This is a genomic window from Paenibacillus brasilensis (genome assembly GCF_009363115.1).
Lineage (GTDB): Bacteria > Bacillota > Bacilli > Paenibacillales > Paenibacillaceae > Paenibacillus > Paenibacillus brasilensis.
Map to the genome: position 1 here is coordinate 1,463,101 of NZ_CP045298.1, position 114,400 is coordinate 1,577,500.

At 45.8% G+C, this 114,400-nt stretch carries 103 protein-coding genes, 13 tRNA genes, 6 rRNA genes, 7 pseudogenes and 1 other annotated feature; of the genes and pseudogenes, 9 read left to right on the top strand and 120 right to left on the bottom strand.

The features are described 5' to 3' along the window. Positions 1-122: 122 nt before the first annotated feature. From GCU48_RS06900 to GCU48_RS06910, 3 genes are all read right to left on the bottom strand, one after another. On the bottom strand, positions 123-1,913 hold the full coding sequence (locus tag GCU48_RS06900; RefSeq protein WP_208811973.1) for a helix-turn-helix transcriptional regulator: 1,791 nt from the start codon (positions 1,911-1,913) through the stop codon (positions 123-125). A gap of 124 nt (positions 1,914-2,037) precedes the next feature. Next, the gene (locus GCU48_RS06905) at positions 2,038-2,616 is read right to left on the bottom strand and encodes a sensor domain-containing protein (protein ID WP_152379514.1); all 579 of its coding nucleotides are present in this window, start codon (positions 2,614-2,616) and stop codon (positions 2,038-2,040) included. 201 nt (positions 2,617-2,817) lie between these two features. Then, the gene (locus GCU48_RS06910) at positions 2,818-4,167 is read right to left on the bottom strand and encodes an erythromycin esterase family protein (RefSeq protein WP_152379515.1); all 1,350 of its coding nucleotides are present in this window, start codon (positions 4,165-4,167) and stop codon (positions 2,818-2,820) included. Between the two features lie 261 nt (positions 4,168-4,428). On the opposite strand from GCU48_RS06910, the gene GCU48_RS06915 reads away from it, so the two are divergent. After that, positions 4,429-5,310 (top strand): CPBP family glutamic-type intramembrane protease, encoded by an 882-nt coding sequence (locus tag GCU48_RS06915; RefSeq protein ID WP_152379516.1) that lies wholly within the window; start codon positions 4,429-4,431, stop codon positions 5,308-5,310. A 390-nt stretch (positions 5,311-5,700) separates the two neighbouring features. Next, positions 5,701-7,131, top strand: a complete 1,431-nt coding sequence (locus GCU48_RS06920; RefSeq protein WP_152382122.1) for an IS4 family transposase — start codon at positions 5,701-5,703, stop codon at positions 7,129-7,131. A gap of 271 nt (positions 7,132-7,402) precedes the next feature. On the opposite strand, the gene GCU48_RS06925 is transcribed toward GCU48_RS06920, so the two are convergent. From GCU48_RS06925 to GCU48_RS06965, 8 genes and pseudogenes are all read right to left on the bottom strand, one after another. Next, a complete protein-coding gene (locus GCU48_RS06925) occupies positions 7,403-8,884 on the bottom strand; it encodes a glycoside hydrolase family 32 protein (RefSeq protein WP_152379517.1) in 1,482 nt (493 codons plus the stop codon). Positions 8,885-8,895: 11 nt separating this feature from the next. Then, entirely contained in the window at positions 8,896-10,131 is a 1,236-nt protein-coding gene (locus tag GCU48_RS06930) for an MFS transporter (protein WP_152379518.1), read from the bottom strand. Positions 10,132-10,333: 202 nt separating this feature from the next. Further along, positions 10,334-11,317, bottom strand: a complete 984-nt coding sequence (locus tag GCU48_RS06935; RefSeq protein WP_167518657.1) for a LacI family DNA-binding transcriptional regulator — start codon at positions 11,315-11,317, stop codon at positions 10,334-10,336. A 361-nt stretch (positions 11,318-11,678) separates the two neighbouring features. After that, the gene (locus GCU48_RS06940) at positions 11,679-11,966 is read right to left on the bottom strand and encodes a hypothetical protein (protein ID WP_152379520.1); all 288 of its coding nucleotides are present in this window, start codon (positions 11,964-11,966) and stop codon (positions 11,679-11,681) included. A 27-nt stretch (positions 11,967-11,993) separates the two neighbouring features. Then, positions 11,994-12,161 carry a hypothetical protein gene (locus GCU48_RS29085; protein ID WP_425280860.1) on the bottom strand — a complete coding sequence of 56 codons (168 nt, stop codon included), beginning with the start codon at positions 12,159-12,161 and terminating at the stop codon, positions 11,994-11,996. Between the two features lie 1,118 nt (positions 12,162-13,279). After that, positions 13,280-13,717: pseudogene (locus tag GCU48_RS06955) on the bottom strand (protein-tyrosine phosphatase family protein). Between the two features lie 31 nt (positions 13,718-13,748). Beyond that, positions 13,749-14,168, bottom strand: a pseudogene (arsC, locus tag GCU48_RS06960) (arsenate reductase (thioredoxin)). Between the two features lie 25 nt (positions 14,169-14,193). Continuing rightward, positions 14,194-15,483 (bottom strand): arsenic transporter, encoded by a 1,290-nt coding sequence (locus GCU48_RS06965; RefSeq protein ID WP_152379522.1) that lies wholly within the window; start codon positions 15,481-15,483, stop codon positions 14,194-14,196. 467 nt (positions 15,484-15,950) lie between these two features. Here GCU48_RS06965 and GCU48_RS06970 point away from each other — a divergent pair, with 467 nt between their 5' ends. Next, positions 15,951-17,171 (top strand): IS110 family RNA-guided transposase, encoded by a 1,221-nt coding sequence (locus GCU48_RS06970; RefSeq protein ID WP_152379494.1) that lies wholly within the window; start codon positions 15,951-15,953, stop codon positions 17,169-17,171. A gap of 112 nt (positions 17,172-17,283) precedes the next feature. Next, positions 17,284-17,595 (top strand): annotated as a pseudogene (locus tag GCU48_RS06975) (IS110 family transposase); the annotation flags it as partial. Positions 17,596-18,044: 449 nt separating this feature from the next. On the opposite strand, the pseudogene GCU48_RS06985 reads toward GCU48_RS06975, so the two are convergent. The 5 genes and pseudogenes from GCU48_RS06985 to GCU48_RS28620 all read right to left on the bottom strand — a co-directional run. Beyond that, positions 18,045-18,887, bottom strand: a pseudogene (locus tag GCU48_RS06985) (IS3 family transposase); the annotation flags it as partial. 641 nt (positions 18,888-19,528) lie between these two features. Continuing rightward, the gene (ahbB, locus tag GCU48_RS06990; RefSeq protein WP_167518658.1) at positions 19,529-20,518 is read right to left on the bottom strand and encodes a siroheme decarboxylase subunit beta; all 990 of its coding nucleotides are present in this window, start codon (positions 20,516-20,518) and stop codon (positions 19,529-19,531) included. Positions 20,519-20,536: 18 nt separating this feature from the next. Continuing rightward, the gene (locus tag GCU48_RS06995) at positions 20,537-21,538 is read right to left on the bottom strand and encodes a radical SAM/SPASM domain-containing protein (RefSeq protein ID WP_152379526.1); all 1,002 of its coding nucleotides are present in this window, start codon (positions 21,536-21,538) and stop codon (positions 20,537-20,539) included. Positions 21,539-21,563: 25 nt separating this feature from the next. Then, a complete protein-coding gene (locus GCU48_RS07000; RefSeq protein ID WP_025717166.1) occupies positions 21,564-22,736 on the bottom strand; it encodes a radical SAM/SPASM domain-containing protein in 1,173 nt (390 codons plus the stop codon). A 476-nt stretch (positions 22,737-23,212) separates the two neighbouring features. Further along, positions 23,213-23,533, bottom strand: a pseudogene (locus GCU48_RS28620) (ArsR/SmtB family transcription factor). Between the two features lie 129 nt (positions 23,534-23,662). Here GCU48_RS28620 and GCU48_RS07010 point away from each other — a divergent pair. The 3 genes and pseudogenes from GCU48_RS07010 (at position 23,663) to GCU48_RS07020 (ending at position 25,737) form a co-directional block, all read left to right on the top strand. Then, positions 23,663-24,112, top strand: coding sequence for a MarR family winged helix-turn-helix transcriptional regulator (locus tag GCU48_RS07010; protein WP_152379527.1), 450 nt, complete (start codon positions 23,663-23,665; stop codon positions 24,110-24,112). 345 nt (positions 24,113-24,457) lie between these two features. Continuing rightward, positions 24,458-25,207 carry an arsenite methyltransferase gene (locus tag GCU48_RS07015; RefSeq protein WP_152379528.1) on the top strand — a complete coding sequence of 250 codons (750 nt, stop codon included), beginning with the start codon at positions 24,458-24,460 and terminating at the stop codon, positions 25,205-25,207. 24 nt (positions 25,208-25,231) lie between these two features. Then, positions 25,232-25,737, top strand: a pseudogene (locus GCU48_RS07020) (arsinothricin resistance N-acetyltransferase ArsN1 family A). A 50-nt stretch (positions 25,738-25,787) separates the two neighbouring features. Here GCU48_RS07020 and GCU48_RS07025 read toward each other — a convergent pair. From GCU48_RS07025 to GCU48_RS07180, 31 genes are all read right to left on the bottom strand, one after another. Next, positions 25,788-26,093: a hypothetical protein gene (locus tag GCU48_RS07025; RefSeq protein WP_152379530.1), complete on the bottom strand. Its 306-nt coding sequence runs from the start codon at positions 26,091-26,093 to the stop codon at positions 25,788-25,790. A 98-nt stretch (positions 26,094-26,191) separates the two neighbouring features. Beyond that, positions 26,192-26,689: a hypothetical protein gene (locus tag GCU48_RS07030; protein WP_152379531.1), complete on the bottom strand. Its 498-nt coding sequence runs from the start codon at positions 26,687-26,689 to the stop codon at positions 26,192-26,194. Positions 26,690-26,736: 47 nt separating this feature from the next. Further along, a complete protein-coding gene (locus GCU48_RS07035; RefSeq protein WP_152379532.1) occupies positions 26,737-27,162 on the bottom strand; it encodes a hypothetical protein in 426 nt (141 codons plus the stop codon). Between the two features lie 154 nt (positions 27,163-27,316). Then, positions 27,317-28,273: an IS30 family transposase gene (locus GCU48_RS07040; protein WP_152379474.1), complete on the bottom strand. Its 957-nt coding sequence runs from the start codon at positions 28,271-28,273 to the stop codon at positions 27,317-27,319. 1,178 nt (positions 28,274-29,451) lie between these two features. Then, positions 29,452-30,672 carry an IS110 family RNA-guided transposase gene (locus GCU48_RS07050; RefSeq protein WP_152379533.1) on the bottom strand — a complete coding sequence of 407 codons (1,221 nt, stop codon included), beginning with the start codon at positions 30,670-30,672 and terminating at the stop codon, positions 29,452-29,454. A gap of 568 nt (positions 30,673-31,240) precedes the next feature. Then, positions 31,241-33,073: a glutamine--fructose-6-phosphate transaminase (isomerizing) gene (gene glmS / locus GCU48_RS07055; RefSeq protein ID WP_152379534.1), complete on the bottom strand. Its 1,833-nt coding sequence runs from the start codon at positions 33,071-33,073 to the stop codon at positions 31,241-31,243. A 630-nt stretch (positions 33,074-33,703) separates the two neighbouring features. Beyond that, the gene (gene glmM, locus GCU48_RS07060; protein ID WP_025720876.1) at positions 33,704-35,044 is read right to left on the bottom strand and encodes a phosphoglucosamine mutase; all 1,341 of its coding nucleotides are present in this window, start codon (positions 35,042-35,044) and stop codon (positions 33,704-33,706) included. Between the two features lie 60 nt (positions 35,045-35,104). Next, positions 35,105-36,574: a CdaR family protein gene (locus GCU48_RS07065; RefSeq protein WP_152379535.1), complete on the bottom strand. Its 1,470-nt coding sequence runs from the start codon at positions 36,572-36,574 to the stop codon at positions 35,105-35,107. Beyond that, positions 36,571-37,404, bottom strand: a complete 834-nt coding sequence (gene cdaA / locus GCU48_RS07070) for a diadenylate cyclase CdaA (RefSeq protein ID WP_013312127.1) — start codon at positions 37,402-37,404, stop codon at positions 36,571-36,573. The genes GCU48_RS07065 and cdaA overlap by 4 nt, the downstream gene beginning before the upstream one ends. A gap of 221 nt (positions 37,405-37,625) precedes the next feature. After that, positions 37,626-38,249, bottom strand: a complete 624-nt coding sequence (locus GCU48_RS07075; protein WP_152379536.1) for a zf-HC2 domain-containing protein — start codon at positions 38,247-38,249, stop codon at positions 37,626-37,628. Between the two features lie 149 nt (positions 38,250-38,398). Next, on the bottom strand, positions 38,399-38,965 hold the full coding sequence (gene sigW, locus GCU48_RS07080; RefSeq protein WP_025720879.1) for an RNA polymerase sigma factor SigW: 567 nt from the start codon (positions 38,963-38,965) through the stop codon (positions 38,399-38,401). Positions 38,966-39,157: 192 nt separating this feature from the next. Continuing rightward, complete coding sequence (gene ppc / locus GCU48_RS07085; RefSeq protein ID WP_152379537.1) at positions 39,158-41,950, bottom strand: phosphoenolpyruvate carboxylase; 2,793 nt, start codon at positions 41,948-41,950, stop codon at positions 39,158-39,160. 735 nt (positions 41,951-42,685) lie between these two features. Further along, positions 42,686-42,756 (bottom strand) — tRNA-Gly (locus GCU48_RS07090). 9 nt (positions 42,757-42,765) lie between these two features. Further along, a tRNA-Pro gene (locus GCU48_RS07095) sits at positions 42,766-42,839 on the bottom strand. A gap of 20 nt (positions 42,840-42,859) precedes the next feature. After that, positions 42,860-42,936: transfer RNA gene (locus tag GCU48_RS07100), tRNA-Arg, on the bottom strand. 5 nt (positions 42,937-42,941) lie between these two features. Beyond that, positions 42,942-43,016: transfer RNA gene (locus tag GCU48_RS07105), tRNA-Gly, on the bottom strand. A 10-nt stretch (positions 43,017-43,026) separates the two neighbouring features. Further along, positions 43,027-43,107, bottom strand: a tRNA-Leu gene (locus tag GCU48_RS07110). Positions 43,108-43,118: 11 nt separating this feature from the next. Further along, a tRNA-Lys gene (locus GCU48_RS07115) sits at positions 43,119-43,194 on the bottom strand. A gap of 4 nt (positions 43,195-43,198) precedes the next feature. Then, positions 43,199-43,273 (bottom strand) — tRNA-Gln (locus GCU48_RS07120). Positions 43,274-43,327: 54 nt separating this feature from the next. After that, positions 43,328-43,403: transfer RNA gene (locus tag GCU48_RS07125), tRNA-Val, on the bottom strand. Between the two features lie 10 nt (positions 43,404-43,413). Further along, positions 43,414-43,485: transfer RNA gene (locus GCU48_RS07130), tRNA-Glu, on the bottom strand. An 11-nt stretch (positions 43,486-43,496) separates the two neighbouring features. After that, positions 43,497-43,569: transfer RNA gene (locus GCU48_RS07135), tRNA-Thr, on the bottom strand. A 3-nt stretch (positions 43,570-43,572) separates the two neighbouring features. Further along, positions 43,573-43,648: transfer RNA gene (locus tag GCU48_RS07140), tRNA-Asn, on the bottom strand. 19 nt (positions 43,649-43,667) lie between these two features. Then, a 5S ribosomal RNA gene (gene rrf / locus GCU48_RS07145) occupies positions 43,668-43,784 on the bottom strand. A gap of 147 nt (positions 43,785-43,931) precedes the next feature. Further along, a 23S ribosomal RNA gene (locus GCU48_RS07150) occupies positions 43,932-46,859 on the bottom strand. 180 nt (positions 46,860-47,039) lie between these two features. Beyond that, positions 47,040-47,115 (bottom strand) — tRNA-Ala (locus GCU48_RS07155). A 20-nt stretch (positions 47,116-47,135) separates the two neighbouring features. Next, positions 47,136-47,212: transfer RNA gene (locus GCU48_RS07160), tRNA-Ile, on the bottom strand. Positions 47,213-47,250: 38 nt separating this feature from the next. Then, positions 47,251-47,367, bottom strand: a 5S ribosomal RNA gene (rrf, locus tag GCU48_RS07165). Between the two features lie 117 nt (positions 47,368-47,484). Continuing rightward, a 16S ribosomal RNA gene (locus GCU48_RS07170) occupies positions 47,485-49,040 on the bottom strand. The 16S, 23S and 5S rRNA genes sit together here with 13 tRNA genes alongside, the layout of an rRNA operon. 350 nt (positions 49,041-49,390) lie before the next feature. Beyond that, positions 49,391-49,621: a hypothetical protein gene (locus GCU48_RS07175; RefSeq protein WP_025715662.1), complete on the bottom strand. Its 231-nt coding sequence runs from the start codon at positions 49,619-49,621 to the stop codon at positions 49,391-49,393. Positions 49,622-49,816: 195 nt separating this feature from the next. Next, the gene (locus tag GCU48_RS07180; RefSeq protein ID WP_152379538.1) at positions 49,817-50,431 is read right to left on the bottom strand and encodes a stage II sporulation protein M; all 615 of its coding nucleotides are present in this window, start codon (positions 50,429-50,431) and stop codon (positions 49,817-49,819) included. Between the two features lie 99 nt (positions 50,432-50,530). Between GCU48_RS07180 and pdaB the strand changes: the two genes are divergently transcribed. Both pdaB and gerD read left to right on the top strand, forming a co-directional pair. Then, on the top strand, positions 50,531-51,310 hold the full coding sequence (gene pdaB, locus GCU48_RS07185) for a polysaccharide deacetylase family sporulation protein PdaB (protein WP_025715664.1): 780 nt from the start codon (positions 50,531-50,533) through the stop codon (positions 51,308-51,310). A 106-nt stretch (positions 51,311-51,416) separates the two neighbouring features. Beyond that, entirely contained in the window at positions 51,417-52,157 is a 741-nt protein-coding gene (gerD, locus tag GCU48_RS07190) for a spore germination lipoprotein GerD (RefSeq protein WP_152379539.1), read from the top strand. Positions 52,158-52,186: 29 nt separating this feature from the next. Here the strand turns inward: gerD and GCU48_RS07195 are convergent, their stop codons facing one another. The 73 genes and pseudogenes from GCU48_RS07195 to GCU48_RS07555 all read right to left on the bottom strand — a co-directional run bounded on the left by GCU48_RS07195 (position 52,187) and on the right by GCU48_RS07555 (position 114,260). Then, positions 52,187-53,299 carry an Mrp/NBP35 family ATP-binding protein gene (locus GCU48_RS07195; protein ID WP_152379540.1) on the bottom strand — a complete coding sequence of 371 codons (1,113 nt, stop codon included), beginning with the start codon at positions 53,297-53,299 and terminating at the stop codon, positions 52,187-52,189. 60 nt (positions 53,300-53,359) lie between these two features. Next, positions 53,360-54,136 carry an N-acetylmuramoyl-L-alanine amidase CwlD gene (cwlD, locus tag GCU48_RS07200; protein ID WP_152379541.1) on the bottom strand — a complete coding sequence of 259 codons (777 nt, stop codon included), beginning with the start codon at positions 54,134-54,136 and terminating at the stop codon, positions 53,360-53,362. A 68-nt stretch (positions 54,137-54,204) separates the two neighbouring features. Then, positions 54,205-55,374 (bottom strand): sulfate adenylyltransferase, encoded by a 1,170-nt coding sequence (gene sat / locus GCU48_RS07205; RefSeq protein WP_152379542.1) that lies wholly within the window; start codon positions 55,372-55,374, stop codon positions 54,205-54,207. Between the two features lie 52 nt (positions 55,375-55,426). Continuing rightward, on the bottom strand, positions 55,427-56,119 hold the full coding sequence (locus GCU48_RS07210; RefSeq protein ID WP_152379543.1) for a phosphoadenylyl-sulfate reductase: 693 nt from the start codon (positions 56,117-56,119) through the stop codon (positions 55,427-55,429). A gap of 1,123 nt (positions 56,120-57,242) precedes the next feature. Continuing rightward, positions 57,243-57,635, bottom strand: a complete 393-nt coding sequence (gene rpsI / locus GCU48_RS07215) for a 30S ribosomal protein S9 (protein ID WP_007432554.1) — start codon at positions 57,633-57,635, stop codon at positions 57,243-57,245. Between the two features lie 19 nt (positions 57,636-57,654). Next, positions 57,655-58,092: a 50S ribosomal protein L13 gene (rplM, locus tag GCU48_RS07220; protein WP_007432555.1), complete on the bottom strand. Its 438-nt coding sequence runs from the start codon at positions 58,090-58,092 to the stop codon at positions 57,655-57,657. Between the two features lie 182 nt (positions 58,093-58,274). Continuing rightward, complete coding sequence (truA, locus tag GCU48_RS07225; protein ID WP_152379544.1) at positions 58,275-59,060, bottom strand: tRNA pseudouridine(38-40) synthase TruA; 786 nt, start codon at positions 59,058-59,060, stop codon at positions 58,275-58,277. Positions 59,061-59,210: 150 nt separating this feature from the next. Continuing rightward, complete coding sequence (rplQ, locus tag GCU48_RS07230) at positions 59,211-59,576, bottom strand: 50S ribosomal protein L17 (RefSeq protein WP_007432557.1); 366 nt, start codon at positions 59,574-59,576, stop codon at positions 59,211-59,213. 33 nt (positions 59,577-59,609) lie between these two features. Further along, positions 59,610-60,554: a DNA-directed RNA polymerase subunit alpha gene (locus GCU48_RS07235; RefSeq protein WP_007432558.1), complete on the bottom strand. Its 945-nt coding sequence runs from the start codon at positions 60,552-60,554 to the stop codon at positions 59,610-59,612. A 135-nt stretch (positions 60,555-60,689) separates the two neighbouring features. Beyond that, the gene (gene rpsK, locus GCU48_RS07240; RefSeq protein ID WP_013312144.1) at positions 60,690-61,085 is read right to left on the bottom strand and encodes a 30S ribosomal protein S11; all 396 of its coding nucleotides are present in this window, start codon (positions 61,083-61,085) and stop codon (positions 60,690-60,692) included. A gap of 19 nt (positions 61,086-61,104) precedes the next feature. Then, positions 61,105-61,473 carry a 30S ribosomal protein S13 gene (gene rpsM, locus GCU48_RS07245; protein ID WP_007432560.1) on the bottom strand — a complete coding sequence of 123 codons (369 nt, stop codon included), beginning with the start codon at positions 61,471-61,473 and terminating at the stop codon, positions 61,105-61,107. A gap of 21 nt (positions 61,474-61,494) precedes the next feature. After that, positions 61,495-61,608 (bottom strand): 50S ribosomal protein L36, encoded by a 114-nt coding sequence (rpmJ, locus tag GCU48_RS07250; protein ID WP_003333770.1) that lies wholly within the window; start codon positions 61,606-61,608, stop codon positions 61,495-61,497. Between the two features lie 118 nt (positions 61,609-61,726). Further along, positions 61,727-61,942 (bottom strand): translation initiation factor IF-1, encoded by a 216-nt coding sequence (gene infA, locus GCU48_RS07255; RefSeq protein WP_006212898.1) that lies wholly within the window; start codon positions 61,940-61,942, stop codon positions 61,727-61,729. 2 nt (positions 61,943-61,944) lie between these two features. Beyond that, on the bottom strand, positions 61,945-62,253 hold the full coding sequence (locus GCU48_RS07260; RefSeq protein WP_010348799.1) for a KOW domain-containing RNA-binding protein: 309 nt from the start codon (positions 62,251-62,253) through the stop codon (positions 61,945-61,947). A 9-nt stretch (positions 62,254-62,262) separates the two neighbouring features. After that, a pseudogene (locus GCU48_RS07265) lies at positions 62,263-62,801 on the bottom strand (M24 family metallopeptidase). 5 nt (positions 62,802-62,806) lie between these two features. Next, entirely contained in the window at positions 62,807-63,451 is a 645-nt protein-coding gene (locus GCU48_RS07270) for an adenylate kinase (RefSeq protein WP_025715675.1), read from the bottom strand. 89 nt (positions 63,452-63,540) lie between these two features. Next, positions 63,541-64,839, bottom strand: coding sequence for a preprotein translocase subunit SecY (secY, locus tag GCU48_RS07275; protein WP_025715676.1), 1,299 nt, complete (start codon positions 64,837-64,839; stop codon positions 63,541-63,543). After that, on the bottom strand, positions 64,839-65,279 hold the full coding sequence (gene rplO / locus GCU48_RS07280; RefSeq protein ID WP_007432565.1) for a 50S ribosomal protein L15: 441 nt from the start codon (positions 65,277-65,279) through the stop codon (positions 64,839-64,841). The genes secY and rplO overlap by 1 nt, the downstream gene beginning before the upstream one ends. A 43-nt stretch (positions 65,280-65,322) precedes the next feature. Continuing rightward, positions 65,323-65,508, bottom strand: coding sequence for a 50S ribosomal protein L30 (rpmD, locus tag GCU48_RS07285; RefSeq protein ID WP_007432566.1), 186 nt, complete (start codon positions 65,506-65,508; stop codon positions 65,323-65,325). Between the two features lie 12 nt (positions 65,509-65,520). Next, a complete protein-coding gene (gene rpsE, locus GCU48_RS07290; protein WP_007432567.1) occupies positions 65,521-66,018 on the bottom strand; it encodes a 30S ribosomal protein S5 in 498 nt (165 codons plus the stop codon). A gap of 27 nt (positions 66,019-66,045) precedes the next feature. Beyond that, complete coding sequence (gene rplR, locus GCU48_RS07295) at positions 66,046-66,414, bottom strand: 50S ribosomal protein L18 (RefSeq protein ID WP_007432568.1); 369 nt, start codon at positions 66,412-66,414, stop codon at positions 66,046-66,048. A gap of 115 nt (positions 66,415-66,529) precedes the next feature. Next, the gene (rplF, locus tag GCU48_RS07300; protein ID WP_025715677.1) at positions 66,530-67,072 is read right to left on the bottom strand and encodes a 50S ribosomal protein L6; all 543 of its coding nucleotides are present in this window, start codon (positions 67,070-67,072) and stop codon (positions 66,530-66,532) included. Between the two features lie 33 nt (positions 67,073-67,105). Continuing rightward, positions 67,106-67,504 (bottom strand): 30S ribosomal protein S8, encoded by a 399-nt coding sequence (gene rpsH / locus GCU48_RS07305; protein ID WP_007432570.1) that lies wholly within the window; start codon positions 67,502-67,504, stop codon positions 67,106-67,108. A 32-nt stretch (positions 67,505-67,536) separates the two neighbouring features. After that, the gene (locus tag GCU48_RS07310) at positions 67,537-67,722 is read right to left on the bottom strand and encodes a type Z 30S ribosomal protein S14 (RefSeq protein ID WP_013312154.1); all 186 of its coding nucleotides are present in this window, start codon (positions 67,720-67,722) and stop codon (positions 67,537-67,539) included. A 75-nt stretch (positions 67,723-67,797) separates the two neighbouring features. Then, the gene (gene rplE / locus GCU48_RS07315) at positions 67,798-68,343 is read right to left on the bottom strand and encodes a 50S ribosomal protein L5 (protein ID WP_025715678.1); all 546 of its coding nucleotides are present in this window, start codon (positions 68,341-68,343) and stop codon (positions 67,798-67,800) included. 31 nt (positions 68,344-68,374) lie between these two features. Then, a complete protein-coding gene (rplX, locus tag GCU48_RS07320) occupies positions 68,375-68,728 on the bottom strand; it encodes a 50S ribosomal protein L24 (RefSeq protein WP_208811977.1) in 354 nt (117 codons plus the stop codon). Between the two features lie 36 nt (positions 68,729-68,764). After that, positions 68,765-69,133: a 50S ribosomal protein L14 gene (rplN, locus tag GCU48_RS07325; RefSeq protein ID WP_007432573.1), complete on the bottom strand. Its 369-nt coding sequence runs from the start codon at positions 69,131-69,133 to the stop codon at positions 68,765-68,767. 34 nt (positions 69,134-69,167) lie between these two features. Then, entirely contained in the window at positions 69,168-69,431 is a 264-nt protein-coding gene (gene rpsQ / locus GCU48_RS07330) for a 30S ribosomal protein S17 (protein ID WP_007432574.1), read from the bottom strand. Between the two features lie 50 nt (positions 69,432-69,481). Continuing rightward, positions 69,482-69,679, bottom strand: coding sequence for a 50S ribosomal protein L29 (gene rpmC / locus GCU48_RS07335; protein WP_007432575.1), 198 nt, complete (start codon positions 69,677-69,679; stop codon positions 69,482-69,484). Next, positions 69,669-70,103: a 50S ribosomal protein L16 gene (gene rplP, locus GCU48_RS07340; RefSeq protein ID WP_007432576.1), complete on the bottom strand. Its 435-nt coding sequence runs from the start codon at positions 70,101-70,103 to the stop codon at positions 69,669-69,671. The genes rpmC and rplP overlap by 11 nt, the downstream gene beginning before the upstream one ends. A gap of 2 nt (positions 70,104-70,105) precedes the next feature. Beyond that, positions 70,106-70,771, bottom strand: a complete 666-nt coding sequence (rpsC, locus tag GCU48_RS07345) for a 30S ribosomal protein S3 (protein WP_007432577.1) — start codon at positions 70,769-70,771, stop codon at positions 70,106-70,108. A gap of 13 nt (positions 70,772-70,784) precedes the next feature. Continuing rightward, positions 70,785-71,117: a 50S ribosomal protein L22 gene (rplV, locus tag GCU48_RS07350; protein ID WP_007432578.1), complete on the bottom strand. Its 333-nt coding sequence runs from the start codon at positions 71,115-71,117 to the stop codon at positions 70,785-70,787. A gap of 35 nt (positions 71,118-71,152) precedes the next feature. Continuing rightward, positions 71,153-71,431: a 30S ribosomal protein S19 gene (gene rpsS, locus GCU48_RS07355; protein ID WP_007432579.1), complete on the bottom strand. Its 279-nt coding sequence runs from the start codon at positions 71,429-71,431 to the stop codon at positions 71,153-71,155. Positions 71,432-71,503: 72 nt separating this feature from the next. Next, the gene (gene rplB, locus GCU48_RS07360; RefSeq protein ID WP_025715680.1) at positions 71,504-72,334 is read right to left on the bottom strand and encodes a 50S ribosomal protein L2; all 831 of its coding nucleotides are present in this window, start codon (positions 72,332-72,334) and stop codon (positions 71,504-71,506) included. A 30-nt stretch (positions 72,335-72,364) separates the two neighbouring features. Continuing rightward, the gene (rplW, locus tag GCU48_RS07365; protein WP_007432581.1) at positions 72,365-72,655 is read right to left on the bottom strand and encodes a 50S ribosomal protein L23; all 291 of its coding nucleotides are present in this window, start codon (positions 72,653-72,655) and stop codon (positions 72,365-72,367) included. Then, complete coding sequence (rplD, locus tag GCU48_RS07370; RefSeq protein WP_152379545.1) at positions 72,655-73,278, bottom strand: 50S ribosomal protein L4; 624 nt, start codon at positions 73,276-73,278, stop codon at positions 72,655-72,657. The genes rplW and rplD overlap by 1 nt, the downstream gene beginning before the upstream one ends. Positions 73,279-73,304: 26 nt before the next feature. Continuing rightward, positions 73,305-73,928 carry a 50S ribosomal protein L3 gene (rplC, locus tag GCU48_RS07375; protein ID WP_010348812.1) on the bottom strand — a complete coding sequence of 208 codons (624 nt, stop codon included), beginning with the start codon at positions 73,926-73,928 and terminating at the stop codon, positions 73,305-73,307. Positions 73,929-73,960: 32 nt separating this feature from the next. Beyond that, positions 73,961-74,269 (bottom strand): 30S ribosomal protein S10, encoded by a 309-nt coding sequence (gene rpsJ / locus GCU48_RS07380; protein WP_006676490.1) that lies wholly within the window; start codon positions 74,267-74,269, stop codon positions 73,961-73,963. 339 nt (positions 74,270-74,608) lie between these two features. Next, entirely contained in the window at positions 74,609-75,799 is a 1,191-nt protein-coding gene (tuf, locus tag GCU48_RS07385) for an elongation factor Tu (RefSeq protein ID WP_007432584.1), read from the bottom strand. Between the two features lie 94 nt (positions 75,800-75,893). Further along, the gene (gene fusA / locus GCU48_RS07390; RefSeq protein WP_025715684.1) at positions 75,894-77,972 is read right to left on the bottom strand and encodes an elongation factor G; all 2,079 of its coding nucleotides are present in this window, start codon (positions 77,970-77,972) and stop codon (positions 75,894-75,896) included. A gap of 47 nt (positions 77,973-78,019) precedes the next feature. Further along, positions 78,020-78,490 (bottom strand): 30S ribosomal protein S7, encoded by a 471-nt coding sequence (rpsG, locus tag GCU48_RS07395; RefSeq protein ID WP_007432586.1) that lies wholly within the window; start codon positions 78,488-78,490, stop codon positions 78,020-78,022. Positions 78,491-78,540: 50 nt separating this feature from the next. Continuing rightward, positions 78,541-78,963 (bottom strand): 30S ribosomal protein S12, encoded by a 423-nt coding sequence (rpsL, locus tag GCU48_RS07400; protein ID WP_007432587.1) that lies wholly within the window; start codon positions 78,961-78,963, stop codon positions 78,541-78,543. A gap of 143 nt (positions 78,964-79,106) precedes the next feature. After that, positions 79,107-79,358 (bottom strand): ribosomal L7Ae/L30e/S12e/Gadd45 family protein, encoded by a 252-nt coding sequence (locus tag GCU48_RS07405; RefSeq protein WP_007432588.1) that lies wholly within the window; start codon positions 79,356-79,358, stop codon positions 79,107-79,109. A 222-nt stretch (positions 79,359-79,580) separates the two neighbouring features. Next, entirely contained in the window at positions 79,581-83,195 is a 3,615-nt protein-coding gene (gene rpoC, locus GCU48_RS07410) for a DNA-directed RNA polymerase subunit beta' (RefSeq protein ID WP_152379546.1), read from the bottom strand. A gap of 139 nt (positions 83,196-83,334) precedes the next feature. Then, a complete protein-coding gene (gene rpoB / locus GCU48_RS07415) occupies positions 83,335-86,880 on the bottom strand; it encodes a DNA-directed RNA polymerase subunit beta (protein ID WP_007432590.1) in 3,546 nt (1,181 codons plus the stop codon). Between the two features lie 315 nt (positions 86,881-87,195). Further along, entirely contained in the window at positions 87,196-87,837 is a 642-nt protein-coding gene (locus tag GCU48_RS07420; RefSeq protein WP_152379547.1) for a class I SAM-dependent methyltransferase, read from the bottom strand. Between the two features lie 148 nt (positions 87,838-87,985). Continuing rightward, the gene (gene rplL / locus GCU48_RS07425) at positions 87,986-88,351 is read right to left on the bottom strand and encodes a 50S ribosomal protein L7/L12 (RefSeq protein ID WP_013373275.1); all 366 of its coding nucleotides are present in this window, start codon (positions 88,349-88,351) and stop codon (positions 87,986-87,988) included. 68 nt (positions 88,352-88,419) lie between these two features. Next, positions 88,420-88,923: a 50S ribosomal protein L10 gene (rplJ, locus tag GCU48_RS07430; protein WP_152379548.1), complete on the bottom strand. Its 504-nt coding sequence runs from the start codon at positions 88,921-88,923 to the stop codon at positions 88,420-88,422. A 73-nt stretch (positions 88,924-88,996) separates the two neighbouring features. Then, positions 88,997-89,148: a sequence feature (ribosomal protein L10 leader region), on the bottom strand. A gap of 68 nt (positions 89,149-89,216) precedes the next feature. Further along, positions 89,217-89,909 carry a 50S ribosomal protein L1 gene (rplA, locus tag GCU48_RS07435; protein WP_152379549.1) on the bottom strand — a complete coding sequence of 231 codons (693 nt, stop codon included), beginning with the start codon at positions 89,907-89,909 and terminating at the stop codon, positions 89,217-89,219. An 89-nt stretch (positions 89,910-89,998) separates the two neighbouring features. After that, complete coding sequence (gene rplK / locus GCU48_RS07440) at positions 89,999-90,424, bottom strand: 50S ribosomal protein L11 (RefSeq protein ID WP_007432595.1); 426 nt, start codon at positions 90,422-90,424, stop codon at positions 89,999-90,001. Between the two features lie 73 nt (positions 90,425-90,497). Continuing rightward, positions 90,498-91,031 (bottom strand): transcription termination/antitermination protein NusG, encoded by a 534-nt coding sequence (gene nusG / locus GCU48_RS07445; protein WP_007432596.1) that lies wholly within the window; start codon positions 91,029-91,031, stop codon positions 90,498-90,500. Positions 91,032-91,053: 22 nt separating this feature from the next. Next, positions 91,054-91,245, bottom strand: a complete 192-nt coding sequence (gene secE, locus GCU48_RS07450; protein ID WP_025685946.1) for a preprotein translocase subunit SecE — start codon at positions 91,243-91,245, stop codon at positions 91,054-91,056. Positions 91,246-91,265: 20 nt separating this feature from the next. After that, positions 91,266-91,415, bottom strand: a complete 150-nt coding sequence (rpmG, locus tag GCU48_RS07455) for a 50S ribosomal protein L33 (RefSeq protein ID WP_081752062.1) — start codon at positions 91,413-91,415, stop codon at positions 91,266-91,268. A 330-nt stretch (positions 91,416-91,745) separates the two neighbouring features. Further along, positions 91,746-92,390 carry an RNA polymerase sporulation sigma factor SigH gene (gene sigH, locus GCU48_RS07460; RefSeq protein WP_007432598.1) on the bottom strand — a complete coding sequence of 215 codons (645 nt, stop codon included), beginning with the start codon at positions 92,388-92,390 and terminating at the stop codon, positions 91,746-91,748. Between the two features lie 162 nt (positions 92,391-92,552). Next, on the bottom strand, positions 92,553-93,074 hold the full coding sequence (locus tag GCU48_RS07465; protein ID WP_025715690.1) for an NYN domain-containing protein: 522 nt from the start codon (positions 93,072-93,074) through the stop codon (positions 92,553-92,555). A 4-nt stretch (positions 93,075-93,078) separates the two neighbouring features. Then, positions 93,079-93,825 (bottom strand): 23S rRNA (guanosine(2251)-2'-O)-methyltransferase RlmB, encoded by a 747-nt coding sequence (rlmB, locus tag GCU48_RS07470; RefSeq protein WP_025715691.1) that lies wholly within the window; start codon positions 93,823-93,825, stop codon positions 93,079-93,081. 55 nt (positions 93,826-93,880) lie between these two features. Then, positions 93,881-94,339 (bottom strand): Mini-ribonuclease 3, encoded by a 459-nt coding sequence (locus GCU48_RS07475; RefSeq protein WP_152379550.1) that lies wholly within the window; start codon positions 94,337-94,339, stop codon positions 93,881-93,883. Beyond that, positions 94,336-95,739, bottom strand: a complete 1,404-nt coding sequence (gene cysS / locus GCU48_RS07480) for a cysteine--tRNA ligase (protein ID WP_025715693.1) — start codon at positions 95,737-95,739, stop codon at positions 94,336-94,338. Before cysS ends, GCU48_RS07475 begins: the two co-directional genes overlap by 4 nt. Before the next feature lie 33 nt (positions 95,740-95,772). After that, positions 95,773-96,444 (bottom strand): serine O-acetyltransferase, encoded by a 672-nt coding sequence (gene cysE / locus GCU48_RS07485; RefSeq protein ID WP_152379551.1) that lies wholly within the window; start codon positions 96,442-96,444, stop codon positions 95,773-95,775. A gap of 476 nt (positions 96,445-96,920) precedes the next feature. Further along, the gene (gltX, locus tag GCU48_RS07490) at positions 96,921-98,381 is read right to left on the bottom strand and encodes a glutamate--tRNA ligase (RefSeq protein ID WP_152379552.1); all 1,461 of its coding nucleotides are present in this window, start codon (positions 98,379-98,381) and stop codon (positions 96,921-96,923) included. A gap of 39 nt (positions 98,382-98,420) precedes the next feature. After that, positions 98,421-98,897 (bottom strand): 2-C-methyl-D-erythritol 2,4-cyclodiphosphate synthase, encoded by a 477-nt coding sequence (gene ispF, locus GCU48_RS07495; protein ID WP_025715695.1) that lies wholly within the window; start codon positions 98,895-98,897, stop codon positions 98,421-98,423. Further along, complete coding sequence (gene ispD / locus GCU48_RS07500) at positions 98,894-99,592, bottom strand: 2-C-methyl-D-erythritol 4-phosphate cytidylyltransferase (protein WP_152379553.1); 699 nt, start codon at positions 99,590-99,592, stop codon at positions 98,894-98,896. Before ispD ends, ispF begins: the two co-directional genes overlap by 4 nt. A 70-nt stretch (positions 99,593-99,662) precedes the next feature. Next, positions 99,663-100,748, bottom strand: a complete 1,086-nt coding sequence (locus GCU48_RS07505) for a PIN/TRAM domain-containing protein (RefSeq protein WP_025715697.1) — start codon at positions 100,746-100,748, stop codon at positions 99,663-99,665. A 189-nt stretch (positions 100,749-100,937) separates the two neighbouring features. Beyond that, positions 100,938-101,684 (bottom strand): CDP-diacylglycerol--serine O-phosphatidyltransferase, encoded by a 747-nt coding sequence (pssA, locus tag GCU48_RS07510; protein ID WP_025715699.1) that lies wholly within the window; start codon positions 101,682-101,684, stop codon positions 100,938-100,940. A 54-nt stretch (positions 101,685-101,738) separates the two neighbouring features. Continuing rightward, the gene (gene disA, locus GCU48_RS07515; RefSeq protein WP_013312183.1) at positions 101,739-102,815 is read right to left on the bottom strand and encodes a DNA integrity scanning diadenylate cyclase DisA; all 1,077 of its coding nucleotides are present in this window, start codon (positions 102,813-102,815) and stop codon (positions 101,739-101,741) included. A 12-nt stretch (positions 102,816-102,827) separates the two neighbouring features. Beyond that, on the bottom strand, positions 102,828-104,201 hold the full coding sequence (gene radA / locus GCU48_RS07520; protein WP_152379554.1) for a DNA repair protein RadA: 1,374 nt from the start codon (positions 104,199-104,201) through the stop codon (positions 102,828-102,830). Between the two features lie 242 nt (positions 104,202-104,443). Continuing rightward, entirely contained in the window at positions 104,444-106,888 is a 2,445-nt protein-coding gene (gene clpC, locus GCU48_RS07525) for an ATP-dependent protease ATP-binding subunit ClpC (RefSeq protein WP_152379555.1), read from the bottom strand. A 44-nt stretch (positions 106,889-106,932) separates the two neighbouring features. Then, positions 106,933-107,997 carry a protein-arginine kinase McsB gene (gene mcsB, locus GCU48_RS07530; protein WP_025715704.1) on the bottom strand — a complete coding sequence of 355 codons (1,065 nt, stop codon included), beginning with the start codon at positions 107,995-107,997 and terminating at the stop codon, positions 106,933-106,935. 29 nt (positions 107,998-108,026) lie between these two features. Next, positions 108,027-108,551, bottom strand: coding sequence for a protein-arginine kinase activator protein McsA (gene mcsA / locus GCU48_RS07535; RefSeq protein ID WP_152379556.1), 525 nt, complete (start codon positions 108,549-108,551; stop codon positions 108,027-108,029). An 83-nt stretch (positions 108,552-108,634) separates the two neighbouring features. Continuing rightward, the gene (locus tag GCU48_RS07540) at positions 108,635-109,099 is read right to left on the bottom strand and encodes a CtsR family transcriptional regulator (protein WP_025715706.1); all 465 of its coding nucleotides are present in this window, start codon (positions 109,097-109,099) and stop codon (positions 108,635-108,637) included. A 616-nt stretch (positions 109,100-109,715) separates the two neighbouring features. Then, positions 109,716-110,903, bottom strand: a complete 1,188-nt coding sequence (locus GCU48_RS07545; protein WP_152379557.1) for a GNAT family N-acetyltransferase — start codon at positions 110,901-110,903, stop codon at positions 109,716-109,718. Positions 110,904-111,069: 166 nt separating this feature from the next. Continuing rightward, positions 111,070-111,186: ribosomal RNA gene (rrf, locus tag GCU48_RS07550) — 5S ribosomal RNA — on the bottom strand. A 147-nt stretch (positions 111,187-111,333) separates the two neighbouring features. Then, positions 111,334-114,260: ribosomal RNA gene (locus GCU48_RS07555) — 23S ribosomal RNA — on the bottom strand. Between the last annotated feature and the right edge of the window lie 140 nt (positions 114,261-114,400).

Genomic DNA, 114,400 nt, shown 5'->3' on the forward strand with positions numbered 1-114,400 from the left:
TTGGCGACTGTTTCGATTGCAATTGAGCTAACGCTTTTTCCAGTTCCCCGATCGTTACCGGTTTGGCATGTCGCATCCATTCATAACCATTGCAGGCGGATTTTCCTGTGGTTACCTTTTCACTATTCGACTATCCCGATTTCTAACGCTTTCTGGACGGCTTCTTCCTTGTTACGCACTCCTAGCTTTATATAGGCCGAGGAGGCGTAGTTTCGGACCGTGCCGTCCGACAAATACAGCTTGGACGCTATCGTCTTGTACCGGAGCCCTTTGGCAACGAACTGCAATATTTCTATTTCCCTGGCCGTAAGGCCATAGTCGGCGGCGGCTTTCGATTGCGGCGATTCGATGCTATCATCGAGCTTATCGAATATTTTATGGGACATCCTCTGATCGATTAATGTGCCTCCCCGATGAATAAGCCGAATCGTATCGGCCAACTCGAGCGGTTCGGCCGATTTCAGCAGGAAGCCGTCCGCGCCGCCCCGCAGCAAGTCCAACGCTTGCTCCGTATCCTGAAACGTCGTAAAAATCAATACGCGGATATGCGGCCATTGCTGCTTGATCATTTTAGTTGCCTCGGCTCCGCCCATATGCGGCATATCCAAATCCATAAGCACTACGTGGGGCTGATGGCGTCCGCACAGCTCGACGGCTTGTTTGCCATCCTCGGCCAAATCGGCTACGTTCAAATCTGGGTACCTGTCGAGCAGCGTCCGCAAACTTTCCCGAATAAACGGCTGGTCGTCAACGATCAATAAGCGAATAAGCTCGTCGGCCATTTCCGCTTGTCGCGGCAAAGTACAGATGACAAGCGTCCCGCCCCCTGGCTTTGTATAGACGGACACTTGACCTTGCAAATTCATCGCCCGTTCCTTCATCGCGTTCATGCCGAAACCCTCCCGCCATTCTTCAAGCCCACTTCCGTTGTCCTGCACCTCCAGCCTCGTATATTGCTGCTCGAATTGTAGAGAAACGGTAATTTCCGTCGCTTGGCCGTGACGAACCGCATTCGTAAGCGACTCCTGCAAGCAGCGAATGAACGCCATCTTCGCTTGGTGGGACAGTTGGTACTCCTCTCCGAACGCCCGAAAGCTTACATCGACCTGGGCATGCTCCCGAAATTCATCGGCAAGCTTTTGCAGAGACCGGGCCAGGGAAAGCGACTGCTGAGGAGACTCCATTTGATGCAAGTAGCCCCTCACTTCCTCGATGCTTTTGCGGCCCAACTCAAGCAAGGCTTCCAGCCGCTGTATCCCCGTTTCGGCAGCCAGTTCGGGGCGTAACGTTTCCATCCCCATAATGATGGACGTATAGGCATGGCCGACTGTATCGTGAAGTTCCCTCGACAGTCTGTTTCGTTCTTCTGCCAGTGTAATGCGCTCGATTTGGGACATGTATTGCTCAAGCACCGCATTTTGCTTGCGGATCGTTTCATTTTGCCGATGATTGACAATCAACAAATGAAAAGCGAATCCCATCACATAAGCAAGCCCATAGTGGGTGACCATAAGCCAATAGCTGTTGCTTGGCGCAATCGCATAGAAAATGCCAGGTATCACAAGGACCGTTGCCGGGGCCGTCCAACGATAGGACCTATGGGCGCTGTTCGCGGCAATAAGAAACGTCGATACAAGATAGGTAGGGTAAGCTTCCGGAAACAATGAGGTTAAATAGATACATAGTCCGCCAAATAACAGTATTTCCGTGAGCAAATAATACTTGTAGTTGAACATCAAGCAAAACCACGGAATGGAGAGAGCGGCAAGCTCCCAAAAAATAACGCTCCATAGCGGCAGCGTTAAACTTTCCTGAACATTTCTCGTCGTGAGGATGAGCGAAACGCTAACAATAAGGCGGAGCGCCAGCATAATCCAATCATACCAAACCCACTGCTTAACCATCTCCAACAATGTCAATCAACCCCTAAGCCGCTTTCTGTTTTGTTTCCTACAGTATTATAGACCAAACCTTCGTGCCGTGCATATTTTTGCTGTTTGCGCTGTAGCACCTGCACGAAGGCCGGGAACAAAACAGCTATCGGTTCAACTGCCGAATCATGCTGCGCGTATAACCTCCCATTATTTTCGCCAACCGACCCGACAGCATGAAACTTATTGCGGCAAGCATCAGTCCCACAGCCATCATAATGAGTGCTTTCGCCAACGTATCTACCTGCATGAAAATGAGATACATATCAATGTAACGATACAACAGCGGCGCCAACAGGAGTGCAAGTGGCGCTACATAGAGAACGGCTACACTGACGAGACTGATGAGTCCGATCGCGAACTTCTGCATTAACCAAAAGACGGCGGACCAGTTGCGGCGATCCCTAAGCTCTGCTTTGGCTTGCGCCCAAACGGATGAGCCCGTTGCTCCTTTTCTGTCGTAAACGTCCGTCGTAATGTCGGTATAAATTTTCGTCTGCGTGCGCTCGAATTGGATAAAGGTTGTCGTCGTTCGCAATACGTGTGTAACTAGTGGAATGCCGATGACCGTAAAGGAAAGACTTAAACTGAATGACAGAGCAACCATGTAAAAACAAAAGTAAAACAATCCTGTAACGAAAGTTAACAATAAAAAATAACCATTCTGGATGAAACCTGATTTCATAAGGCTCATCGCTCCTCTCCGTATACTATCCGCATCGTACGGCATCTTCCGTCAACCGCACCAGTGTAAAAATGTCATATGACATTTCCGGCATGTAAGATCATGATCATGTCCACGGGGCATGCCGAAACGAAACTGAAGCTGAACAACCCTGGAACAACCCCCTTCCTGGTTGCCCAGGAAGGGATTGTCGTCCTACCTTTACTTGATGTGGGACGGGCTTGTTTTACGAATGTGGAACATAATGTCGAACTGCTCCAGCAGGGAGGTATCAAAGTATACGGGGTGCCCGGGGATGAGTTGAGCCCCAAGGCTCAGCAACGGTCGTTTTTCTCTAACCCATTGATTTGCTTCTCCCTCAAGATGGCGATTATCCAACAAAAACAGATCATAGGGGACTTTGCCAAGCGTATAATTGGAACTGCTCGCATCCTGTGGAATCGTATCCGTCGAAAGCTTGGTTTCGCCAGAAGGACTGTATTGGCTGTATAAGGTATATTGGCCCTCTGCAGTGGTACTGCCAACGACGACATATTGATCGCCCAAACGATCTTTCAAGAATTGTCCAGCGCCAAAGGGATATAAGTTCTTATCGATAACACCCTTAGCTACATGGATATTATGACCCCACATTATCGTTTTACCACCCAATGCTTCCTGGGCCCAGATGACATGTTCGGCCAGATATTGCTCATGCAACTTCAACATGCTTGGATAATCACTGGGCATCAGCATGGCGGTGAAGTTCTCTATCGCCTTCGCCGTTGCTTTCACCCAGACAAGCTCGGAAGAATCGGCCTTTGTTCCGGTCTGTTTGGTCTCGTCATTGAGCAATCGGACGACTTTCCCGGCATTAACCTTGAATCGTTCTTTCACCTCGGGAGTCAACTTCATATATTCCTGCACATTCCCCGTCACAGCCGGCAGCTCTTTATAACTTGCTTTCACTTCTGCCAGCGCATCAGGATGATGCTCCTTCACATAGTCAATCACTTTATTGTAGACACTTTGATCCAGCGCCTTCAGGTCAAGTCCGATGAACTGGATTTTCTGCTTGTTCGAGGGATCAGCATTATAATCTTTCATCCAATCGATCATTGCTATAATTTCATCAGTCGGATACAACATCTTCAACAGTTCTCGGGGATTACCTTTTCCCGTTTGGATGTATTCGTTCAGCTTTAAGCCATTCCCCCAATCCTCTTCCATTGCGAAATTCGTAAAGCCCATCTGGGTGACCAAATACTTCACAAGGCGGAACTTCATCGTAAAAATTTCGGAACTTCCGTGCGTATTCTCCCCTAATCCCACGTAACGGGCATCCCCGATCATGTTCTCAAACGGCTTCAGATCATCGAATGGTTGTGTTGGATCGATCGTCTTGAGCGGCTTCACCTGCGATTCAATGGATTTGACGATATTATTCTGGACCGGTTGAGCGGACTGAACGGCTTCTGTCGGTCGCTTTCCCTCTCCCCCTGCGCATCCTGCAGCCAGTAAGGCTGCACTAACCAAGACAGCCATTCCACCGTACATCTTCTTCTTATTCATCGTTCCCACTCCAATCGAGTTATTTTTGGAAAGCAAGATTGATCCGCAATCAGCCGTGCGTCAATCGCGCTTTAATCCGATTGTGACTCATGCATTATCAAATTTCCTAGTTACGCTTTGTCATGAGATGATTTGACACGGATCACGAGGAGATTACTTTTTCTCACTGTCGAAGATGACAGCCCATGGATGATAATGAGCCCATCGGATCGTATTCGATTCGAGAAGCAAACGACATGAATATAGAGAGGAAGGATTACAATGTCATCGCATGCAGAAACATCCCGTACTGAGGATCAAGTCCAACGTGCTCGAACAGGACTTCGACTCTTCCTGGGCATCTTGCTCGTTCTTTCGATTATCATGAATACCGCAGTCATCCTCACTCAAAGCATCCCGCTTATCGTGGTGTATATGTTTACACCCACGCTGTCTTCCATTCTGGCCCGTATCCTGTTACGGGAAGGGTTTAAAGACGTATCCTTCCGTATTGGCAGTATGAAAATATGGAAAGGCATCGGATTAGCTCTGCTGATACCTATGATCATTTGTGCGATCACCTACTCCATCGCCTGGTTTAGCGGGCTGGCATCGTTCCACCTTCCTGTAGGCGGTACCTTCGAGAAGTTCTATCATGCACTCGGTTTGCAGTATCTGCCGACACCGCTAAATTTCGTTCTTATGGTCGTTGTGGCCGGAATTGCTGGAAGCTTGCTCAACTTGATTCCGGTTATGGGGGAAGAAGTAGGTTGGCGGGGTTATATGCTTACTCGATTGGTTCATGCTAAAGTTAAGCGTCCGATCCTAGTTAGTGGATTGATCTGGGCAACCTGGCATGTTCCCATCGTGGTTTCCGGTTTATACGTGGGAGGATCGTCTGTCCTTCTCTCTGTGCTTGGCATCTACCTGTGTATCGTTCCGTTTAGCTATATTATTGCCCATTTGCGATTAACGACAGGAAGCGTCTGGCCTGCGGTTATCATCCATGCCGCGTGGAATTCCGTTATTCAAGGACCGTTCACGCGTGCGACTACCGGAAATCACGCCGAGATTTGGATCGGGGAATCCGGTCTGATTACCGCTCTTATTATCTCTATTGTTGCAGTCATTATGTTCCGAACAACAAAGTTCGCAAAGCATTGAGTGGGCTGGAACCCACATATTGCTTCACATTATGGCAGAAACACACGCTGTAACCGGTGTGCGCGGTCGTTTTTAGTTAAGCCTTGCTGGAAAACATAACCGGGACAATTTCAACGAAGGGTCGCTCACAGCGAAGAAGCTAAAAAGGGGCTGCAACAAAGAAACTAAGCAGTTCCTCTTTTTCGTCGCTTTCCTTCATCCATTCACCGCGTTACTTACACCTCGTGCTGCGCCTTGCGGTTTAATGCCCTATTTTATTTCGCATCGCGTTTTGGGGTAGTGCCCCATGCCCATCAAGCTAAGAAGAATCTATACCCCAAAATAGGAAAATAAGCTATCCTTTCTATATCAAGCATAATTCCATAGAAAGGATGGTTTTCCATGAATTCTATTCCACTTTCTATCGGCGAAGAAATGCTATTACTAGCTCAACAGCTTCAACAGCATTTTTCTTCTACCCAACTTGAAGAGCTCGCAAGAAAAGCAGGATTCGTCCAACGAAAAAGTAAATATACCGGGCAGGATTTGGTTTCCTTATGTGTCTTTTTAAATGATCATGTATCGATGACTCCCCTCGTACGATTATGTAGTCAACTTGATGCTTCCAATCATCTTTCGATGAGCGCAGAAGGATTGAACCAGCGGTTCAATCCTTCTGCAGTTGCCTTCCTTCAATCCCTATTTTCAATGCTTCTCCAAGAAAAAATCTCGACTTCCTTCTCGCTGCCTTGTGAATGTAATTCCTATTTTCATCGAATCCGTATCCTGGATTCGACTGTTTTTCAACTTCCAGATCCCTATGTCGACCGTTACCAGGGTTCCGGAGGAAGCTCTCATACAGCTGGTATGAAAATTCAACTCGAATACGAGCTGAAAACCGGAGAATTCTTGCAAGTGGATGTTGGCCCCGGAAAAAACAGCGACGGTTTATATGGATCAAAACGAGCGAAAACGGTGGAAATGAACGATCTTTGTATTCGAGATTTGGGCTACTTTTGTTTAGAAGATTTCGAAGAAATGGAACAGCGTGGAGCTTTTTATGTTTCGCGGTTAAAATTGAATGTCCGCGTATATGAACAAAATAAGGGAGTTGAACAATTCAAAGATGGCAAAGTAAAAAAACAATCGTTGTACAAAGAAATCGATTTGGAAGCTATTATGAATCGTCTTCAATCCGGAGAAATGGTAGAACTTCCCGAAGTGTATCTGGGACTTTATAAAAAATTCCGCACACGGCTTCTCATCTGCAAACTTACGGAAGAACAGACTCAAAAGCGGCTCCTGATACGTGCTAAACAGGAGAAAAAGAAAAACATGACCTATAAAGAACGAACAAAGCGTTTAAGTGCCATCAATATCTACATGACTAATGCCCCTGATATCTACTTAAAAAAAGAGCATGTCCATGACCTGTATTCTCTACGCTGGCAAATCGAGATTTTATTTAAAACGTGGAAATCCATCTTCCATATCGACCGGTGCAAGCCGATCAAAACTGAACGCTTTGAATGTCATGTATACGGGCAGTTGATCGCCATTTTGCTTAGTTCTTCTCTCATGTTTCAGATGCGCAGGCTTTTGCTGATGAAGAAAAAGCAAGAAGCCAGTGAATTCAAAATAATCTGTATCTTAAAAGAATATTTTCTTTCTCTACATGATGCCATGAAAAAACAAGCGGATGATGTTCAGCGAGTGCTTCTCCAATTCTTTCGGATGATTGAAAAAAGTGGACGTAAGTCACATCGGTATGAGAAGAAAACCGTATTTGACATTCTAGGTGTAGTCTATGAGTGTAGACAGAAAGATCGATCTGCTGCCTAGAAATATGAAATTTTTAAAAAACTAAGCCACTAAGGCTTATTTATGTCTGTACGAAATCCAGTTCTAAGCTAATTGCTTGGATCAAGTGACGAATAGTAGCATCTGTTCCTTTTTCTTTGTTCTTAGCTTGATGGGCATGGGGGCTAACCAACAACAAGAATAATAATGAAAGCTAACATCCAGCTAAGTCTCCGTAGAATAATAACAAAATTAGATAGATTCCATATCCTTTTACTGTATACATAATATGAACTGCAATCTTTTCATTGAGTTATTCAGCTTGCCATATATCTTTCAATTTCCAATATGTCAGCCCATTTACTAGTGCCTCTCCACCCTCCGTTATGATTTCTATGCCTAGCAATTTCTCACTCGGATAGATGCGACTTGTCATCGTAGCTTGCCCTTCATTCGCAAACATTTCAATGGATGAGCGATCCAGATATACATGCAATGTCAGCCGCCCCTCAGCATTTAAGGCTGTTTGACGTACTCCATCTGTCTTCTTGCCTGATTTAGAACAATTAAGCATAAGTTTCTGTTCCGGAATAGAATATGTGATAACCGTTTCTTCTCGACCTGTTCCACGAAACCTCAAGCCTACCAGGTCTGCACTTGACTTCGTGAGGTCGAACACTATCTTAACTTCAAGCAGGTCTGCTTCAACTTCCTTGAAGTAACTTCCAGAAATAGCGCCATATTGATACAAAACATGTTTACTTTGACGAAGTAACTTCATTTCTTCAACTGGAGTCATCAGTACTTTATTATTGTCACCCAACGTAATTAAACGTGGGATCGTCATTGCTCCACACCAGCCGTCTGCTTTCGTCGGCATATCCGATTCCCACATATCCATCCAACCAAGCGCAATGCGGCGACCTTGATCATCTAGAAAAGTTTGAACCGCATAGAAGTCATGACCAGTATCCAACTCAATGAACTCTCCATGCTGATATTCATTACTATTATAATTATATTCGCCAACATAATATCCCGTCTGGAACAAGTTATTGTACTTATCTCCTTGCGCATCAATACCTTGCGGGGAGAACATAAATATATGCTTACCGTTCAGTTCAAAGAAATCAGGGCACTCCCACATGAAACCCATATTCTTATCTCCCTGCAGAAGCACACCATGATAGGTCCAAGTTCTAAGATCAGGAGATGTATATAGAATAACGCGCGGCAGATCTTCTTTCGTGCTGTTACCTAGGATCATGTACCATGTATCCTCATGCTTCCATACCTTCGGATCTCGGAAATGCTGGGAGCTATCTGTCGGAGGTTCAGCGATTACGGGATTCTGCCTTAGTTTTGTAAAATGAATGCCATCTGTGCTTACTGCCACATTTTGATTTTGGAAAAAGATATTGTTTGGTTGATCAATATAGTGATGGCCAGTATAGATCAATGTCAGTTCGCCGTTATTATCTACTGCGCTTCCTGAGAAGCATCCATCAAGGTCACACGCATCTCCAGGCGCTAATGCAATCGGACAATGCTCCCAATGTACAAGGTCTTTACTCTTCACGTGACCCCAATGCATTGGACCCCAGTTCTCATCATAAGGATGATGCTGATAGAAGGCGTGATATTCACCTTTAAATTGAATTAATCCATTTGGGTCGTTAATCCAGTTTGCTGGTGCCATAATATGATAACCTAATCGGTACCGCTTGTTCATTTTCGCTTCTGCCTGTTTCAATGCTTCCTCAGCTTGCTTCGTGTTGTTGTTATATGTGTTCATCTGTCTTCCTCCTATGCTGTTTCAATATGCTTGTTAGGCTTGGGACCCAGCTTTTTCGGTTCTTTCTTTAAGGTAAAGATTGATATTGTTGTAAAGACAAATACGAAAACACCCATAATCACGTACGTATTTGCAAAGCCTCTAATGTCATAAGACATACCGGCGATTGGCGAGAAGATCGAAGCTCCTACCTGACTCGTAAACTGGTATCCCACCAGATACAAGATCGAAGACAGACGTGTATCGAAATTAGCAGCCAAGTACTTAAATACGGAGATCAGCATGATTGGCAGTTCCAATGCGTGAATCAATTTCATAGCTGAGATTCCATAAGGTCCAATAACTAAGCCTGAACCCATGATCCGGAACGCCATCAAGAATCCTGCCAATATCAAACCCTTTTTTGCTCCAATTTTGTTGACAATGAAAGGCGCTAAGAACATCATGCCTGCTTCCAAGAATACTTGTAGGGAATTTAAGTAACCGTAAATTTGATTGCCTAAAGCAACTGTTGAGAACGTCGATGAAAAGTAATTCGGGAACTGCTGGTCATACACATTGTAAATACAGGTAACACCAAGAACATATAAAATGAAGAACCACAAATGCTTATTTGCAAACAAATATCCGATTTGCTTAAAGTTAACAGATTCTGCTCGCTCCATCTCGGAATCTGTCATTTCAACTTTAATTGTCATCATAATGATAAACAGAATGACAGCAGATACTGATGCAATCCAGAAGTTAATGTTAGGGTTGATATTGAAGAGCTGACCAGCGAAGAATGTTGCTGCTGCCCAACCTAGCGAGCCCCACATACGAGATTTTCCGTATTCAAAGTCATATTTTCGGCTGACTTTCTCGACATAAGATTCGATGGCTCCGATCCCTGCCAAAAAAGCAATACCCAAGTATAATCCACCTGTAATGGCGCCGAGAAATACATTGTATTGAAGTAACGGCCCATAGATAAAGATATAGAAAGGACCAACAAATAAGAGTAAAGAACTGATTAAAAATAAAATATGCTTCTTTAATCCGATTTTATCAGATATATAGCCATAAAGCGGTTGCATACATAGCGCAAAGATAGCGTTTACAGTAAAGATAACACCTGTTTCAGCACCATTCAGACTGATTTCTTGCCCTAGCCAGATGGAGAACAATGAATAACTTGCTGACCAAGTAAAGAAGAAAAAGAAGAAATAGGCACTTAGTTTCCAGTACATGCTCTTTGACTTTCTCATATCGAACGCTCCTCTAAGTTTAACATTTAATGTAAATGAAAGCACTTCCGTATTTACAGATTGATTATATGTCAACCGCTTTCATATATCAACCGCTTGACATATTTTCGAAAGAAAAAGAGCTCTCCTCTTTGGTTTCAATGACTCTAATAAGGAGATAACTCCACCTTATATCACAATGCTGAAAACTATGGAAATTGTATTAAGCTGTAGTAGCTTCAATCAGTTTCACTGGTAGATAGGTTTCTCGCGGGACATCACTGAATCCACCTTCAATTTCTTTAATAAGTAACTCTATGGAATATCTCGCAATCTCCTGTATTGGTTGCTGAATTGTCGTTAATTCAGGGAGAAGATTGCGGGTTGTTTCTGTTCCGTCATATCCAATTACGCGAATATCTTCAGGAACACGTTTTCCTCTTCTTCTTGCTTTAGCAATAAAAGACGCAGCCACCAAGTCATTACTCGCAAACAGTCCATCTACTTCAGGATGTTCATTGAGCAAGCGTTTAATCGGTTCATCGTGATTCTGTTGGTGGAAGGGATCATGTACTTCATAAGTAATTGCCTTTCGACCATACTGCTCCATCACATCTTCATATGCTTTTCTTCTTAAGCTTGCCGGTGTTTCCAATTCAACAGGGCCATTTATGTGTAAGATATGCTTGCATCCCTTTTCAATAAGCAGTTCTGACGCCAGTTTTCCACCCAAATAATTATCCGATCCTACAACTGGGATTGAATCGGATAGGAAACGATCGATCGCAATGACGGCAATGTTCTTCTGTTCATAATTTACGATACCTCGGTTGTGTGTACCAACGATAATACCGTCAACTTGATTTCGCATAAGCATATCTACATAAGATTCTTCTTTATCCAGCTGATTCAAACTGTTACAAAGCAACAGCTTATAGCCTAATGACGCACAAATATTCTCTATATGAAAAGTCAGCTCTCCGAAAAATGGGTTGCTTGTAGTTGGAATGATTAATCCAATCAGATTTGTTCGTTTACTAAATAATGACCGAGCCACATCATTTGGAAAATAATTCAGCTCCTGCATCGCTTTATGAACTTGATCCTTCGTTTCTTGACTGATATAGCCACGATTATTAAGTACGCGAGAAACCGTAGTCGGTGAAACTCCAGCTAATTGTGCAACATCGTTAAGTTTTGGTTTCATTGATTCTCCCTGCCTTCTCTCCATGCCATATCGCTAATTATTTTTTCCATTTTAACATGGTTAAATATGAAAAAACATGCTTGAGCATTCTTATGGATAATTCTTCAGATTTGTCTCCCTCAAGAATCTCCTTGGCAACAGAAGAACGTATAGGATGATACATTAGAATTATCGATAGCATCCCTTTCTTGAAGCCTTGATTTTTTCGAGGGAGGACTCGCCCATGCGGTGGTGTTATTGAGCGACAATGTAGAAATTAAGGAACCAGCTACAACCAAGCTGAGTATCTAATTCCAAAACTCCCACCACTCGACTCGGTTGTTCATTACAATATAACTTGTACAATAAATCGCATACCTCTTTAGAATGAAATCTGTACTGAAATCCGAATGACATAACTGCCTGGATTTGGCTGATGGAGTTCCGTCATGAGTTTGCCTCTCATTTTTTTATTGAAGATATGGGGGATGTTCTCTTTTTGAACTAAACGACGGATATAATCCCATCGTTCATCTCGAATTTTTAAATCCTTCTCACTAATTTGGGCATCTGCCAAATTGACTTTAGGTATGATTAGTGATGTAACTTGTATCTGACCATCTTCTATATAGGTTCGACTAAATCTTTCTCTTGGTATTCCCCATCCCATAGGGCTAAAACCGTGTTTACATAGATATCAGTAGACATGTCGAATTCCTCCTTGATTGCCAAGGGAATTTTCATTTATGCTTAGCAGTTCTAAGGGGCGATTCGGGTCAATTTTCACGTTCATGTCAACAGCCCATTTTTTTGTGATAATTAAATGCCTGACGATCACCAAACTATTGCCCGGCGAAAATCCCAATGTACCATCAACAAAGTCAGTAATATCCGTTAAATTGTCGCTTTTTTTTAAAAAAGTAGTTCCATTAGTAACTTTGCCTTCATTACTTGTTTACTGGAGATATGGTGTAGATTTAAATGATGGGCCTTATGCACGTACCGTATGTTCATTGCGTAAGTAAGCGGAATGTCTTTTTCTGTATTGTCATTACTTTCAGTTCTTTTTTTCTAGGTTCTACTGGATGATCTATTCCTAACTGATATGCAATATCGATCGTTCTTCAACAGGTAAAAGGGGATATTGTTCTCTAAACCCTTGAATAACATCAGACTTTCAAGTAAGTAAAAATAATACCACTCTAGGTCAGATAGAAGCAGATGCTCTCTTCCCGTTTTTATTTCGCTTACGTTATGGGTTCTCCCCATTGAGGAAACCTGCCTTGCTGTAAACCAAGGTTTAAAATTTTCTCCTATGCCTTGTCCCTTACCCTGCTTTATCCAATTTTCAATATGTGATGGCTTAGCATATGATTGAATCATAGGGTACCTCACTTTATTTGTTCTGAGTCTAAAACAAAAAAACTCATTGCCAAGTTTGCCTGACCATGAGGTGTGAGCTAATGACCTCGTGAGTAATAGATTCTTCCAAATCCAAGCACATAGGCAAGTTGGACCAAACTAGACGCTTTTACCTTTACACGGCCGATGACCGTCTAGAAATAATCTCTTAGGGGCTCCATAACCATTGTAAAACGATTTCTATGAATCTTCGCTAATATTGTATGTTTTTATTCTACAACATTAAATGGAAAAAATGGAATTCCTATAGGAATTGGCAAAATAAGCATCTGAGCATCCTTTGATAAGGAATTCTCTATTTTTTTCATAGACATTAAGAAGTTGAATATGTAAATTGTATAATTCTTTATAATTAATCTTAATCTCCTCCTGTTTTTTAAGAATCAGTGTAACCAAAAGAAAAAAAATAGACATAGTGAACATACAACAAATCCCGCCTCTCTTTTATTAAGATCTAAGCCTACTAAATAGGACTTCCTTTGGATGAATCTCATTATCACTTTTTGAAAAAAATAAGGACTATCTTCCGAAGGAAGTAGCCCCATGTTATATAGATTTAAATTACTTGGATGGATAAAAACCTTTCAACACATCACGCATTTCTTGCTTGATATTGATATCTGGACGTTTTCCTTTGGCCAAGGCTTCCGCCTCTTCCACTGTGGTAGCTAAACCCAACTCAAGTAACACTCCAGTTGCTACGGTTCCTGTACGATTCCGTCCGCCGGCGCAATGGAAATACACGGTCTTCCCGCTGTTCACCGCTTCTTTAACCGCCTGAATAGCGGCTTGCACAGAGTCCTCCTACCCAGTCTCATGTTCCACAATCGGATAATGATGACGCGTTACCTTTGCCGGAAATCCTTCTGCCTCAGTACCGTTATCACGCAGATCAAAAACATCTGTGATCTCTTGCTCCCGAAGAACTTGAAGCAATGCACTCTCTCCGCCAATGTATACTTTGTCCTCAACAAGCGCGTGATAATTCACCTTAATCATTCTCCCTCTATCGAGTTCATAGCAGGAGCTGCTATTTTCCGGTTTCTGCAAATTGTTTAATGCGTTCTCCTACCTGGTCACAACCCCGCTGAAAGACGCCCCATTTCTCTTCTTCCGATCCTTCAGCTTTGCCGGATCATCAAATCCCCAATGCTCACGGCGAACTTGCGGAGGAGTGATAGGGCATTTATCAGCCGCGTCCCCGCACAACGTCACAACCAGATCGGCACTGTTCAGCAAGACAGGATCAAATAATGTCCGAAGTTTGACCAGAAATATCGATACCTACTTCACTCATCGCTTACACCGCTTTAGGATTAAGGCCGTGCGCCTCAATGCCTGCACTATATACGTTCCAATTGTCTCTTAGATATTTCTTAGCCCATCCTTCTGCCATTTGACTCCGACAAGAATTACCAGTACACAAAAAGTAAATTGTCTTTCTCTCCATGGGAAACGTCTCCTTTAATGTTCAATTATGAAATGACTAACCACAGATACAAGCCTAATAGCGTAATAAAAAGAGTAGGAATCGTTAAAATAATGCCTGTTTTAAAATAAGTTCCCCAAGATATTTTCACACCTTTAGAGCTAAGCACATGTAGCCATAGCAATGTGGCCAATGAACCAATCGGGGTTATTTTCGGACCCAAATCCGATCCAATTACATTAGCGTAAATCAGCGCTTCTTTGACCATTCCAGTCGTATGGGTGGCATTAATGGCAAGCGCATCAATCATGACCGTAGGCAGGTTATTCATCAACGATGAGATAGTCGCCGCGATAAAACCCATGCCCATGGTGCCTACAAACATACCTTGATCGGCAGCCGCTTGAATCACATGAGCCAGCAGATCCGTCAAACCGGCATTACGCAGACCATACACCACTACATACATGCCGATAGAGAAAAATACGATAGCCCATGGAGCACCCTTGATGACTTCTTTTAACGGTATCGCAGGACTTTTTCTCGCCAACAGCAGGAAAATGATGGATATGGTACTGGCTACGACTGAGACAGGAATACTAAAAAATTCGCATGCAAAGTAGCCAACCAACAGCACCACAAGAACAATCCAGGACATACGGAACATTTTTGGATCTTTAATCGCTTCTGTAGGTGCCATTAATTGTGCGTCATCAAACGTTTTTGGAATCCTTTTGCGGAAAAAGAGATACAGTACTACAATACTAGCCAATAAGGAAAATAAATTAGGTACAACCATACGACCCGCATATTCCATAAACGTGATGCCAAAAAAATCGGCTGATACAATGTTCACCAGATTGCTGACCACAAGCGGAAGCGACGTCGTATCCGCAATAAAACCACTCGCTATGATGAACGGAAAAACCATTTTCTCATCCAATTTAAGTGCTCGAACCATCGCTAGAACAATGGGTGTCAGAATTAAGGCCGCACCGTCATTCGCAAAAAAAGCAGCGACAACAGCTCCAAGAATGATCACATACACGAACATCCGAGTTCCGCTTCCCTGTGCAGCTCGTGCCATGTGAAGCGCCGCCCATTCGAAAAATCCGATTTTATCAAGCACCAACGAAATCAGGATGATGGCCACAAAAGCTAGGGTTGCATCCCAGACAATCTGAGTCACTTCCCAAACATCATGCAAATCGACGACACCTACCAGTAGAGCAAGTACAGCTCCTCCGCAGGCGGACCAGCCAATAGACAAATTTTTAGGCTGCCAGATCACCAACACTAAAGTGGCTAGAAATATAATGCATGCCAACCAAACCAATGTTCAAAACCTCCATTACCCGTGATATCCATAGTCCTCATCTTCTCGTTTTGCTGATTCCTCCTCTTTGTAATCCTTAATCTTATAATCATATACTTATATTGAAGACAACATTTATCCCCACAAGGAGATAAACTGAACAGCCTTTAGGAAGAGCAGCCTGAGGAATCCGGTCCACAAGTTGCTATGGGTCCCTCTGTCAAAAGAAAATAAAGTATTAGACGCCCATGCCGCTAACGCAGCACCATCAGATGATGAAAATGGTAGGCATGCGATATAATTTACTTACGGCTGGCGAAGGCAGGTCGGCAGTCAATGGTGCTTCGAGCCCGAGTATTAGACTGACCCTAACGACCAGGTGCACCACAGATTGTTGCTCCGAATTTGGAAGCACGCAGGATAGAATAACCATATGTGGTTGTTGCACCAGCCCCTTCAATCTTGCTGCCGTAAGGAGAAGGCTACGAATGGACGTTGTTTACAGTCATGTGTGCGGACTTGACGTTCATAAAAAGAACATCGTTGCCTGCACCATCACGCCTGAAGGTAAAGAAATCCGTACGTTTGGCACGATGACCGACGATTTAATTTTGCTTGTAGATTGGCTCAAAGTCAAGGAATGCACTCATGTAGCGATGGAAAGCACTGGAGCATATTGGAAACCAATCTACAACCTGTTGGAGCTTGAGGAGATTGAGACTCTTGTTGTGAATGCCCAGCACATTAAGAATGTTCCGGGACGCAAGACTGACGTCAAAGACGCGGAATGGATTGCTGGATTGCTCCGGCATGGTCTATTGAAGGGTAGCTTTATCCCAAATCGCGAGCAAAGAGAGCTGAGGGAATTGATTCGCTACCGCCGTAGTCTCATCGAAGAGCGAGCTCGGGAAGTCAGCCGCATTCAAAAGGTGCTGGAAGGAGCAAACATCAAGCTTTCCTCGGTTGCCAGCAATGTGCTTGGGAAATCAGGACGTGCAATGATTGAGGCGATGATTGCTGGCGAAACCGATCCTGAAGCTTTATCTGATCTGGCAAAACGAAAGTTGAAAAGCAAAAAAGCGGATTTGAAGCGAGCATTGAACGGCTTAATGGGCCCTCATCAGAAACTGATGCTGGGAGCTCAGCTCCGTCACGTCGATTATTTGGACGAAGAGATTGGCAGGTTGGATGAGGAAATTAAAAAGCGCATGCTCCCTTTTGATGAAGACTTGGAACTGCTTGACACCATCCCAGGTGTGGCACGAAGAACAGCAGAGACTATTCTAGCCGAAATTGGCTCTAATATGAATCAGTATCCTTCCGCCGCCCATTTATGTTCTTGGGCAGGGCTGTGTCCGGGTCAGAATGAAAGCGCCGGAAAACGATTGTCCGGCAAGACGCGAAAAGGAAATAAGAAACTCCGAAGTACGCTTGTAGAAGCTGCGAAGGCTGCGGCTAGAACAAAAGAAACGTATTTATCCAGCCAGTATCATCGGATTTCCGCGCGTCGGGGAGCTAACCGAGCGACGGTTGCAGTAGCACACAGTATATTGTCTATGGTTTACTATATCCTTAAGCGGAAACAACCCTACATCGAGCTAGGTCCAACCTACTACGAGGAACGAAAACGGGACGTGATCATCAAGCATTCCATTAAGAAACTGGAGTCATTAGGTGTATCAATTACTGTGAATACGGCAGCTTCCTGATCGTTATGCAAACCATACATTACTAATGCCCCTGGCTATTTTTTTGTTTGCCGGAGGGTCGCTTTCTTGTTGCCTTTTTTAGGTGTTCTACGGAGCGATATTTTCAGGATAGACGCGAAAAGGAAATAAGAAACTCCGAAGTACGCTTGTAGAAGCTGCGAAGGCTGCGGCTAGAACAAAAGAAACGTATTTATCCAGCCAGTATCATCGGATTTCCGCGCGTCGGGGAGCTAACCGAGCGACGGTTGCAGTAGCACACAGTATATTGTCTATGGTTTACTATATCCTTAAGCGGAAACAACCCTACATCGAGCTAGGTCCAACCTACTACGAGGAACGAAAACGGGATGTGATCATCAAGCATTCCATTAAGGAACTGGAGTCATTAGGTGTATCAATTACTGTGAATACGGCAGCTTCCTGATCGTTATGCAAACCATACATTACTAATGCCCCTGGCTATTTTTTGTTTGCCGGAGGGTCGCTTTCTTGTTGCCTTTTTTAGGTGTTCTACGGAGCGATATTTTCAGGATAGACTCGGGAAATAAAGTTGTAGACTGACGAATGCCTTTCCGGATGCGGATTGGCCCAGTGATCCGTAGGCCCGGCGGCCATCAACTGCAGGGCGATCACCAGTCAATACTCAGTCTACTACTTTATTTTCTCCGAACAGTGTCGGTTTGCGGTACGGACCCCTTCTCCTGGATATTCAGTCTAAAACTTATTTCTCAAAGGCTGACGATTCCTCAGCTCCAAAACCTTGTAGAATCAACAATTCCAGTCTAGAACTATATTTTCTTCATACATTTATAAAACAAAAAAGGCCCCGCCGACCAAAATGAACTGACCCCAAAAAGTTAGACACAGACAGGCTTAGGCTGCTACAGAGGACTGGATGCGGTATTCTACCGGCGACAGTCCTCTGAGCTTTTGTTTGGTTCTTCGATGGTTGTAATAGTGTATATATTGATGTAGTTCTTGAATGAAATGTTCAATGGATTCAAATTCTTGAATATACAGAAGTTCCGTCTTTAAGATCCCAAAGAAATTCTCTACCACGGAGTTGTCCAGGCAGTTCCCTCGACATGACATACTTTGTGTGACTCCTCTCTCAGAGAGCATATACTGATAGCGTTTTTGTTGATATTGCCACCCCTGATCAGAGTGCAGAATGAGATTATGTTGCTCTGGTAGATTTTCTAAGGCTTTTTCGAGCATCTACGTGACCATGGAGAGGGTAGGCCTTCTAAATACGGTGTAACTGATGATTTCTCGGTTATACAGATCCATTATCGGAGACAGATATATCTTTTGTCCAAACAAGTGGAACTCCGTCACATCAGTAACCCATTTCTTATTGGGTGCTGTCGCATTAAAATCTCTCTTCAAGACATTTGGAGCTATTTTCCCTTCGGCTCCTTTGTATGAACGATATTTCTTCCTACGAACCATACAATAAAGCCCTAACTCCTTCATTAAACGTCGAACTGTCTTATGATTGATTGGAGTCGTTTTGCGAATCTCCCTGGTCATAGTTCGGTATCCTGCTCGACATTTCAATTCATCATTAAATACTCGCCACATTTCTGTTTTCACATCGGCGTACTTATCAGGCTTGTTCCACTTTTTCACGTGATCATAGTAAGTGCTTCGAGGAATGCCTGCAATGTTGACAAGCTCTTTGACGTTAAAATCATGCCTTAGCTCGTCTATAACACTTTCATTTGCCTCCAGTTCTTTCTGTGGCTCTTTATTAGCTGTACGTCCTCGACGCTCCATATAGAGTCCTTCAGGTCCTTCATTTCGATAAATGCGCTCCCCATTCCGAATGAATCTATCTTGTACATCATGCTTCTTCGCAGCAGCTTTATAACTCAAATGGTTCTCATGCATATCTTCTAATATGTACTGCTTTTGTTCTCCAGTAAAAGTCCTGTGTGTTCCCTTATTGATCAATCCCGCAGCTCCATGCTTGGAGTATGCAGCTACCCATTCATTAACCGTTACATGGTTCATTCCATACTTACATGCTGCTTCGTTCTCAGACAGCCCTCCTTCAAGTACATCTATAGCAACTTTTATTCGTATTTCTTCGCTGTATTTGACCATAAAGTAAAATCCGCACCCTTTCTTCTTAGAGGATTATATCATGTGTCTAAGATTTGGGGTGCGGTTCAGTTTTAAGGTTAGCGGGGCCTTTGCCAATGCTTTCAGACTACACGCTCGGTACTTCCGATCTGTGTAAAATTGTAAGCATTACGAATAAACTCAATATAGTCAAAGAGCGTTAACCTGCCAACACAAAAAACGGACGCTGTCCTTGAAGAGACGGCATTCGTGTGAATATAAGAAGCGCTTTAGATCGAAAAGCTCGTTTTCTTCAGTTCTTCCGTGCTGAACAGAATATCGTAATCCTTGATGCCTTCCCGCCGAACAAATTGCTCCGCAACTTTCCGAACAAACGCTTCATCGGGTCCATGAATCATGGCGTATAAATTATACGGCCAATCGGGATGCGCCCGCCGCTTGTAGCAGTGGCTGACTTCCGAATAACCGGCCAGCCTTTTTCCTGCCTCAGGTATATGCTCCTCAGGAAGTACGCAGATGAACAGGCCATTTGCTGAAAATCCCGCTTCCCTATGCTTTAGAACGGCTCCGATTCGTTTGAGTGCTCCTCCTGCCTGCAGCGCCTGCAAGCGCAGAAACACCTCTTCCAAGCTGCAACCTGTCTTATTGGCAATCTCGGTATACGGTTCGGGTGACAACGGAAGATCTCCCTGCAGTTCGCGGATCAGCTGCAAATCCGTTATTTCTATTTTGCATGGTTCCTGTTTGGAAGTTGTGCCTCCATTCAAGTTCGGGCTGGGTGTAATGGCTGATGCATCATCCATTACTTCCATATTCAGGAATACCTTTAGTTTGAATAATTGCTCGGAGGGGAACTCATATAGCAGCGGCCCGCCCGCCGCTTCACGGATCGTTTCAAGAATAGCCCCCCGTTCTTCCTCGGTCCGGGAAGTCAGCGTGAACCACATATTGAGCCTGCTGCGCCGGCGGTAGTTATGGGTTACGCCTCTATACCTGTTGACGACAGCAGCGGTCTGGTAAAAAAGCTCCTCCCTGACTGCCATCGCATACAGACAGCCTCTAAATCCCAGTCCCGCCGGATTAAACACCCCGCCGATCCGCCGGATGAATCCCTCTTTCTTCAGCCTTTCAAGCCTTTGAAGCACATCTTCCTGGCGTAATTCCAGTTCCTCCGCAATGGCATTCCAAGGGCGTCTGACCAGAGGAAGCCCGATTTGCAGCCGATTCAGCAGCTTCCGGTCGTTCGAATCCAGGTTCACTGTTCCCACCTCCCCAACTTACAGCGCCGCCGATCTTTTGTAACACCACGGCTCTTCGGCCATGAAATTGCCGCCGCTGTAATAGTACGCTCTCGCCCGGCAGCCGCCACAAATGCCCACATCGGGACAGGAGCCGCATTCTCCTTCATATTTCTCGAAGTCCCTTAAATCCCGGAACACCGGATTATCCCGCCATATTTCATCAAAAGGCTGCTCGCGAACATTCCCCACCTTGACCGGCAGGTACGGACAAATATGCACCTCGCCACTCGGCAGCACCGAACAATAGGAGACCCCGGCCAGACAACCGCGCGTGTACCGCATTTCCAGCCCCATGCTCTTGGCAAGCGGCATGAACTGGGGAGCGCATGTCGGTTTGATTTCAAGGGATGTTGATTTCTGTTTGGACAGAACACTGCGCAGAACCGAGTAATACCGTTCCCGCTTCAGCCCGTCTTCTTCGATATGGACGGCCCGTCCGGTCGGGACGAGAAAGAACGGGTGCAGAGAGGATACATGAAGCTCCTCGGCAAGCTGGGCAACCTGCACGAAATCATCCATATTGCCCTCGGTCAGCGTCATGTTAATCTGCACTCTCAGCCCGGCTTCCCGGGCATAACGGATGCCCTCCAATGCTTGCTGCCAGCCTTCCGGCGCATTCCTGAACCGGTTGTGATACTCAGGCGTGGCGCTGTCTATGCTGATCGCAATGCCCCCCAGCCCCGCTTTTTTCAGCTCCGCAGCTTTGGCGGCGGTCAGAAGCGTGCCGTTGCTGCCAAGTGCGGGACGAAGGCCGATAGACGAGGCATACGCGATCAATTCGCAGAGATCTTCACGGATCAAGGGTTCGCCGCCGCTGAATATGAGAAGCTTGAATCCGGCCTGCTTGATCTGATCAATGAGCCGGATTCCTTCCTCCGTGGTTAGCTGGTCTTCTACAGACGATGACGGCCCGGAGTCGCGATAGCAGTGTTCGCAGTATAAATTGCATTTCTTGGTCACATTCCAGGAAACGAGCATGCGTATTCAGCCTTCCTTTCCAGTGTTATACGATTCCAATTTCGCGGTCGCTTAAATAACAGGATGGGTCCTCCGCCCAGAAATCACCGCTTACCGAAGCCCGGGCCCGGAAATTCCCGTTACAGATATCCAGCCAATTGCATTCTCTGCAGCGTCCCTTTAGTAGCGGTTTACGGTCGCGCAGGCCGGCCATTAGCGGATGAGCGGCATCACGCCAAATCTCGCTGAATTTCTGCTTGCGGATATTGCCGATTTCGATATCTCTCGTGAACTGATCGGGATAGACGTTGCCGTGCCAATCCACGCAGCCGATGGCTATTCCGGAACGGTTGCCGCCGTTTCTCTGAAGCAAGCCAAGCAGTTCAGCCGCGCGCTCCGGGTCGTGCTCCATCATCCGCTGGTATAAGTAAACGCCATCCGCATGATTATCAACGGTGAGCAATTCCACCGGTTTGCCTTTGCCATGCAGGTCCATCGTTTTAGCCATAATCCGGTCAAGAGCATGCCGGGATTGTTCATGGGTAACATCCTCTTGCTGCAGGGCACTCCCGCGGCCGGAATAGACGAGATGGTAGAAGCAGGCCCGAGGAATATTTTCCCGCTCGATCAAATCAAGGACTCCATCCAAGTCTTCATATGTATGTCTGCTGATCGTAAACCGGACCCCTACCTTCTGGCCGATGGCCAAGCAGTTTCGGATACCCTGAAGCGCCTGTTCAAAGGCTCCTTTTCGCCCGCGAAATTCATCATGGCGCTCTTCCAGCCCATCCAGGCTTACACCGACATATTTAACCCCTGCTTCTTTTAGCATCTTCGCTCTGTCCATGGTAATCAATGTGCCATTGGTGGATACTACCGGCCGAAGCCCTTTGCTTGACGCATAAGAAATCAGCTCATAAATATCTTTGCGGATCAGAGGCTCTCCACCGGAAAAAAGCAGTACCGGCACCTGGAAGGCGGCCAGATTATCAATAAACACCTTAGCTTCCTCCGTCGACATTTCATCGGGATCATGGGCAGGACAGGCATTCGCATAACAATGTTTACAGGTTAAGTTGCAAGCCCGTGTCGAATTCCATACGACGACAGGCCCTCTGCCCGCGGAAACGCCATGCGGTTTGTGTCCCGGCTTAATGGTATAACGAAGGTCATCGCCTTCTCCCTTCATACCGGTAAGTAGTTTCGTTACATTAATCATTTCCGCTCCCTCATCTCCCTATAATTAGATACCAGTTCTTTATATCTTAAAATAACTTGTGAGAATAAGGATATGCGTTATTATCTTGCTCTTGCGCCGCATTAATGCTTGGGTCTGCAATAAGAAGAAACGCCTGACGGCGTCTTATTAGAGCTTATGCTTCCGAAGTAGCGATACGAGTATCGCTTTAAGGTATGTTTCTCGTAAAAATATAAGACCAAACGATAGGCGCGAAGCCTAAAAAGTCTTATATTTCAAGAAAAAAACCGCAATGCTGCGGGTATCAAAAAGGTTGTGGCCGAAATGATTTTTTCTTACCGTTAGCCAGTTCTATGATCATAACGACAAGAACGAGCAATGAAATGATCTAACTTTCCCGGGTCATGTACACACCGTCCATCATACTAAAGAAACGGCTGTAAAGTTGCAGAGAAATCCCCCGCAATGGACGCACCTATTCCAATAGTCTAACAACTTTATTTTCTTTGGACACCCTCTTTATTCAGCCATTTTAAAATCCGTTGTGAATCCGGCATACACTCAAGAACAGCTTGAACATGTGGTTTGTCGTCTACATTTCAGGAATAGTATACCCACTGACTTCGTCTTTCTTCTTTAACTATCCCTTGCTACTTTAATTTTCTCAAATGTTGGCTAATGGCAGGCTGCGACATATCAAAGATATCTACAAATTCGCAGACGCACCATTCTCTTTCTCTCAATAGGGAAAGCATCGCCAGCTGGGTTTTATCCCCCAATAGCTTTAAATGATCGGCTACATAACCAAGTTGCTCCAATGCGTAGCCTCCTTTCATTTATATAACTGTATGCTTATATGCTAATTCAAATTCATTGAAATCAACAAAGAATATTACTTGCAATTCGCAAATTAACAATATATAACTAAGGCATGAGGTGAAACATACATGGAAAATACACGAGAGTTATTTCAAAACATGACCCGTCGTTTAGGCTTACTGAACAAAAACTGTTGTACGGTTGGTGGACACGACATTTCTCCGGTTCAAAACCATATTCTTTATGAAATTGATCGCCAGCATAAACCTTCCATGCAGCAAATTGCTGAAACCCTTGGAACCGATATCACCACGTTTAGTAGACAGGTTCAGAGCTTAACCAAGATGAATCTGGTTGAGAAAACGCCGGACCCTAGTGATCGTAGAGTCTATACCTTGTCCCTCACCGTGGAAGGTAAATATGTAGCGACCACCATTGACACACAAATGAATGACTACTTAAACGAAGTTTTTTCGTATTTGACCGACTTTGAACGAGAAACGGTGATTCGGTCCGTAAAACTCTTTAATGATGCTATGGCTCAATCCAGCAAATGCTGTTTTCCGGTGAAAGGATAATACTCACTCCTTATACTTGCAAATTACAATTATCGAATTTCATATCCTTGGGGGTATTAAAAATGAATGAAAAACATCTATGTTGCAGAATACCTGATGAAAGCTCATGAACTGGAAAAGCAGCACCGATCTCAATCCGTTTGGAAATGGTCAAATGCAAATTCTAAAAAAAGCCGGTTGTCTTTTGACTTTTTTCTTCTTAAGCCAGTGCAAACCTCCATCTGCTGCGCGCCTTGCTGCTAACTAAGACATAATAGCTGTTAAAATTCTGTTCCATCTATCCAATTTAAAGGAGTGTTTTGCGATGAATAACCTACGAATGATGAAATCCGCCAAAATGTACGGATGCATTACCAACAAATTGCTGTTAAGGAAGTCAATCCTCCCGCAGCAGGTAGCTGCTGTGGTGCCCCGTCCGATGTGGATGCCCTCTCATCACAAATGGGTTATTCCACAGAGGAGTTAACAGCTGTTCCCCAAGGAGCAAATCTCGGGCTTGGCTGTGGTAACCCGCAAGCTATTGCTGAATTAAAGATCGGTGAAATCGTCTTGGATTTGGGCAGCGGCGGTGGATTTGACTGCTTTTTGGCCTCACGACAAGTAGGAGAGAACGGTAAAGTCATCGGAGTCGATATGACCCCAGATATGGTCAGCCGGGCCCGCAGTAACGCAGCTGAGGGAAATTTCGCAAACACTGATTTTCGTCTAGGAGAAATCGAACATCTACCAGTAGCAGATGGCACAGTAGATGTGATTATCTCCAACTGTGTGATCAACCTTTCACCGGATAAACAGCAGGTCTTCAACGAAGCCTTTCGTGCTCTGAAATCGGGTGGCAGAATAGCAATTTCCGATATTATTACTACTGCAGAGCTTCCTTCTGAAATAAAAAATGACCTGAGCGAGTTGTATTCCGGCTGTATTTCCGGCGCCTCTTCATTGGAAGAAGTGAAGTCCATGCTTCTGCAGAGTGGGTTTACGAGTATTAGCATCGAGCCTAAAGATGAGTCCAAATCATTCATTAAAGATTGGGTACCTGGTGCAAACGTGGATAATTACATTGTTTCTGCGATCATAAAGGCCAAGAAAGCCTAATGTGCTTATGGGTGGGGGATCAGCATGCCAAAATTGAACGTTCGAACAGCAACCTCAGAAGATCTGGATCGTATTTAGACATTTACAATCAGGGGATTGAAGATCGGATAGCTACACTAGAGACAGAAGCCAAAGACTTCAACTATATGGTTAACTGGTTTAGAGAACATCAAAATCGCTACACTGTTTTGGTCGCAGAATCGGACGGAATTGTGGTTGGCTGGGCTTCTTTGAATCGTTATTCTCATCGTTGTGCTTATGATGGTGTAGCAGACCTATCGATTTACGTAGACCGAACTTTCCGAAGTAAAGGCGTTGGTAGTACGCTTCATTCGGAATTAGAGAAAGAAGCTCGGAAAAGCAATTTTTATAAAATTGTCCTGTTTACCTTTCCCTTTAATGAAAACGTTCAAAGGCTTTATCGAAAAATGGGTTACCATGAAGTCGGCATTTTTGAAAAGCAAGGGGTTATAGACGGCCAATATATAGACGTAATGATTATGGAAAAATTGATAAACCATATGCGTTAAATGTAGCAAACAAGTAAAGGAAAGGCCCCTCACTTTGAGTTCATCGTGACTTATAGATTCTTATCAATATTTGACCAACTCGTAACTTTACCATTTAAATCGAATTGAACCGTCGAAAAACCATATCCCCACGAATCCCTAATCACGGATGTAGGGGCACCCATGGCATGAATCACTTGCTGTTTGGAGGACCCTTTCGTAAAAGGATCTGCAGTTTTTATTCGTGGACCCATAAATACATTTAAGTTATCACTAATGTTTGACCAACCAATAACCTCTTCACTACTTGAATTAAGCTGTACTGCCGAATAATCGTAGCCCCATGAGTCTCCAATGATAGACGTCGGTGTACCCATGGCATCAATTACATCCTGGATAGAAGATCCTATCGTAAATGGTGCGGCCCCCTTCTTTTTTGGGCCCATAGATACTTTCAAATTATGGTTGATATATTCTAACCAATGACATGGTCATTAGTGTCTAATACCACATTTGATTCCCCATAGCCCCATGAGTTTCCGTTGATCGACGTGGAAGTACCCATAACATCGATCACCTTTTCCTTTGGAGATCCTAGAGTAAAAAAATTAGTATTTTCTTCTATAACCATGCTTTTCTCGGAAAAAGCTGTCAACTCCGTCTCATTGCTTACCACATCTGAAGATGCAATCTTCTTACTACCATCATTATTGATCTTTTGAGATTCGTTAACAGAACTCGGAGAATCATGCCCGCTGTCTCCTTCATTTCCAAAGCCGGTTTGACTCGAATCATCGATTACTTGTGGCGTATCTGAAACTGGCTTTTCATCTGGGTTACCTATATTTGTACTTTTATTCACCTCAAAAGTAGGCCCATTTCCTAATGAAGAATGCCCCCCCTTTGAAAATCCAGAATGTGAAGGTGTATAGGATGGTGAATGATTAAAATATATCAATAGTCCAAATCCCACTAGAAGTGGAATCCCCCGATAATCGTAAATTATGCTAAAGGCGACACCTACCCATTTAAAAATGCTCCCCATATCTTTGATAATTTCGGTTGCTCCGGTAATACTTCATCGAGGAAATGTCTCTTCCTTTTATAATCAGGTTGCGTGTAATCCAGAAACAATTGATGCTCCGCTTTTACTTTCACAGGATGAGCATAGCTGGTAGCACCTATTTTGTTCATCAAATGATGATATGCTTCGCTCATTGGAAGGTCAGGTTTCAAACTGTTCGGAGTCTGCATGGAGGTTTCCAGATTGAGAAAATGGCGAAGAACTTCGTTACGTGCCATAGCCGTAAACACTTGAATTTTAAACAGCCGTGGTGTGTTGCGGTAAACGACGCTATTTTCGACAAACAGTTGGTTCATTTGTAGTTCCTTTCTCATCGCTTCACGTACATCTGTTTTAGCAAGTTCCAATATAGCTCCGTCCAACTTTCTCTCTCCCGTCCTCATTCAAGTATACATTCGTTTCGCTTACCCATTTTCAATTATTATACAAGACTAATCCTAATTTAAATAAAAACCCGATGAAACTTACTCATCGGGTTTTTATTTACAAATAATATCTTAATTAAGTGACGGATTGTCAAGCCAAGTGCGACAGTTCCTGTGTGAAAGATTCGTGAGCGGTTTTCCACCCCAGGCATTTTCGGGGGCGATGGTTGATTAAATCTAGCGAGCGCTCCAATGCCACATCGGATACTTGGGCAAAGTCTGTGCCTTTAGGAAAGAACTCTCGAAGCAAACCGTTCGCATTCTCATTCGATCCTCTTTGCCAGGAAGAGTATGGGTCAGCAAAGTAGATCTGCACGCCATGTGTGGTTTCCAGGTTCGCGTAACAGGCGAACTCTTTGCCTCGATCTGCAGTTGCTGTTTGAAACACCCCAACAGGGTACTGAGAAGCCGCTACGCCAAAGGCAATCTCCATCGACAATGCCGTTCGATCGGGCATTTGAATCGCGGTGTACAAACGGGTTTTCCGTTCAATGAAGGTTGCCACACAGCCTTTGCTTTTCCCACGACCAGACACCACCGTATCTAGCTCCCAGTGTCCAAAGGTGTCCCGGGAACGGATCTCCTTGGGGCGTTCGGAAATCGACTTACCCACGGCAAACTTCCCTCGTTTTTCAGCAGGCTGTTGCCGTTTACCTTTGTGCCGTAGCACCTTCACGTCCGCTTGGGCAAGGCGGCCTGCATAGAGCCAGCGATAGATGGTTTTGCAGCACACGGTGGGCTGGCCTTCTGCTCTAAAACGCTCCACGATCTGCTCAGGTGACCATGTCGCATGCAACTTCTCTTCGAGCTCTACCGCTTGTTCCTCTGTCCATTTACCTTGGGGTACAGAGGCTCTACGGCGCTGCTCGTAAGCATGTTGGGAGCGCTGTGCATCGTAGGGCTCTAGCTCAGCATTCCGACGAATTTCCCGACAAATGGTCGCATGATGTCGCCCCAGCTCCTCAGCGATGGCTCTTGAACTTTTCCCCTGCTGATGCAGGATTTCTAGCTTGCTTCGTTCGATTATGCTAAGATGTGAGTAGCTCATGGTGGATTCTCCTTGTGTGAATGTGGGTGTAGGAACTTTCATTCTACACGAATCCGGCCATGGGCCCTTTTTTATTTATTTCCAGCAGGTGTCGCACTTCATATTACAATCCGTCAAGTTTAATATAATATTTTACTACTTTTTATAAACTTCATAACTTTAGTACATCCGTACAACAATAAGTAAACTTGAATTTTTAGAACTCAACTTTATTGTGTTTGATCAGCAATTATGGTTTCTAAGGACGGTTTGTACTTATCTTTTTCCAATTCACTTAATGTACCCTTGAGAAATACCAATAGTTGATAAAAAGTCAGTTTGATTAAGCTTATTTAATTTTCGTATACTCTTTATCTTTTCACCCAAAGTCTTCATTACCTCACCTACCATCCATAAAAGTACAAAAAATACTTAATTCGTATAATTACATTAACTTTAGAAAATTAATTGTATTAAGAGAAAAAAACATTTTTTTGAATCGCGATAACTAACTCTTAATTTCTCATACTGTTTTCAAAGGAGACTTGAAATTATCCTGCTTCAATTACTTAAAAGATAACAATACAGGGCAGGCTTCAAATTTTTTGTTTTGTCATGAAACTAAACTCGCTCTGATTAAACCAACGTAGTGTATGTAGAAAATAAAGTCTTAGACCGGAATTGATGATTCTACAAGGTTTTTGGAGCTAGGGAATCGTCAGCCTTTGAGAAATAAGTTTAAGACTGAATACTTAGGAGAAGGTGCTTGTACAGCAAACAGACATTGTTCTGAGTAATAAAGTAGTAGACTGAGCATGGACTTTGTAATGGCCTGCAGCTGGCCGACGGCGGATGTGCCGATCGATGCGTGTCGGTACACATCCGGAAGAACAACCAGGAGCATGAGCCGAAGCTCTTCCTGCAGCTGGCCGACGGCGGACGTGCCGATCGATGCATGCCGGTACACATCCGGAAGAACAACCAGGAGCATGAGCTGAAGCTCTTCCTGCAGCTGGCCGTCGATGGACGGGCTGATTGCTGCGCGCCGGTGTGCATCCCAGTCAGTCTACAACTTTATTTTCTTAGTCTATCCTGAAAATATCGCTCCGTAGAACACCTAAAAAAGGCAACAAGAAAGCGACCCTCCGGCAAACAAAAAAATAGCCAGGGGCATTAGTAATGTATGGTTTGCATAACGATCAGGAAGCTGCCGTATTCACAGTAATTGATACACCTAATGACTCCAGTTTCTTAATGGAATGCTTGATGATCACGTCCCGTTTTCGTTCCTCGTAGTAGGTTGGACCTAGCTCGATGTAGGGTTGTTTCCGCTTAAGGATATAGTAAACCATAGATAATATACTGTGTGCTACTGCAACCGTCGCTCGGTTAGCTCCCCGACGCGCGGAAATCCGATGATACTGGCTGGATAAATACGTTTCTTTTGTTCTAGCCGCGGCCTTCGCAGCTTCTACAAGCGTACTTCGGAGTTTCTTATTTCCTTTTCGCGTCTTGCCGGACAATCGTTTTCCGGCGCTTTCATTCTGACCCGGACACAGCCCTGCCCAAGAACATAAATGGGCGGCGGAAGGATACTGATTCATATTAGAGCCAATTTCGGCTAGAATAGTCTCTGCTGTTCTTCGTGCCACACCTGGGATGGTGTCAAGCAGTTCCAAGTCTTCATCAAAAGGGAGCATGCGCTCTTTAATTTCCTCATCCAACCTGCCAATCTCTTCGTCCAAATAATCGACGTGACGGAGCTGAGCTCCCAGCATCAGTTTCTGATGAGGGCCCATTAAGCCGTTCAATGCTCGCTTCAAATCCGCTTTTTTGCTTTTCAACTTTCGTTTTGCAAGATCAGATAAAGCTTCAGGATCGGTTTCGCCAGCAATCATCGCCTCAATCATTGCACGTCCTGATTTCCCAAGCACATTGCTGGCAACCGAGGAAAGCTTGATGTTTGCTCCTTCCAGCACCTTTTGAATGCGGCTGACTTCCCGAGCTCGCTCTTCGATGAGACTACGGCGGTAGCGAATCAATTCCCTCAGCTCTCTTTGCTCGCGATTTGGGATAAAGCTACCCTTCAATAGACCATGCCGGAGCAATCCAGCAATCCATTCCGCGTCTTTGACGTCAGTCTTGCGTCCCGGAACATTCTTGATGTGCTGGGCATTCACAACAAGAGTCTCAATCTCCTCAAGCTCCAACAGGTTGTAGATTGGTTTCCAATATGCTCCAGTGCTTTCCATCGCTACATGAGTGCATTCCTTGACTTTGAGCCAATCTACAAGCAAAATTAAATCGTCGGTCATCGTGCCAAACGTACGGATTTCTTTACCTTCAGGCGTGATGGTGCAGGCAACGATGTTCTTTTTATGAACGTCAAGTCCGCACACATGACTGTAAACAACGTCCATTCGTAGCCTTCTCCTTACGGCAGCAAGATTGAAGGGGCTGGTGCAACAACCACATATGGTTATTCTATCCTGCGTGCTTCCAAATTCGGAGCAACAATCTGTGGTGCACCTGGTCGTTAGGGTCAGTCTAATACTCGGGCTCGAAGCACCATTGACTGCCGACCTGCCTTCGCCAGCCGTAAGTAAATTATATCGCATGCCTACCATTTTCATCATCTGTTGGTGCTGCGTTAGCGGCATGGGCGTCTAATACTTTATTTTCTTCTGACAAGTAGTGCCTCCTGAATTTAATAAAAGAGCCCGATGATACTTGCTCATCGGGCTTTTGTTAAATACTTACTTAGAAGAGATATGCTTATTAGTTGTCAGTAAAATTTAGCACACAACTTTATTGTCTGAAGACAGTTACTAACATTAATGTAACTGAACAATAATCTCTTTAAATATAAATTTTATATCCACACAATAAAAAAGTAATAATTTTGAAAACTCAACTTTATTGTCTTTTTTTCGTTCAGAACTCAACTTTATTGTATTTGAACACAAACTGCTTGGGTTGAAATTATGATTATTCTACAGTGACACTTTTCGCCAGGTTACGTGGTTTATCGACATCATGTCCCAGTGCAAGGGAAGCATAGTAAGCTAACAGTTGGAGAGCTACAACTGAAATGGCGGCCGACAGAATCGGAAGTGTCTTCGGAATTGCAAACACTTGATCCACAGATTTCAGCAGCTCAACAGCATGCTCTTCGTACGTGATTGCAAGTACGTCACCACCACGAGCCTTGACTTCCTTAATGTTGCTCACGGTTTTCTCCAGCACGGATTCCTGTGTTACCAAAGCGATAACCGGAATTCCGTCTTCGATCAATGCTAGTGTACCATGCTTCAGTTCACCAGCAGCATAAGCCTCAGAATGAATGTAGGAAATTTCCTTGAGCTTCAAGGAGCCTTCCTGTACTACAGCATAGTCCTGACCGCGCCCGATAAAGAACAGGTGCTTGTGGCTCGCAATTTGCTCAGCGTAGGCTTTGATCGAATCTGCTTTACCCAGCATTTCTTCCACTTGCTCTGGCAGTGATTCCATAGCGGCCAGCACATGAGCTACTTGCTCATCCGTTTGTGTGCCGCGTACTTGAGACAAATACAGACCAAGCAGATAAAAAGCAATCAGCTGTGAAGAATATGCTTTGGTGGAGGCTACGGCAATTTCCGGTCCTGCCAGTGTAACCAATACATCATCTGCATCACGAGCAATGGAGCTGCCAACTACGTTTGTAATCGCCAATACATGAGCTCCGTTTGCTTGTGCTTCACGCAATGCTGCCAATGTATCGGCAGTTTCACCGGATTGACTCACCACGATTACTAATGTTTCTGGCGTTACGATAGGGGAACGGTAGCGATATTCGGAAGCCACGTCATTTTCTACCGGAATACGAGCCAGACCTTCAATAACCGTACGACCAATCAAACCAGCATTGTAGGCTGTACCACAAGCAACGATTTGAATGTTGCGGATATTTTTAATTTGTTCTTCTGTCAGCTTCAGCTCAGGAAGAACGACTTTTTTAGTTTCTTTATCAATACGGCCCAACATCGTATCACGGTAAGCCTTAGGCTGCTCGTGAATTTCTTTCAACATGAAATGCTCATAGCCGCCTTTTTCCGCTGTTACAGCATCCCATTCGACATGAATCATTTCCCGAGAAATAAATTGGCCTTCGATTGTCATTAATTCGACGGCATCGCTGGTTAAAACAGCCATTTCGCCATCGTTCAAAATAAATACATTGCGTGTATATTTCAGAATAGCCGGAATGTCGGAACCGATAAAGTTCTCGCCTTCTCCCACACCAATAACCAGCGGGCTTGCTTGACGAACAGCTACCAGCTTGTTAGGTTCATGTTCTGTCAGCACACCCAGGGCAAAAGCACCGCGCATAAAGGTAATTGCTTTTTGTACCGCTTTAACGATATCTCCTTTATATTCACGCGCAATCAGATGGGAAATAACTTCCGTATCCGTTTCGGAAATAAAGGTATGACCTTCGCCGATCAGCTGCTCCTTCAGTTCCAGATAGTTCTCAATAATCCCGTTATGAACGACAGAGAACTTTTGGCTCTCATCCATATGTGGATGGGAATTTTCATCTGAAGGCTTACCGTGCGTTGCCCAACGTGTATGCCCAATACCTGCATGGCCTAGCAATGGCGCACCATCCAGCTTTGCTTCCAAATTTGCCAGACGGCCTTTAGCCTTGGCTACTTGCAGTCCTGAATCTGTAAACACGGCAATACCCGCAGAGTCATAACCACGGTATTCCAGCTTTTTCAATCCGTCAATCAATACCTCTTGCGTATTCTGATCACCAATATATCCTACAATGCCACACATATTCGTTATCCTCCCGATCATCATTTCACAGGACGACGCATCACAGGACTAACGTGTGCGGTAGATTGAGGAATAAAGTTCATTCATCTATGAAGTTGTCAATAATAACTATAAAATTACAGGCATCTCTTCACGAATGCAACGAAATTCCTAAACCGCGCACGCCAATGATGATGGCCGTACATTCATGAAATGAATCTTATAATTTAGGTTATAAAATATAATGGCATCTACCGGTGCGTTGTGTAAACAGTTGCCTGTTTATTTTCCGCTGCCGGTTTACGGCTTGATGCTTCACCGGAAGGTCCCCGCCGAATGTTTCGAACACCTTCACCTCGTCAGCTTGCTTTGTCGTGAACCGATTTGTGAGCAACATCATCCTAACTGATGTATTGCTTACCCACCAAGTCCCCCCGCACAAAATCAAGCTCTGGCGCTTGTATTACGTTACCTTACAACCCTCGCTTTCTCTATTTGAGTCACAGCATCCCTACATTATATTCAGCTCTATCTCATTTGGCAATAACAGTTTATTCATATTTACCTATATAGGTTACGATTCAGTGGAAAATATATACCCGCAAACGCGGCTGCCCGCTCTTTTTTACAGGCAACCACGTTTACAAAATTTTAAACTAATTCTTTTTTGACGACATCTACGATCTGTCCGACAAAATGCTCCAGCTCATCCTTATCCGGTCCTTCTGCCATCACACGAATAAGCGATTCTGTACCTGATGCACGGACCAGTACACGCCCATTATCCCCCAATTGCTGTTCCACCTGCTCAATCGCTTCTGCAATAGCAGGATTACCCTCGTAATTACGTTTATCCTGCACACGCACATTAACCAGCACTTGCGGATATTGCTTCATGAGCGATTTCAGTTCACTCATCTTTTTGCCAGAAGCCTTCAGGGTATCTACCAGTTGAATCCCGGTCAGCATACCATCGCCTGTTGTATTATGATCCAGGAAAATAACATGGCCAGACTGCTCGCCGCCTAGATTAAAGCCGCCCCGGCGCATTTCCTCCATGACATAACGGTCTCCGACCGCAGTCTTTGCAGTCTTGAGTGCCAGCTTTTCCGTAGCCTTATAAAAACCGATATTACTCATAACGGTCGATACAATGGTGCTGTCCTTGAGCTTCCCAGCACGGTTCATTGCATCCCCGCAAATGCAAAGGATATAGTCACCGTCTACCTCTTCTCCGTTCTCATCAATCGCGATCAGACGGTCAGCATCGCCATCAAAGGCCAGACCAATATCCGCTTTCAGACGGAGTACTTCCTCCTTCAGCTTTTCAGGATGAGTCGAGCCGCAATGATCATTGATATTCAGCCCGTTGGGCTCCGCACCAATCGTGTGAACTTCAGCTCCCAATTCCGTAAAAAGCTTCGGCGCCAGCTCATAAGCTGCCCCATTTGCGCAATCCAGTACAATTTTGAGTCCTTCAAAAGAATGACTAATTGTTGTTTTCAAAAACTCCAGATAATCATAGCGGGAATGCTCATCTATAACAACCGTACCCAATCCTCCACCAATCGGACGAGGCAGTTGGTCTTCTTTCGCATCCATCAACTCTTCGATTTTCAATTCTGTTTCATCTGTCAATTTGAACCCGTCGCCGCCAAAAAACTTAATCCCGTTGTCTTCCACCGGATTATGGGAAGCCGAAATCATTACACCAGCGTCGGCTTTCAATTGACGTGTGAGATAGGCAACCCCCGGCGTCGAAACAATCCCCAGACGAACCACGTTAGCCCCAATAGACAGTAAACCGGCTACAAGCGCCGATTCCAGCATCAGGCCAGACACACGTGTATCCATACCAATAACAACGGTTGGTTTCTCCACATTACCTGCTAAAACGTATCCGCCACAGCGGCCAATGCTATACGCCAGCTCTGCTGTAAGCTCCTGATTAGCAATGCCTCGTACGCCATCTGTACCAAAATATTTCCCCATGTAAAATGACTCCCTTTTTTTGTCTAATAAATCTTGAGTATTTACTACAGATAAAACATGTTATGGCTGACTGTTCTCCGGGGTTCCATTTGCAGAAGAAGCTGCGCCGTTATGAGGACTTGTCTTATCCTCCGCAGCTGCATTTCCCCCGGAATTAGCATCTGAGTATCCACCCTGGCCATTTTGCCCCTCCTCATGCCTCTCCTGACCCTTGTCGCCACTACCGGAAGGATTTGATTCATTCTCATTACTTGGACTCGTTACAGTAGGCGTTGAAGGGCCTACAATGTTTACTGTTGCCTTTAGCTGATCGGCATTCCCGGCTTGCGCAATATATTTAGGCAAGCCTACCTGCAACGTAACCTCATGCTGACCAGGCGCAAGGCCACTTACGTCTGCTACCAGGCTAATATCATCATTGGTTAGATTGCTTACCATATCCTGCGGTCCTTTCACAGTAACATCCATCATCTTGCTAGCAGGCGCTGTAATGGTCGCAGTAGTTCCATCCCCTGCACCTTGTAAAGCGATTGGAATGCCAGAGAGCGTCCGTTCCGTATCTGTGACCTGATTGGAAGGAACGACCGTCACTTCAATTTGTATCGAGCCTGGCTCGATTTTATCAGAACCGGCGGGCGCTGCCAAATTAGCTTGGACTGTACGCGTCCCCGCTTCCGTAAATTGACTAAGATCCAATGTGGCTGTGACGTAGGAACTGAGGCTGCTCAATACATCCTGTGATGCATATACGGCGGCTTCCTTCACGTTTGTACTTACCTTGGAAAGTGCCAGCCCGTCTGGCAAATCTCCCGTATAGACGATCTTAACAGGCACAGACTTTGCCTGCTGAGATACCGGAATCTCGACGGACACTGTAGACGGCTCGATAACGGCTCCTGTAAGTTCTTGCCCCTTTTTGTTATATGCCCTCAATTTCACGCGCTTCTGCTCGAATTTTTCCGTGATGCCATCCGTATCGACGGCCCCCTGCACAGCAGTCACGGTACTTAACTGACTTTTGGGTAGGGTCACCTTCACGGTTTGAGGAGTAACTACAGGCTTGCCAAGCTGCAAGCCAGCATCCGGGTTGCCTTTGGGCACAATAGAAACATTAAATGTTTTCGTTTGCTTTTCCTCAATTGTTACCGTAACTCGATTTGGAGTCATAGATACCAGCTCCACCCCATCCGGTAAATCTGGTTCTAGTGCCAATGTTCTGGTGCCTGCTCCTAAACCGCTTAGATTTAATTTTGCCTGATAACTATCTGCAAAAAAAGAAGTCAGTACAGAACGCTGTCCTCTGACCTCCATTCTTACATGGTCAGTATCCATAGTAGCCAACACATATTTGGACTCATCCAGACCACTAGCCTGAATGCCCACATTATCAATCACCTTATTATCATAGGAAACAGTTAATGTCGATGAAGGTGTACCTGTATCCAGATGAACCATTCCCCACAGCATCACGGCAACGGCAAGCGCCAATATCTTGGAAATCGTATTATTGTTAATCCATTTGTCCATCATGAATTTCCACGGCCTCCCCTCCGATTCCAGAATGAGCCGCGTTTTTCTTTCAGAGACGGTGTTGGCCGCAGTTCCTCATACAGCTTGGAAATTAAGGATTCTTCCTTAATGTCGCGCACGACCTGTCCATTAATTGCCAAAGAAATTTGCCCTGTTTCCTCCGATACTACGACAGTTACGGCATCCGTCACCTCGCTCACCCCAATAGCAGCCCGGTGACGGGTTCCCAGCTCCTTGCTGATGAATGGATTTTCCGACAACGGTAAATAGCAGGCTGCAGAAGCAATCTGCTTATTTTGAATGATTACCGCACCATCATGCAGAGGCGTATTCGGGATAAAGATATTGATTAGCAGCTCAGAACTGACCACTGCCTGTGTCTTGATACCAGACTCCGTGTATTCATTTAGCCCTGTCTCGCGCTCAAATACAACCAAAGCTCCTATTTTTCTACGTGATAAATAATTCAGCGCCTTAATCATTTCCCCAATTAACTTGTTGATCTCTTCATCATCCGCAGACGAACGCCCAAATAGTTTGCCTCGCCCCAATTGTTCCAGAGCACGACGCAACTCAGGCTGAAAAATAATAAAAATAGCTACCACACCAAAAGTGAACATCTGGTTCATCAACCATTTGAGCGTGTACAAATCAAACCAGGTGCTAACTGCCCAAATGACGACCAGAAACAGTATGCCTTTCAACAATTGAACCGCACGCGTTCCGCGAACAAGTAAAATAAGCTGATACATAATATAGGTAACGATCAAAATGTCGATAATATCTTTAATGGACTCTTTCCAAGTCAGGTCCGCAAAATAATCCAACATGCGCATGCCCCCGCAACTTTCTGTAGTGAGTGGGTGTAGTATGTACACAATATGCTCTCTCTATCTAGGTTATAACGATAAGGCTCGCGTTGCAAGCTGTGCGACAAAAGAACCGCTAAAATCAGTAAAAAACAGTACAATTCGCCAGTTTTATGTACAAAAAAACGCCTTTTCCAGCGGAAAGAGGCGCTCGATATCGTTCTTGCCATGTCAAGCTTCTTTTACGGAGAAGACGGGTCCCCGAACAAATCGGAAACTTTATACCAAATCCAATCCAAGGTTTGATCAATGCTTTTGACCTGTCCTGCAATATGAGCTGTTGACGCTTGATAATAGGAACCGTCAATCACAGTTACATTTCCTTCCACATCGCCGTATACCCGAGCCTTGCCATTTTGCACTGTCAAATCTCCGGCAATGGATTTCCCTTCAGGCACAATCACTGTATCGCCTTGAATAACGACTTGATCCAGGTTGCTGCCTTTGACTACCAATTGATGATCCGTGCCTGAAAAGCTGGCCATACTTGAGCACACAACAATAAGAAAAAAGGCGGCAGCTGTTACAGCGGGATGCCTTTTCACCCAAGACAGCATAGGTGCCACGGTCTGTCTTTTATGCGGCGGCAAAGCATTCATAATGCGAAATGTCAGCTCATCCGATACACACGGCACTTGATAATGGCGTGTACCATAAAGCATCGCATCCGTCTGTTCCAGCTCTTTAAAACGCATGCGACATTCCGGGCAGTCTAACAAGTGTTGTTCCAACTCATGTTTGTCCCGCTCAGACAGGTCGCCATCTAGATAGTCATGCATAAAAGAGACGGCTTGTTTGCAATCCATATGAGCCAATCCTTTCTAGTATTCTTCCGTGTTTCTCAACATAACATGCCCCGTCTTAGAGCTTTGCTCTTCTTACATACGTTATAGCGAGCATTATGTTTCATAAAAACATCTATGCAGGTACTTCCCAAGTACCTAAGCACATGATTTTACAGCTTGTGCTCCAATTTTTTACGTAGAAAATCCCGGCCTCTATGGACTCTCGTTTTAATCGTAGTCACGGGAATATTAAGCACATCGCTAATTTCCTGCAAGGAAAGCTCCTGCAAGTACCGCAACACCATAATCGTCCTGTATTTGTCTGGAAGACTATCAATGGCATCATGAATTAATGCCTGTGTCTCGGACAACAATGTACGCCCCTCAGGGGTAAGCTCTTCACTAGCGAGCATGGCGTACCCATCGACACCTTCCTGATCATTCATTTCAGCATCAAGTGAGTATGTAGGTTTTCTCCTTCGCAGACGATCAATGCATAGATTTGTAGCAATCCGGTAAATCCAGGTCGAGAACTTCTGTCCATGGTCATACTTCTCCAAATTGCGATACACACGCAAAAAAGTTTCCTGCACCAGATCCTCTGCCTCATGGCGATTACCCAGCATCCGGTAGGAAAGATGAAAAATCCGATCTTTATATAACTCGACTAGCTCCGCAAAAGCCCGCTGATCACCTTTCTGTACCAGCCTAACCAAGCGGCTTTCCATATTATCCACTCTATACTCCCCCAGACTTGCTGATGGGTTACCTATTGCATATTTATGATTATTCATCGTAGTTTAATTTTATCCGAAAATCAACTATGGTATTGACACCCTCTGAACGGTCTTCTGTCATATTTTATTCACACAGCATAATCGGGCACTCCATGAGCGCCCGATTACCTGTATTCGTACAGCCAGGCTATATCAGCCTGTGTTCCTTAATCCTGCGGCAATTCCGTTAATGGTCAACAATACCTCACGCAGCAACTCAGCATCGTCTCCATTTTGATCACGCAGCTCGCGTAGCTCACTAAGCAACTGAACCTGCAGATAGCTTAACGGATCGACATAGGGATTACGTAACCGGATAGATTCCTGAATAACCGGCACGTCGTCCAAAATCTCGGATTGTCCGGTTATTTTCAAAATCAGTTCAGATGTCAGCTTGAACTCCGCTGAAATCTGTCCGAAAATACGCTGTCTTGCCTCTTCATTATCGGACATTCCCGCATATTCCTCAGCTATTAGCAAATCCGCTTTAGCAATCGCCATTTGCAGCGTATCAATAAGGGATCTGAAGAATGCCGAGTCCTTAAACATCGTTTGCAGCACCTTGAGGTTATCCTCATTGTTCTGATAAAAGCTTTGCAGGCCTGTTCCAGCCGCATACCATGCAGGTAACAAGTAGCGACTTTGTGTCCATGCAAAAACCCATGGAATGGCACGCAAGTCCTCAAAACGCTCGCTATTCTTACGCTTGGACGGACGAGATCCAATATTCAGTTCGCCCAACTCAGGCAGCGGTGTCGATTCTTTGAAGAAAGCGAAGAAGTCCGAATCTCGGAAAATCAAATCCTGATACTTGTTCAATGATACCTCGGAAATACGGGCAATGATCTCTTCCCAGCTTTCCTCGAACACTTCCTTCTTCCCGGAACGATGATATGCAGCAGCCGTAATCAAGGCTGAAGTCGCCTGCTCCAGACTCCGATAAGCAATGCCTTTGAGCGAGTAGCGGGATGATAGCACTTCGCCCTGCTCCGTAATCTTAATTCCACCACCAATGGTATGAGGAGGTTGAGCCAGGATACTGCGGTTAAGCGGCATTCCTCCGCGGCCCAGTGCCCCACCACGACCGTGGAAGAACTTCACTTTTACGCCAAACTCATTAACCACTTCTGTAATGCTGTTCATAGCGACCCGAAGCTCCCAGTTGGCCGTAACCACGCCGCCATCCTTGTTACTGTCCGAGTAGCCCAGCATGATCTCCTGAAGCTGATCCATTGCGGCTACAGATTGTCGATATACAGGCAAGTTCAACAATCTTCTCATAATACTTGGTGCAGCATGCAGATCGTCTATCGTTTCAAACAAAGGAACGGATTGCAGTGTACATACGACAGTGCCACCTTTTTCAATGCGGAACAGCCCTGCTTCTTTGGCTAGCACCATAACCTCCAGCAAGTCACTGGCTCCCTGGGTCATACTGATGAGGTAGCTTGTAATGGACTGCTTGCCGAATTCCTTCTGAGCCATATAAATCGTACGATATACGTCAAGACATTCCTGCGTACTGTCGCTATATTTTAAATACGGCGAAGTAATCGGACGAGGTTCGTTCAGCAGCTTTTCCAGCAGATCTATCTTTTCTTCTTCTGGCAATTTACCGTAATCTGATACGATATTCATTTTAGAAAGAATTTCAGTCATCGCATTTTCATGCTCCTGACTATGCTGTCGTACATCCAGTGTAGCTGTATGGAATCCGAATAGCTCTACCTGGCGGATCATCTTTTGAATATACGTGTCCGCAACATAATCCGCAAAATGATGACGTAAGCTGTTATCAATAACATTCAAGTCTGCAATTAGCTCTTCAGCAGAGCTATAACGTTCCTTGGTGCCCTGTTTACTTTCATCCAAAATGTTATTCACCTTGGCAATCATGTATGCAAGTTTAATCCGATAAGGCTCTTTTTCGTTATGCCATACTTCCATCTTTTTGAGCGTAATATGCGTACGATCTTTTTCAATTGAAGCCAGCAGATCATCTGAAACGCGCACAATGCTAGTGCTGAAGCTCAAGTATCCCATAAGTTCTTTCAGTGTGTGCTGATATTCTCTCAAAGCCAGCTTGCGTTGCATACGTAATGTTTCCCAAGTTACATGAGCTGTCACAGACGGATTGCCATCCCGGTCTCCACCAATCCAGGAGCCAAATCTCAGATAAGTTGGAATGTGCCACTTTTGTTCGGGATAGTATTTGCTTAAACATCGCTCCAATTCCTGGTATACATCCGGCAATACATGAAACAATGTCTCATGAAAATAATACATTCCATTTCTTACTTCATCTAATACGGTTGGCTTGCGGTCACGCAGCTCATCTGTCTGCCACAGTGTAATGACTTCATTCAGCAGATTCTCCCGTACCTGTTCCCGCTCACGCAAGGTAAGCATCGGATTATCCAGCAGCATGACATCCTCAGAAATCCGCTTGTGGATATCCAGGATTACCCGTCGTGTTGCTTCTGTAGGATGTGCGGTCATAACCAGTTCCAGAGAGAGCTCCTCTAGCATGTTGGTAACGTCCTCGGCAGAGAATCCCCCTTGCTTAAGCTCCTGAACGGAACTTTCAATGGAGCCGGGTTGAACATCTTCACCAGCGTAATGCTCATAATCCCGCTTACGACGAATACGATGGTTTTGCTCAGCGATATTCACCAACTGAAAATAAATCGCAAACGCGCGAATAACCTGGTGACGAATATCCGTATCCAGTCCGCTGACCATTTGTTTGAAATTCTCATACAACTCCGGCTGATACCCGGCACGTAACGATTTACTTGTCTCACGTATTTTTTCCACGATATCCAAAAGTTCGTTGCCACCCTGATGAACCAAAACCTCACCAAGAATATTACCTAGAAAACGAACGTCCCGCCGCAGCAGATTGTTGGATTGGTTTTTGTTTGCGGTTAACGTAAGCTCGGTCATGCTTTTCCCCCCATCTGTTCTGTTCCACACCATATACAGCTTTGTTGCAAAGGTACGTATAAACACGAAATTTGACACTTTCTTAACATCATACAATAAAAACGTATGAAAAGCTGCAAATTTTACAGTAAAAAATCATTCATTTTAAATACTTTTTTTGAGAATATATTGGTTTTTTATGCACAAAAATGAAATTAAATAACTTGATTCGCTAAATCCCAAGAGTTTCATGAAATTTTATACACAATTATTATAAAAAGTATGATTTCTAGTGCAAAAATCATGCATCATTATGTGTACATGTTTATGATTTGTTGACAATATGAGGATATTTAAGCTTCTATCCACAAAGATATACACAAATTAGTTACTAATCAATACAACAGATGTGTTTCTTCATCCAATCATCCGCAATTACTCACATAAAAAGAAGAGAATGTGTACAACCAACCAGCAATTTTAGAGTTATCAACATGAATGCATATCGTTAGCAATCATAGGATTCCTATTTTAAAGGGACTTGATCACGAAATTAGCCTTACTACAGAAGAAAGATATATATTGGAGGAGAAATTCAGGATCTAGGCAATCATAGTAACAGAGCCTATGTACAATATGCACAAGTCATCCCCAACTGTGCATGAGAGAGATACATTGGCAACGGCCTCTACATACCGAAGTGGATATAATGTGGACAAAATAAAAAGAAGCCTTTCGGCTTCTAAGTAATCATTAAGCGGGTGATGGGAATCGAACCCACGCTATCAGCTTGGAAGGCTGAAGTTCTACCATTGAACTACACCCGCAAATTAGTATCGGGATGACACGATTTGAACATGCGACCCCCTGGTCCCAAACCAGGTGCTCTACCAAGCTGAGCTACATCCCGATATATGCTTTTTGTAAATATGGCGCGCCCTGAGAGATTCGAACTCCCGGCCTTTTGATTCGTAGTCAAACGCTCTATCCAGCTGAGCTAAGGGCGCAAATATGGAGCGGACGACGGGAATCGAACCCGCGACCCTCGCCTTGGCAAGGCGATGCTCTACCGCTGAGCCACGTCCGCGAAAAAAATATGCGCGTGGAGGGACTTGAACCCCCACGTCAAAGACGCTAGATCCTAAGTCTAGTGCGTCTGCCAATTCCGCCACACGCGCATGTAATATAATGGTGAGCCATGAAGGACTCGAACCTTCGACACCCTGATTAAAAGTCAGGTGCTCTACCAACTGAGCTAATGGCTCTCAATGGCTGGGGATATAGGATTTGAACCTATGCATGACGGAGTCAAAGTCCGTTGCCTTACCGCTTGGCTAATCCCCAATATGCATATGATTCACAATTCCCCAACTTTTCATCCTTTTGTTCGGATAAAAATGGTGGAGGCTGAGGGGATCGAACCCCCGACCCTCTGCTTGTAAGGCAGATGCTCTCCCAGCTGAGCTAAGCCTCCATATTACTTATGACCCGTAGGGGATTCGAACCCCTGTTACCTCCGTGAAAGGGAGGTGTCTTAACCCCTTGACCAACGGGCCATCCTACAACAAGCTCTCAACCGGGATCGAACCGGTGACCTCATCCTTACCATGGATGCACTCTACCTACTGAGCTATGAGAGCAAATGGCTCCCCGAACAGGACTCGAACCTGTGACAACTCGATTAACAGTCGAGTGCTCTACCAACTGAGCTATCAGGGAATAATAATCATTAAGATTCGCTTGGCGGCGTCCTACTCTCCCAGGACCCTGCGGTCCAAGTACCATCGGCGCTGGAGGGCTTAACGGTCGTGTTCGGGATGGGTACGTGTGGAACCCCTCCGCTATCGCCACCAAACATGAATTTGCGAGGCAAATTCTTTTTCAGGAATCAGCATCGCCAAATGCTGTGTGTTCGCTTGTCCAGCCTAAGCTACTTGAGCTTACGCTACATCAAACTTACACCCTGAAAACTGGATCCGAAACTCCATTGCGCCTTATTCTTTAGGATAAGCCCTCGACCGATTAGTATTGGTCAGCTCCATGCATTACTGCACTTCCACCCCCAACCTATCTACCTCGTCGTCTTCAAGGGGTCTTACATACTGGGAAATCTCATCTTGAGGGGGGCTTCACGCTTAGATGCTTTCAGCGCTTATCCCTTCCGTACATAGCTACCCAGCGGTGCTCCTGGCGGAACAACTGGTACACCAGCGGTACGTCCATCCCGGTCCTCTCGTACTAAGGACAGCTCCTCTCAAATTTCCTACGCCCACGACAGATAGGGACCGAACTGTCTCACGACGTTCTGAACCCAGCTCGCGTACCGCTTTAATGGGCGAACAGCCCAACCCTTGGGACCTACTTCAGCCCCAGGATGCGATGAGCCGACATCGAGGTGCCAAACCTCCCCGTCGATGTGGACTCTTGGGGGAGATAAGCCTGTTATCCCCAGGGTAGCTTTTATCCGTTGAGCGATGGCCCTTCCATGCGGTACCACCGGATCACTAAGCCCGACTTTCGTCCCTGCTCGACTTGTAGGTCTCGCAGTCAAGCTCCCTTCTGCCTTTGCACTCTTCGAATGATTTCCAACCATTCTGAGGGAACCTTGGGGCGCCTCCGTTACTCTTTAGGAGGCGACCGCCCCAGTCAAACTGCCCACCTGACACTGTCCTCGTACCGGATCACGGTACCAAGTTAGAACCTAGATACGATCAGGGTGGTATCCCAAGGATGCCTCCCTTCAAGCTGGCGCTCAAAGTTCTACGGCTCCCACCTATCCTGTACAGATCGTACCCAAATTCAATATCAAGCTGCAGTAAAGCTCCATGGGGTCTTTCCGTCTTGTCGCGGGTAACCTGCATCTTCACAGGTATTAAAATTTCACCGGATCTCTCGTTGAGACAGCGCCCAAGTCGTTACGCCATTCGTGCGGGTCAGAATTTACCTGACAAGGAATTTCGCTACCTTAGGACCGTTATAGTTACGGCCGCCGTTTACTGGGGCTTCGGTTCATAGCTTCGCCCCGAAGGGCTTACCACTCCCCTTAACCTTCCAGCACCGGGCAGGCGTCAGCCCGTATACTTCGCCTTGCGGCTTCGCACAGACCTGTGTTTTTGCTAAACAGTCGCTTGGGCCTTTTCACTGCGGCCCCCTCGGGCTATTCACCCTACCGAGGCACCCCTTCTCCCGAAGTTACGGGGTCATTTTGCCGAGTTCCTTAACGAGAGTTCTTCCGCGCGCCTTAGAATTCTCTTCTCGCCTACCTGTGTCGGTTTGCGGTACGGGCACCTTCTCCTGGCTAGAGGCTTTTCTTGGCAGTCTGAGATCATGACCTTCGCTACTACAATTTTCGCTCCCCATCACAGCCCAGCCTTACGATGTGCGGATTTGCCTACACACCAGCCTCACTGCTTAGACGGACATCCATCAGTCCGCGTCACTACCCTACTGCGTCACCCCATCGCTCATAACGGATTACGGTGGTACAGGAATTTCGACCTGTTGTCCTTCGACTACGCCTATCGGCCTCGCCTTAGGTCCCGACTTACCCTGAGCGGACGAACCTTCCTCAGGAACCCTTAGGCTTTCGGCGGATCTGATTCTCACAGATCTTTTCGTTACTCATACCGGCATTCTCACTTGAATGCAGTCCAGCGCTCCTTCCGGTACACCTTCAACCCGCATTCAACGCTCCCCTACCCCTGATGCAAAGCATCAAGCCATAGCTTCGGTGGTGTGTTTAGCCCCGTTACATTTTCGGCGCAGAGTCACTCGACCAGTGAGCTATTACGCACTCTTTCAATGGTGGCTGCTTCTAAGCCAACATCCTGGTTGTCTGTGCAACTCCACATCCTTTCCCACTTAACACACACTTGGGGACCTTAGCTGATGGTCTGGGCTGTTTCCCTTTCGACAATGGATCTTAGCACTCACTGTCTGACTCCCGGAACTAAATCCATGGCATTCGGAGTTTGACTGAGCTTGGTAACCCTTGCGGGCCCCGCACCCAATCAGTGCTCTACCTCCACGATTCTTCTTTCCGAGGCTAGCCCTAAAGCTATTTCGGGGAGAACCAGCTATCTCCGGGTTCGATTGGAATTTCTCCGCTACCCCCACCTCATCCCCGCATTTTTCAACATGCGTGGGTTCGGGCCTCCAGTGCGTGTTACCGCACCTTCACCCTGGACTGGGGTAGATCACCCGGTTTCGGGTCTACGTCCACGTACTCATTCGCCCTATTCAGACTCGCTTTCGCTGCGGCTTCAGCTCTTCACCTTAACCTTGCACGGGAACGTAACTCGCCGGTTCATTCTACAAAAGGCACGCCATCACCCCTAAATTGGGCTCTGACTTCTTGTAAGCACACGGTTTCAGGATCTATTTCACTCCCCTTCCGGGGTGCTTTTCACCTTTCCCTCACGGTACTGCTTCACTATCGGTCGCCAGGGAGTATTTAGCCTTGGCAGATGGTCCTGCCGGATTCATACGAGGTTTCACGTGCCCCGCACTACTCGGGATCCGTCTCGGAGGGAACCAGTTTTGAACTACAGGGCTTTTACCTTCTCTGGCGGGCCTTTCCAGACCTCTTCATCTAACCGGTTCCTTTGTAACTCCATGTGAGACGTCCCACAACCCCAGGGAGCAAGCTCCCTGGTTTGGGCTAATCCGCGTTCGCTCGCCGCTACTGACGGAATCACTATTGTTTTCTCTTCCTCAGGGTACTTAGATGTTTCAGTTCCCCTGGTCTGCCTCTCACTCACCTATGAATTCAGTGAGTAGTGACTGTCGATGAAGACAGCCGGGTTTCCCCATTCGGACATCCCCGGATCAAAGCTTGCTTACAGCTCCCCGAGGCTTTATCGTTGTTCGCCACGTCCTTCGTCGGCTCCTGGCGCCTAGGCATCCTCCGTGTGCTCTTTGTAGCTTAACCTAGTATTTACATCGTAAATACGATTTGCTTTGAATTTCGGTTCGACATGAATGTGTGAATGAAATTCAAGGCTGCTACCTTTATTTCACTTGTTTACACAAGATCAGCTTAAAGGAATATTCTAAAACGCAATTTCGTTTCGGTATCCAGTTTTCAAGGTGCAATATTAATAAAACTTTTTGGTGGAGCCAAGCGGGATCGAACCGCTGACCTCCTGCTTGCAAGGCAGGCGCTCTCCCAGCTGAGCTATGGCCCCAAAGGAAATATAAAGTTATATGGTGGGCCCTAGTGGACTCGAACCACCGACCTCACCCTTATCAGGGGTGCGCTCTAACCAGCTGAGCTAAGGGCCCATAATAAACCACCAAAAAAATTCTTCTTTAGTGGTTGCGCTTGGCAACGTCCTACTCTCCCAGGACCCTGCGGTCCAAGTACCATCGGCGCTGGAGGGCTTAACGGTCGTGTTCGGGATGGGTACGTGTGGAACCCCTCCGCTATCGCCACCAAACGCTTGAGAGTTTGAACTCTCAAAACTGAGCAACGAGTGAGCAACAGGCCGAGACCTGATTTTGAAGCTTGCGCTTCATATTTGAATGTTTCCATTGCAGGAAACGATTCTCCATAGAAAGGAGGTGATCCAGCCGCACCTTCCGATACGGCTACCTTGTTACGACTTCACCCCAATCATCTACCCCACCTTCGGCGGCTGGCTCCCTTGCGGGTTACCCCACCGACTTCGGGTGTTGTAAACTCTCGTGGTGTGACGGGCGGTGTGTACAAGACCCGGGAACGTATTCACCGCGGCATGCTGATCCGCGATTACTAGCAATTCCGACTTCATGCAGGCGAGTTGCAGCCTGCAATCCGAACTGAGACCGGCTTTTCTAGGATTCGCTCCAGATCGCTCCTTCGCTTCCCGTTGTACCGGCCATTGTAGTACGTGTGTAGCCCAGGTCATAAGGGGCATGATGATTTGACGTCATCCCCACCTTCCTCCGGTTTGTCACCGGCAGTCTGCTTAGAGTGCCCAGCTTGACCTGCTGGCAACTAAGCATAAGGGTTGCGCTCGTTGCGGGACTTAACCCAACATCTCACGACACGAGCTGACGACAACCATGCACCACCTGTCTCCTCTGTCCCGAAGGAAAGGCCTATCTCTAGACCGGTCAGAGGGATGTCAAGACCTGGTAAGGTTCTTCGCGTTGCTTCGAATTAAACCACATACTCCACTGCTTGTGCGGGTCCCCGTCAATTCCTTTGAGTTTCAGTCTTGCGACCGTACTCCCCAGGCGGAATGCTTAATGTGTTAACTTCGGCACCAAGGGTATCGAAACCCCTAACACCTAGCATTCATCGTTTACGGCGTGGACTACCAGGGTATCTAATCCTGTTTGCTCCCCACGCTTTCGCGCCTCAGCGTCAGTTACAGCCCAGAGAGTCGCCTTCGCCACTGGTGTTCCTCCACATCTCTACGCATTTCACCGCTACACGTGGAATTCCACTCTCCTCTTCTGCACTCAAGCTCCCCAGTTTCCAGTGCGACCCGAAGTTGAGCCTCGGGATTAAACACCAGACTTAAAGAGCCGCCTGCGCGCGCTTTACGCCCAATAATTCCGGACAACGCTTGCCCCCTACGTATTACCGCGGCTGCTGGCACGTAGTTAGCCGGGGCTTTCTTCTCAGGTACCGTCACTCTTGTAGCAGTTACTCTACAAGACGTTCTTCCCTGGCAACAGAGCTTTACGATCCGAAAACCTTCATCACTCACGCGGCGTTGCTCCGTCAGGCTTTCGCCCATTGCGGAAGATTCCCTACTGCTGCCTCCCGTAGGAGTCTGGGCCGTGTCTCAGTCCCAGTGTGGCCGATCACCCTCTCAGGTCGGCTACGCATCGTCGCCTTGGTAGGCCTTTACCCCACCAACTAGCTAATGCGCCGCAGGCCCATCCACAAGTGACAGTTTGCTCCGTCTTTCCTCCTTCTCCCATGCAGGAAAAGGATGTATCGGGTATTAGCTACCGTTTCCGGTAGTTATCCCTGTCTTGTGGGCAGGTTGCCTACGTGTTACTCACCCGTCCGCCGCTAGGTTCATTAGAAGCAAGCTTCTAATGAACCCCGCTCGACTTGCATGTATTAGGCACGCCGCCAGCGTTCGTCCTGAGCCAGGATCAAACTCTCCAATAAAGACCAACCAAAGTTGGTTATAGAAAGAGCGATTAGCTCATTTTGAAACTGACGAGATAAAATATCTCATTGTTGATTTTGCGAACAAAATCATGTACTCACTCGTTGTTCAGTTTTCAAAGATCAAACTCATATAATACCTTACTCTCATAATACCTTGCTTTTTGCATTCACTTTGTTTCACCACCGCATCTCAGCGGCGACTTTTATAATATATCATCTCTTTTTGAAATTTGCAAGAGTTTTTTTAAAATCTTTTTTTCGAGCAAATCCTTCAAAAAGGAACGAAAATTAATTTACCATGAATATTGAATAGAGTCAATACTTTTTTTGCTCTTAATCTTTATCTTTTATTGTTTGATTTGAGGAACACGCCCTCTGCGGGCATATTTGGATAGCTCCTTAGCGGGTGCAAAACGGGCATACATGCGGAAAACTGTTTTATACCGAAGCGCTATTGCATAACGAATATCCTGGTCCAATCGGGTATCACTCATGTCAAGCAGCATTTCATCAAGCTCTTTACGAAGAACGTAGTCCAGTTCCTTGCATTCCTTTTCGTTAAACAGCATTCCCAGCATATGACCATACTCCCTTATCAGCATATTATATAGTTCTTATATTTGCTCAACTATTGTTCCAAATCTTTACCTTTTTTTAAACCCAACTGCCAGGGTTTCAAACTTCATGAGATTCATTCCCATACTTTCTCTTTAAGCTCTCCCCTTTGTTATGTTCAATTTTCAGTAAATATATAAATAAATAGCCATAATATTTTAATGTGACAATAAGCGATAAGTTATGCCACTCTCTATTGCGGCTGCAATAAACAGCAAAATGACGGACCATATGGACACTGTCAGCGTCTGTTTCATAAAGACCTCCCACGTTTGGCCCTTTCCTTTTCGTTTCAGCCCCATGCTTGAGCCTATCGTAAACATTACTTTAATTCCAAACTTCAATCCAAAGGCGCAAGCGAGAATCAGGACAGGCAATTCAATCACACCGTGAGGAAGTAATCCTTTAACCACAACCTCATACATACTCCTTCCCATATCTGTCTGTAAATGCACTACAAATCCTAAAACCATTCCATTCACAATTAAAAATATAAACGGTACGATTCCAAAAAAAGCCCCAAAAAATATAACCAGCACACATTTGATGGCATTATTGAAAAAGATAAAAACAAAAAAGCTCCATTGAGGATGATCAGTCTGCTGTAAACGTTGAGCTACTCCTCCTAAGCCTTCTATTTGTTGAGCTAGCATGGATTGGATAGCTCCCGTACTTAACCAGCCCGTCACAATGCTAATACAAAAAAGAAGTGTAGAAACTAAAATTATCCGTCTTGTCGTGTATATATCATGCAAGAATGCTTTTAATCCCATTCAATGTTTCCCTCCTGTAGTCCATTGGCATAATTGACAACCCCCGGCATAGCTTTAAGTAAACAAGCACTTCTAGGATGAAAGGGGCATTATTATACTATGAATTCTTTTTTCTATGTTCTGAACGGTAAAAAGATCAAACGGTTCTTTATCGTAATAGCCGCGGCCGTCTTTGCTATTGGGGTCATTTATGTGGAAACTGATAATGTTACCGTTTTTTCCGAGGAAGCACCAGCCGCTGTTTATAGTGTACCCACTGATAAAAAGCTGATTGCCCTCACCTTTGACATTAGCTGGGGCGATAAGCGCACTGCTCCTATTTTAAAGGTACTTGAGGATAAAAAAGTGACCAAGGCTACTTTTTTTCTTTCTTCCCCATGGAGCAAAACGCATCCAGAGCTTGTAAATCAGATTAAAGACAACGGATTTGAGATTGGAAGTCATGGACATAAACACGAAAATTACAGCAGCTTAAGCGACGAGGACATTCGAAAACAAATATCAACTGCTCACACCACACTTACCGAGCTAACCGGGCAAGTGCCGAAGTTAATTCGTATGCCTAATGGAGACTTTGACAAAAGAGTCCTTCAGGTGGCTAACACTTTAGGTTATAAAACCATTCAATGGGATACGGATTCCTTGGATTGGAAAAATCCTGGCACTCAGGTAATTATCGACCGTGTTGTAAATAAAGCGCATCCTGGTGACATCGTTCTTCTCCACGCAAGTGATTCCTGCAAGCAAACTCATGAAGCGCTACCGATCATTATTGACAAGTTGCGAGCGCAAGGATATGAATTCGTAACGGTATCTGAACTGCTTCAACAGGGTACAGTAAAAGGCAAAGAGGTACGTGATCAGGCTATGGGCCTTTAAGGAGTTATTTTACATCGTTCTCAGCAAAAAACCAAAAGCCCCTCGACATATTTATCCTCATTCATTCGCATACTATCCACATTCATGATAAAGGAGGAATACGGCCATGAATTGGACTCGTCTGCGATTTGTCAGCATGATATGCGTACTGGGCGTTGCACTGAGCGGCTGCGGCTCGGATCAAAGTTCTGCACCTCCCCAGAACAGTTATAAAGAGATGAAAACGATGGTTGTCGATATCTTAAAAAGCGATGATGGAAAAAAAGCGGTAGAAGAAGCTTTAACCGGGCAAAGCAGCTCATCCAAGGATGGGCAATCCGGCCAGAGTGGTGAAGAAAGCGGGGCTGGCGGCAGCTCAGGTGGAACTTCCGGTGGCAGCATGGGAATGAAAATGCTTATGCCCATACAATCAGCCGAGCAGATGAAAATTGCAGTCAAGGATACTTTAGTGTCACCTGAGTATAAAAAAGAAATCGAAAAAATTATGACTGATCCGCGTTTTGCCGGAGAATTTGCCAAAGCGATTAACAGCCAAAGCAAACAGATTCATATGCAATTAATAAAAGACCCTTCTTATCAAAAGTCTATTGAAGCGATGCTTAAGTCACCAGAACTAACCAAGATGTACATGGACTTGACTAAAACCCCTGAATATCGCAAACAATCTATGACAGTTATGCATGATGCCATGCAGAATCCGATTTTCCGGCTTGAGGTTATGAATTTACTCAAAACAGTCGTACAAGAGGAACTTCAACCCAAGGTTGAGAAAAAAGGGGGTCAGCAAGGCGGTTCAAGCGGCGAAAAGCAAGGCGGTGGCGCAGGTGAACAAGGAGGTCAACAATAAAAGGCTGGTTTGCAACCAGCCCTTTTTTCTTATTCTGATTCAGCTTTGGCGTGCAATGACGTAATTTGAAGGGCAATATCGTTATAAATAGCTCCGGTTGCCGATTCGGATTTATATACGGATGGCGAAAAATCAGCTTCTGAAGGATGATTATCCGGGATCCCCAATGGAATTTGCGCCAGCAGTTTGGTATGGAGGGTATCGGCTAGCATAGCCCCTCCCCCACGGCCAAAAACATAATCCTTTTCACCGGTTGAGGATATATAATAGGACATATTCTCCACCACACCAATGACCTTGTGATCTGTTTGGAGCGCCATCGCCCCCGCACGTGCAGCCACAAAGGCAGCCGTCGCATGAGGGGTAGTGACAATGATCTCTTCACTCTGCGGAATCATTTGGTGTACGTCAAGCGCTATATCCCCGGTACCCGGCGGTAAATCAAGTATCATATAGTCGAGCCTTCCCCATTGGACATCACTAAAAAACTGTCTGAGCATTCTTCCCAGCATAGGACCTCTCCAGATAACGGGATTGTTCTCCCTGACAAAGAAGCCCATGGACATGAGCTTGACACCAAATCTCTCGACCGGCTGAATAATCCCTTCTTCTACAGAAGGAACGTCCTCTGCCCCAATCATATCCGGTACACTAAACCCATAAATATCAGCATCTATCAAACCGACACGTTTGCCTTGTCTAGCTAAAGCAGCCGCTAAATTTACAGCTACCGTCGATTTTCCTACACCACCTTTTCCGCTTGCAATAGCAATAAACCGAACGCCAGATGCTGGATCTAGCAGCTCATGTTCTTCCATGCCGGCAGCATGTCCCCTGGTCAATACTGGGTCAGCCGCTGCTTCGGGATCATCCTCTGTTTGAATAGCGGTTCTTTCATGCTCAGAGGCTTCCCGAATACGAATATGAACGTGACTCAGCCCCGCCTCTTCCAACGTCTGTCGGATTTCCCGCTCCAGATCTGCCCGCACCTCTTCCTCCGTATTCAAACTGACCACAGTTAAGGATACGCGTTCTTCTTTCACAACAACATCCCGAATAAAATGAAGATCTACTAGCCGACGGCCCGTATGAGGCTCTCGTACCTGTTGAAGTAGCTCTATAACTTGCTCTCTAGATTGCATGAATAATCAGCACCTCTGCTTCAATGAATTTACGTGGTTGTAAACAATTACAGTATACCACTATCTGACTTTAGGTGCTGACGATGTCCCCTTTTCCCCTGCGCTATAACGTAAAATCCCCTTATAAATGGATGCCGCCACCTGTCTCTGATAGGTTACGTCACTCAGTCGCCGGGCTTCCTCAGGATGGGATAAAAATCCGACCTCCACGAGAGCTGAGGGCATTTTAAGCGCCTTTAACAGATATACTGTGTCTACGGTCTTAGCCACTCTGTCCGTATTTTCCAGATTGCGCTTGATCTCCTCTTGAATAAGAGAAGCCAAATTCTCGTTACCCTCATGATTGGGGACATAAAAGGTTTGAGCTCCACTCCAACGACTGGATGGAATGCTGTTCATGTGAATGCTCAAAAAAAGGTCCGCTTTATGCTCCTCAATCATGCGTACACGTTGCTTGAGATCCTCCGTTTTCCTTCTTGAATAGCCCTTGGTTTCTGGTAACGCCAGATCGCGGTCATCCTCACGTGTCATGACGACAACAGCTCCTGCTTGTTGTAAGTAATCCCGCAAATAAAATGCAATCGCCAGATTAATATCCTTTTCAATGACCCCCTCCTTGCTAACTGCCCCTCCATCAGGCCCTCCATGCCCTGCATCTATAGCAATTACTTTGCCTGCGAGTGGCAGACTCCAATGGATCCAAGCTCTTGAAGCAGGTATCTCATATAAAGTCAGCATAATAAACAGAACAGCGAGACAACAGCCCAATAGCATTTTTTGCAGCGTCCGATAGCGAATCCACAGTGTAATCTGGTGTTTACGATTATTTTTTTGCATAACAAAACGCCTCCGTCCTATACAGATACTAATGATCTATATGGGACGAGGCGTATAAATAGTACAACTCAGGAATGAACAAATTCTTTCATACCTTCTATCAGCACTTGGGCGACTTCTGGTCGTGTAAACTCAGGGGGGGGACAAACGCCGGAGCGTAACAATTCCCGTACCTTGGTGCCCGAGAGCGTCAAATGATGTTCCTTGGGATGAGGACAGGTTTTGCTCGAAGCCATATTTCCACAACGAGTGCAATAAAAGCTGTGTTCAAAGAATAATGGAGTAATTGCCAGCTCCTCAGCAGTAAAATTCCTGAAAATTTCCTGCGCTTCGTAGGTACCATAATAGTCTCCTACACCGGCGTGATCCCTTCCAACAATAAAATGGGTGCAGCCATAGTTTTTCCGTACAATAGCATGGAAAATGGCCTCTCTCGGACCAGCATATCGCATGGCAGCAGGAAACACGCCCAGAAAAGTCCGATCCGCCGGATAGTAATTATCCAGCAGTACCAAATAACTCTTCATGCGTACATCTGCTGGAACATCATCTGACTTGGTTTCGCCGACGAGCGGATTGAGAAATAGTCCATCAACAATCTCCATCGCGCTCTTCTGGATATACTCATGTGCACGGTGAACCGGATTACGCGTTTGAAAACCAACTACTGTTTTCCAGCCCTTTTCGGCAAAATGACGGCGTATCTGTGCTGGAGTGTAATAAAAATCGCCAAATTGTGCAGGTTTAGGCCGATTTAGCACCTGTACAGAGCCTCCCACATAGGTGGCTGGTCGGTCCAACAGTTTTTTTACGCCAGGATGAGCTGGATCATCCGTCTTGAATACACATTTGGCTTCCTCGACCTGATCAACCTGATAAATACTTTCAATATCAAGCACTGCATAGATAGTTTCGTCTGTTTCACCTACCAAAGCGACTTGCTGACCCACGTTTAGCTCGCTGGCTATGCTCTCTGTAATTGCAAGCGTAATGGGAATACTCCAGACTGTACCGTCTGCAAGACGCATATCTGTAACCACCGACCGATAATCAGACTCGTTCATAAACCCAGTCAATGGGGAGAAAGCCCCTACCCCAATCAAATCCAGGTCAGAAATGGTCCACGAGTTTACCCGAATAGGAAACAATTCACGTGCAGCCTGCAAAAGGGCTTTTTGCTCCGGACCTGTGACGATTCTATCAACTAGTGTTCCGCCATGCGGAAGAATTGCCGTCATAACATACTTCCTTTCCATTCAAAAATACGATTCATAGCTACTATGTGCAGTTTTATTGATGGAGCCCGCATTCGGTTTTCTCATTGCCTGACCAGCGTCCCGCACGAGGATCTTCACCTGGTAGAACTTGACGTGTACATTGTTCACATCCAATACTTGGATAATTGCGGTCATGCAGTGGATTATACAACACTTTATGAGTATGGATATAATTCCACACGTCTTCTGATGTCCAGCTTGCCAGCGGATTAAATTTAACAAGTCCAAATTTCTGGTCATACTCTACCTTTTTGGCATTCGCACGAGTAGGTGCCTGGTCGCGGCGAATGCCAGTAATCCATGCATCATATTGAGATAAAATGCGCGTTAGCGGCTCAACTTTACGTATGCCACAGCAAGTGTTGGGATCTGTTTTCCACAGCTCCTCCCCATACTTAGCTGCTTGCTCCTCAGGAGTAATTAAGGGAGATACCCGAACAAAATCCAGGTTATATTTAGCCTTGATCTGATCTCGTGTATCGTATGTTTCCTGAAAATGGTAATCAGTGTCCAAGTAAAAGATGTCGGTGGAGGGGCTAACTTTTTGCAGCAGATCTACAAGGACTACATCTTCCGCACCAAAGCTACAAGCAAAAGTGAGATTGGGAAATGTTTGAACAGCATACTGGATAATTTCCTCGGGCGTCGCCTCTTCCAGTTCAATCGCTTTGACCTTAATCAATGCTTCTTTCTCCAATAAATTCATTATTAATACGCCTCCATTTGAAGATTTATAAATAAGTACCTTTTTCAATACCGACTAAACTAATATGAATAAATATAGTATAAGACTTTCTTACTTATTGTCAATCCACAGTAATGTACTTGGGAAAAAGCATTCTTCAGCCTGAAAACAGCAGGAGTGCTGCTCTGTCAGCATTCTATAACCCTATTCACCACATCCCAACAGGTTCATTAACCTTATATAAAATATTCTTATACAATTTCATTTGGAAATGATCCTTAAGTAAAATTGTAACTAAAAGGTACTAGTCAAAGCTCTTAAAAAGGGCGTGCTGCATCTAACTCATAAAATTAGTGTACAACACGCCCTTTTTAATAGTTAACTACTGAACCCACCATTTTATATAACTTGTTGCCCCATTCATCTTCTGACTAACTGGATTAGCAATTGCGATTTCCCCGTCATAAACATCCAAAAATACGTACGCTTCTCGAAGTTTCTTTACGTGCGTCAATACATCGTTTGGATTGCAGATTGTTGCATAGAGGCAGACTGAAGAGTGCGGTAGTCCCTTCAGACGACTCCATTTTCCCACAATCGTGGTTTACCATTAAGACCAGACTACGGACTAGCCCACGCGTCCATCGTACCTGAAAGCCAATGTTTTGATCGTCAGAAGCACACTATACATAATGAGAAGGAAAGGCAGCCTGGTTTGTGCTTCTTTTTGTAGGGAAAACGAAAAATAAAAACCTCAAGGTTGATGTTAAGCGACAGGCAAGCTACTACAAACTGATGAAGGTAAGCCGACATAAGAGCCTAACAACAGAAAAAAGAAATGACAAGCAAAGGGCAACATCTTTTTTAAATGCCTTAAATGAGGATTCTAAGCCGTTTCATCATTCTAGATATAATAATCCTTTAACCCACTTAAAAATTGCGTACACATCAAAGGGAGTGGAATAACACACGAGGGGATAAATCGCGACAATGAACAACCGGTTGCTAAATTTCAAAATTACACTTTCAAAAACAATTGAGCATTAAATTAAAGTCACATGTGATCTTAAATGATGTAGCTACAGGCCATTTTTAACATAAAAAAACCTCCAACCCATTGGTTGGAGGTTTTTGAACGTTGATATTAACGTTTCGAGAACTGTGGTGCACGACGAGCAGCTTTGAGACCGTATTTCTTACGCTCTTTCATACGTGGGTCACGAGTCAGGAAGCCTGCTTTTTTCAAAGCTGGGCGGAATTCCGGATCTGCTTTCAACAGAGCACGTGAAATACCGTGGCGAATTGCGCCTGCTTGACCAGAGATACCGCCGCCATGAGCAATAACGAGTACGTCATAGCTACCAATTGTTTCTGTCAGGTTCAATGGTTGTTTAACGATCAGTTTGAGTGTTTCCAAACCAAAATATTCATTAATATCACGCTTGTTGATGACAATGCGTCCTTCACCCGGTACGAGACGAACACGAGCTACCGAATGTTTACGACGACCTGTCCCATAGTATTGTACTTGTGCCATGAAACTGTCCTCCTTTTAATTATCCGCGAAGTTCGTAAACTTCAGGTTTTTGTGCTGCATGTGGATGCTCAGTGCCTCTGTAAGCTTTCAATCTCAGCTTCATTTTTTCGCCTTGACGAGTTTTAGGAAGCATACCGTGAACAGCCAATTCCAACATACGTTCAGGTTTGTTTTTAACCATGTCTTGTGCAACTGTTACTTTCAAACCACCTGGGTGCATGGAGTGACGGTAGTATTTCTTGTTCTCCATTTTTTTACCAGTCAATACGATTTTCTCTGCATTGATTACAACAACGAAATCACCTGTGTCCACATGTGGTGTAAATTGTGGCTTGTGTTTGCCGCGAATCAACGCAGCCGCTTCGCTTGCCAGACGACCGAGCGTTTTACCTTCAGCATCGATGATGTGCCAGTTACGCTCAACTTCATTTGGCTTAGCCATATACGTAGTACGCATGAAAAGTTTCCTCCTTAAGTTCATTAACAAAATCGTCATTTATCTTCGTTCGTTAACTTGCTACATTATTGATGGATTAGATGTTGCTTTAATGTGATCATCTTAATTGGGGCTGTGGGAAAGCCATTAAGAAAACACAACTTTTATATTACAGGATAACCAGTAAATTCGCAAGGGAAAAATCAATGTTTTTTGATGTTTTCCTCATACTCCACACTCCAGAGAGTTAAAGCATGTCCTACCGCTGTAGGCCCTGCCTTTGAACGATTTCTCGCCTCTAAAATAAATGGAATATCATCGGCTGATTTCTTTCCTTCACCCACTTCGAGCAAAGTTCCCATAATAATCCGAACCATGTGCTGCAAAAAACCGCTGCCTGTAATATAAGTATGAATAATTCCCTGATCATCCGAGCCCGGACGTGAAAAAGAATGGTCTACTGTCATATAGGCCTCGTAAATGGTGCGGACATGATTCGTTTTCTGGGAACGTCGAGATGCAAACGAAGTATAGTCAAAGGTCCCCACTAAATGTGCCAGTCCCTGCTCCATTGCTTGCACATCTAATTTTGTTGGGTGATGCGCCTGTGTACGACGGTGAAAGATGTCCGGAAATCGGTTAGCATTAATGCTGTACCGATAAGTCTTCCGCTTTGCCATGCGGCGCGCGTGAAAAGACAACGGCACCTCTCTCGCATCCGTAACAATAATATCACGGGGCAACCACGCATTTAGGGCAAGGCACCAACGTTCAATAGGAATAGGCGACTCGGTATGAAAATTAAATACTTGCCCATACGCATGTACACCAGCGTCTGTACGACCAGAACCTGTGATTTTAAGACGTTCCCCTGTCAATGAGCATATAGCGCTCTCCAGATAATCCTGAATAGTATTGCCGCTGGGCTGAGTCTGAAAACCATCATACTCGGTTCCGTCGTAGTTCACTTTCATGCACAAGTTCCGCATGTTTCTTCACACCTTTACAGGGTAATCTCTGGCTATATGAGAATTAACCGAACATAGCAAAGGAGAAGCCCCTCCGGACTTCTCCAAGAGAAAAAAAGGGTTGTTCAGAATCAAGCTGATTCTGTCCACCCTTCCCTCATCTTCGCCTGTCTACGCGCGGTCAACCAATTCCAGATATACCATTGGAGCAGCGTCACCACGACGAGGTCCCAGTTTCAAGATACGAGTGTATCCACCTGGACGCTCATTGTAACGTGTAGCCAATTCGCTAAACAGTTTTTGGATTGCATCCTGCTCACCATCAACAGTTTCACGGCGAACGAACGCAGCCACTTGACGGCGTGCGTGCAGATCCCCTTTTTTCGCTTTGGTGATCAGCTTTTCAGCAATAGAACGAACTTCTTTTGCTTTAGCCTCAGTAGTTTGGATACGCTCATACAAGAACAGATCGGTTACCAAATCACGAAACAAAGCTTTACGGGCACTGGAGTTACGGCCCAATTTTTGGTATGCCATGTAATTTCCCCTCCTTCACAAAAACGTTGCTGTCTATTCTTCCGTACGAAGTCCTAAACCAAGTTCCTCAAGCTTCTCTTGTACTTCTTCCAAAGATTTGCGACCCAAGTTGCGGACCTTCATCATATCTTCTTCAGATTTAGTCGTGAGTTCTTGTACCGTATTGATACCAGCGCGCTTAAGGCAGTTATAGGAACGGACGGAGAGATCCAGCTCTTCGATCGTCATTTCAAGAACTTTTTCTTTCTTGTCTTCTTCTTTTTCGACCATAATTTCCGCATCTTTTGCTTCATCCGTGAGACCCACGAACAACATTACATGCTCGGTCAAAATTTTGGCTCCAAGGCTCACTGCTTCCTCAGGACGAATACTTCCGTCAGTCCAAACCTCAAGTGTCAGCTTGTCATAATTCGTAACCTGGCCGACACGCGTATTTTCTACGCCGTAGTTCACGCGTGCAATCGGAGTGTAGATGGAGTCGACGGGAATGACGCCGATCGGCTGGTCATCACGTTTATTCCGATCCTGCTTAACGTAACCGCGACCGCGATTGGCAAAAATACGCATGTGAAGTCTCGAACCCGGTCCGAGAGTAGCAATGTGAAGATCCGGATTAAGAATTTCCACATCACTATCCGCACGGATATCTCCTGCCGTTACAACTCCTTCGCCTTCCGCATCGATTTCGAGTACCTTCTCTTCATCCGAGTGGATTTTAAGCGATAAAGCTTTCAAGTTCAGTATGATCTCCGTTACGTCTTCCTTCACACCGGGAACCGTTGCAAACTCGTGCAAAACCCCATCGATCTGAACCGATGTGACTGCTGCCCCCGGTAACGAGGATAACAGAATACGGCGAAGCGAGTTCCCCAGCGTCGTACCGTATCCGCGCTCCAGCGGTTCTACTACGAATTTTCCATAGGTGCCATCATCATTGACGTCGACCGTCTCAATTTTCGGCTTTTCGATTTCTATCACTGCAATATCCCTCCTTCAAAACGTCGCTCCTATATGAAACATTCACCTTATCCATAGTCAATCATGCAGTATACCTAAACATCCATTCTTGGCAATTTGTGCCGGATCTATACTACACGCAGAGGAGAAATCTCATTAGACGCGACGACGTTTTGGAGGACGGCATCCGTTATGAGGTACCGGAGTTACGTCTTTAATCAGGTTAACTTCCAGACCAGCAGCTTGCAAAGAGCGAATTGCTGCTTCACGGCCTGCGCCTGGTCCTTTAACCATAACTTCGACAGTTTTCATGCCGTGTTCCATAGCAGCTTTGGCAGCAGTTTCTGCGGCCATTTGTGCTGCGAATGGAGTAGATTTACGGGAACCACGGAATCCCATACCGCCTGAGCTTGCCCAAGAGATTGCGTTACCGTGTGGATCTGTGATCGTAACGATCGTATTGTTGAACGTGGAACGGATGTGTGCCACGCCAGTCTCGATATTTTTACGGTCACGGCGTTTTGTACGTACAACTTTTTTCGGTTTAGCCATTGAATGTTATCCTCCCTTCTTATTTCTTTTTGTTCGCTACAGTCCGACGAGGACCTTTACGGGTACGAGCATTAGTTTTAGTACGTTGTCCGCGAACAGGCAATCCACGACGGTGACGAACACCACGGTAGCAGCCAATCTCAGTCAGACGTTTAATATTCAAGGAAATTTCACGACGCAGATCGCCTTCTACTTTAACTTCTTTGTCGATCGTTTCACGTAATTTGCTCACTTCATCTTCAGTCAAATCACGAACACGCGTGTTTGCACTGATGCCTGTTTCCTTCAAAATTTTCTGAGAAGTCGTTTTACCGATTCCGAAAATGTAAGTCAAGGCGATCTCAACGCGTTTGTCACGTGGTAAATCCACACCAGCTATACGAGCCATTTTACGCTACACCCCCTTCTATTAACCTTGTTTTTGTTTGTGTTTCGGATTTTCGCAAATAACCATTACATTCCCTTTGCGGCGAATGACTTTGCATTTCTCGCAAATAGGTTTTACAGAAGGTCTTACCTTCATGTTGATTACCTCCTCCAAGCTTTACCCTGGTAAAACTCGCTTCGTGAACATTCACATCGTTTTGCCGAGCAAAACAAGTTTTTTTAAATGACGTACGTTTAATAAAAACCTGCATGAATTACTTGCGGTACGTTATACGGCCTTTAGTTAAATCGTAAGGCGATAACTGTACAACCACCTTGTCGCCTGTCAAAATACGGATAAAGTGCATCCGCAGCTTTCCGGAAACATGAGCAAGAATTTGGTGACCGTTTTCCAGCTCTACCTTGAACGTAGCGTTCGGCAAAGGCTCGATTACCGTACCTTCAACCTCAATGACATCTTCTTTGGCCAAAGTCAGTCTCCTTTCTCTTCAGCTTGGTATTCGGACGAGTCCAGGAAAGTTTTCACTGCGTGACGCAGCTTTCCGTTCGTCACCCGACCGCTTTCGTTTAAACTGTTTACAATCTCGCTACTAATCTTAGACTGAGGCATCAAATGAAGAACATTTTTCTTCTTCGCTTGATCAAACTTTCGTTTATCCCCATCCGCAATATATACAAACCTGCTGTCCGCTATTGAAACGACAACCGCTATCTGTCCGGCTCCTCTGCCTTTCAGAATCTTCACCAGCTGACCGATTTGCAGGTTTCCTTGCTGAATCATTCCAATCACCTACGCACTCAGTTTCGTGAAAATGTCCATGCCGTCCGTTGCGACCAGCTTCGTGTACCCGTTACGAGCACAAGGAACCAAGTCCACCGTAACGACCGTCCAGTTGTCTTCCAGCGTCCCCACATGGCGAGAACCTATTTGAATCATAGATTCAATAGCCAGCTCAATGCCGGTTTTCAGCCTCGGCCCTGTACGGGAATACCACGGTTTGGATTCTCAATATATTGCCGAATGGCATGCGACATTGTAAACTGACGAGTTTTCTCAAGGATATCGCCTTTGTTTAACTTGCGTTTGCCGGGAAATCCGTGCACCAGTTGTTCGTAGACTGAAGCGCAAATGCTAGCAGGAAAACCGCTATAACCTTTAGAAGACGGCACAGCTCCCTGACTGCGAATATACCAATCAGCTAAATGATCAAGTTTACCGGTCGTAATACCGGGCTCGATGTGTTCTGCCAAGTAATGAATCGTTTCCGTCTCCATTCTCTCAGCTTTCCTCATAAAGCTTAATTCCGTTCCCGACTTGCAAATGATCATTACAGCTAACCCCGCAACAAGGACACGATATTTTGGGAAACCACATCAATATCCTGTTCTCCGTCAATATGACGCAGAAGATTCTGGTTCTCATAAAACGTGAGGAGTGGTGCTGTTTTATTACTATATTCATCTAGTCGTGTTCTTACGCTAGCTTCGTTATCGTCAGGACGCTGATAGAGCTCACCACCGTCTTTATCGCAAATGCCTTCAACCTTCGGAGGATTAAAGACAACATGATAGCTAGTTCCACAACTTTTGCAAACCCGCCGTCCTGTGATTCGTGCCAACAGGTTGTCACGATCCACTTTCAGGTTGACAACATTATCAAGCTTCGTGTTCAAACGACCCAAAATTTGATCCAAGGCTTCAGCCTGAGCTAAAGTTCTTGGAAAACCGTCCAGCAAGAATCCTTTCTTGCAATCCGGCTGTTGCAGCCGTTCTTCAACGATGCCAATTGTTACGTCATCTGGAACAAGTTCGCCCTTGTCGATATATTCTTTTGCTTTAATGCCAATAGGTGTTCCCTGTTTCATCGCCAGGCGAAACGCATCACCTGTCGAGATATGAGGAATGCCGAATTCCTTCACAATGACATCTGCTTGTGTACCTTTACCAGCCCCCGGAGGGCCCATGATCAAAATATTCACAACCTGTCACTCCTCAGACGACCCCTACACAAGAAACAGCACAAAAGGTGCCGGTAAGCATGCGAACATCCTAAGCCGGAACCCATTGCCTATTTGTTGATGAAGCCTTTGTAATGGCGTTTAATCAGTTGGCTTTCGATTTGCTTCATTGTATCCAATGCAACTCCGATAATAATGAGCAGTGAAGTACCGCCAATTTGCACGGAGCGAGGCAAGCCCGAAAGCGAACCGAAGAATACCGGCAATACGGATATAACTGCAAGGAACAAAGCCCCTGTCATCGTCAACCGTGACATTACACGTGTCAGGTATTTTTCCGTAGCTTTACCCGGACGAATCCCCGGAATATAACCGCCGTTTTTCTTCATATTGTCGGCCATTTGCTGCGGATTCATCTGTACAAAGGTATAGAAGAATGTGAAACCGATAATCATTACGACATACAGAACCATACCCAGTGGTTTGTCATAATACAAGTAAGTGGTAATCCACTTAGCCCACGCATGATCCGCCCAGAAACTCGCAATAATTGTCGGGAATTGCAGCAATGATACCGCAAAAATTACCGGAATAACGCCTGCCGCATTAATCTTCATCGGAATATGCGTATTCTGGCCACCGTACATTTTGTTACCAACCACACGTTTCGCATATTGTACCGGTATTTTCCGAATACCTTGCTGGATGTAGATAACACCAACAATAATCAGAATAACTACCAAGACAATAATAATTGCCTTCAGAATATTCATGAACAGCTGATCTGCCTGAATAAACTGGGATTCCACAATCGTACGAATATGTCTTGGAATACCTGCCGCAATCCCTGCAAAGATAACAATGGAGATACCATTGCCGATTCCCTTTTCAGTAATTTGCTCACCAAGCCACATAAGGAACGTAGTCCCTGCTGTAAGCACGATTGCAATGACCAAATAATCAGCAAAGGTCGCTCCTGGAATCATCGCTGCACCGTACAGTCGATTAAAGCCAATCGACGTTCCGAATGCTTGGATCAAGCCCAGTATTACCGTACCATACCGTGTAAGTTGAGCCAACTTCTTTTTACCATGCTCTCCTTGTTTAGCCCATTCCGCAAGTTTCGGAATCACGTCCATTGACAGCAACTGCACAATGATAGACGCTGTAATATATGGCATAATCCCGAGGGCGAAGATCGAAAACTGGTACAAAGCGCCCCCTGAGAAGGTATTAAGGAGTCCAAATAACTCGCTTCCTGCCTGATCCTGAGATGTAAAGACTTGCTTGTTCACGCCGGGAACCGGCACAAAAGAGCCAATACGATATACAAATAGTATAAACAGGGTAAACAGGATACGGGTTCTAAGATCCTCAACCCGCCATATATTTTTCAGGGTCTTGAACATTAGATCACCTCGGTTTTACCGCCGGCAGCTTCAATTTTCTCTACCGCAGATTGAGAGAACTTGTTCGCTTTAACTGTCAATTTCACAGTGATTTCACCGTTACCCAGAATTTTAATTCCGGACTTCGCGTCTTTCACAATGCCATTGTTCAGCAAAAACTCAGGGCTTACTTCTGTACCCGCTGCAAAACTGTTCAAATCTTCGATATTCAAAACCGCATACTCTTTACGAGTAGGATTTACGAAACCGCGTTTAGGCAAGCGACGATACAGTGGGTTTTGACCACCCTCGAAGCCCGGACGTACACCACCGCCGGAACGAGCGTTTTGACCCTTATGACCACGACCAGAAGTTTTACCCGTACCGCTACTAGGACCACGACCCAAACGTTTACGTTCTTTGCGTGAACCTGGAGCTGGGGAAAGCTCATGTAACTTCATCGTTCGTTGCACCTCCTTGATTATTGTTGAATTGCTTTATTTCTTAAGCCTCGATTTCTTTAACAGAAACCAAATGGCTAACTTTATTAATCATCCCGCGAATTGCTGCATTGTCGGGTTGAACTACTTTATGGTTGATTTTACGCAAGCCGAGCGTCTTAACAGTCGTTCTCTGAGTACCAGGACGGCCGATCAACGAACGAACGAGGGTAATTTCTAATTTCGCCATGATATTCCCTCCTTAGCCCAGCAGCTCTTCGATGGATTTGCCGCGCAATTTTGCAACTTCTTCAGCGCGTTTCAAGCGGGACAAACCTTCCAAAGTCGCATTGACCATATTCATGGAATTCGAAGAACCCAGAGATTTTGTCAAGATATCACCTACACCAGCAAGCTCCAGTACAGCACGAACTGGACCACCAGCGATAACCCCAGTACCTTCCGATGCCGGTTTCAGCAGAACCCGGCCAGCACCGAACTTACCTGTAACAAGGTGAGGAATTGTTGTGCCTACGAGTGGAACGTGAATCAGGTTTTTCTTAGCATCTTCAATACCTTTGCGAATCGCATCAGGTACTTCGCCAGCTTTACCGATTCCAGCGCCTACCCAGCCGTTGCCGTCGCCTACTACTACCAGAGCACTGAAGCTGAAACGGCGTCCGCCTTTGACAACTTTAGCTACACGATTAATATTTACTACTCTTTCAGTCAGTTCCAAAGTATTCGGATCTACACGCAAGTCGTTAACCTCCTTTTGAGAAATGTCTTAAAATTCAAGGCCTGCTTCGCGAGCTGCATCAGCCAAAGCTTGAATTCGTCCATGATACAAGTATCCACCACGGTCAAATACGATGTTAGCATGACCTTTTTCTTTTGCACGTTTAGCAACAAGTTCGCCAACCTTACGAGCTGCTTCAACACTACCACCGTTTTTGATTTCGCTGCTCAGTTCTTTATCCATAGTGGATGCAGATACCAATGTTACACCAGCTACATCATCAATCAGTTGTGCGTAGATATGTTTGGAAGAGCGGAACACGTTCAGACGAGGACGTACAGCCGTACCTTCGATTTTTTTACGTACACGCAGATGTCTTCTGACACGTGCTTTATTTTTATCTTGTTTTGTAATCATCTCAAGTTTTCACTCCCTTCAGTTTGCCTTTTAAAGCTTTATACTAAGACGCACTGGGTAAAAAAGAAGTACGAAATCTTTCCTGCAGAAAGACCGCACAAAGTCGGTAAGAAACTTATTTCTTCTTACCGGCTTTACCTTCTTTACGGATGATGCGCTCGCCTTCGTATTTAATCCCTTTACCTTTGTACGGTTCAGGTTCACGAACGGAACGAATTTTAGCAGCGTAGGCACCTACACGCTCTTTATCAATTCCGCGAACGATGATTTTAGTGTTCGAAGGAACTTCGAATTCGATGCCCGCTTCCGGTGTGATTTCAACCGGGTGAGAGTATCCAACGTTCAGAACGATTTTATCTCCGGATTTGCTTGCACGATATCCGACCCCAACCAGCTCCAGAGATTTGGAAAAGCCTTCAGTTACACCACTTACCATGTTGCTGACAACGCTGCGGGTTGTTCCATGCAAAGAACGGTGAAGTTTGTTGTCCGAAGGACGAACTACATTAATTTCATTGTTTTCCACAGTAACGGACATGTCTTTGTGAAGCTCACGAGTCAATGTTCCTTTAGGACCTTTAACTGTGATCACTGTGTTGTTCAAAGTTACGTCAACACCACTTGGTACTGTGATTGGTTTACGACCAATACGGGACATATCTGTTGCACCTCCTATCTTTTAAACGTTATCTTACCAAACGTAGCAAACCACTTCTCCGCCGGCTTTGGACTGACGTGCTTCTTTATCAGTCATGATACCTTTGGATGTTGAAATGATTGCGATCCCGAGTCCACCCAGAACGCGTGGAATCTCATTGCTCTTCGTGTAAACGCGAAGACCTGGTTTACTGATTCTTTTCAAACCTGTAATAACACGCTCGTTGTTCGCACCGTATTTCAAGAAAATACGGATGATCCCTTGTTTGCTATCTTCAACAAATTCCGCATCACGAATGAATCCTTCACGTTTCAGGATGTCGGCGATTTGTTTTTTCATTGTAGATGCAGGCATTTCTACCGTTTCGTGACGAACAGTGTTCGCGTTACGAATACGTGTAAGCATATCTGCAATTGGATCAGACATAGTCATTGTGTATAAACCTCCTTCCCAAACAGGACTTTTTACCAGCTTGCTTTTTTCACGCCAGGAATCTGGCCTTTATAAGCTAATTCACGGAAGCAAATTCTGCAGATTTTAAACTTTTGCAGCACCGAATGTGGACGACCACAACGCTCACAACGAGTGTAAGCACGAACTTTAAACTTTGGTGTGCGTTGTTGTTTGACTTTCATTGAAGTTTTTGCCACTTAGCCTGACACCTCCTAAATAGTTTCGGAGAACAGGGGTCCTTTAAATCAGACGCCCAAAACGTTATGCCAACATTACTTTGCGAAAGGCATGCCCAGCTGAGTCAGAAGCTCACGGGACTCTTCGTCAGTTTTGGCAGTCGTTACGATAACGATGTCCATACCACGAACTTTATCAACCTGATCATACTCGATTTCCGGGAAGATCAACTGTTCTTTCAAACCAAGCGTGTAGTTACCACGTCCGTCAAAAGCTTTTGTTGATACACCATGGAAGTCACGTACGCGAGGAAGTGTAATGTTGAACAATTTGTCCAAGAAATAATACATACGCTCGCCACGAAGTGTTACCTTAACACCGATTGGCATGTTTTCACGCAATTTAAAACCTGCAATAGATTTTTTAGCGCGAGTGATAACTGGTCTTTGACCAGCGATCAACTGCATGTCATTGAGAGCTGAATCAAGCACTTTGGAGTTTTGAACTGCATCGCCAACACCCATGTTGATTACAACTTTCTCGATTTTAGGCACTTGCATCACTGTTGTATAGTTGAACTTCTGCATCAAAGCAGGAGTGATTTCTTTCAAGAAACGTTCTTTCATTCTTGTTGTTGCCATGAATCATAGTCCTCCTTTCTTCAAAAAATAATTAGTCGATCACTTCGCCTGAACGCTTTGCAATACGCACTTTTTTTCCGTTGTCCAATACTTTGTAACCAATACGAGTTACTTTTCCGCTCTTCGGATCAATGTGCATAACGTTGGAAACGTGAATCGGAGCTTCTTTCTCGATGATGCCGCCTTGTGGATTCAGCTGATTAGGCTTTTGGTGTTTTTTTATCATGTTAACACCTTCCACAAGCACACGGTTTTGACGAGGGTAAGCAGCGATAACGCGACCTTTTTTACCTTTATCTTTACCTGTAATCACCATAACAGTATCGTCCTTTTTGACGTGCAGCTTGTTGTTATGGGATTCCAGAACTTTTTTCACTTTTGGCATTTCGTACACCTCCTACGGGCACATTTTAAGGTGAATTTAGATCACTTCCGGAGCCAAGGAAACGATTTTCATAAAGTCCTTGTCACGAAGTTCGCGAGCAACTGGTCCGAAAATACGAGTACCGCGTGGGCTCTTGTCTTCTTTAACGACCACTGCTGCGTTCTCATCAAATCCGATGTAGGAACCGTCTTTACGGCGGATAGAACGTTTAGTACGAACGACAACCGCTCTTACTACATCACCCTTTTTGACAACGCCGCCTGGTGTTGCTTGTTTTACGGAACAAACGATCAGGTCACCAATTTGAGCTGTACGACGTCCCGTACCACCGAGCACACGGATACACATCAGTTCCTTCGCGCCGGAATTGTCAGCCACAGTCAAACGTGTAAATGGTTGAATCATTTATTTATCCTCCTTTCGGAAAAACTACGCTACATTAGATTATAACAGCTTTTTCAACGATTTCGACCAGTCTCCAGTTTTTGTCTTTGGACAAAGGACGAGTTTCCATGATTTTAACAGTATCACCGATTTGTGCGGTGTTGTTTTCATCATGAGCTTTGAATTTTTTAGTCACTTTAATGCGTTTATGGTAGAGATCATGTTTTTTGTAAGTTTCTACAGCAATCACGATCGTTTTATCCATTTTGTCGCTAACTACTTTACCGACTAATACTTTACGGGCATTACGTTCGCTCATTGTTGGCCTCCTTCCTAATTACAGGCGGATTTTCCACCCGGTCTAATATCTTAGCTAATCCCAAGTTCTCTTTCACGGATCACAGTTTTAGCACGAGCAATTTCCTTACGCACAGCGCCGATCCGAGTCGGGTTATCAAGCTGACCGGTAGCGAGTTGAAAACGAAGGTTAAAAAGTTCTTCTTTAAAACCAGAGATCTTTTGTTCGATTTCAGCAGTGGTTAGGTTGCGGAATTCACTAGCCTTCATTTGCTTCACCACCCAATTCTTCACGTTTCACAAACTTAGTTTTGATTGGCAGTTTGTGAGCGGCAAGACGCATTGCTTCACGAGCAATCTCTTCCGGTACACCAGCAAGTTCAAACATGATCTTACCTGGTTTCACTACTGCAACCCATTTTTCTACGTTACCTTTACCGCTACCCATACGAACCTCAAGAGGCTTCTGAGTAATTGGTTTGTCAGGGAAAATTTTAATCCAAACCTTACCACCACGTTTGATGTAACGAGTCATCGCAATACGAGCAGCTTCGATTTGACGGTTAGTGATCCATGCTGGTTCAGTAGCTTGCAAACCGTACTCACCAAAATTCAGTGTAGTACCGCCTTTTGCACGACCCTTCATGTGACCACGTTGTTGTTTACGATGTTTTACGCGTTTAGGTACCAACATGATTAGTTGCCTCCTTCCTGAGGAGCTTGTTTCTTAGCTGGAGGAAGAACTTCTCCACGATAGATCCATACTTTTACGCCAAGACGGCCATAAGTAGTATGAGCCTCTGCTGTACCGTAGTCGATGTCAGCACGAAGCGTATGCAGTGGAACAGTCCCTTCGCTGTACCCTTCGGAACGAGCGATTTCAGCACCGCCAAGACGTCCGCCTACTTGAGTTTTAATTCCTTTTGCTCCGGAACGCATAGTTCTTTGAATTGCTTGTTTCAACGCACGACGGAAAGAAACACGACGTTCCAATTGTTGTGCAATGCTTTCAGCAACCAGAATTGCATCCAGTTCAGGGTTTTTGATTTCAGAGATATTGATGTGTACCTTTTTACCGCCTGCAATTTTAGTGATTTCATTGCGCAGGTTTTCAACTTCGGAACCACCCTTACCGATAACCATACCTGGTTTCGCAGTGTGAATCGTTACGTTGACGCGGTTAGCTGCTCTCTCGATTTCAACACGGGATACAGCGGAGTCTTTCAATCTTTTCTTCAGATGCTCACGAATCTTAACGTCTTCCAGCAAAAGATCACCGAAATCTTTGCCTGCATACCATTTGGATTCCCAATCACGGATAATACCGATTCGGAGTCCGACGGGATTTACCTTTTGGCCCACACGTTTTCCCTCCTTATTTTTCAGATACCACCAGAGTAATATGACTGGTGCGTTTATTGATGCGGCTTGCACGACCCATTGCACGCGGGCGGAATCGTTTCATAGTAGGACCTTGGTTTACGAAAACCTCAGATACTACCAATTTATTTACGTCCATAGAGTAGTTGTGATCTGCATTTGCAATCGCAGAATTCAACAATTTCTCAACGACTGGAGAAGCGGATTTCGGAGTGTGACGAAGAATTGCAATCGCCTCACCAACCTGCTTGCCACGAATCAAATCGATAACAAGTTTCACTTTGCGAGCGGAAATCCGCACGGATTTAGCATGTGCTTTTGCTTCCATTGAGTTACCTCCTCTCAAACACTACGCTGTGTTGATTATCTTCTTGTTTTCTTATCGTCATCCGTATGGCCTTTGTACGTACGCGTTGGAGCGAATTCGCCCAATTTGTGTCCGACCATATCTTCCGTTACGTATACTGGCACGTGTTTACGACCATCGTATACACCAAACGTATGTCCGATAAATTGTGGGAAAATTGTAGAGCGACGGGACCAAGTTTTGATCACGACTTTTTTGTCCGACTCGTTCAAAACCTCTACTTTTTTCAGCAAGTAACCATCAATGAATGGTCCTTTTTTGAGACTGCGACCCATTTATGAATCCTCCCTTCGTTAAAACGTTATCGTTCCTTAAAATGTTAACGTGCGACTTAAGCGCACGTTTCATTACTTAGTACGACGACGAACGATGTATTTATCAGATGCTTTACCTTTTTTACGTGTTTTGTAACCAAGGGTTGGTTTGCCCCATGGAGACATTGGAGATTTACGTCCGATTGGAGCGCGACCTTCACCACCACCGTGTGGGTGATCGTTAGGGTTCATAACAACACCACGAACTTCAGGGCGTTGTCCCAACCAACGACTACGACCAGCTTTACCGATCTTAACAAGTTCATGGTCTTCGTTACCAACAGAACCGATTGTAGCACGGCAAACTTTCAGAATGCGGCGAACTTCACCGGAAGTCAAACGAATTGTTACATACTTCTCTTCTTTACCAAGAAGTTGGGCTTCCGTACCAGCAGCACGAACGAGTTGGCCACCTTTACCCGGTTTCAATTCGATGTTGTGGATAACCGTACCTACAGGAATGTTTTCCAATGGCAAGGAGTTACCGATTTTGATGTCGGATTCCGGACCGGATACCACTTCGTCTCCTACTTTCAGACCTTTAGGAGCGATGATGTAACGTTTTTCACCATCCACATAGTGGATAAGTGCGATGTTGGACGTACGGTTCGGATCATATTCGATCGTAGCAACGCGGCCCGGTATTCCATCTTTGTTACGTTTGAAGTCAATAATACGGTATTTACGTTTGTGTCCGCCGCCTTGATGACGAACTGTAATTTTACCTTGGTTATTGCGTCCAGCTTGCTTGCTCAGAGGTGCCAGCAACGATTTCTCGGGCTGATTTGTTGTGATCTCCTCGAAAGTAGATACAGACATTGCACGTCTGGCCGGGGACGTTGGTTTATACTTTTTAATTGGCACTGAGTTTCCCTCCTTACTTTACAGTTTCAATTATACCGTTTCAAAAAACTCAAGCGGCTTACTGTCTTTGCTCAGCGTTACGAACGCTTTTTTCCACTCGCTCGTATAGCCGGAATGACGTCCGTAGCGTTTTGGTTTTGCAGGAACACGAAGCGTATTTACGTTACTTACTTTCACGTTAAAGATCGCTTCGATTGCTTTTTTAATTTCGACTTTGTTAGAACGAATGTCAACCTCGAAAACGTATTTCAAGTCATTCATCATACCAGCCGTACGTTCGGTGATAACCGGACGTTTGATAATATCACGAGGATCCTTCATTACGCGAGCACCTCCTCTACCTTCTGAACTGCTTCCTTCGTAATGATCAGTTTGTCGTGTCCAAGCACGTCAAGAACATTAATGCCGTCTGCGGATACAAACTTCACACCAGGAATATTACGAGCGGACAGTGCTACATTATCATCATAGCTAGGAGCTACGATCAATGCTTTACGATCAGCTTTAAGGTTATTCAAAATGGCTGCGAATTCTTTCGTTTTAGGTCCGTTCAGTGTAAGAGCGTCCAATACGATGATTTCATTCTCAATCACTTTGGATGACAATGCCGATTTGATCGCCAGACGACGAACTTTTTTAGGCAATTTGTAAGCATAGCTGCGTGGAGTCGGACCAAATACAGTACCGCCACCAACCCATTGCGGTGCACGGATCGAACCTTGACGAGCGCGACCAGTACCCTTTTGTTTCCAAGGTTTACGTCCGCCGCCACGTACTTCAGACCGTCCTTTTACTTTGTGAGTACCTTGACGCAGGGAAGCCAATTGCATAACAACAGCATCATGAAGAACGTGTTTATTCGGTTCGATACCGAATACAGCATCGTTCAATTCAATTTCGCCTACTTGGCTGCCGCTAATATTTAAAAGTGCTACTTTTGGCATTTCGTGTTCCTCCTTTCTTCAGTTGTTTATTTTTTCACCGTTTCTAATACTTTAACGAAGCTATTTTTAGGTCCTGGAATAGAACCTTTCACGAGCAATACATTACGTTCTGTATCGACTTTAACAACTTCAAGACGTTGAATCGTTACTGTTTCATTACCCATATGTCCTGGCAGGTGTTTGCCTTTAGGAACGCGGTTAGCTTGGATGGAGCCCATGGAACCTGGACCTCTGTGGTAACGCGAGCCGTGCGCCATTGGTCCGCGGCTTTGTCCCCAACGTTTGATAACGCCAGCAAAACCTTTACCTTTAGAAATACCTGTTACGTCAACGAATTCGCCTTCTGTGAAGACATCAGCCTTCAGTTCTTGGCCAACCTCGTACGCAGCAAGGTCGATGCCACGAAGTTCACGAACGTAGCGCTTAGGTGCAGTATTTGCTTTTTTCGCATGTCCTGCTTCAGGTTTATTGGATCTTTTTTCTTTTTTATCAGAAAAACCGAGTTGAATCGCTTCGTACCCATCGTTTTCCTGATCTTTCTTTTGCAGAACAACACAAGGTCCCGCTTCGATAACCGTAACAGCAAGCACGTTACCTTCAGGGGTAAACACTTGAGTCATTCCGAGTTTTTTTCCTAAGATACCTTTCATGTTGACACCTCTTTTCTTTTCCTAATCACATATTACAATTTAATTTCGATATCTACACCGGACGGCAGATCCAAGCGCATCAAGGCATCCACAGTTTGTGGAGTAGGGTTAACAATGTCGATCAAACGCTTGTGTGTGCGCATTTCGAATTGTTCCCGAGAATCCTTGTACTTGTGCACCGCACGGAGAATAGTAATAACTTGTTTTTCAGTTGGCAGCGGAATTGGTCCGGATACACCAGCGCCCGAACGTTTAGCTGTTTCAACAATTTTCTCAGCGGATTGATCAAGAATTCTGTGATCGTAAGCTTTCAAACGAATACGAATTTTTTGCTTTGCCATTTTAGTCCCTCCTTCTATCGCCCAATTTGGTATCGGACATACTCCGTGAAAATTTTCCGACAGCCCTCCCATGGCAAAGGGGCCGGGTGTGTCAGTAACCTCTCACATCATCGCACAGTCACAAACAACATTAGTTATTATATCTAATAGTTCTGCCTATTGCAAGCAAAAACGAAAAAACAATGCATCTTATTTTCAAAAAGATAGAATTGCGCCCGTAGCTCGCCTTTCATTCAAGAGAAAAGCCCCCGCACCAGTGCAGGGGCTCGTTTAGCTTCGTTCCAGTACAATGTTACTCGTTCCAGTACAATGTTACTATATTCAAGGCTTGCAGCCTTATTATTTAGAGATTGTTGCTACGGCACCGGCGCCAACTGTACGGCCACCTTCACGAATGGAGAACTTAGTTCCTTCTTCGATTGCGATTGGGCTGATCAGTTGAACAGTAACCGTAATGTTGTCGCCAGGCATTACCATTTCGGAACCTTCTGGCAAAGTGATGATACCAGTAACGTCAGTTGTACGGAAGTAGAACTGTGGACGGTATCCAGTGAAGAAAGGTTTGTGACGTCCACCCTCTTCTTTAGTCAAAACGTAGATTTGAGCAGAGAATTCTGTATGTGGATTAACAGAACCCGGTTTAGCCAATACTTGGCCACGCTCGATTTGTGCGCGATCTACACCGCGAAGCAGTGCGCCGATGTTGTCACCAGCTTGAGCAGAGTCAAGCAATTTACGGAACATTTCAACACCTGTTACAACGGATTTACGGGATTCTTCTTGAATACCGATAATTTCGATTTCGTCGCCGACTTTAACAGTACCACGCTCTACACGGCCTGTAGCAACTGTACCACGACCAGTGATGGAGAATACGTCCTCGACAGGCATAAGGAAAGGCTTGTCAGTGTCGCGTTCTGGAGTTGGGATGTAAGTGTCGATTGTTTCGAACATTTCAACGATTTTCTTAGCCCAGTCGCCTTCTGGGTTTTGCAGTGCTTCACGAGCGGAACCACGAGTGATTGGAGTGTCGTCGCCTGGGAATTCGTACTCGCTCAGCAAGTCGCGAACTTCCATTTCAACCAGTTCCAACAATTCTTCGTCTTCAACCATGTCGCATTTGTTCAGGAATACAACGATGTAAGGAACGCCTACTTGGCGGGACAACAGGATGTGTTCGCGAGTTTGTGGCATTGGGCCATCAGCTGCGGATACAACCAGAATCGCTCCGTCCATTTGTGCAGCGCCAGTGATCATGTTTTTAACATAGTCGGCGTGACCTGGGCAGTCAACGTGTGCATAGTGACGGTTAGGTGTTTCATATTCCACGTGTGCAGTAGAGATTGTGATACCGCGTTCGCGCTCTTCTGGAGCTTTATCGATTTGGTCGAATGCTACAGCAGCACCACCGTAAGTTTTGGAAAGTACAGTTGTGATTGCAGCAGTCAAAGTTGTTTTACCATGATCGACGTGACCAATAGTACCGATATTAACGTGCGGTTTGTTACGTTCAAACTTAGCCTTTGCCATTTGAACAATTCCTCCTCAATAACTTGTTTTATTTTTAGGCTGCCGGATACTTTCTGGAAAAACCTTGAGTATACCGATCAGCTAATACACTGTATTACTCGCCGCCTTTGGTTTTGGCAACAATCTCTTCAGCAATGCTCTTCGGAACTTCTTCATAATGATGAAGCTCCATGGAGAACACACCGCGTCCTTGCGTACCGGAACGAAGTGTAGTCGAATATCCAAACATTTCGGACAATGGAACCATTGCACGAATAATTTGGGCACCACCACGGGAATCCATACCTTCAATCCGACCACGACGGGAGTTCAACATACCCATTACGTCACCCATGTATTCCTCTGGAACCGTTACTTCAACTTTCATAATAGGCTCAAGCAATACTGGTTTACATTTGTCTTTCGCTGCTTTCAGCGCCATTGAGCCGGCAATTTTAAAAGCCATTTCATTGGAATCGACATCATGGTATGATCCATCCACAATTGTAGCTTTAACGTCCACAAGCGGGAAGCCAGCCAGGACACCGTTTTTCATTTGCTCTTCAATACCAGCAAGTGCAGGTCCGATGTATTCTCTTGGAACAGAACCACCGACAACCTTGCTTTCAAACTGGCTACCAGTACCTGCTTCGAGTGGTTCGAACTCAACCCATACGTGACCGTACTGACCACGACCACCGGATTGACGAACAAACTTACCTTCAACACGTGCTGGAGCGCGGAATGTTTCACGGTATGCTACCTGTGGTTTACCAACATTGGTTTCCACTTTGAACTCGCGACGCATACGGTCAATGATAATGTCCAAATGAAGCTCACCCATACCTGCCAAGATGGTTTGACCCGTTTCTTCGTTAGTTGAAGCGCGAAGAGTTGGATCTTCTTCGGTCAACTTGCCGAGTGCAACTGCCATTTTGTCTTGGTCAGCTTTGGTTTTAGGCTCAACTGCGATTTCGATAACCGGATCAGGGAAGTTCATGGACTCAAGAATAACAGGATTCTTCTCATCACACAGTGTATCACCTGTACCTGTATCTTTCAAACCTACGGCTGCCGCAATATCACCGGAGTAAACTTCAGTGATTTCTTGACGGCTGTTCGCATGCATTTGAAGAATACGTCCGATACGTTCACGTTTGCCCTTTGTTGCATTCAATACGTATGAACCGGATTGAAGCACACCGGAATATACGCGGAAGAATGTTAACTTACCAACGTAAGGATCCGTCATAATTTTGAAGGCCAATGCGGAGAAAGGCTCTTCATCAGAAGAATGACGTTCAACTTCCGTTCCATCTTCCAGATGACCTTGAATACTTGGTACATCAATAGGAGCTGGCAGGTAGTCAACAACAGCATCCAGCATCAACTGAACACCTTTGTTACGGTAAGAAGATCCACAGATAACAGGGAAGATTTTAACTTCTACAACACCTTTGCGGAGAGCGGCTTTAATTTCTTCAACCGTAATCTCTTCGCCTTCCAGGTATTTCATAGTCAAATCTTCGTCCAGTTCAGCAACCTTCTCAATCAATTCGTTGCGAAGTTCTTCAACTTGATCTTTGAATTCCGCAGGAATTTCGGTTTCTTCGATATCTTGACCAAGGTCATCTTTGTACATATGAGCCTTTTGTGCAACAATATCAATGATACCTAAAAAGTCATTTTCAGCGCCGATTGGCAATTGAATCGCAACTGCGTTCGCCTGAAGGCGATCACGCATGTCAGAGACAACATTCAGGAAGTCGGCACCAATGATATCCATTTTGTTTACATATGCGATCCGTGGAACGCCATAGCGATCAGCCTGTCTCCATACGGTTTCGGACTGAGGCTCAACGCCTTCTTTCGCACTGAAAACACCAACTGCTCCGTCCAATACACGAAGGGAACGTTCAACTTCTACAGTGAAGTCAACGTGCCCCGGGGTGTCGATGATATTGACGCGGTGACCTTTCCAGGCAGCGGTCGTCGCAGCGGAAGTAATCGTGATTCCGCGCTCTTGTTCTTGTTCCATCCAGTCCATTGTCGCAGCGCCTTCGTGAACTTCACCGATTTTGTGCGTACGGCCTGTGTAGAACAAGATCCGCTCTGTTGTTGTGGTTTTACCCGCGTCAATATGAGCCATGATCCCGATATTACGTGTATTTTTCAAGGAGAACTCTCTTGCCATGAAATGGGTCTCCCTTCAAAATTGAAGTTATTTTTTTGAGCTGAATCCTACCAACGATAGTGAGCAAACGCTTTGTTCGCTTCAGCCATTTTGTGAGTGTCTTCACGTTTTTTCACGGAAGCGCCTGTGTTGTTGGAAGCATCGATAATCTCAGCCGCCAAACGCTCTTCCATAGTCTTCTCGCCGCGGTTGCGGGAGTAATTTACGAGCCAACGTAATCCCAGGGACGTACGTCTTTCTGGTTTTACCTCGATTGGTACTTGGTAGTTGGCACCGCCGACACGGCGTGCTTTAACTTCCAGGACTGGCATGATATTCTTGATAGCTGCTTCAAAAACTTCCATCGGGTCATTCCCCGTACGTTCTTGGATAAGCTTGAACGCATTGTACAGAATGCTTTGAGCAACGCCTCGTTTTCCGTCGAGCATGATGCGGTTGATCAAGCGGGTAACCAACTTGCTGTTGTATACCGGATCTGGCAACACGTCTCTTTTGGTAACTGGACCTTTGCGTGGCATGGATATCCCCCTTTCTTACATGTTAAACCTGCATATGCGGTTTATATTCATTAGGATTTTTTAGCTTTAGGGCGTTTAGCGCCGTATTTGGAACGAGCTTGCATGCGGTTGTTTACGCCTGCAGTATCCAAAGCACCACGAACGATATGGTAACGCACACCCGGAAGGTCTTTTACACGACCGCCACGAATCAGCACTACGCTGTGTTCTTGAAGGTTATGTCCAATACCTGGAATGTAAGCAGTCACCTCTACACGGTTCGTCAAACGAACACGAGCATATTTACGAAGTGCGGAGTTTGGTTTTTTTGGAGTCATAGTACCTACACGAGTGCACACTCCGCGTTTTTGCGGGGCACTGATGTCGGTAGCTTCACGTTTCAAGGCATTAAAACCTTTTTGCAAAGCCGGTGATTTCGATTTCTCGATTTTGGCTTGACGTCCTTTACGAACCAGTTGGTTAATAGTTGGCATGTTGGTTGCCACCCCCTTCCTCAATTTTTGCTGTTGCTTTACAAACCTCATCTAAGCCCACAGACCCAGGCGGTTCATAAAAGAACAAATGAAAAGTCTTTGCCGCCAAGAATACAATTCCCTAGACAAAAACGTTCCTTACCCTATTGTTTTACGATAGCAGCCATTGCGGCCCCCACTTCAATCCCACATGCAGCTCCGAGATTTTTCATTGTGTCTACGAGAGTCACTTTGACTCCTTGCTTGTTGCACAAAGCAATGATGTTGGAAGTGAGACGCTGATCTGCGTCTTCTGCCACATATACTTCAGAGGCGAAGCCCAATTCTACCATACGAATGGTTTGTTTGGTACCGATTTTGACATGAGCATCTTGCAGTCCCTGTTCTTTAGACATATCTCATTCCTCCGAAAAGACCCAATAGCATATAGGCTGCTCACGCACCTTTGCTATATTAGCATTGACTATTAACAATGTCAAGATAATTATCAGCTATAATTCACTTGATCCAAGCTATCACGTTCATTCTCAGAAAAAAGCAACGGAACATCGCCTGCTGAAGCCTTTATGCAAGGCTCCAGCAAGGTATAAGATGCTCCGGGCCATTAATGTTTTTTATTAATCAGCTGAAATCGGCTCAAGTTCCTCAGATGAGGTTTGTTCCTCTTCCGGCTGGGCAAATTTCACACTACGGTAGCGGTTCATACCTGTTCCCGCAGGAATCAATTTACCAATAATTACATTCTCTTTCAGACCAAGCAACTGATCGACCTTGCCTTTAATAGCAGCATCGGTCAGGACACGAGTAGTTTCCTGGAAGGAAGCTGCAGACAAGAAGGAATCAGTTTCCAGAGACGCCTTGGTAATACCGAGCAGAACCGGTTTAGCTACCGCTGGCTCTTGTCCGCTGAGAATCGCTATCTTATTCGCATTTTCATACTCATGTACATCAACAAAGGAGCCTGGAAGCAGCGTCGTGTCACCCGCATCAATGATACGGATTTTACGCAGCATTTGACGAATCATAACTTCCACGTGCTTGTCGTTGATTTCTACACCCTGATTTCGGTATACACGCTGAACTTCCTGAAGGATATAGTTTTGTACCCCGCGAATACCTTTAATACGCAGCATTTCTTTAGGGTCGATTGAACCATCCGTCAGTTCATCCCCGGCTTCAACGGTCATGCCTTCGCTTACACGCAGACGTGAACCATAAGTTACCGAATAAGTCTTCGTTTCAGCTTCACCTTGAATGTCGATTTCACGACGGTCTTTACCTTCACGAACTTCTTTAACTACACCGTCAATTTCACTGATGGTAGCCTGACCTTTAGGATTACGCGCTTCGAAAAGCTCCTGGATACGAGGCAAACCTTGTGTAATATCGTCGCCCGCTACACCGCCTGTGTGGAACGTACGCATGGTGAGCTGTGTCCCCGGTTCACCGATGGATTGCGCCGCGATAATACCAACCGCTTCACCAATCTCAACGTGTTTACCAGTAGCCAGATTACGACCGTAGCACTTTTTGCAGACACCGTGTTTGGCACGGCAGCTTAGTACGGAACGAATTTGAACCTTCTCTACACCAGCTTTAACAATTGCTTCAGCCTTGTTGGAGTCAATCAGTTCGTTACGTCTAGCCAAAATCTCGCCAGTCTCCGGATGACGTACCGTTTCAAAGCAATAGCGGCCTTCCAAACGATCATACAGGTCCTCAATTACTTCTTTACCGTCCTGGATACGGCTTACTGTAAAGCCTTTATCCGTTCCGCAGTCATCTTCGCGCACAATAACATCCTGCGCCACATCAACGAGACGACGAGTCAGGTAACCAGAGTCAGCCGTACGAAGGGCCGTATCCGCCAAACCTTTACGCGCTCCGTGTGTGGAGATGAAGTACTCGAGTACTGTCAGACCTTCACGGAAATTCGATTTAATTGGGAGCTCGATAATACGACCGGATGGATTCGCCATCAGTCCACGCATACCGCCAAGCTGGGTAATCTGTGATTTGTTACCACGCGCTTTGGAGTCTACCATCATCATGATGGAGTTATAGCGATCCATGGACTTCATCAGCACATCAGTAATATCATCTTTTGCTTTGGACCAGATATCGATAATTCGGTCATAGCGTTCCTCGTTCGTAATCAGACCACGACGATACTGATTCGTTACGACTTGCGCTTTGTCCTCAGATCCCTTAAGAATCTCTTGTTTTTCCACTGGCACAATTACGTCCGCCACAGCAACAGTTACACCCGCACGAGTGGAATACGTAAAGCCAAGCTGCTTGATCTTATCCAGAATTACAGCTGTTTCTGTTGTATGGTAAATTTCAAAACAACGGGCGATGATGTTACCAAGGTAATCCTTGCCCACCCCGCTAGCTTGCGGAGCGTTTTGAATAGCATCCGTAAGATTTACACCCTTCTCGTAAACAAAGAACTCCTCCGCAGTACCGTAGAGCAGGTTTGCGCGGGTAGCGTCATTGATGTACGGGAAGCTTGCTGGGAAAATCTCATTAAAGATAATTTTACCCACTGTTGTAATCAGCATTGCATCTTGTTGTTTCTCTGTAAAGCTCGTTTTATTCAAAGCTCTAACCGGAATAGCTACACGAGCATGAAGCCCTGCTGTACCACGCTGGTACGCCGAGATAGCCTCATTCGGGTTGCGAAGGATCATATTGCTTCCTTCTTCTTCCTTGTTATCCATAGTCAAATAGAACGAACCAAGAACCATATCCTGGGAAGGAGTAACAACAGGCTTGCCGTCTTTTGGATTCAAAATGTTGCCGGATGCCAGCATGAGCAAACGAGCCTCTGCCTGAGCTTCCGCAGACAACGGAACGTGAACCGCCATTTGGTCACCGTCAAAGTCGGCATTGTATGCCGTACATACAAGCGGATGCAAACGAATCGCACGACCTTCAACCAAGATCGGTTCAAACGCTTGAATACCGAGTCTATGCAGCGTAGGGGCACGGTTAAGAAGAACCGGATGCTCCTTGATTACTTCTTCGAGCACATCCCATACTTCTGCGCTCACACGCTCTACTTTGCGCTTCGCGCTCTTGATGTTGTGTGCCAGACCTTTGTTCACAAGCTCTTTCATAACAAAAGGCTTGAACAGTTCCAGCGCCATTTCTTTCGGTAAACCACATTGGTACATCTTCAAGTACGGACCTACTACGATAACGGAACGACCGGAGTAGTCAACACGTTTTCCGAGCAAGTTTTGACGGAAACGACCTTGTTTACCTTTCAGCATGTGGCTGAGGGATTTCAAAGGACGGTTACCCGGACCTGTAACAGGACGACCACGACGGCCATTATCAATCAGAGCGTCAACAGCTTCCTGCAGCATCCGTTTTTCATTTTGCACGATAATATCTGGCGCACCCAGATCTAACAGGCGTTTCAGACGGTTATTACGGTTAATAACACGGCGATACAGATCATTTAGATCGGAAGTAGCAAAACGTCCGCCATCCAACTGTACCATTGGACGAAGCTCAGGAGGAATTACAGGCAGTACGTCCATGATCATCCAATCCGGCTGGTTGCCAGAGTTACGGAACGCCTCAATAACTTCAAGACGCTTGATGGCACGATTACGACGTTGTCCTTGAGCTGTACGCAGCTCTTCCTTCAGGAATTCCAGTTCTTTATCGATGTCCAAATCTTGAAGAAGCTTTTTAACCGCTTCGGCCCCCATACCTGCTTGGAAACCGTACCCGTATTTTTCACGGTAGCTGCGGTATTCTTTTTCGGACAGAAGCTGCTTTTTCTCCAGTGGCGTATCTCCTGGATCAGTTACAACATAAGATGCGAAGTAAATGATCTCTTCGAGAGATCTTGGAGACATATCAAGAGCAAGACCCATACGGCTTGGAATACCTTTGAAGTACCAAATGTGCGATACAGGGGCAGCCAACTCGATATGTCCCATGCGCTCACGACGAACCTTAGCGCGGGTAACTTCTACACCACAACGGTCACAGACAACGCCTTTATAGCGTACACGTTTGTACTTACCGCAATGACATTCCCAATCTTTCGTAGGTCCAAAAATTTTCTCGCAAAATAGTCCTTCTTTTTCCGGTTTAAGCGTACGATAGTTAATCGTCTCCGGTTTTTTGACTTCTCCGCGGGACCAAGAACGAATCTTCTCGGGGGAAGCAAGCCCGATTTTCATATATTCGAAATTGTTAACGTCCAACAAGGAGCAACCCTCCTTAACCAAATCCTGAGTTTTTAGGTTTGATACCGCCCGGCAGCACCGGGCGGTATCAAGAAGCCCATTCCATCCTAGGATGGATCAAGGCATATGACAAAGCTGATAGATTCAGTCAGCGATCCAACTACTCTACGCCAACCTCAGAGCCTTCCAGATTCAAACTCAGCTTATCGCCGGTTGTATCATCCTCGTCATCAAGCTCTCTCATTTCGATCTCTTGTTCGTCTTCGGACAGAATCTTCACGTCCATACCCAAGCTTTGCAGCTCTTTGATCAAGACCTTAAATGATTCAGGAACACCCGGTTCAGGGACATTTTCACCTTTGACGATGGATTCGTAAGTTTTAACACGTCCAACCACATCATCGGATTTCACAGTTAAAATTTCCTGAAGCGTGTACGCCGCGCCGTAGGCTTCCAGCGCCCATACTTCCATCTCCCCGAAACGCTGACCACCGAATTGAGCTTTACCGCCCAATGGTTGTTGCGTAACGAGAGAGTAAGGACCCGTAGAGCGGGCATGAATTTTATCGTCAACCATGTGCGCAAGTTTAATCATGTGCATGACACCGACAGTAACTTCACGTTCAAAACGATCGCCTGTACGTCCATCATACAACACAGTCTTACCATTACGCTGCATGCCTGCTTCTTCCATCGTATCGAACACGTCATACTCCTTGGCACCATCAAATACTGGCGTAGCCACATGAATACCAAGACGCATTGCAGCCATACCCAGATGGACCTCAAGCACCTGTCCGATGTTCATCCGTGAAGGTACGCCCAGCGGGTTCAGAACAACCTGTACTGGTGTACCATCCGGCAGGAATGGCATATCTTCCTCAGGCAAGATACGGGCAACGACACCCTTGTTACCGTGACGTCCAGCCATTTTATCGCCTTCGGAGATTTTACGTTTTTGAGCAATGTACACGCGTACCAGCTGGTTCACACCTGGTGGCAGCTCATCGCCATTTTCACGTGTAAATACTTTAACATCTACAACGATCCCGTCAGTTCCGTGAGGAACTCGCAAGGAAGTATCGCGAACCTCGCGTGCCTTCTCACCAAAGATCGCATGCAAGAGACGCTCTTCGGCTGTCAGCTCAGTCACACCCTTAGGTGTTACTTTACCAACGAGAATGTCACCTGCGGCGATTTCAGCACCAATGCGAATGATGCCGCGCTCATCCAGATTACGAAGCGCTTCTTCACCAACATTCGGAATATCACGAGTAATTTCTTCAGGTCCAAGCTTCGTATCACGAGCCTCAGATTCGTACTCCTCGATATGGATCGAGGTGTATACATCCTCCTTGACCAGCTTCTCACTCAGCAGGATCGCATCCTCGTAGTTGTAACCTTCCCAAGTCATGAAGGCCACGACAACGTTACGTCCCAATGCCAGCTCGCCCATCTCTGTGGAAGGACCATCTGCAAGAATATCGCCAACTTTGACAATATCACCTCTGTTAACAATCGGACGCTGGTTGATGCATGTTCCTTGGTTAGAACGCATAAATTTGTGTAATTTATACTTAACAATGTCGCCTTTTACTTCAGCGCCGTCTACAGTTTCAATACGACGCAGCCAAATTTCATTAGCCGAAGAACGTTCGATTACCCCGTTGTACTTGGACACAACGCAAACACCGGAATCCTTTGCAGACTTATGCTCCATTCCTGTTCCAACCAAAGGAGCCTTGGGAATCAGAAGCGGGACAGCCTGCCGCTGCATGTTGGAACCCATCAATGCGCGGTTAGAGTCATCGTTCTCTAGGAACGGAATCAGTGCAGTTGCGACCGATACGACCTGTTTAGGCGATACGTCCATGTAATCAACACGGCTACTCGCCATTGGAATAATGTTATCAGATTGCTTGTTATAGCGGACAATAACGACTTCATCCTTAAAGGTGTTTTCCTCAGTCAATTCCGCATTTGCCTGAGCTACGATGTAGTTATCTTCCTCATCAGCAGTCAGGTAATCAATCTGATCTGTAACTTTTCCGGTTTTCGGATCTACCCAACGATAAGGAGCTTCGATAAATCCGTACTCGTTGATTCGCGCAAAGGTAGACAAGGAGTTAATCAAACCAATGTTCGGTCCCTCCGGTGTCTCGATAGGACACATACGGCCGTAGTGACTCGGATGGACGTCACGTACCTCCATGCCCGCGCGCTCACGTGTCAAACCACCAGGTCCGAGAGCGGACAAACGACGTTTGTGTGTCAATTCAGCAAGCGGGTTCGTCTGATCCATGAACTGAGACAACTGGGAGCTACCAAAGAACTCTTTAATCGAGGCGATTACCGGACGTATGTTAATCAGCGCCTGTGGCGTAATTACATTGGCATCCTGGATCGACATTCTTTCGCGAACCACACGTTCCATACGGGACAAACCGATGCGGAACTGGTTCTGGAGCAATTCACCTACAGAACGCAAACGACGGTTACCCAAGTGGTCAATATCGTCTGTGCTTCCGATTCCGTGAAGCAAGTTAATAAAATAACTGATGGAGGAAATAATATCGGCAGGCGTAATATTCTTAACCGATTTATCAATATTTCCGTTAGCAATCAGTTTTACAACTTTACCATCCTCAATTGGTGAGAATACATCAATCGTTTGCAGTGGAATATCATTGCTCTCCAGTACGCCACTAGCAACATGATACGTACGGTGTCCAACCGATTCTTCCAGTTGAGCCAAAATTTCGTCCAACAGGCGGCGATCCACCATTTGCCCTGCCTCAGCGATGATTTCACCAGTTGTCGTATCAATCAGGGTCTCAGCAAGCCGTTGATTGAACAGACGGTTTTTGATGTGCAGCTTTTTATTGATTTTGTAACGGCCTACGTTGGCCAGATCATAACGTTTTGGATCAAAGAAGCGTGCAACGAGCAAGCTCTTTGCATTATCCAGTGTAGGTGGCTCACCCGGACGAAGACGCTCATAAATCTCAATCAGCGCTTTCTCGGTAGAGTCGGTATTGTCTTTATCAAGCGTGTTACGGATATATTCGTCATTGCCGAGCAAATCCAAAATCTCAGCATCAGTGCCGAAGCCTAGCGCACGCAGCAACACCGTAACCGGAATTTTACGGGTACGGTCAATCCGGACATAGATAATGTCCTTCGCATCCATCTCCAGTTCGAGCCAAGCCCCCCGGTTAGGAATTACCGTTGCGGTGTATGTTGTTTTCGCATTCTTGTCGACTTTTGTGCTGAAATAGACGCTGGGAGAGCGAACCAACTGGCTGACAATAACCCGTTCCGCACCGTTAATAATAAACGTACCCGTTTCAGTCATCAGCGGGAAGTCTCCCATGAATACTTCCTGCTCTTTCACTTCCCCGGTTTCTTTATTAATAAGCCGGACTTTTACCCGAAGCGGTGCTGCATACGTTACGTCGCGTTCCTTTGCGTCGTCAACGGTATATTTAGGTTCTCCGAGAGAGTAATCGATAAATTCCAAAATCAGGTTTCCTGTGAAATCCTGAATCGGTGAAATATCCCGAAACATCTCCCGTAATCCTTCCTCCAAAAACCAATCATAGGATTTTTGTTGGATTTCAATCAGGTTCGGAACCTCGAGTACCTCATTAATACGTGCATAACTGCGCCGAGTGCGTCGACCATATTGAACAAGATGTCCTGCCAACTTAAACTCACCCCTCATGTCTACTCACTTTAAAAATACATTGCGAACCTCTGTTTGTGACCTTATAATAAGACACATACAGAAGATTCGATCTTACAAATACAGAAAAGCCCTTACTCGAATGCATTCGAAAAAAGAGCGACGTATCTGCAGAATCCTCTTGCCGGAAGATCTTCATCACTTGTAGATTTGCCCAAAATGATTATATTATACGTAATAGAGATACATACTATACCCTTCTACGCATAAACCTATTGACATTTCAACAAACTAAAGCCATGGAGGGCATCCTAATACTGACATTTTATAATGATATCACAGACCAAGATTCAAGTCAATGGTCCTATTGCATTTTCCTGAATTTTTTTTGGCCTTCAAAATTCGATAGCCTTTATCCTTCGTAACTTCCTCCACACTACCGAAAAGACTCTCGATTTTAGCACTTGCTGAAGGAGCCCCCTGCTTTTTCTGAATGACCACCCACAAAGCTCCACTTTCGTTTAAATGCTCATACGCCAACTCAAAAATGGCATGCACGGTTTCTTTCCCTGCACGTATAGGGGGATTCGTCAAGATCACGTCAAAATGCTCATGTTTCACTTCCGCGAACAAATCACTCTGCTTAATAGTGACATTCTTAATCCCATTTCGTTCTGCGTTTTCCTTTGCCAATTGAACGGCTCGTTCGTTAATATCAATCATCGTAACGTGGCCCTCTGGCACAAGCGTTGCTGCCGTCAACCCAATCGGTCCATATCCGCATCCTACATCTAGCACCGAGGCCTGTACGGGAAGCTGCATCGCTTCAATGAGCACACGGCTGCCGTAATCAATCCCCTGTTTTGAAAATACACCTGAATCACTGGCAAAACGGTATGTCCGTCCCCTCAGCACTGTCTCCAGGCTCCGTCGTTCATGCGCCGCCTCTGGCCGTTTAGAGTAATAATGATCAGCCATTCATGACCACCTCTTTCGGTTGTAATACCATCATAGCCCTTACGATCACGTTTCAGACATGTTGGCACTACCGTTTTACAGCAACAAACCCCTTGAAGATCACCTCAAGGGGTTTGTTTTCGTACATTGTCTGCTAGTTAGCAGTCAATTATTTTACTTCTACAGAAGCGCCTGCTTCTTCCAATTTTGCTTTAACGGATTCAGCTTCTTCTTTAGCAACTTTTTCTTTCAGTGGTTTTGGAGCGTTGTCAACCAGTTCTTTTGCTTCTTTCAGGCCAAGACCTGTGATTTCGCGAACTGCTTTGATAACGTTGATTTTGGAAGCGCCAGCACTTGTCAAAATTACGTCGAACTCGGATTGCTCAGCTTCTGCTGCGCCACCTGCTGCGCCACCTGCTACAGCTACTGGAGCTGCTGCAGTTACGCCGAATTCTTCTTCGATTGCTTTTACAAGATCGTTCAATTCCAATACGGACATACCTTTAATTGCTTCCAAGATTTGCTCTTTACTCATGGTTGAACCTCCATTTAAATTCGTATTTTTTTGTTCTTAACTGCTATACAGCAGGTTTAATCCCAAACTTATGCACTTTGCTCTTCTTTTTCCGCAACCGCTTTAACTGCAAGCGCGAAGTTGCGCATAGGAGCTTGAAGCACGCTGAGGAGCATAGAAAGGAGACCTTCGCGGGATGGCAGTTCTGCCAGCGCTTTGATTTCCTCAACACCGATAACGCGACCTTCTACAACTGCGCCTTTCAGTTCCAGCGCATTGTTTTTCTTAGCGAAATCGTTCAAGATTTTAGCTGCAGACACAGCATCATCTTTGCCGAACGCGATTGCAGTAGGACCTGTCAATACTGCGTCCAGTTCAGTCAATTCTGCTGACGCAGTTGCGCGACGAAGCAGCGTGTTTTTCAGCACTTGAAATTCGATTCCGGCTTCGCGAAGCTGCTTACGCAGCTCAGTTACTTGGGCAACATTCAGACCGCGATAGTCTGCAACCACAGTCGTTACGCTCTCGCGCAATTTTGCAGCTACAACTTCAACAGCCTCTTGTTTTGCTTGAATCACCTTTGCATTTGCCAAACTGTACACCTCCTGATCAATTTATCCGCTTTGTTCGAAACACCTGCTCCGGCACTCTCCCAAAGCTGCTTTCTTGAGCATGAAAAAAGCCTCCGTAGAGTACGAAGGCTTGATAAATCCACATGGATGGGGCAAGCCCGTCACATGAAACGTTCTATCATAACACCTCGGTAGGAAATTAAGCTCGAAAGCACCTACTGTCTACGGTAAGCATATTCAAATTTAATGGTCAGTCACAAGGACTCACAACTTTTACAGAATAACAAATTTGATTGAACGTGTCAATCAAAATATTATCTGTAAACAGATGCGTTCACACGTGCGCTTGGTCCCATAGTCGAAGAGATAGCGATGTTTTTCAGGTATACACCTTTAGCAGCCGCTGGCTTCGCACGGTTCAAGGCTTCAACCAAGGCTTTAAGGTTCTCGTTCAGTTGTTCAGCACTGAAGGAAGCTTTGCCGATTGGTGCGTGAATTTGACCTGCTTTGTCGAGACGATATTCGATTTTACCGGCTTTAATTTCTTGAACAGCCTTGGCAACGTCGAAAGTAACTGTGCCTGCTTTAGGGTTAGGCATCAAACCTTTACCACCGAGCAAACGACCCAGTTTACCAACCTCACTCATCATATCAGGTGTCGCAACGCAGACGTCGAATTCAAACCAGCCTTGTTGAATTTTGTTGATCATATCTTGATCGCCAACAAAATCAGCGCCAGCTGCTTCCGCTTCTTTCGCTTTATCACCTTTTGCAAATACCAGAACGCGTTGTGTTTTACCTGTACCATGCGGCAGGACAACTACACCACGAACGGCCTGATCTTGTTTACGGGAATCTACGCCCAGACGAACTGCTGCTTCAACGGTTTCGTCGAATTTAGCAGTTGCAGCCTTTTTCACCAATTCAACGGCTTCCAAAGGCTCATAAGTCGCTTCGCTGTCAATCAGCTTAGCGGCTTCCAGGTATTTCTTACCATGTTTAGCCATTATGTTCTTCCTCCTTATGTGGTATTAGCGGATATTCCTCCCACACTTGCCGGACAGTCAAACTGCCGGCACACGTAGATTAATAAATATTAATCTACGATGGTGATACCCATGCTGCGAGCAGTACCTTCAACCATACGCATTGCCGATTCTACGGAAGCTGCGTTAAGGTCAGGCATTTTTTGCTCTGCAATTTGACGAACAGCAGCGCGATTTACAGTTGCAACTTTCGTTTTATTCGGTTCACCGGAACCTTTTTCGATTTTAGCAGCAACTTTCAACAGAACAGCAGCCGGTGGAGTTTTCGTGATGAACGTAAAAGAACGATCCTCAAATACGGAAATTTCAACCGGGATAATCAGGCCTGCTTGATCAGCAGTACGAGCATTGAACTCTTTACAGAATGCCATGATGTTGACACCTGCTTGACCCAAAGCTGGACCTACTGGAGGCGCTGGATTAGCTTTCCCTGCAGGAATCTGCAGTTTTACCATTTTAATTACCTTTTTTGCCATGGATGACACCTCCTTGACTCAATAGTGGTAGACGGACCTATTGATCCTCCCACAAGAAACCTGTAAGAAAAATCTATATTTTCTCCACTTGAGTATAATCCAACTCAAGCGGGGTTTCCCGTCCAAACATGTTGACGTGAACCTTAAGCTTGCTCTTCTCAACCAAAATTTCTTCCACGGAGCCCACAAAATTCGCAAAAGGACCAACTTTAATTCGCACGGATTCCTTAACATCGAATTCAATCTTCGGCTTCGGCTCTACCATGCCCATATGCTTCAGAATCTGTTCAACTTCTTCCGGAAGCAATGGCGTCGGCTTGGAACCCGAGCCTGTCGACCCTACAAATCCCGTAACACCTGGTGTGTTGCGAACAACATACCAAGAGTCGTCGGTTTGGACCATTTCGACTAAGACATAACCAGGGTATACTTTACGCATAACAGTCTTTTTCTTACCGTCCTTGGTTACCAGTTCTTCTTCCATCGGAACAAGAACACGGAATATCTTGTCTTCCATGCCCATGGACTCAACGCGTTTTTCCAAATTGGCTTTGACCTTATTCTCATACCCTGAGTAGGTATGAACGACGTACCATCTTTTTTCCATATCAAGCCACCTGGAACCCTTCCTAGATAATCGCTCCGATCACAGCGGAAATGCCGATATCGAGAACCCAAAAATAAATCGTGACGAACGCAATCGTCCCAATGACAATCAGCGTATAGTTGGTCAGTTCTTTACGATTGGGCCAGCGAACCTTCTTGAGTTCAGCCCAGCTTTCAGAGAAAAAGGAAAACAGAGACTTGAAACTGCGTTTCACGCCGACTACACCTCCAAAAACTATCTGGTTTCCCGATGAGAAGTCTGTTCGTTACAGAACTTACAGAATTTCTTCATCTCCATGCGGTCGGGGTGATTACGCTTGTTTTTCGTCGTTGTGTAATTTCTTTGTTTGCATGTTGTACAAGCCAAAGTAATAATTACCCGCATGATGTGCACCTCCCGAAGACATCCAACACCGGAAGTCTCATAATTGATCCTAAAAAAAACCGCGAATTTAGGCCTACCTAAAACACTTTATCACACGGGGTTTTCCATGTCAACGAATGTTTGCATACATTTCGCAGTCTCGACTGTGGTGCATTTTAACATCTGTTCATCCTTCGAAAATATTCCCTGAAAACCACTTCAAGACCCAAGCGACATCTATTATCATATTTTTTAGTATAAATCATTTTTAACACATATAAACCTGCCCGGCCTTGCCCTAACGAATAAAAAAAGACTCGGACTCGAGCCTTTCCTTGTCAGCCTCTACTTTCAACTATCCCTTACTTCCAGATACTTTTCAAGTTTACGCTTGACCCGTTGCAGTGCATTATCAATCGATTTTACATGGCGGTCAAGATCCTCTGCAATCTCCTGATACGAACGTCCGTCCAGATACAACATAAGCACCTTTCGTTCCAGCTCGCTCAGAATTTCCGACATCTTGTCCTCAAGTCCTACAAATTCTTCCTGATTGATAATTAGTTCCTCAGGGTCGCTTACTTGTGTTCCGCAAATCACATCGAGCAACGTTCGGTCTGACTCTTCATCATAGATGGGCTTGTCCAGAGATACGTAAGAGTTCAGAGGAATGTGCTTTTGTCGTGTAGCCGTCTTGATTGCCGTAATAATCTGTCGTGTAATGCATAACTCGGCGAAGGCCTTGAACGAAGAAAGCTTGTCTCCCTTAAAATCACGAATGGATTTGTAGAGACCAATCATGCCTTCCTGAATAATATCCTCGCGATCAGCGCCGATCAGGAAGTAGGATCTGGCCTTGGCCCGCACAAAGTTCCGGTACTTATTAATCAGGAACTCCAGCGCTTCCCCATCACCTTCATGGACTGCTCCGACAATGTCTTCATCATTTTTGTAATCAAACTTTGACAACATGATATCCTTGAGGTCCACACTCACTAACAATCCCTCCGGCTGCAACGCAAGGTACCCGTCACTCTCTCAAATATACGACAAGTATACGCGATGTAACCTGATACCGTCAACCACAACAGCCTAAAAAAGAAGAGCGCTAACAAAATTGTCAATGGTTTCAAAATGGAGGAGCGCCCAATTACTGGATTATTCTCTTCTCCATCGTTCAAACAGCTTTCGAAGCTCCGGGCTTAGTTTGGCATCCAGCGAGTTGCGAGACAATTTGGCGCTGTCCTGCTGAATTCGCTTCTGTACTTCCCTTTCGGATTCCTCAAGCTCGATCAGCAGTTCCCGTGCCGATACCCTGAGTGCTCCCTGGCCAAAGGCAACATGCTGCTCTACCTGATCACTTGTCGCTACGTAAATACTTCTCCTCTTGCTACTAAGCTCTCGAACCAATCGCTCGATGCACTCGTCGGCTGTCTCTTTTTCTCTTGTAAAATAAATCTGGACTTTACTCTGGGCAAAAGTTTTACCCAATCCTGGCACCCTGTAAGCATCAAATACGACGATGACTCTTCTGCCGGAATACGCCTGATGATCCGCGAGCCGTTCGAGAAGTCTGTCCCTCGCTTCCTGCATACCAGATTGTACCAGTGCGGAAAGTTCGGGCCAGGCTCCAATCATGTTGTAACCGTCCACCAGCAGAACATCCCGCGTGTCAGCCATATCGTTAGTCCCGTGCCTGTCGTCCGCGCAATACTTCGTACATTACGACACCTGCAGCTACAGAAGCATTCAGGGAATTGATTTGCCCCGCCATCGGCAGCTTGACGAGTACGTCGCATTTCTCACGAATTAAACGACCCATTCCTTTATTTTCGTTCCCAATGACAATGGCCACTGGTCCCGTGAATACTCCATTTCCAAAAACAGGGTCGGTCGCTGCCACATCCGTTCCAACTACCCATACACCTTCTTCTTTAAGACGGTCAATGGTTTGTCCCAAATTGTTCACACGCGCCACCGGGACGTACTCAGCAGCACCTGCCGACGTTTTGGACACCGTTACAGTTACAGCTGCCGAACGCCTTTTGGGCACAATAACACCATGTGCTCCTGTGCAGTCCGCCGTACGAAGGATGGAGCCCAGATTATGCGGGTCTTCTATTTCATCCAGCAAAATTAAAAACGGCTCTTCCCCTTTATTACGAGCACTCGCGAGCAATTCTTCCACTTCAGCATAGGCAAAAGGCGCAGCCTGTGCAACCACTCCCTGATGCTGAATTCCCGGTACCATTTGATCGAGCTTACGCTTGTCCACCTGTTGAACAATGATCCCTGCTTTTTTCGCTTCGGCCGTAATCGGAAGGGTCAAATGCTTTTGGGCATTATCTGCAATCCATATTTTATTTATTGTTCTGCCTGAACGTAATGCCTCCGTTACGGAATGCTTACCGGCAATCCATTCTTCTTCCATATCTAGCTTCCTCCCGGGAAACGCCAGATGGTAAATCCATCTGATCCGTTCCCATTTATGATTTTTCTGTATTCTCCATTTGTGCAATGCCGTACGTTATCAATTCTCTCAATCTGTCCAAGCGCCCATCGCTATAAAGAAAGCCGATCAGTGCCTCCAGTGCAGTCGCGTGACGGTACTCAAGTACATCAGCATTTTTGGGCAGACTCCCTGACTTGGCATTTCTTCCTTGTCGGACAATGTCGCACTCTTCCTCCGTCAGCACCTTTTCCAGCAGTCCCAGCAGACGGCTTTGCGCCTTCGCGGAGACTAGCCCTGTTGCTCGCCGATGCAGATGATTTGGACGCAAGTTGGGCTGTGCCAACAAATATTGACGGACGGCGACCTCGTACACGGCATCGCCAATGTAAGCTAGTGCAATGGGCGGCATCAGGCGGGCCGGTTTGGACGCAGGATACGGGAACCAGTTCTCTGCGCCCTCCGAAGCCCCCGTATTCAGTGACTTATCATTCATTTTCGCCGCCACCGCATCCCCTGTGCCGTATCCTCAAGCACAATGCCTTTAGCAGCCAGCAGATCGCGAATTTCGTCGGCTCTGCCCCAATTTTTGGTTTTACGAGCTTCGACACGTTCTGCAATTAATTGCTCTATTTCATCATCCAGCAGCTCTTCTTTGGGTTCCGAATATATGCGAAGTACAGTATTCATCGAATGGAAGGTATGCAGTACAGCCTGCAATTCCGCCTGATTGACAACATCACGCTGCAACAAATGATTGGCTTCGCTGACCCATTCGAATACAGCAGTAATCGCATCAGGTGTATTGAAATCATCATCCATCTTTTCGCCAAATTGCTGCAAAATTCCGTCAAGCTTCGTTTGCAGCTCAGCCGCTACTTCTCCATTACCTTTCAAAGCATTGGCCAAACGATGCTTCACGTTCGCGACTGCATTAGCAATCCGTTCGACACTGTTCTCTGCTTGACTCATCGTCTCTTGGTTGTAGTTCAATGGATTACGATAATGCGTCGACAGCATAAAATAACGCAAAGCTTCAGGCTTGTGGCGAGTTCGCAGATCTTTAACCAAAATACCATTACCGAGTGATTTCGACATTTTTTCATTATCAATTCGGATATATCCGTTATGCATCCAGTAGCGAGCCAATGGCTTACCCGTAATCACTTCGGATTGCGCGCATTCACATTCATGATGCGGAAATTGCAAATCCTGTCCGCCCCCATGGATATCCAGTGTATCCCCCAAATAATGGCGAGCCATAGCCGAGCATTCGATATGCCATCCCGGTCGTCCATCTCCCCAAGGACTCGACCAATAAATTTCTCCCGGCTTTGCTGCCTTCCAGAGTACAAAATCCTCGGCATTTTCCTTACGCTCATCCACATTGATGCGAATTCCGAACTGAAGCTCCTCCAGATTCTGACCTGACAGTTGTCCGTAATCTTTGAACTTTTTGGTTCGATAGAACACATCGCCCTCGTTCTCATAGGCATAGCCTTTGTCTACCAGTTCCTTAATAAAATCAATAATCAAATCCATGCTCTCTGTTACGCGCGGATTTATGCTGGCAGCAGGAACATTCAATCCTGCCAGATCCTCATGATAGGCTGCAATAAATTTCTCGGCAACTGCCGGAACCTCCGTATCGAGTTCCCTAGCTTTGCGAATCAGCTTATCATCGACATCCGTAAAATTCACCACATAGTTTACAGTATAGCCCAAATACTCCAGGTAGCTGCGTACCACATCAAACACAATTACAGGTCGTGCATTACCAATATGAATGTAATCATATACGGTGGGTCCACATACATACATCTTAACCTTTCCAGGCTCCAGTGGCACAAAGGTTTCCCGGCTCCTCGTCATGGTATTATAAATTTGAAGCGGCATCGTTATGTTCCTCCCTCATAAAAATTATCCTTGTCATTTATTCTCTCGGGTCACCTGATGTTTCTGAGCAGATCGCTCATCCTTCAAATCAGATAACTCTGCACGCAATCGCTTTATTTCCAATTGAAGATCCCGTATAGAATCCACGACCGGATCAGGCAGCTGATGACTAAGTCGGTCCGGACGTCTTCCATCTTGTCTGACCACCCGCCCTGGGATGCCCACTACCGTACTGTTTGGCGGAACCTCTTTAAGCACAACCGAGTTAGAGCCAATATTGGACTGCGCCCCAATTGTAAATGAGCCCAATATCTTTGCACCGGAGCCTATAACTACATTATTCCCAATGGTCGGATGGCGCTTCCCCTTCTCTTTTCCGGTCCCTCCAAGAGTGACCCCCTGATACAATACGACATCGTCGCCGATCTCACAGGTTTCACCGATAACCACTCCCATGCCATGGTCAATGAACAGTCGATCTCCGATACGAGCGCCAGGATGAATTTCAATGCCTGTCATAAAACGCGATACTTGAGATATAACACGAGCTACAGTACACCATTTTCGCAAATAAAACCAATGTGCGATTCGGTGTGCCCAAAGGGCATGAACGCCGGAATACGTAAAAATGACCTCCAGCTTACTCCGGGCGGCCGGATCATTATCCAAAACAGTCTGAATGTCGGATTTGATATGTCTGAACATGTCGCCCTCCTATTCCTCCCATATCCTTGCCGCATCTCCACAACACTTCACGTTCCGCCAATTTTCGCATCTTTCAGCACTCTTCGACATTTTTTAATCTATGACGAGTCTGATAAAAATGAAAAAGCGCCTCCGCAGCCTGAGCTGCAGAGACGCATGAACGTGGTCCCACTCTGCTTCGGACATAACTACTGCCTAAAAGCAGAAATGTCCGTCTTTGGCGTCCGGTAACGGGAACGACTCGTCACGCCCTTGCCATAATTAGCAGTCTAATTAGGATTCGGGCGCACGGCTCCCAGGTGCATTTCCTCCGCAGGTCATCTGGACGGCTTCCAGCCTAGGGTTTCCCCTCGGTCGTCCTCTCTGGCAGATGCCCATATGCAGTGTACTTCTCCTGTTCGCAGCCTTTACGCGTAAATATCAATCCGTATCAATGGAGTCATTATAGCGAAAAGACAACAAATTGACAAGAAATATCAGCCTTTAATTTGTGCCTTAAGACGATCCAACACCTTGTCACGTCCAAGCAAATAGATGGTTTCGTTCAGATCCCGTCCATGAGTTTGACCTGTAAGAGCCACACGAATCGGCATGAACAGCTGTTTACCCTTAAAACCGGTTTCCTTTTGAACTTCCTTAATCAGCTTGGCCATTTGTGGAGCTGTGAATTCCCCGCTCTCTTCAACCTTGTTGGCAAAGGCTCTGAGCACCTCAGGAACCTGTTCTTCAGCCAGTACAGCCGCCGCTTCGGCATCCATCTCCAGGTGTGAACGGAAAAATAACTCAGACAACGCTACAATATCGGACGCAGAAGTCATCTGCTCCTGATATAAGCGAACGAGGGCCTTAGCCCAATCCTGCTGTTCTGCCGACAATTCAGTCGGCAACAGCCCCGCTGCCTGCAAATGTGGAATCGCCATGCTGGCAATCCGCTCAGGATCAGCCTTTTTAATATAATGATTGTTCAAGTAAGCAAGCTTGTTCGTATCAAATACGGCCGGGCTTTTGGACAAACGATTAGGATCGAAAATCGAAATCAATTGCTCCCGATCATAGATCTCTTCTTCGCCTTCCGGAGACCAGCCCAGCAGCGCAATAAAGTTGAATATAGCTTCCGGTAGATAGCCCAGCTTGTCATACTGCTCCATGAATTGAATAATGGATTCGTTACGCTTGCTGAGCTTTTTGTGATCCTCGCCTACGATCAGCGTCATATGACCAAAGCGTGGAGGCTCCCAGCCGAGAGCTTCAAAGATCATCAATTGCCGCGGCGTATTGGAAACATGATCCTCGCCCCGTAATACATGCGATATTTTCATCAAATAATCGTCAACCGCTACAGCGAAGTTATATGTCGGAATACCGTCTTTTTTGACGATAACAAAATCGCCGCTTTCCTTGGAATTGAACGTAATTTGACCTTTAACGATATCGTCAAACGTATATTCGCGATCTTCCGGTACGCGGAAACGAATGCTTGGTACACGGCCTTCTGCTTCAAATGCCTGACACTGTTCTTCTGTTAAGTCACGATGCTTTCCAGAATAGCGTGGTGTCTCCCCCCGTGCCATCTGTTCTTCACGTTCGCGTTCCAATTCTTCCTCCGTGCAGTAGCAACGGTAAGCCAAACCACGATCCAGCAAATCCTGCCAGTATGTTTTGTATATATCCAAGCGTTCAGTCTGACGGTAAGGTCCAAACTCACCTCCCACATCTACGCTCTCATCCCAGTCCATACCCAACCATTTCAAATATTTAAGTTGGCTTTCTTCTCCGCCCTCAATATTGCGCTTCACATCTGTGTCTTCGATGCGAATAATAAATTTCCCGCCTTGATTACGGGCAAATAAATAATTAAATAATGCCGTTCTGGCGTTTCCAATATGCAGATGCCCTGTAGGGCTTGGTGCATAGCGTACACGAATTTCCGTGCTCATATAATCTCCTCCAAATTGAATTACTCAAGATGATAGCATTTACTTGATAAGACAGACAACCGATTGAGCCGCGATCCCTTCGCCCCGCCCGGTAAAACCGAGTTGCTCTGTGGTAGTCGCCTTGACATTCACCTGGGATGGCTCTTCTGCTTCCAAAGCCCGGGCGATGACCTCATTCATCTGCGGAATATACGATGCCATCTTGGGCTTCTGTGCAATGATCGTAGAATCGATATTCCCCAAGCGATAGCCTCGCTCTTTAGCCAACCCCCACACATGCTCTAGCAGCTTCAGGCTGTCGGCATCCTTAAATTCAGGGTCGTTATCCGGAAAATGCTTCCCGATGTCTCCCAAGCCAAGCGCACCCAGGATGGCATCGCTAATGGCATGCAGCAACACATCTGCATCGGAATGGCCCAGCAAACCTTTCTCATAGGGAATATTCACGCCTCCGATGATACATGGCCTTCCTTCCACCAGCTGGTGGACGTCAAATCCTTGTCCTACTCTGATCACTTGATATCCTCTCCCTCTGTCTTTACCCATAGCGCCGCCATGTCCAAATCCTCAGGCGTAGTAATTTTGATGTTCTTGTAGCTGCCTTGAACGACAGTAACCGGAATGCCAAGCCGCTCCACCAGTGTAGAATCATCTGTTCCCAAAAATCCCGCCTGCTCTGCTTCCTTATACGCACGGAGCAAATCGGAAAGACGAAAAGTCTGTGGCGTTTGAATACTCCACAGACTTCGGCGATCTGGCGTTGCTGTAATGATACCATCCCCGTTCACTTGCTTGACCGTATCCTTTACAGGTACTGCCGCTACAGAAGCACCGGTACGCTGAGCCGCCTCCAGACATGAACGTACAAGCTCAGGCTGGATCAGTGGGCGCACACCATCATGCACCATCACCCAATCTGCTTGCAAGTGGCGTAAGCCGTGATAAACCGAATGCTGTCGTTCACTGCCACCAGCTACCACCTGTACGTTTTTTTCGATCTGGTATTGACGAATCCATTCCCGACAGCGCTCCACATCTTCAGCTCCCGTCACCATCACCATTTCATCCACTTCGGGCATAGCTGCAAATATTTCAAGTGTATGTATGAAGATGGGCTTGTCCCGCAAAAGCAGAAATTGCTTACTTTCCTGCGTCCCCATACGGGAGCCGCGCCCAGCCGCTACAATAACGACTCCTACCCGATTGTTCATTGAAATAACTCCTGCCCTGATCGTACTTGTACGATCCGTATGATAACATATCTACTTCATCATACCTCGTTTATTGAGCTTTTTCCAATAGTTTCGGTTTAGCAAAGATCATACGTCCCGCAGAGGTCTGAAGTACACTCGTGACCAGCACCTCCATCAAGGAACCGATATAGTCACGTCCGCCCTCCACAACAATCATCGTACCATCATCCAAATAGGCCACACCCTGTCCATGTTCCTTGCCGTCCTTAATGATCTGCACCATAATTTCCTCACCAGGCAGTACGACAGGCTTGACTGCGTTCGCCAAATCATTAATGTTCAGTACCGATACACCTTGAAGCTCACATACCTTATTCAGGTTAAAATCATTGGTTACAACTTTACCCTCCAGCACCTTTGCCAGCTTGACCAGCTTACTGTCGACCTCTGAAATCTCCTCAAAATCCCCTTCATAAATGAGCACATTCACATCCAGCTCTTTTTGGATTTTATTCAAAATATCCAGACCCCGACGCCCACGATTACGCTTAAGTAAATCAGATGAATCTGCAATATGCTGCAGTTCCTCCAACACAAATTCAGGAATCACTATCGTTCCTTCAATAAAACCTGTCTTGCAAATATCCGCAATACGCCCATCTATAATGACGCTGGTATCCAAAATTTTATGTTCCTCCAGCTTACGTTCTGGTACACCTGTGCCCCGGCCAAAAAAACCAGAACTCCAAAACGAAGACAGCTCATCCCGCTTCTCCAAACCAACCATCAATCCTACATATCCGCAAACGATGGTAACGGCTGTCTGAATCAGTTGACCAGGTGCTCCCAACCATGATAAAAGCGGGTAGACTGCCAAGGAAAGGATCAATCCCACTGCTAATCCAATTACACCGGCAAGCATCTCATTCATCGGTATCCGGACCAAGCCCTCAATGCCCTGCTGCAACCGATTCGCCACCGATGCCCCTGCGAATGAGCAACCGGCCATAAACAGCACTGCTCCTGCAATCATCCAAACGGCCATTCCCGGTAAGGTACCATCATTCAACCACTGCGGCATCCATGATAAGATACCTCCTACCCGATGGTACAACGTATAGCCAAACCATGCTCCGCACAATCCTGTAAAAGTTAAAATAGCCTTTCTCCACATCGAGTCTCTATACCTCCTTTTTTTCTTCTCATACATCCTGCTATTTATTGGATATACACTTTTTTCTTTACCAGTATGATCCAATCCTCGCCCGGCTAACCCTGTGTTTTTATTTTTTATGCACAAAAAAAGCATCTATCGCCCTGAAAGAATTCAAGGAAATAAATGCTCATTTGTTTCTAGCTGTTATTAACGTTGCGAATGACGATATTGATCGTCCTGTTCTTCCTGGTTAGAGCGTTCCCGATCACGTCCCCGTCTGCGTGAAAGCTTACGGATGTTCAGTTTCATCCCATATAATGCATACAGTACCAATGGGACAAAAATCAGCTTCGACAGCTGGTCGGGAAATTTAGCAGCCAGTACTACCGCTGCAATCACAACCCAAGGAGCGATCCAGATCGCTTTTTTCGGAAAGCCAACCTTTTTAAAATTAGGATATCTCATGGAGCTGACCATCAAATAAGAGACCAGCAACATGGCAATCGACATGTATAACAATGAAACATTGTTATGAAATAAGGACAAAGTGGCTAGTACGCCACCTGCTGCCGGAATCGGCAAGCCTGTAAAATAACCTGGCACACCGGGGCGTACATTAAATCGAGCCAAACGCAACGCTCCGCACATGGGGAAAATGGCCGTAACCGTCCAAGCCAAAGCCGAATTTGCATCATGAAAAGCAACCATGTACATAATAACTGCGGGAGCTACACCAAATGATATCATATCTGATAAGGAGTCCAGTTCTTTACCGAATTCGCTCTGGGCATTCAGCGCCCGGGCCATTCTTCCGTCCAGTCCGTCCAACAACATGGCGACAATAACCATAATAGCGGCAAGACTGTATTTTCCGTCTACGGCCAATAAAATGGCGATCATTCCGAGAAACAAGTTACCCAAGGTAAACATGTTCGGAATTGATTTGGTAATCATCTCTTCACCTCAATGTATGAATTGTTCCATTATAATCCTTTCACTGTATTACATTTACATTTGTCTGTCAATGAAAACTTGTTCCTGCAACCTTTTAAGTCCTTCTTTAATCGTACGCGCACGAACCTCTCCGATGCCATCCACTTCATCCAGCTCTTCAATCGTTGCAGTTATAACATGCGGAAAGCGTCCAAACCGCTCCACCAGATTATGAATAATCACATTCGGCAGACGCGGTATCTTGTTCAGCACCCGATACCCGCGTGCAGCAATATACTCCTCTGATGTTGCAGCAGAAGACGGGTAACCCAGTAAACGTACGATATGATTAACATCCAGCAACTCGTCGTCCGTAGATCGCTTGAGTCCAAGTATAATCTCACGGATTTTCTCGTCGCTGTCGTCTTTAGCATAATCCTTGTACAGCAACCAGGCTTCTTCCTCTATATTGCTGACAAGCTCCTCCATCTGCATGCTGATGAGTCGGCCTTCATTTCCGAGCTCATTAATAAATCGTTTGATTTCCATTTTAATGCGCAGTACCATTTCAATCCGTTGGATAACATTAACGACCTCCGGCATGGTTACCAGCTCTTCGAATTCAGATGCTGTCAAATTCGTCGAGGCTTGCCCCAACACCGATCTATATTTTTCTAGTGTCTGAATTGCCTGATTGGCCTTCGTTAAGATGACTCCGATTTCCTTGAGCGCATAGCGCAGCGTTCCCTGATACAACGTAATAATATTACGTCGCTGGGAAATGGACACAACGAGCTTGCCTGTCTGCTTTGCAACTCGCTCTGCTGTCCGGTGTCGAATCCCTGTTTCAATCGACGAAATAGAAGAGTCAGGAATTAATTGCGTATTTGCGTATAAAATCCGCTTCAAATCTTCACTCAATATGATTGCGCCGTCCATTTTAGCCAATTCATATAAATAGTTCGGCGAAAAATCACAGTTGATAGAGAACCCGCCATCCACGACTTCCATTACTTCCGGGCTATAGCCAACGACCAGAAGAGCACCCGTTTTAGCACGTAAAACGTTTTCCAATCCATCGCGAAAGGGAGTTCCCGGTGCCACAAGCCGCAGCAAATCGTTCATTTTATCCAGTTGGCTCGCTTCTTTCATTCTCATTGCCCCCTAATCTAATGCGGCTGCCAGTGCATCTGCCACCGTTGCTACTCCTATAATTTGTATCCCTTTCGGATGTGTCCAGCCCTTCAGGCTTTTCTCTGGCATGATCACCCGTTTGAAACCCAGTTTTTCCGCTTCCCGCACTCGCTGCTCTGCTCGGGATACAGCCCGCACCTCGCCTGTCAACCCTACTTCACCAAAAATTACATCGTACGGCTTGGTAGGAGCGTCCCGGAAACTGGAAGCAATGCTCACCGCTATAGCCAAATCCACCGCGGGCTCATCCAGCTTCACGCCGCCGGCTACGTTGAGATAAGCATCCTGGTTTTGCAAAAACATGCCCATCCGTTTTTCCAGCACGGCGATAATTAATCCCATCCGATGATGGTCGATTCCTGTACCCATTCGGCGTGGAGAAGGAAAATGCGTGGCCGCAATCAGCGCTTGCAGTTCGACCAGCACAGGTCGGGTTCCTTCCACACTGGCTACAACAGTGGAACCAGCCACCCCTAGTGGTCGTTCAGACAGGAAAAGCTCAGAAGGATTCGCTACCTCACGCAAGCCACTTTCAGCCATTTCAAAAATGCCGATTTCATTCGTAGAACCGAAACGGTTCTTAACTGCACGCAGCAGCCGATACGTATGATGACGCTCTCCTTCAAAATAAAGCACGCAATCGACCATATGCTCCAACAGACGTGGGCCTGCAATTGCCCCTTCCTTGGTCACATGTCCTACCAGCACCGTAGCAATCCCTAGTCCCTTGGCAATTCGCATAAAGCGTGAGGTACACTCTCGGACCTGAGCCACACTTCCTGGCGCACTTGTCACCTCCGGCAAATATACGGTCTGAATAGAGTCGATCACCAAAAATTCGGGCTTCAAGCTGTCCACTGCTTCTTCAATCGTCTCCAAATTCGTCTCACATAATACGTACAAATTGGGAGACAAGGCACCCAGTCGGTCTGCGCGCAGCTTCGTTTGACGAACCGACTCCTCACCAGACACGTACAGCACCTTCAAACCGGTTAAAGCGAGCTCATTAGAGGTTTGTAGCATCAGCGTAGATTTACCAATCCCCGGATCACCGCCCACCAGAACGAGGGACCCCGGCACTACGCCTCCGCCAAGCACACGATTCAATTCGCCAATTCCCGTCAAAATTCGCGCTTCTTTGCCACTCTCTACCTCAATAATGGGGAGCGGCTTATCTTTTGTGCTATGAGTAAGAAGGGAAGAACCCATTCCTTGAGTTTTTACAACGCTTTCCGTTTCTTCCACCATGGAATTCCATGCCTGGCATCCAGGACATTTTCCGTACCATTTGGGCGATTCATAACCGCATTCCGTACAGGAAAATTTAGTTTTCACTTTAGCCATACTTTGATCCCTGGCTCCTTATTGACGACAAATGATGTCAAATTTATCTTGATACAGCCCGGAAAGATCTGTAACAATAAAAGTTTACCATTGAAGCTTGGCGGACGTAAAGCGATATCACAAACTTTTCCAAAGCATTTACCCAACCATTCCGTAGTGTTCTATACACAAAAAGGGTGCCTTCGCAATAGCTTTCCAGCCTGCGAGGCACCCTTCTGTACTGCTTTATTTAGTAAAACGTTTTAGGACTTCGCGGATACGTTATCCTTTTTCGTTACTGTCAATGCACCGTTCTCCTCATCAATCAGCAGAGAATCACCTTTAGTAATATTTCCAGTCAACAGTTCCTCGGACAGACGATCTTCGATATGCTTCTGAATTGCACGACGCAATGGACGTGCACCGTAAGCTGGATCAAAGCCTTCCTTCGCAAGGAATGTCTTAGCCTTGTCTGTCAATTCAAAGTCTACCTCGTACTCATTCAGACGCTTACGCAGCTCCTCAGACATGAGTGACACGATTTCGGCGATATGCTTTTCTTCGAGAGAATGGAAAACGATAATTTCATCAATCCGGTTCAAGAACTCAGGACGGAAGCTTTTCTTCAGTTCATCCATCACTTTACCCTTCATGTTATCGTAGTCCGCTCCAGCGTCCACAACGGCTGTAAAGCCAAGCGTGGAGTTACGCTTAATCGCCTGTGCACCGACATTGGATGTCAGAATGATGAGTGTGTTGCGGAAGTCAACAACACGACCTTTGGAATCCGTCAGACGTCCATCTTCCAGCACTTGCAGCAGAATATTGAATACTTCCGGGTGCGCTTTTTCAATCTCATCCAGCAACACAACAGAGTAAGGCTTACGACGTACCTTCTCAGTCAGTTGTCCGCCTTCTTCATACCCAACATACCCTGGAGGCGCTCCTACCAGACGGGACGTGGAGTGCTTCTCCATATATTCAGACATATCAATACGGATAACCGCATTTTCATCTCCGAACATGGATTCAGCCAATGCACGTGCCAATTCTGTTTTACCAACGCCAGTTGGACCGAGGAAAATAAAGGAGCCGATCGGACGCTTCGGATCTTTCAGACCAGCACGTGCCCGGCGAATAGCCCGGCTTACCGCCTTAACAGCTTCATCCTGCCCAATCACCCGCTCATGCAACAACTGTTCCATATTCAGCAGACGGTGTGTTTCTTCCTCTTTCAGCTTGCTGACTGGAACACCTGTCCAGATTGCAACGACCTGAGCGATATCCTCCGGTGTAACTTCGGAATCTGTGCGACCCTGTTGTTCTTTCCATTGGTTTTTCGTAACATCCAGCTCTTCACGAATTTTTTGCTCTGTATCACGCAACGCTGCTGCCTTTTCAAACTCCTGGCTTTGTACCGCCGAATCCTTTTCCTTACGGATATCTTCGAGACGGTTTTCCAGTTGCTTCAGGTTTGGCGGTACGGTGTAGGAATTTAGCCTTACCTTGGAGCCTGCTTCGTCAATAAGGTCAATTGCCTTATCAGGCAGGAAGCGGTCGGTGATATAACGGTCCGACAATCTTACTGCCGCTTCAATTGCCTCATCCGTGATCTTCACACGGTGATGCGCTTCGTAACGGTCGCGCAGACCATACAAAATTTGAATCGCTTCTTCCGGAGAAGGCTGATCCACAGTAATCGGTTGGAAACGACGCTCCAAAGCAGCATCCTTCTCAATATATTTGCGATATTCATCCAGCGTTGTTGCACCGATGCATTGCAGTTCGCCACGTGCCAATGCAGGCTTCAGGATGTTGGAGGCATCAATTGCCCCTTCCGCTCCACCAGCACCAATCAGCGTATGCAGCTCATCAATGAACAATACGATGTTTCCAGCTTGACGAATCTCGTCCATAATTTTTTTCAAACGATCCTCAAATTCACCACGATACTTGGTGCCTGCTACCACAGAGCCCATGTCGAGTGTCATTACGCGTTTGTCACGCAGCGTTTCAGGAATCTCATTGGCAATAATTTTTTGTGCCAATCCCTCGGCAATCGCTGTTTTACCTACCCCAGGCTCCCCGATCAGAACCGGATTGTTCTTTGTACGGCGGCTGAGCACCTGAATGACGCGCTCAATTTCCTTGCTGCGCCCAATAACAGGGTCCAGGTTATTTTCCTTCGCAGATGCCGTCAGATCGCGTGCCAAGCTATCCAGGGTTGGTGTGCTGACATTAGTCGGAGCGCCGTGATGGCTGGAAACAGCCTCGCTGCTGCCTAGCAATTGGAGCACTTGCTGACGCGCTTTATTCAGACTGATGCCCAGATTGTTCAGTACACGGGCCGCTACGCCTTCACCTTCACGAATGAGACCGAGCAAAATATGTTCTGTGCCCACATAGGTATGACCCAGTTTACGCGCTTCATCCATAGACAGCTCGATGACCTTTTTGGCGCGAGGAGTATAGGCAATGTTCGTCGGTTGCTCTTGACCGCGTCCAATAAGCGTCTCCACTTCATCCTGGATTTTTTCCAGTCCCAGGCCTAAACCGATCAAGGCTTTGGCTGCTATTCCTTCACCTTCACGAATGAGGCCGAGCAAAATGTGCTCTGTACCAATGTTGTTATGTCCCAATCGAACAGCTTCTTCCTGGGCCAAGGCGAGCACTTTTTGTGCACGTTCCGTAAATCTTCCAAACATCATATATCCTGCACCTCCACAGTGTGTATTTCAGATAAAACTATATATTAAAGGGTTGTGCCTAATTTTTGCCGGATCAGCTTCGCCCGGTACATATCGCGCTCACCGGTGTTCATTTTATCGCCAAAGCTCTTTTGCAGAAATCCAGGCTGCGTCATCACATTCAGTTCATTCATCGCTGCGATGGATGGACGCTCCAAAATCCCTAAATCCACGCCGAGACGTACATCGGACAGCCGCTGCGCAGCCTCCTTTGAATCCAGCACTGCTGCATATGACAAAATACCGAATGAACGCATCACCCGATCTGTAATTCGCAACATGGACTCATTCATCAGCCGTTCTCTGGCAGAACGCTCGTGCTCTATAATCTGCAGCACCACGCCATGTAGATTTTCAATAATTTCCGCTTCGGTTTGTCCTAATGTAATCTGATTAGAAATCTGAAACAAATTACCGACCGCTTCGCTGCCTTCACCATAAATGCCACGAACCGTAAGACCTACCTGTGAAACAGCGGACAATATACGATTGATTTGGTGAGTCATGACTAATGCGGGCAGATGCATCATCACCGAAGCTCTCATACCTGTGCCAACATTTGTCGGACAACTGGTCAGAAAACCTCTCCGATCATCAAATGCATAATCAACATGCGCTTCAAATGCATCATCAATAATCATAGCTCGTTCCCAAGCTTCTCTAACCTGACATCCCGGATATAAGCACTGAATACGCAGATGATCCTCTTCGTTTATCATAACACTAACCGATTCATCATCACTAATCAACACAGCACCGTTACGAGATTCGTTCGCCAGATTAGGACTAATCAAATGCTTCTCAACCAGTACCTGCTTGTCGATCTCATCCAACTCGGATATTTTCAAGGTATGGAAAGTACCAAAACGACCCAAATCATCATACTGAAGGATATCCGTCAAGCGTTGAAGCACTTCTTCCGACTGCTGATTGGTAGCAAGCATGGGAAAAGGCAGATGTTGCAAGTTACGCGCAATTCTTACCCGGCTACTAATGACAATCTCCGAATCCGCAGCATCACCACGCATCCAATCACTTAGCGGCTTTTCCGTAAATCGGATATTGGGCATCACGCATTCCCTCCTACTCTTCACAAACTTTACTCTTCAGTCATTTCCTTTTCAAGCTTTCTGATTTGATCCCTAAGCTCAGCAGCTGCCTCGAATTCTTCCTGTACAATATGCTGTTGCATCTCTTTTTTCAAATCATCAATCTGCCGTTTAACCTTCAGACGGCCTCCAGTCCGGACCGGAACTTTACCCACATGACCTGTACTGCCATGCACACGTTTGAACAGAGGGTCCAGACGACTGTCAAAATATTGATAGCACGACGGGCACCCAAAACGCCCCAGCTTACTAAACTGTGTATAGGTCATGCCACAATCCTTGCATTGCAGATTTTGTGTACCATTGTGGCCTGAGGACTGGCTCTTGGTGCTGGAGTCAAAATCCAGCATCCCCGACAATAAGCTATGAATCGAAAAACCATTGGGTGTTCCAGGGAGCATTTCCCCTTTTTCCTTCGCACATGTCTCACAAATATGAAACTCTGTCTTTTCGCCGTTCACAATTTTGGTGAAATGCAAAGTTGCCGGCCGCATATTACATTCCTGGCACAGCATAAAAGCACCTCCTTCAACGTCTGGATTTTCACAAATCCCTACATCTGAATCGTAAATCTCTATTTACTGGTTATGGCTACTGACTATTTGGTCGCCAGCAACGAGAACAGCATAGCCTTAAGCAACCTTGCCCGCAGCTGGTCACGATAGGGGAGCTTCAGCAATAAGGTGTCCCTCGATAAAGCGGCCTTCATTAAACTCGCTTCCCTTTTGCTTAGAAAATGAGCTTCCTCCAACTGATAAATCAGTCCTTCTGCCGCCGATTGGCTAATTTCCTCCCCGATGCTCTGATGAAGATGTGTGTGTATCGCATGCTGTGCAGGCAACTGAATTCGTTGAATGCGAATGTAGCCCCCACCACCACGCTTACTTTCCACCACATAGCCCTTTTCCAGCGTAAAACGGGTACTAATAACATAGTTGATTTGCGACGGCACGCAAGAAAAACGGTCAGCCAAATCATTGCGCTGAATCTCCACTAAGCCTTGGGGACTTTCAAGCAATATGTTCTTCAAATATTGTTCAATAATATCGGAAACATTGCGCATTTCATTCATCCTCCACTAACGGAAACGCAAGTATTCAAGTACATTTCACGCTCCACAGAGTCCGCCGTATATTGAACTTAACCAAACGGTAAAGTCACGAATCTAAGCTGTATCAGGACTTTTTCACCCTGCTGCATCTCTTGAAAACGTGCCGTTTAGTCTCTAGTGTGACCTATATTTGCGATAAATCATACACTTCTCTTATGTTTATAAGAGCAGCTACTGACTATCCACAAATGATTTCAATCCTGTTTAGCTTCTTTGCTGTCAAAATACTCAATACGGCCAGTCAATCAGCATCATTACCTTCTAATGGATCACACTAGGTTTAATTGACTTTGACTTTCTTTGACTATATTCACATTATAGCATATTTTTCATTTTTGCCAAGGGGTCAATACCATTTTTCGCAATCTAATTATGTTTTATACAATGTAAGAAAAAAACTCTCCCCATTCTGGAAAGAGTCCTGAAAAAAATCATTTGTATAAGCTAAACTTAAAAGTTACCTATTCTGAAGGTTACCCATCCTGCTACTCTCGTGCTACTTGTATAGACGAATCGTGCTTCCCGTCGCCAACGCCACCCATTTTCTCGAATAAAGTCTAGGCCAGGATTAGAAAAAATCCAACAAAAACGTCTGTTTTACTGGTACTACACGTTTCAATGCAGACACAGACTCACTGCGTCCTTCAATACGCCCCCACTTATATAGATCATCAGCGCGCTGATAGCCAAGCATTAGGGTCGTCAGCGATTGGATGCCAACACTCAAGTCAACTGCTATGTTGTTTTCAGAAGAACTGCTTGTATCTACTCTCTCTAAATATCCTCGTCCTTCAGAGTTTATCGTTAATGTCCATACTCCTTCATTCCATGGAGCATAATGATCTGACAAATTTAAGGTCAAGCGTGTTTCCACTCCAATTGCTTTAAAGGGATATTTTTCGACAAAAGCAGCTGCATCCACAATTCGTCCCATAAAATAAGGCAGCGTTTCCTGTTGAATTCGCGGATCATCGAGTAAAAATGGCAGATTGTCATCTGCCGGAACGTAAATAAATTTACCTTGGGTTATCATGGAATCATGATTTGCAAAATAAGTCCATAAAGCCCGACGCGCCGTTTCATTCTCATATATCAATTCATCGCAATTCAACTGCTTATCTTCAATTTTGTATAGCGCATATCCCTGAGGATTACCTGCTTCTGAGTAATAAACTGCGGTTCGGTAGTTCTCATTTAAAATCCGTTCTTGCCACCATTCCTTATCCCGTACCAGCGTGCCATTATAAGACGAAGCATACGCTTGATACACTTGGTTCAGTTCAGAAATATCTTTAATATCCCGCTTGACTATGCCTTCTGTTTTAAGCTTAGCAGGAAATTTATCAATCGGGATAACATACTTTTTGTACTCAACATACGTTTCCCATCCAAATTTACGATAGAAGGCAAAGGAGAATGGGTGCAGAAAAGAAAGGCTTTGTCCAGTAGACTTCATCTCTTTAAGCGCATGTGTCAACAAACGTGAAACCATGCCTCCACGACGCTTTTCTGGCCACGTTGCCACACCAGCAATGCCACCCATCTCAAAAACCTGACCATGTATGTATACCTGCAAAGGTAGCAAAGTCAGCTTAGCATTCAAGTCATGTCCATCGAATATGCCCCATGTTTGTTCTGGCTTGAACTTTTTCTTGGATTTCTCCAGATCCTCCGGGGACATTGTAAACTGAAAAGCATATTGGGATAATTCAATAGCAGCTTCAAATTCCTCCCGTTGTAATTGTCTGATCTCCATAGCCTTCGTCACCTCGCTCGTATACTTATGTCTCCATAAAAAAGATTGTGCACTTAGAGTGTCGCAAAGCCTTTTCTTTCTGTCAACCTTAGGAATTGATAGTAGTCGTTAAAATACACAAAAGAGGATCATGATCTCATTAAGATCATGATCCTCTTTATTTGTTGCTTGGCGGCGTCCTACTCTCCCAGGACCCTGCGGTCCAAGTACCATCGGCGCTGGAGGGCTTAACGGTCGTGTTCGGGATGGGTACGTGTGGAACCCCTCCGCTATCGCCACCAAACATGAATTTGCGAGGCAAATTCTTTTTCAGGAATCAGCATCGCCAAATGCTGTGTGTTCGCTTGTCCAGCCTAAGCTACTTGAGCTTACGCTACATCAAACTTACACCCTGAAAACTGGATCCGAAACTCCATTGCGCCTTATTCTTTAGGATAAGCCCTCGACCGATTAGTATTGGTCAGCTCCATGCATTACTGCACTTCCACCCCCAACCTATCTACCTCGTCGTCTTCAAGGGGTCTTACATACTGGGAAATCTCATCTTGAGGGGGGCTTCACGCTTAGATGCTTTCAGCGCTTATCCCTTCCGTACATAGCTACCCAGCGGTGCTCCTGGCGGAACAACTGGTACACCAGCGGTACGTCCATCCCGGTCCTCTCGTACTAAGGACAGCTCCTCTCAAATTTCCTACGCCCACGACAGATAGGGACCGAACTGTCTCACGACGTTCTGAACCCAGCTCGCGTACCGCTTTAATGGGCGAACAGCCCAACCCTTGGGACCTACTTCAGCCCCAGGATGCGATGAGCCGACATCGAGGTGCCAAACCTCCCCGTCGATGTGGACTCTTGGGGGAGATAAGCCTGTTATCCCCAGGGTAGCTTTTATCCGTTGAGCGATGGCCCTTCCATGCGGTACCACCGGATCACTAAGCCCGACTTTCGTCCCTGCTCGACTTGTAGGTCTCGCAGTCAAGCTCCCTTCTGCCTTTGCACTCTTCGAATGATTTCCAACCATTCTGAGGGAACCTTGGGGCGCCTCCGTTACTCTTTAGGAGGCGACCGCCCCAGTCAAACTGCCCACCTGACACTGTCCTCGTACCGGATCACGGTACCAAGTTAGAACCTAGATACGATCAGGGTGGTATCCCAAGGATGCCTCCCCTCAAGCTGGCGCTCAAGGTTCAACGGCTCCCACCTATCCTGTACAGATCGTACCCAAATTCAATATCAAGCTGCAGTAAAGCTCCATGGGGTCTTTCCGTCTTGTCGCGGGTAACCTGCATCTTCACAGGTATTAAAATTTCACCGGATCTCTCGTTGAGACAGCGCCCAAGTCGTTACGCCATTCGTGCGGGTCAGAATTTACCTGACAAGGAATTTCGCTACCTTAGGACCGTTATAGTTACGGCCGCCGTTTACTGGGGCTTCGGTTCATAGCTTCGCTCCGAAGAGCTTACCACTCCCCTTAACCTTCCAGCACCGGGCAGGCGTCAGCCCGTATACTTCGCCTTGCGGCTTCGCACAGACCTGTGTTTTTGCTAAACAGTCGCTTGGGCCTTTTCACTGCGGCCCCCTCGGGCTATTCACCCTACCGAGGCACCCCTTCTCCCGAAGTTACGGGGTCATTTTGCCGAGTTCCTTAACGAGAGTTCTTCCGCGCGCCTTAGAATTCTCTTCTCGCCTACCTGTGTCGGTTTGCGGTACGGGCACCTTCTCCTGGCTAGAGGCTTTTCTTGGCAGTCTGAGATCATGACCTTCGCTACTACAATTTTCGCTCCCCATCACAGCCCAGCCTTACGATGTGCGGATTTGCCTACACACCAGCCTCACTGCTTAGACGGACATCCATCAGTCCGCGTCACTACCCTACTGCGTCACCCCATCGCTCATAACGGATTACGGTGGTACAGGAATTTCCACCTGTTGTCCTTCGACTACGCCTATCGGCCTCGCCTTAGGTCCCGACTTACCCTGAGCGGACGAACCTTCCTCAGGAACCCTTAGGCTTTCGGCGGATCTGATTCTCACAGATCTTTTCGTTACTCATACCGGCATTCTCACTTGAATGCAGTCCAGCGCTCCTTCCGGTACACCTTCAACCCGCATTCAACGCTCCCCTACCCCTGATGCAAGCATCAAGCCATAGCTTCGGTGGTGTGTTTAGCCCCGTTACATTTTCGGCGCAGAGTCACTCGACCAGTGAGCTATTACGCACTCTTTCAATGGTGGCTGCTTCTAAGCCAACATCCTGGTTGTCTGTGCAACTCCACATCCTTTCCCACTTAACACACACTTGGGGACCTTAGCTGATGGTCTGGGCTGTTTCCCTTTTGACAATGGATCTTAGCACTCACTGTCTGACTCCCGGAACTAAATCTATGGCATTCGGAGTTTGACTGAGCTTGGTAACCCTTGCGGGCCCCGCACCCAATCAGTGCTCTACCTCCACGATTCTTCTTTCCGAGGCTAGCCCTAAAGCTATTTCGGGGAGAACCAGCTATCTCCGGGTTCGATTGGAATTTCTCCGCTACCCCCACCTCATCCCCGCATTTTTCAACATGCGTGGGTTCGGGCCTCCAGTGCGTGTTACCGCACCTTCACCCTGGACAGGGGTAGATCACCCGGTTTCGGGTCTACGTCCACGTACTCATTCGCCCTATTCAGACTCGCTTTCGCTGCGGCTTCAGCTCTTCACCTTAACCTTGCACGGGAACGTAACTCGCCGGTTCATTCTACAAAAGGCACGCCATCACCCCTAAATTGGGCTCTGACTTCTTGTAAGCACACGGTTTCAGGATCTATTTCACTCCCCTTCCGGGGTGCTTTTCACCTTTCCCTCACGGTACTGCTTCACTATCGGTCGCCAGGGAGTATTTAGCCTTGGCAGATGGTCCTGCCGGATTCATACGGGGTTTCACGTGCCCCGCACTACTCGGGATCCGTCTCGGAGGGAACAAGTTTTGAACTACAGGGCTTTTACCTTCTCTGGCGGGCCTTTCCAGACCTCTTCATCTAACCGGTTCCTTTGTAACTCCATGTGAGACGTCCCACAACCCCAGGGAGCTTGCTCCCTGGTTTGGGCTAATCCGCGTTCGCTCGCCGCTACTGACGGAATCACTATTGTTTTCTCTTCCTCAGGGTACTTAGATGTTTCAGTTCCCCTGGTCTGCCTCTCACTCACCTATGAATTCAGTGAGTAGTGACTGTCGATGAAGACAGCCGGGTTTCCCCATTCGGACATCCCCGGATCAAAGCTTGCTTACAGCTCCCCGAGGCCTTATCGTTGTTCGCCACGTCCTTCGTCGGCTCCTGGCGCCTAGGCATCCTCCGTGTGCTCTTTGTAGCTTAACCTAGTATTTACATCGTAAATACGATTTGCGTTGAATTTCGGTTCGACACGAATGTGTGAATGAAATTCAAGGCTGCTACCTTTATTTCACTTGTTTACACAAGATCAGCTTAAAGGAATATTCTAAAACGCAATTTCGTTT

Bases quoted from the DNA above. Each gene is read 5' to 3' on its own strand.
- GCU48_RS06905 (WP_152379514.1), bottom strand. From the start codon at position 2,616: ATGAAATCAGGTTTCATCCAGAATGGTTATTTTTTATTGTTAACTTTC.
- GCU48_RS06910 (WP_152379515.1), bottom strand. From the start codon at position 4,167: ATGAATAAGAAGAAGATGTACGGTGGAATGGCTGTCTTGGTTAGTGCA.
- GCU48_RS06915 (WP_152379516.1), top strand. From the start codon at position 4,429: ATGTCATCGCATGCAGAAACATCCCGTACTGAGGATCAAGTCCAACGT.
- GCU48_RS06925 (WP_152379517.1), bottom strand. From the start codon at position 8,884: ATGAACACATATAACAACAACACGAAGCAAGCTGAGGAAGCATTGAAA.
- GCU48_RS06930 (WP_152379518.1), bottom strand. From the start codon at position 10,131: ATGAGAAAGTCAAAGAGCATGTACTGGAAACTAAGTGCCTATTTCTTC.
- GCU48_RS06935 (WP_167518657.1), bottom strand. From the start codon at position 11,317: ATGAAACCAAAACTTAACGATGTTGCACAATTAGCTGGAGTTTCACCG.
- GCU48_RS06940 (WP_152379520.1), bottom strand. From the start codon at position 11,966: ATGGGATGGGGAATACCAAGAGAAAGATTTAGTCGAACCTATATAGAA.
- GCU48_RS06970 (WP_152379494.1), top strand. From the start codon at position 15,951: ATGGACGTTGTTTACAGTCATGTGTGCGGACTTGACGTTCATAAAAAG.
- GCU48_RS06995 (WP_152379526.1), bottom strand. From the start codon at position 21,538: ATGCTCGTTTCCTGGAATGTGACCAAGAAATGCAATTTATACTGCGAA.
- GCU48_RS07000 (WP_025717166.1), bottom strand. From the start codon at position 22,736: ATGATTAATGTAACGAAACTACTTACCGGTATGAAGGGAGAAGGCGAT.
- GCU48_RS07010 (WP_152379527.1), top strand. From the start codon at position 23,663: ATGGAAAATACACGAGAGTTATTTCAAAACATGACCCGTCGTTTAGGC.
- GCU48_RS07015 (WP_152379528.1), top strand. From the start codon at position 24,458: ATGCATTACCAACAAATTGCTGTTAAGGAAGTCAATCCTCCCGCAGCA.
- GCU48_RS07025 (WP_152379530.1), bottom strand. From the start codon at position 26,093: ATGGGTACACCGACGTCTATCATTGGAGACTCATGGGGCTACGATTAT.
- GCU48_RS07040 (WP_152379474.1), bottom strand. From the start codon at position 28,273: ATGAGCTACTCACATCTTAGCATAATCGAACGAAGCAAGCTAGAAATC.
- GCU48_RS07050 (WP_152379533.1), bottom strand. From the start codon at position 30,672: ATGGACGTTGTTTACAGTCATGTGTGCGGACTTGACGTTCATAAAAAG.
- glmS (WP_152379534.1), bottom strand. From the start codon at position 33,073: ATGTGTGGCATTGTAGGATATATTGGTGATCAGAATACGCAAGAGGTA.
- glmM (WP_025720876.1), bottom strand. From the start codon at position 35,044: ATGGGGAAATATTTTGGTACAGATGGCGTACGAGGCATTGCTAATCAG.
- GCU48_RS07065 (WP_152379535.1), bottom strand. From the start codon at position 36,574: ATGATGGACAAATGGATTAACAATAATACGATTTCCAAGATATTGGCG.
- cdaA (WP_013312127.1), bottom strand. From the start codon at position 37,404: ATGTTGGATTATTTTGCGGACCTGACTTGGAAAGAGTCCATTAAAGAT.
- GCU48_RS07075 (WP_152379536.1), bottom strand. From the start codon at position 38,249: ATGGATTGCAAACAAGCCGTCTCTTTTATGCATGACTATCTAGATGGC.
- ppc (WP_152379537.1), bottom strand. From the start codon at position 41,950: ATGACCGAGCTTACGTTAACCGCAAACAAAAACCAATCCAACAATCTG.
- GCU48_RS07175 (WP_025715662.1), bottom strand. From the start codon at position 49,621: ATGCTGGGAATGCTGTTTAACGAAAAGGAATGCAAGGAACTGGACTAC.
- GCU48_RS07180 (WP_152379538.1), bottom strand. From the start codon at position 50,431: ATGGGATTAAAAGCATTCTTGCATGATATATACACGACAAGACGGATA.
- pdaB (WP_025715664.1), top strand. From the start codon at position 50,531: ATGAATTCTTTTTTCTATGTTCTGAACGGTAAAAAGATCAAACGGTTC.
- gerD (WP_152379539.1), top strand. From the start codon at position 51,417: ATGAATTGGACTCGTCTGCGATTTGTCAGCATGATATGCGTACTGGGC.
- GCU48_RS07195 (WP_152379540.1), bottom strand. From the start codon at position 53,299: ATGCAATCTAGAGAGCAAGTTATAGAGCTACTTCAACAGGTACGAGAG.
- cwlD (WP_152379541.1), bottom strand. From the start codon at position 54,136: ATGCAAAAAAATAATCGTAAACACCAGATTACACTGTGGATTCGCTAT.
- sat (WP_152379542.1), bottom strand. From the start codon at position 55,374: ATGACGGCAATTCTTCCGCATGGCGGAACACTAGTTGATAGAATCGTC.
- GCU48_RS07210 (WP_152379543.1), bottom strand. From the start codon at position 56,119: ATGAATTTATTGGAGAAAGAAGCATTGATTAAGGTCAAAGCGATTGAA.
- rpsI (WP_007432554.1), bottom strand. From the start codon at position 57,635: ATGGCACAAGTACAATACTATGGGACAGGTCGTCGTAAACATTCGGTA.
- rplM (WP_007432555.1), bottom strand. From the start codon at position 58,092: ATGCGTACTACGTATATGGCTAAGCCAAATGAAGTTGAGCGTAACTGG.
- truA (WP_152379544.1), bottom strand. From the start codon at position 59,060: ATGCGGAACTTGTGCATGAAAGTGAACTACGACGGAACCGAGTATGAT.
- rplQ (WP_007432557.1), bottom strand. From the start codon at position 59,576: ATGGCATACCAAAAATTGGGCCGTAACTCCAGTGCCCGTAAAGCTTTG.
- rpsK (WP_013312144.1), bottom strand. From the start codon at position 61,085: ATGGCTAAACCGAAAAAAGTTGTACGTACAAAACGCCGTGACCGTAAA.
- rpsM (WP_007432560.1), bottom strand. From the start codon at position 61,473: ATGGCTCGTATAGCTGGTGTGGATTTACCACGTGACAAACGCGTTGAG.
- rpmJ (WP_003333770.1), bottom strand. From the start codon at position 61,608: ATGAAGGTAAGACCTTCTGTAAAACCTATTTGCGAGAAATGCAAAGTC.
- GCU48_RS07260 (WP_010348799.1), bottom strand. From the start codon at position 62,253: ATGATTCAGCAAGGAAACCTGCAAATCGGTCAGCTGGTGAAGATTCTG.
- secY (WP_025715676.1), bottom strand. From the start codon at position 64,839: ATGTTCAAGACCCTGAAAAATATATGGCGGGTTGAGGATCTTAGAACC.
- rplO (WP_007432565.1), bottom strand. From the start codon at position 65,279: ATGAAGTTACATGAGCTTTCCCCAGCTCCAGGTTCACGCAAAGAACGT.
- rpmD (WP_007432566.1), bottom strand. From the start codon at position 65,508: ATGGCGAAATTAGAAATTACCCTCGTTCGTTCGTTGATCGGCCGTCCT.
- rplR (WP_007432568.1), bottom strand. From the start codon at position 66,414: ATGATTACAAAACAAGATAAAAATAAAGCACGTGTCAGAAGACATCTG.
- rplF (WP_025715677.1), bottom strand. From the start codon at position 67,072: ATGTCCCGTATTGGTCGTAAACCAATCACAGTACCAAGTGGTGTTGAC.
- rpsH (WP_007432570.1), bottom strand. From the start codon at position 67,504: ATGACTATGTCTGATCCAATTGCAGATATGCTTACACGTATTCGTAAC.
- rplE (WP_025715678.1), bottom strand. From the start codon at position 68,343: ATGGCAACAACAAGAATGAAAGAACGTTTCTTGAAAGAAATCACTCCT.
- rplX (WP_208811977.1), bottom strand. From the start codon at position 68,728: ATGCCAAAAGTGAAAAAAGTTCTGGAATCCCATAACAACAAGCTGCAC.
- rplN (WP_007432573.1), bottom strand. From the start codon at position 69,133: ATGATTCAACCATTTACACGTTTGACTGTGGCTGACAATTCCGGCGCG.
- rpsQ (WP_007432574.1), bottom strand. From the start codon at position 69,431: ATGAGCGAACGTAATGCCCGTAAAGTATTAGTCGGTAAAGTAGTTAGC.
- rpmC (WP_007432575.1), bottom strand. From the start codon at position 69,679: ATGAAGGCTAGTGAATTCCGCAACCTAACCACTGCTGAAATCGAACAA.
- rplP (WP_007432576.1), bottom strand. From the start codon at position 70,103: ATGTTGGTACCTAAACGCGTAAAACATCGTAAACAACAACGTGGTCAC.
- rplV (WP_007432578.1), bottom strand. From the start codon at position 71,117: ATGGAAGCAAAAGCACATGCTAAATCCGTGCGGATTTCCGCTCGCAAA.
- rpsS (WP_007432579.1), bottom strand. From the start codon at position 71,431: ATGGGTCGCAGTCTCAAAAAAGGACCATTCATTGATGGTTACTTGCTG.
- rplW (WP_007432581.1), bottom strand. From the start codon at position 72,655: ATGAAGGATCCTCGTGATATTATCAAACGTCCGGTTATCACCGAACGT.
- rplD (WP_152379545.1), bottom strand. From the start codon at position 73,278: ATGCCAAAAGTAGCACTTTTAAATATTAGCGGCAGCCAAGTAGGCGAA.
- rplC (WP_010348812.1), bottom strand. From the start codon at position 73,928: ATGAAAGGTATCTTAGGAAAAAAACTCGGAATGACTCAAGTGTTTACC.
- rpsJ (WP_006676490.1), bottom strand. From the start codon at position 74,269: ATGGCAAAGCAAAAAATTCGTATTCGTTTGAAAGCTTACGATCACAGA.
- tuf (WP_007432584.1), bottom strand. From the start codon at position 75,799: ATGGCAAAGGCTAAGTTTGAACGTAACAAACCGCACGTTAATATCGGT.
- fusA (WP_025715684.1), bottom strand. From the start codon at position 77,972: ATGGCAAGAGAGTTCTCCTTGAAAAATACACGTAATATCGGGATCATG.
- rpsG (WP_007432586.1), bottom strand. From the start codon at position 78,490: ATGCCACGCAAAGGTCCAGTTACCAAAAGAGACGTGTTGCCAGATCCG.
- rpsL (WP_007432587.1), bottom strand. From the start codon at position 78,963: ATGCCAACTATTAACCAACTGGTTCGTAAAGGACGTCAAGCCAAAATC.
- GCU48_RS07405 (WP_007432588.1), bottom strand. From the start codon at position 79,358: ATGTCTAAAGAACAGGGACTGCAAGATGCTCATGTCAAAATCGGTACC.
- GCU48_RS07420 (WP_152379547.1), bottom strand. From the start codon at position 87,837: ATGGCTGATCATTATTACTCTAAACGGCCAGAGGCGGCGCATGAACGA.
- rplL (WP_013373275.1), bottom strand. From the start codon at position 88,351: ATGAGTAAAGAGCAAATCTTGGAAGCAATTAAAGGTATGTCCGTATTG.
- rplA (WP_152379549.1), bottom strand. From the start codon at position 89,909: ATGGCTAAACATGGTAAGAAATACCTGGAAGCCGCTAAGCTGATTGAC.
- rplK (WP_007432595.1), bottom strand. From the start codon at position 90,424: ATGGCAAAAAAGGTAATTAAAATGGTAAAACTGCAGATTCCTGCAGGG.
- nusG (WP_007432596.1), bottom strand. From the start codon at position 91,031: ATGGAAAAAAGATGGTACGTCGTTCATACCTACTCAGGGTATGAGAAT.
- rpmG (WP_081752062.1), bottom strand. From the start codon at position 91,415: ATGCGGGTAATTATTACTTTGGCTTGTACAACATGCAAACAAAGAAAT.
- GCU48_RS07465 (WP_025715690.1), bottom strand. From the start codon at position 93,074: ATGGCTGACACGCGGGATGTTCTGCTGGTGGACGGTTACAACATGATT.
- rlmB (WP_025715691.1), bottom strand. From the start codon at position 93,825: ATGGAAGAAGAATGGATTGCCGGTAAGCATTCCGTAACGGAGGCATTA.
- GCU48_RS07475 (WP_152379550.1), bottom strand. From the start codon at position 94,339: ATGAATGATAAGTCACTGAATACGGGGGCTTCGGAGGGCGCAGAGAAC.
- cysS (WP_025715693.1), bottom strand. From the start codon at position 95,739: ATGCCGCTTCAAATTTATAATACCATGACGAGGAGCCGGGAAACCTTT.
- cysE (WP_152379551.1), bottom strand. From the start codon at position 96,444: ATGTTCAGACATATCAAATCCGACATTCAGACTGTTTTGGATAATGAT.
- gltX (WP_152379552.1), bottom strand. From the start codon at position 98,381: ATGAGCACGGAAATTCGTGTACGCTATGCACCAAGCCCTACAGGGCAT.
- ispD (WP_152379553.1), bottom strand. From the start codon at position 99,592: ATGAACAATCGGGTAGGAGTCGTTATTGTAGCGGCTGGGCGCGGCTCC.
- GCU48_RS07505 (WP_025715697.1), bottom strand. From the start codon at position 100,748: ATGTGGAGAAAGGCTATTTTAACTTTTACAGGATTGTGCGGAGCATGG.
- pssA (WP_025715699.1), bottom strand. From the start codon at position 101,684: ATGATTACCAAATCAATTCCGAACATGTTTACCTTGGGTAACTTGTTT.
- disA (WP_013312183.1), bottom strand. From the start codon at position 102,815: ATGAAAGAAGCGAGCCAACTGGATAAAATGAACGATTTGCTGCGGCTT.
- radA (WP_152379554.1), bottom strand. From the start codon at position 104,201: ATGGCTAAAGTGAAAACTAAATTTTCCTGTACGGAATGCGGTTATGAA.
- clpC (WP_152379555.1), bottom strand. From the start codon at position 106,888: ATGATGTTTGGAAGATTTACGGAACGTGCACAAAAAGTGCTCGCCTTG.
- mcsB (WP_025715704.1), bottom strand. From the start codon at position 107,997: ATGCCCAATATCCGATTTACGGAAAAGCCGCTAAGTGATTGGATGCGT.
- mcsA (WP_152379556.1), bottom strand. From the start codon at position 108,551: ATGCTGTGCCAGGAATGTAATATGCGGCCGGCAACTTTGCATTTCACC.
- GCU48_RS07540 (WP_025715706.1), bottom strand. From the start codon at position 109,099: ATGCGCAATGTTTCCGATATTATTGAACAATATTTGAAGAACATATTG.
- GCU48_RS07545 (WP_152379557.1), bottom strand. From the start codon at position 110,903: ATGGAGATCAGACAATTACAACGGGAGGAATTTGAAGCTGCTATTGAA.